We start from the raw sequence: 115,343 nt of genomic DNA on the forward strand, positions 1-115,343 counted from the left end.
TAACACCACAGTGTGGTGGCGATAGCGAGAAGGATACACCTGTAACCATGCCGAACACAGAAGTTAAGCTTCTTAGCGCCGATTGTAGTGAGGGGTTGCCCCTTGTGAGAGTAGGACGTCGCCACGCTTAAGTTATCCATGGAGGTTTAGCTCAGCTGGGAGAGCATCTGCCTTACAAGCAGAGGGTCAGCGGTTCGATCCCGTTAACCTCCATATGAGCCGTTAGCTCAGTTGGTAGAGCATCTGACTTTTAATCAGAGGGTCACAGGTTCGAGCCCTGTACGGCTCATATTTTTGCGGGTGTGGCGGAATTGGCAGACGCACTAGATTTAGGATCTAGCGCCTTACGGCGTGGGGGTTCAAGTCCCTTCACCCGCATAATTTAAGTTTTACATGCCGGCTTAGCTCAGTTGGTAGAGCATCTGATTTGTAATCAGAGGGTCGAGGGTTCAAGTCCTTTAGCCGGCATCTTTAAACACGCGGAAATAGCTCAGTGGTAGAGCACCACCTTGCCAAGGTGGGGGTCGCGGGTTCGAACCCCGTTTTCCGCTTTGCCAAAGCAATCGCGCCGGGGTGGCGGAACTGGCAGACGCACAGGACTTAAAATCCTGCGGTGAGTGATCACCGTACCGGTTCGATTCCGGTCCTCGGCATTTTAAATATGCGCCCATAGCTCAACTGGATAGAGTGTTTGACTACGGATCAAAAGGTTAGGGGTTCGACTCCTCTTGGGCGCGTAGTCTTTTTTATTTTTTAAACGGGAAGTAGCTCAGCTTGGTAGAGCACTTGGTTTGGGACCAAGGGGTCGCAGGTTCGAATCCTGTCTTCCCGATTTTTTTTATCTTGCTTTTTGTTTTCAAATGATTTATAATTTTTTTAAATTGAATATGCGCCCATAGCTCAACTGGATAGAGTGTTTGACTACGGATCAAAAGGTTAGGGGTTCGACTCCTCTTGGGCGCGTCGATACGGAATAGTATATTCCGTATTTTTTTTTGTTGATTCTAAAGGATTTATTTAACAAAAAGCGTTCTTCTTTCTTTCTATTACCAAATTCGTTATAATTAAGGTCAATATTAGTCAAAGGGAATGAATAAGATGGCACATCAGAATACCTCGGATTTAATTGAATCATATATAAAGAAAATTCTGGAAAATAGTGAAATGATCGAGATTCGAAGGATTGAAATGGCAGACCTCTTTAACTGTGTTCCTTCACAAATCAACTATGTGATTAATACCCGTTTTACCATCCAACGTGGTTATCTAGTAGAAAGCAAACGTGGTGGTGGTGGTTATATACGAATTGCAAAAGTAAGGATTTCAGATAAAAAACAATTACTTGAGCAGATAAATCAGTTATTTGATGATACAATCAGTGAGAAAAATGCTTTTGCTATTATTCAAAAACTTTATGAAGACCAAATAATTACAAAAAAAGAAGGAAACTTGATGTTGAGTGCAATTGCAAAAAACACATTGAATTTCAATGAATATGAAGATCATACACGTGCTCGGATTCTCCGAGCATTTCTGGAACGTTTAAGTTATGAAGATGGGAAGTGAGATTAGATGGAAGAACTTTTTACTGAAAGAGCCCAAGCAGTATTAGAAATTGCACAAGAAGAAGCAAAACGATTGAAACATCAATCAGTTAGTTCAGAACATGTTTTACTAGCCTTAGTGGTCGAGCAAAATGGAATTGCTGGAAAAGTATTACGTGAAATGGATTTGAATGAAACGGAAATTTATGAAGAAATTGAACATCTGATTGGTTATGGTGGTATCCGTTCTTACCCTAAAGGAGTCTTTCTTCCATATTCACCAAGAATGAAACAAGTTTTTGCTTTAGCTAGCAGCGAAGTGAAGAAAACTGGTTCTCAAAAAGTTGGAACAGAACATATTTTGATGAGCTTATTAAAAGATGAAAGTATCATGGCTACTCGAATCATGATCAACTTAGGTATCAGCCTTTCAAAAGCCCGTCAAGTTCTGAAACAAAAAATGGGGCTAGCTGGTGATTCTGCTGGAAAAGGAATGAATCGTCGTAGAAATGTAAATGTACAAGATAAACGGCAAACACCGCAAGGAACACCTACGCTAGATTCATTAGCACGTGATTTGACGAAATTAGCAAAAGAAAACAAGCTGGACCCAGTTGTTGGTCGTTCGAGAGAAGTGAAACGGCTTATCCAGATTCTTAGCCGACGGACAAAGAATAACCCTGTACTGGTGGGTGAACCTGGTGTAGGCAAAACAGCCATTGCTGAAGGGTTAGCTCAAAAAATCATTTTAGGTGAAGTGCCAGAAGACATGCAAGAAAAGCGCCTGATGATGCTTGATATGGGATCTTTGGTTGCTGGTACGAAATATCGCGGTGAATTTGAAGATCGAATGAAAAAGGTCATCGACGAAATCTATAATGATGGTCAAGTAATCTTATTCATTGATGAATTGCATACCTTAATTGGTGCAGGTGGAGCAGAAGGAGCAATTGATGCTTCGAATATCTTGAAACCGGCGTTAGCTCGAGGAGAATTACAAACGATCGGAGCAACGACCCTAGATGAATATCAAAAATATATCGAAAAAGATTCTGCATTAGAGCGACGTTTTGCTCGCATTCAAGTAGATGAGCCAACTCCTGAAGAAGCAGAAGTAATTCTTCAAGGATTACGTACAAGATATGAAGAGCACCATGGAGTGGAGATCACAGATGAAGCTGTACGAGCAGCAGTCAATCTTTCTGTTCGTTATATCACTTCTCGTCAACTACCCGATAAAGCAATTGATTTGATCGATGAATCAGCAGCGAAAGTCCGTTTGGATCAAACCGATCACTTAACAAAATCAACTGTGATCAAACTAGAAATCGATGAACTAGTACAAGAAAAGGAAGCAGCGATCCAAAAACAAGACTTTGAAAATGCTGCTCAATTACGCAGACAAGAAAAAGCACTACGTAAAAAGCTGCAAAAAGTTTCTGCAATTGAAGCAAAACAGGAGCAAGGTTATTCTGATCGTGTAACAGAAGAAGATGTTGCTACAGTTGTATCGGAGTGGACTGGTGTCCCTCTACAGCAGTTGGAGAAAAAAGAAAGCGAACGCTTGTTAGAACTGGAAGGACTTCTGCATGAACGTGTCGTTGGTCAAGATGAGGCTGTCAAAGCAGTTTCACGTGCGATCCGCCGTGCACGAAGCGGATTGAAAGATCCTGATCGTCCAATTGGTTCATTCATGTTCCTTGGACCAACTGGTGTCGGAAAAACAGAATTGGCCAAAGCACTTTCAGAAGTCATGTTTGGGAGCGAAGATGCCCTGATCCGTGTTGATATGTCAGAATTTATGGAAAAATACAGTACAAGCCGATTAATCGGGTCTCCTCCAGGATACGTAGGATATGATGAAGGTGGACAGTTGACAGAAAAAATTCGTCAAAAACCATATTCAGTGATTCTCTTAGATGAAGTGGAGAAAGCACATCCAGACGTTTTCAATTTACTTCTGCAAGTATTGGATGATGGTCATTTAACAGATTCTAAAGGTAGAAAAGTGGACTTTAGAAATACAATCATGATTATGACTTCAAATATCGGAGCGACACAAATTCGAGAAGAAAAAAATGTCGGATTCAATGTCCAAGATGTTACTAAAGATCACAAAGCCATGCAAAAACGTATCTTAGAAGAGTTAAAGAAAGCTTTCCGACCTGAATTCTTGAATCGAATTGATGAGACTGTCGTCTTCCATTCATTGAGTAAAGATGAAATCCATACAATCGTCCAAATCATGAGCAAAGCGATTATCAAACGATTGAAAGAACAAGATATTCAAGTGAAAATCACACCATCTGCAATCGATGTGATCGGCAAAGCCGGATTTGATCCTGAATATGGTGCACGTCCAATCCGTCGCGCACTTCAAAAAGAAATTGAAGATCGATTGAGCGAGGCTTTGCTTGGCGGAGAAATTCGTTTAGGTGACCACGTAACAGTAGGTGCTTCAAAAGGAAAAATCACATTGAATGTTCGCGGACCTAAAAAGGAAACAGTAGGTTCCCTATAGTTACTTGGTCTGTGTAGCTGAATTTTTATAATAGTAAGACTTGATTAAGAGGTTGTGACAAGATTTTTGTCACAATCTCTTTTTATATTTGGACAGAATATATCGAACTTTATTTTGATTTTTTGTGAAATAATTTTCAAAAATCCGACTTTAAATAGAAGAAGTATTGGAAAGTTTTTAGAGCTATGCTACTATTATGAAGTTGTAGGAGGAGAAAATTATGATCGAACTCATAACCACAGTAGAAACTATTGAACAAGCAGAACAGTTGCTTGCTGCAGGTGCAGATACACTATATTTCGGTGAAGAGCAATTTGGATTGCGTCTGCCTGCTTCATTTACACGAGAAGAACAGCGACAATTGGTAGAATTAGCACACAAGTATGGTAAAAAAGCGAATATTGCTGTAAATGGGATCATTCATCCTGAAAAAATGAAAAATGTACCTGAATATTTGGCTTTTTTAAAAGAAATAAACGTAGATGTGATCACAGTTGGTGATACAGGTATTATTTATACGATGAAAAAAAATCCTGAATTGCGTATACCGTATATTTATGATGCTGAAACATTAGTAACGAGTGCACGTCAAATCAATTTCTGGGCGAAAAAAGGCGCAGTTGGAGCAGTACTTGCTCGTGAAGTTCCTTTTGAAGAGATGAAGGCGATGGAAGAAAAACTCGATATTCCTGTAGAAACCCTTGTGTATGGTGCTACATGCATCCATCAATCCAAACGTCCACTGCTACAGAATTACTATAACTATACGAAACAAGACGAACAAAAAGATCGTGAAAGAGGTCTTTTTATCTCGGAACCTAAAAAAGAAGAGACACATTATTCTATTTATGAAGATAGTCATGGCACACATATTTTTGCCAGCAATGATCTGAATCTCTCGAATGAATTGAATGAACTTTATCAGCATCATTACTGTACATGGAAATTGGACGGATTATTTACTCCAGGCGAAAAATTCGTAAACATTACTCGACTATTCGCCGAAGCAAAAAAACAAATTTTAGAAGGTAGCTGGGATCAAGAAAAAGCGGAAAAAATGACTAGCGAAATCAGTAAATTGCATCCTGAAAACCGTGAATTAGATACAGGATTCTTTTATATTGATCCTTCTGCTATCAAATAAGGAGTATGATAAAAGAAATGACAGTAAAAAGAAAATTGAAACGACCAGAAATCCTAGCGCCAGCAGGAACACTGGAAAAGTTAAAAACCGCGATCCATTATGGTGCAGATGCAGTATATATTGGCGGGAATGCATATGGTTTAAGAAGCCGTGCAGGTAATTTTACTTATGAAGAAATGGCTGAAGGAGTTGCTTTTGCAAAAGAACATGATGCGAAGGTATACGTTGCTGCTAATATGGTCACCCATGAAGGAAATGAAGATGGAGCAGGGGAATTTTTCCGCAGTTTGCGTGATGTCGGTATTTCTGCAGTAATTGTTTCTGATCCAGCTTTGATCGAAATTTGTGCGACAGAAGCACCAGGTCTGCCGATCCATTTATCCACTCAAGCTTCAGCAACTAATTTTGAGACATTGGAATTCTGGAAAGAAGAAGGGTTGGAACGTGTCGTTTTAGCTCGTGAAGTTTCAATGGAGGAAGTGGCAGAGATTCGTAAAAATACGGATATCGAAATCGAAGCATTTATCCATGGTGCCATGTGTATCTCTTATTCTGGTCGATGCACATTGTCCAACCATATGTCGATGCGGGATGCAAACCGTGGCGGATGTTCTCAATCTTGTCGCTGGAAGTATGGATTGTTCGATATGCCTTTTGGTCAAGAACGAAACAGTTTAACTGATACAGGCGAAGTGGAAGAAGAATTCTCGATGAGTGCAGTGGATATGTCAATGATCGAACATATTCCAGAATTGATTGAAAACGGCGTAGACAGCTTCAAGATCGAAGGAAGAATGAAATCGATCCATTATGTATCTACGGTGTCAAATGTCTATAAAGCGGCTGTAGACAGTTATATGGAAGATCCTGAAAACTATGTCTGCAAGCAAGAATGGATCGACGAGTTATGGAAAGTAGCACAACGAGAATTAGCTACAGGTTTTTACTACAATACACCAACTGAAAACGAACAATTATTCGGTGAACGTCGTAAAATCCCAGTATATAAATTTGTCGGTGAAGTATTATCTTATGATGAGGCAACACAGATTGCTACGATACGTCAGAGAAACTTGTTTTCTGTAGGAGATGAAATCGAATTTTATGGTCCAGGATTCAGTCATTTCAGTCAAACCGTTGAAGTTATGCATAATGAAGAAGGCGAATCCATTGACCGAGCACCAAATCCAATGATGATTTTAACTATGCCAGTCGCACAGCCGGTGAAACCTGGAGATATGATCCGAAAACGTAAATAAGGAAAAAGCTGATATATCCCTGTTTTAAGCATCTTCGCATACAAAATTCAAGAAAAGTGTTACACTTGTTTTCTGTAGAAAAAGGATCGTTAAATAAAGGTTTTGATTGATCTCTTCAATAAGGAGGAACAAAATGCAAATATATGATTACATCGTAATTGGTGGCGGCTCTGGCGGTATTGCTTCAGCAAACAGAGCAGGGATGCATGGCGCAAAAGTTTTGCTGATTGAAGCGAATGAATTGGGCGGAACATGTGTCAACGTCGGTTGTGTACCTAAAAAAGTTATGTGGCAAGCAAGTACGATTTTGGAAACAATTGAACGAGATGCCTCAAGTTACGGTATCCAAGCAGATTTAAAAAATGTTGATTTCGCCGGTCTAGTAGAAAGACGAGAAAAATATATTGATTTTCTACACGGTGCTTATCAAAGAGGATTAGATAGCAATCATGTCGAGGCTATAAAAGGTTACGCTACTTTTATCGATAGTCAAACGATCGAAGTAAACGGTGAAACCTATCGTGCTCCTAAAATCTTGATCGCTACTGGAGGCCGTGCAAGTAAAATGACCATTCCTGGTGGAGAATACGCCATTGATTCAAATGGATTTTTTGAATTAACAGAGTTACCTAAGAGAGCAATCGTTTTAGGTGCTGGATACATTGCGGCTGAACTTTCAGGTGTATTTCGTGGTTTAGGTAGTGAAGTCATGTGGGCATATCGAAAAGAACGACCACTTAGAACGTTTGATAAAATGCTTTCGGACAATTTGATCCAAATGTACCAAGAAGCTGGAATCAAAACTTACGCGCATCATATTGCTAAAGAAATTACTAAAAACAATGACGAATATACGGTGCTATTTGAAAATGGTGAAACCTTAACTGGTGATTGTGTACTTTTTGCCGGTGGACGTGTACCGAATACCGAAAAATTAGGTCTGGAAAATACAAATGTGGAATTGGACAAAAAAGGGTTTATCAAAGTAGATAAATACCAAAATACAACGGATGAACATATTTTCGCTGTTGGTGATGTGATCGGTAAATTAGATCTGACTCCTGTTGCAATCGCAGCTGGTAGACGTTTATCAGAACGTTTATTTAATGGAAAGAAAGATTCTTATCTTGACTATAAACTTGTTCCGACAGTCGTCTTTACGCATCCACCAATTGCAACAATTGGTTTGACAGAAGAAGAAGCATTGGAAAAATATGGCGAAAATGAATTGAAAGTTTATCGTTCACGCTTTACCCCAATGTACTTTGCATTAAATGATTATCGCCAAAAATGCGAAATGAAATTGATCTGTGTCGGAAAAGAAGAAAAAATCGTCGGCTTACATGCTATTGGTGTTGGTGTCGATGAGATGCTGCAAGGTTTTGCCGTGGCTATCAAGATGGGTGCAACTAAAGAAGACTTTGACAATACAGTAGCCATCCATCCAACAGGAGCGGAAGAATTCGTAACGATGCGATAATTTAATATTAACAGTTCCAACAGCTTTTTATTGAACAAACCATGTAAAACCAGAAAATCAGTATACTGATTTTCTGGTTTTTTGTTTTTTAGTTATTTATGTAAGATTGCTTCGATAATTCTCAAAACGAAATAAGTAGGGAAGTTGGAGATTTTGATTATCTTCGTAACTGACGAAGAGTAAATGAATCCATTTGGTATGCACTCTTAAGTTCAAAATATTGGTATCGATGTTTAAAAGAAATAGAAATGTATCGAAGAACAGATGATTAAAAAAGTGTGACTTTGTATAAATAAATTAGAAGAAGCAAACGAGGATGTTAAAAGAATACCATATAGTTACCAAACCAAGAAAATTCTCGTCAAGTTCGCTGGTACGAATCAAATCAAGTGAAAAAAGGGACTGTGACAAAAGTTGTGTCATAGTTAGTCACTTTTTCCGAACAAATGGTGTTCTCCTGCCAACTCCCAATCACAAGACACAATATTCATCAAACATGAGAAACTGTTTTTTGAACTTGTTCCTTGCGACTCGGAGCTAAACGGCAGACTCACGACCTCTTTCTTAAATGGTGTTCAATCAGCTGTCCTTCGGTATTAGCTCAAAAAACGGCAAAATATGAGGGACTATTTTTCCGTTTGTTTCTCTAATACTCAGGACAAAACGCTGATTTTACAACCTCCTGATAAACGGTGTTCAAAAGCCAGTTTCTCGGTATTAAGCCAAATTTATGCAAAAATGTGGAAAGCCACTTTCACAAAATTTTTCTTAATACTCGAAACTAAGCGACTTTTTCACAACCTCTGATAAACGGTGTTCAAAAGCCAGTTTCTCGGTATTAAGCCAAATTTATGCAAAAATGTGGAAAGCTATTTTCACAAAATTTTTCTTAATACTCGAAACTAAGCGACTTTTTCACAACCTCTGATAAACGGTGTTCAAAAGCTTGCATCAAGTAATAAGCCCAACCAAACGAAAAATATAAGGAGCTATTTTTATTTGGCTGTTCTTATTACTTGATGCAGGGCAGCTTTTTCACAACCTCTTCATGCTGTTAAATGGCTTGCACAATGATCGTTAGTAATAAACCCAATACATAGCTAGCATTGAATAAGACCATATTTTTGATGGAATAGCTGAAACTGATAGGTTGGGGTAATGTTTGCTTGAATTGATTTAAATGCTTCTTCACAATTGGCAAAGTCAAGAAGGTGACTAAAATCGGCCATTCATAGATTCCACTCAACAACCCCATCAAAATCACAAAATAGCAAGCATACATCAATAGTTGGAATAAGACTGTTCCTGCTGGACGTCCGATATAAAAAACTAGTGTATAGCGATGATTTTCAATATCACGGTCAAGATCCCGCAAATTATTAGCCAACATGATATTGGCAATCGTAAACACCAAGGGTAAGGAAGCTAATACGATTGCTGCTATAGCCCAAAGATTTCCTACCAAAGCAAATTGTCCAGATGAAAAGTTGACTGTCAGATCATAGACATCTGAACCGAATGTATTGACATAAACGACCATGGCAAAAATTCCAAGGCCCATAGTCACCCCACTGAAAATTTCCCCTAAAGGCATTCGAGATAAAGGAATCGGTCCGAATGTATAGAATACTCCAATAAAACAACAGATAAATCCCATCAAAAGTAAAAGCCAACCCGTATTGATCGTTAAAATAACGCCGATAACAAAAACAAATGCAATCATAGCTAAAATCATGTTTCGAATCAATACAGGAGATAGATTTCTGCGGCCAATGACATTTTCTTCATACTTATATACTTCAGAATGAGCCTTTTCATAATCCATGTAATTATTGATAGCGGTAGTCGCTAAATCAAAAACTAGCATTCCAATAAAAAATAACAAAGTGTTTAGCCAATGTATCTCATGAAAAAAAGCGATAGAGAATAATACCCCTACCGCAAAAGGAAATACACTAGCCACCTTTGTTCGTATTTCAACTACTTCTAAAAAGATTTTTAGTGTCATGGTTCGTACTCCTTATTTTAGTTCAGAACGGTCACCCATCGTGTAATGGGAGTCCTCCGATAATTTGAAGGTGTCTTTGATTGGATCGGTCACATATACTTTATCGTCTTTTGTCACGAAGATCGCTTCCGTCCCGTTATTCAATTCGCTTTCGACGTATTCCAGTCCTTTTTTCACACCCATTGAAAAGACTGCTGTAGACAACCCGTCACCATCAATTGATTTATCTGTTATGATCGTGACACTTGCGATATCATTGTCGAACGGATAACCCGTTTTTGGATCAAACAAATGATGGTATTTTTTGCCATCTACTTCTAAATAGCGCTCGTAAATTCCAGAGGTAACTAATGTTTTGTTCCGTTCTTTAATAGAACCTAAAACAGATCCGCGAGCCATGTTCGGATCTTGGATGCCGACTGTCCAGTCTTGGTTTTCGCCTCTTGGGCTGTGGCCTAAGACATAGACATTACCGCCCAAGTCAACGATGGCAGTGGTCACTCCTTGTTTTTTCAAGACTTTCACTACTTCGTCCGTAATGTAACCTTTGGCGATTGCACCTAAATCGATGATCATTCCTTTTTCTTTTAGATAAACAGTTTTTTCTTTGTCATTTAGTTCGATCTTATGATAATCCACTAATTTCAATGCCTGATCGATTTCTTCTTGGGAAGGTTTTCTGGCGTCATCAAAACCGATTCGCCATAATTGTGTGATTGCACCAATCGCCATATCGAATCCGCCTTGAGAATCTTGGCTATATTCGTAGGCCCGCTTGACTAACGTGTAGACGTCATCAGAAACTTTTACTGGTTTGATCCCAGCTTGCTCATTCACTTCATCGATCTCAGAACCTTTTTGATTGATCGTGATTTTATCACCAAGTTCTTTTACTCGATCGAAGGCAGGTTTCAATGCTGATTCTTTGCCTTCATCATACACACGGATACGAACGTAAGTCCCTAACAAGAACTGTTCATCAGAATATGGATCTTTCAATATCTTGGTAGCTGCTGAACTTTCAGTGGTTGTTTTATTTGCTGAGTTGCTGCATCCAGTTAGCACCATAAAAGAGATGCCCAGTGTGATTAAGGAAAATAATAGTTTTTTCCGCATTTTTTTCCTCTCTTCATTTTGAAAGGTGAGACGACTGCCTAATTTGGCTATCGTCCCACCCTCCAACTTTTATTAGTAAAATTATATGATTATTTTTCTGTTACGATATTATCTACTTCGATTGTTTGAGTGTCGCCTTTTTCAGCTGCATTCACTAATTGTTGTGCGTACATGATGAATGAATGTGAGCTGTGTGTAGCACCTGTAACAACTTCTACATCAGCAGGTGAGCCATCTTCTTCGCCCATTGCTTTGACGAATTCGTCGTTCAGAGTAGGGATGTAAGTTTTTGGTTCTGTACCGCTTTTTGCTTTCATATTTTCATTATATTCTGTATCATCTTGTTTTGATTTACCGTCTTTGTCGATATAATCAAAGTTTGATTCAGTTACTTTGCCGCCAGCAACTGTCATTTCGAATTGCACACGGTAGCCGTTAGAGTAGTTCTTTTCTTCAAGTTTGTAAGTGCCGTCTTTCAAATCAGCACCATTGTCGATTTCGATTGTATCTGTGTTACCAGCTTGAGCAGCTTGGATCAATTGTTGTGCGTAGTTTTGGAAGCTTTCAGATGAGTGAGTAGCTCCAGTTACGACTTCCACACCGCTTGCGCTTTGTGCTTTTAAGAATTGGTCATTCAACTCAGGAATGTATTTTTCTGGGTTTGTGCCAGATTTTGCTTCCATGTTTTTGTTGTATTCTGCATCTTTTGTTTTTGATTCGCCGTTTTCATTAACGTTATCATATTTTGATTCAGTGATTTTGCCGTCTTTTACAACCATTTCAAAGACTGCACGGTAACCATTTGAATAATTTTTTTCTTCTAATTTATATGTGCCGTCTTGCAAATCTCCGCCAGCTACAACTTTTGCAGATGATTCTGTTGTGCTTTTTGCAGTCGAAGATTGTGCTGTAGATGATTCAGAAGAAGAGTTTGAGCTTCCGTTGTCATCTGCGCCGCAAGCGCCTAACACTAGAGCTGAAAATGCTAATACGGCAAATCCAGTTACAAAACGTTTTTTCTTCATTTTAATACCCCACCATTCCATTTTTAGTCCACAATTTTTCTTTGTGATTCATTATACATTCTAATCTTTTTAGCCTATAAGTCAACTATTTTTGATAAATAACCCATGTAATATTTCAAACGTTTTCTTTCAGCAAATTTCGTGAAAAAACGCTTTATTTTAAAATTTGAAAAAAATCCAAAAGGAGTTAGACAAAAGAACAGAACATCTATATAATATATGGAGATTGTGTAATAAGTATCAAACTAAAAGAATTATCATATATTCATTATATAGATAGTCTATAAGGAGCGGATGATCAATGGCAAAGCAAAATATTGTCGTTGTAGGAGCAGGATATGCCGGTGTTTCAGCTACAAAATACTTGGCAAAGAAACTGAAAAAAGAAGATGTAGCAATTACTCTGATCGATCGTCATTCGTACCATACTATGATGACCGAGTTGCATGAAGTAGCTGGCGGACGTGTAGAACCAGAAGCAATCCAATACGATCTGCAGCATTTGTTTGCTCGTCAAAAGAATGTACAACTTGTCACAGACACTGTAATCGGTATCGATAAAGAACAGAAAATCGTCAAGACCAAATTAGGTTCCTATCCTTTTGATCAGCTGATTCTTGGAATGGGCGGAGAGCCGAATGACTTTGGTACACCTGGTGTCAAAGCACACGGATTCACCCTTTGGTCATTTGAAGACTCTGTAAGGATTCGTGAACATATTGAGAAAACAGTAGCAAAAGCTGCATTGGAACCAGATGATGAACTGCGTAAAGCCATGCTGACTTTCGTTGTCTGTGGTTCTGGGTTTACCGGTATTGAAATGATTGGGGAACTGATCGACTGGAAAAATCGCTTAGCCAAAGATTATAAGTTGGATCCAAACGAGATCACACTGATGGTCGTAGAGGCAATGCCGACAATCTTGAATATGTTAGACCGAAATGATGCTGCAAAAGCTGAACGCTATTTGCGTAAGCACAATGTAGAATTATTATTGAACGCACCAATCGTAGAAGTGGCTGCGGATCATATCAAGCTGAAGGACGGACGCAACATTCCGACTCACACACTGATTTGGACAGCTGGTGTTAAAGGAACTTCTGACGCTGCTGACTTTGGATTAGAAGCAGCACGCGGACAGCGGTTGATCGCCAATGAATACATGCAGGCAAAAGGCTACGAAGATAAAAACATCTATATCATCGGTGATTTAGTCTTTTATGAAGAGTTCCCAGGAACACCGACACCGCAGATCGTCCAAGCTGCTGAACAAACAGGACACACAGCCGCAGCGAATATCGTGGCTTCGATCAAAGGCGGAGAAAAGCATAAATTTAAAGGAAACTATCAAGGATTTATGGTTTCTATTGGTGCCAAATGGGGGGTAGCTAACCTATTTGATAAGATCCATTTAAGCGGATTTTTAGCTATCGTAATGAAACATATCGTGAATTTGAAATACTTCTTTGATATTCGTTCTGGTTATTATATGTTCCAATATTTAATGCATGAGTTTTTCCATATCAAAGATGATCGCAACGTGACTCGAGGACATTCTTCTCGTTACGGCAACGTCTTATGGAGTGTGCCACTTCGTATTTTCTATGGTTTAGTTTGGTTCGTTGAAGCTTCCAAAAAAATCATTGGGAATGGTGAAGTGTTAAAACCAAGTACTTGGTTTGGTGAAGGATCATGGTTCACTGGAAACAGTGTGTTCCCTTGGACATGGGAATACAATGTAACAGATGTTGCCAGTGGTGCTTCTGCTGCTGGGGACGCAACGACAGCTGCCAGCGGAGCAGGGGCCAGTACTGGAGAAGCAGCGACTCAAGCTGCACATTTTGGTTTGAGTTATGCATACGGTGAAGAACCAATGGCTGTGATTGAGAAGTCACCAGACTGGTTCACAAAGATCATGCAAGTGATCATGCCAAACAATGATGTAGCAATGTTCTTCCAAAAATTCATGGTATTCTTTGAAATTGCCTTGGCATTAGCATTGATTGCTGGATTATTCACATGGTTATGCAGTGCGACAACGATTGTATTGGTGATCACGTTCTGCTTATCAGGCATGTTTTACTGGGTAAACATTTGGTTCATTTTTGTTGCTTTCGCATTGATGAACGGTTCCGGACGTGCGATTGGGTTGGATCGCTGGGTAATTCCATGGCTACAACGTACACTAGGTAATTGGTGGTACGGTAGACCAAGTTCCCAGTACGGCAAGAAATAAATAGACAAAAATAGATGAACAACTTTACTTGAATGCAAGATTTCAATAGAAAGGGGCTGAGACAAACCGTCACAGCCTCCTTTTTATGTAAAATTAAAGGAATAAGATGCCCGAGATAAGCCTCCATGAGCAAGACACAGGTGTCGCAACCTCTGTTACAACCTCTTGTTATAAACGGTGTTCCAGAAGTAGCTTCTTCGAAAAATAAGCCGAAATTTCACAAAAACTTGAAAAGTAATTTTCGTAAATTCCTTCTTATTTCTTGAAGTTGCCCACTTCTGTCACAACCTCTTGTTATAAACGGTGTTCCACCTGCTGCTTCTCGGTAATAATCCCAAAGAATTAGAAAACATGGAAAGCTGTTTTCTATTCTTCGTTCTTATTACTCAAAGCAAGACACAGGTGTCACAACCTCTTGTTTTTATGCTAAAATTGGGTGAGTTAATCTGGAAAAAGGAGAACAAAAATGAGCCTTAAAGAATTTGCTGAAAAAAGTCTGCTCAAACCTTGGGATGTTTTTATTATTTTGCTTTTGACTGTTCTTTCTTTTTTACCAGTCATGATTTTTGGTCTTCAGCAAAACACCGCAACAGCAGAAAAAGAAGCGGTACTGCGTGTGGATGGCACAGAAATCAAAACATTCCCTTTGATGGCTGGAGAAGAGAGCTACACATATACTTACAAAGATGAACACGGAGATTATAACTTGATCGAGATAGATGGTGATCGAGTACGGATAAAAGAAGCAGATTGCGATGACCAGATCTGCGTACGTCGAGGCTGGGCAACGAAAAATGGCGAAACCATTGTTTGTTTACCACATAAATTAGTGATCGAGGTCCGATCAACAGATGGGGGTGACGAAGACAGTCTGATTTATTAGACCTTCACACACCATGAGTAAATTACAAAAAATGATTTATATTTCGCTACTTGTTGCACAAGGAGTGATCATTGGTTTATTGGAAAATATGATCCCTTATCCTTTTTCTTTTGCGCCTGGTGCAAAACTAGGCTTAGCCAATCTGATCACGATCGTTGCCATTTTTACCATGAAAAAACGAGACAGCTTTTTACTACTTTGGCTACGACTATTCCTGACTACTTTGCTGGGCGGAACGATTTCCACATTCCTTTATAGTATGAGTGGTGCTTTGCTTAGTTATTTTGGAATGTTATTGGTCAAGCAATTAGGACCAAAACGTGTCAGTATCATCGGAATTAGTGCGGCCGGCGGTTTCATGCATAATGTCGGACAGCTTTTGATGGCTTCTTTCATTGCACAATCATGGACAGTCATGTTGTACTTGCCAGTCCTTTCAGTTTTAGGGATTTTATCAGGGATTGCAATCGGGATCGCAGCGAATTATCTTTTACGACATGTGCAGACACTTCAACGATTCCAAAAAGATTATGAGCAGGGAACCAAACAAAAATGGAGCCCAATGTTTACCAAAAAATAATCGTCACACAAGGAGTTTTTTTATGAAGCTACATCCAATGTGGGAAAACTATCCTGCTTTAAGTAAAGAATTGACAGAAACACTAAAACGGATGGAAGAAACTGTCCGCCTGAAAAACAAACCTGTCGAACAAGCAATCAAAGAAACGATCCATGCCGGCGGAAAGCTGTTGCGTCCTGCCTATCAGCTATTGTTCTCACAATTTGGACCAGAGCAAGATCGAGACAAAGCCATCGCTTTGGCAGCTTCTATCGAAATGCTCCATACGGCCACACTGATCCATGATGATATCGTTGATGAAGCGGATCTGCGACGTGGTCAGCCTAATATCCGTAGTCAGTTTGGTAATGTCGTTTCTGTCTATGCAGGAGACTATTTATTTGTCTGCTGTTTTAAACTATTGTCTGATTACTCCACTTCCTTGAAAAGTCTCCAATTGAATTCTCGCAGTATGGAAAAAGTATTGAATGGCGAATTAGGGCAGATGGATGATCGCTATAATTATGAACTTTCTGTAAAAGAATATTTGGAAAATATTTCAGGTAAGACAGCTGAACTGTTCCAATTAAGTTGTTCTGTTGGCGCTTTTGAAAGTGGAACAAGCGAGCGTTTCGCAAAAAAAGCAGGAGATATCGGACTTTCTATCGGGATGGCCTTTCAGATTATCGATGATATTTTAGATTATACAAAAGAGAGCCAGGAAATCGGCAAACCTGTACTAGAAGACATGCGTCAAGGGGTCTATTCTTTACCGTTGATCTACTCTTTGCAAAAAAACAAACCAAAGCTACTACCTTATTTAGAGAAGAAAGCGGCAATGACAGAAGAAGATGTCGACGCCGTACGCAAAATCGTTGAACATACAGGAGGCGTGGAAGAAGCTAGGAAGTTAGCGGCCTCTTACACAGAAAAGGCTTTGAAGGAAATAAAGAAATTACCTGCCACCTCTCTTCGAACAAAAGAGAATCTCTTTTCCCTTACCCAACTGATTTTGGATCGCAAAGACTGAATAGGGAAAGGTTCGATACGTAAATAAATTTCTCAGAAGGAAATCTACGTGTTTTTTGACAACTTGAATTGTAGTTCTTGTATTTATGATAAAAAGCAAAAATAAAGAGCAACGTCCGTTAGCGACGTTGCTCTTTTTTATCTTGAATATTTTTTTACCTTTTCGATTTCTTATAACTCATAAAAGTGATTCTTAAACCGATTACAAGTAATATAACGCCTGCGAGTGTTATCCAATTATTCGATTGACTTCCAGTTTTAGGAAGTGCTCTTTTTGATTTGTTTCCATTGTCATTGCTTGTTTTATTAGTTAAGTTAAAGTTCGTCCTGTTATCCGAACTTGTTTTTGAGAAGGAGACACTTGCATGACGTGTATCGCTTGTGGTAGACGACGTGTCTGTACTATCGCTTGAAGTTGATGAATCTGAGCTGTCGCTTGTGGTTTTAGTACCTGTACTGTCGCTTGAAGTTGATGAATCTGAGCTATCACTTGTGGTAGAGGTAGTATCTGTACTGTCACTTGAAGCTGATGTGTCCGTGCTATCACTTGTGGTAGAGGTAGTATCTGTACTGTCACTTGAAGCTGATGTATCCGTGCTATCACTTGTGGTAGAGGTAGTATCTGTACTGTCACTTGAAGCTGACGTGTCCGTGCTATCACTTGTAGTGGTAGTTGAATCTGAGCTGTCGCTTGAAGCTGACGTGTCCGTGCTATCACTTGTGATAGAGGTAGTATCTGTACTATCGCTTGAAGCTGATGTATCGGTACTATCACTTGTAGTGGTAGTTGAATCTGAGCTATCACTTGTGGTAGAGATTGTATCTGTACTGTCGCTTGAAGCTGACGTGTCCGTGCTATCACTTGTAGTGGTAGATGAATCTGAGCTGTCGCTTGTGTCTGTCGTATCTGTACCATTGTCGCTGATAAATATTTCGTTAGGATCCCAACGATTGGTAGCTGCATCTAAAATCACATTTGTCCCTATAATCGTTCCGTCTTGGTTTTGAGTAATGCGGATAGTAGCATTAGGCGCAAGGATTGTTCCTTGAAAAGGAGCACTGATTGTCAAATCAGTCATCTCATTTCCAAAATTCCAAGAGATATTCGCATCCGAAAAATCTTCTGTTTCATGATTTGAACGATCATTGTATTTGATTGGTGACTGTACGTTCAATGCAGAAGAACTGTTGATGACATTAAATACAACTACTTGATCATTTGGATTAATGATTTGAAGTGGCGTATTCATCGTTAACACTTCTGCATCGATATTTACCAATAAAAATCCGGTATCTGATAAACCAGTTAAATCGATTGTCCGATTGTTCATGTCTGGAAAATCTGCAGCAGTATATGTTTTAGCTGGAGTGACCGTTGCAAGATCATTTGCTGCTACATTCAATTTAGCAAATTCCTGCTCGAAATCAATATATTCATGCCCAGCACGATCTTTATAAAAATCATCTGGAGTTAAGTGATCAAGCTTGGATCCATTGACTGTAGGATGACCATCTTGAAGTGCTACATCCACGTTACTGCCAACGACAAATTTATTCATTCTTGTGCCACCTGTAGGTATGCCTGAAGAATTAGCGAAAGAATCAGTTTTTTGTATATAATTTATTTCTTGGTTCAATAAACCTTCATGAAGCTCTGTACCAAAATTATTTTTTGCATCAAGTTCATGTGTTGCTATATTTCCGTCTGTATGTGCATTCACAGTTGTCTTATTTTTAGCAAATACGTGGAATTGACTAGCAATTCCTAACAAGCCATAGTTACCAGTTAGATCATTATAAATATTCCCAGGGTCTTTAGGAATGTATGTTTCCGCTGAAATGGCCACACCATACGAAAAGATATTGAACAACAAAGCAACTAGGACTAGTAAACTTGCCCTTTTTTTCATTTTTCCCCTTCCTTTCCTTTCAAACATTTTTCTATTATACTCTTTTTCTCTTAGGCTTAAACTGTTCGTTTGAAAAATCATTGTTTATTTAAAGAATATTAATGAAACGTTCATGTTGTTGCTTCTTGTTCAATTGATAGATCGACACTATCTTTTTCTTTCAATCTCCAAACTATTGATGATGGTGACTGTTAAAGTGTAAAAAAATAAGGGTGTGTAGTAACATATAAGTAGGTATCCTAGAATTAGGAAAAAGTAAGTAGGATAAATAAAAAGGAGGAAAATAAATGGATTATTTAGATATGCTATGCGAGAGTGTGGATCGGGCATACGATCGGTTTGAACGTTTGTTTGAAGGCGTCTCTATTGAGGAGGCCAATCGTTTTCCAGTGGAAGATAGAGCACCGCAGATCAAATCAATGACTTGGCTGGCTTGGCATACCGCTCGAGAATTAGATTTCCAGATTGCTGATTTAGCAGGAACCTCTCCAATTTGGCATAGTCAAGACTGGGAAAGCCGGTTTCCGATGACGATAGCAGATAACGAACAAGATTGGAAGCACAGTCTGGAACAAGCAAAGCAGATCCAAGCTAATCAAATAGAAGATCTGCTAGGATACTTGCGAGGAGCTGCTGATTTTGCTATTTCTTACTTAAGAAGGCTGGAACCTTCCGAGCTAGATGAAGTAATTGACGAGAACTGGACACCACCAGTCACACGAGGAATGCGTCTCGTTTCTATTATTGATGATGCTGCTATGCACTCTGGTCAGGTGATCTATGCGAGACGTTTGTTGGGATTAAGAGATTAAGGCACTAGCTAAAAAAGAACTTACGGCAAAATAAGTCGCAAGTTCTTTTTTGTTTTTATCGTTACCCATGGTCTATCTATAAGATCGAAAAAGGAAGCGGCCTGCTATCTCTTTTGATCGTGTAAACTAATGACTCTCTTGTTTTTTGCATTGATTCATTTAAAGAAAGTGTACCATGCTTTATAGATATTTTTAGAACACCTTTTTCTAGAGGATAGAGAAACTGTCAGCTGATAGAATAAGGAGAGTCTTTTGAAGAGAATTCAGAAAAAAGGACACTGTATGAGATCAGGTGTCCTTTTGTGAAAACTGATATTATTGCGTACGGATAGATGTGAGACTGATTTCGCCAGAAGACAAACTCATCTCCTGTTCATTTGTTTGGACGATCAGTTCGCCATGATCACCGATTTCTTTTGCAAGACCGACATAAGTCGTTCCTTTTTGATTGAACGACACGGTTTTTCCCAATACGAATGATTTTTCTTTATAGAAGTCCAACGCTTTTTCTGGGTGAGAAAGATAAGTGAACAATTCTTGCCAGATTTTGCTGATTAGCTGATTCCTTGTGATACTAGCTTGTCCGTCGGGAAAGACAGAGATGGCTTTTTCTTGGAGATCAGTTGGAAAATGATTTTGAGGAACAGAAAAATTAAGCCCGATCCCAATGATGATATGACTGATCCTGCCGCTTTCCATATCACTGACTGCTTCAGATAAAATCCCACAGACTTTTTTTCCATCCATGTAGATATCATTGACCCATTTGATCGAAGCAGAACGACCGGTTACAGATTCAATGGCTTTCACACAGGCACTGGCTGCGATGATCGTATATTGAGGCAATTCATCAAACCGTTTGTCTGGATGGAGCAAGAGACTCATGTAGATTCCTCGTCCAGGTTCAGCGAAAAAAGGCCGTCCAAAACGTCCACGAGCTTGTTCTTGTGTATCAGCAACAAATAACTTCGAAACAGAATCTCCTTGAGCTGCTGCCAGTTTGGCATCTTTCATCGTAGATTCAGAAGTCAACATCGTTTGTACTTTCAAATCAGGAATAAACGACCGTAGCTCTTGCTGGATTTCTTTTGCATCTAGTACGTCAGAGGGCAGGTAACGATACCCTGTAGGCCCGTGCTCAAAACGATAGCCTGCCTTTTCCAATTCTTTGATGGCTTTCCAAATACTTGTCCGGGAAACTTCCAGTTGCTGTGCCAACTTTTCTCCGGAAAGAAAATCTGGTGTCTTTTTCAATAATTGAAGTACCTTGTCTTTCGTTGTCATGGCATCAAGCTCCTTTCCCATCCATTCTATCAGGAAGAAGGAGAGAACAAAATAGTTTTCGAAGAAACAACGGTTGATACATAAAGCAAAAACGAAAGAAGGAAAGAGAAAAAAGAAGAGGGTGGGCGTTCATTTTTTTGTCCCAGCCTCTTTCTGATTATGAAGATAAAAGTACTTGATCGTCTTTTAATGCCGTGCCGCTGTTTTGTTTGAACAACGCTAATAATTGGGGCACTGTGAGCTGCTGTTTTTCCTCTTGCTGGATATCTACGACGATCCTTCCTTGATGCAGCATGATCAGTCGATTCCCATAGCGGATCGCGTCTTCCATGTCATGAGTGACCATAAAAGCAGTGAGATTCTGCTCAGTGATCAGCTTTTCTGTCAATTCCATCACCGTTTTGGAAGTAGCAGGGTCAAGCGCTGCAGTGTGTTCATCTAATAAGATCAGTTCTGGACGCTGTAATGTGGCCATCAATAGCGTAATAGCTTGACGTTGTCCTCCAGACAGCAAACCGATTTCTGAGGATAAACGATTTTCCAACCCCAAATTTAGCCGAGCTAGCTGGTCTTTGAAAAATGTTCGGTCTTGTGGTTTGACACCACGGAAGAAGCCGCGTTTTTTTCCTCGTTTCATAGCAAGAGCAAGATTTTCTTCTACCGTTAAACGAACGGCTGTCCCTAGTTTAGGATCTTGGAATACGCGACTGATGGATTTCGAACGTTCGACAACAGATTTTTTCGTGATATTTTTTCCATTCAATAAAATTTGTCCCTGATCGACAGAAAATGTACCGGCGATGCTGTTCAGCAAAGTAGATTTACCAGCCCCATTTCCACCGATGATCGTCACGAAGTCGCCGGGATCTAAGGAAAGATTAATGCCTTTCAGGACATGATTTTCGTTGATCGTTCCTTTTTCAAAGGTATGATGGAGATTTTCCAATGTTAAGACGTCATTCATTTGACACTACCGCCTTTCTTTTTTTGAGGTAAATGGAATTTTTGCTGGATCTGCGGGAAAGAAAGACAGATCACTAGCACGAAAGCAGAAGCAAGTTTCGAATCACTTGGTTCAACATTCAGTTCGAAGACTAACGCTAAAATAAAACGATAAATGACCGCACCTAAAACGACAGTCAAGAGACGGAGAAATAGTGGCTGGTTACGTAACAAAACTTCTGCGATGATAATAGAAGCAAGTCCAATTACGATCGTTCCAATACCAGAATTCAAATCAGCAAAGCCGTTGTTTTGCGCAAGCAAGGAGCCAGAAAGAGCAATGCATCCATTAGAAATCATATAACCGATGATCTTCATATTATCTGTGTTGATCCCGTTTGCTTCGCTCATTGCCAGATTATCGCCAGTTGCACGAATAGCAAGTCCTGTTTCTGTACGTAAGAACAAAACAAGTAAACATACAACGATCAAAGCAAAAAGCAGACCGACGATCAGTACAGCGTTGTCTTTTGTTATGCCGAATGACTCGACCCAATGAAAGATCGTTGGCTGACCCAATAAAGAGATGTTCGGCGCCCCCATCACACGGGATGTGACAGAATATAAACCAGTCATGGTGATGATCCCTGCAAGAAGGGCGGGAATTTTCAATTTTGTGTGAAGCAGTCCGGAAACAAGCCCTGCTGCCGCACCCCCTAAAAAGCCTAGAAGACAAGCTGTCAATGGATGATAGCCATTTGTAATACTTACTGCCGCGATCCCTGCACCTAAAGGGAAGCTTCCTTCAGCAGTCAAGTCGGCAATGTCCAAGATACGGAAAGTGACGTATACACCAATCGCAAGTAGGGCCCATAAGACCCCTTGCGATGCAGATGATAAGAAAAGAGAGAGCAAATTTGTCATGAGAATCCTCCTGTGTTTTATTCAGCTTCTTTGATGCTGTCTGGATTGATGCCTAATGCTTTGGCCATGTCTTTATTGACATACAGTTCCAAATCATTCGCTGTTTCGACAGGAAGTTCACTTGGCTTCTTGCCGTCTAAGATTTTTGCTGCCATGATCCCTGTTTGTTTGCCCAAGCTTTCGTAGTCGATTCCTACTGTTGCTAGACCGCCGTCTTTGACTTGATCAACTGCGCCAGCAACGACAGGTGTTTTTGTTTCTTTTGCGACTTCACCGACAACAATTGCCGCACTTGCGAACGTGTTATCAGTAGGAATATAGATTCCATCTACATCTTTAGCTAGACTTTTCGTCACTTGTTGGACATCATTTGTGGAATTTGCTGTCAGTACTTTGACTTTGACGCCCGCTTTTTTCAATTCTTTTTCTGCCAAATCAGCTTGGATCTTAGAGTTTGCTTCACCGTTGTTATACATGATGCCGATTGTTTTGGCGTCTGGCACGATATTTAACAGTAAGCCGATTTGTTTTTCGATTGGCACCATATCTGTCGTGCCAGTCACATTGCCGCCAGGTTTTTCATTGGATGTGACTAAATGGGCTTGTTCCAAGTCTGTGACCGCTGTGACAGCCATCGGGATAGTGGTTGTTTCATTTAATAAAGATTGTGCTGCTGGAGTGGCGATCCCGAGTAGCAAATCAGGATCTTCTTTGACGAGTTTCTCACTCATACTTTTCAGGTTGTCTTGATTGTTTTGGGCATTTTGATAATCGATTGTTAGATTATCGCCTTCTTTATACCCTTCTTCTGCTAATCCTTCTTTGAATCCTTTATAGGCAGCGTCTAACGAGTTATGTTGTACAAGTTGCAATACGCCAATTGTTTTTTGTCCATCTGATGCCTCTGCGGAATTGTCTTTTTGTGCGCAACCTCCTAAAGCTAGTAGCAGGGCAGCGCCTAATCCGGTGATTATATTTTTTTTCATTTCTTTTTCCTCCTTAATTTTGGGAAACAAAAAATCCATTCAGACAAAATGTCCAAATGGATTGAAAAGTCGGAAAATAAATTGAAAAAGTAGAATGCTTGATACTTTTACTTTGTATTTTCACTGCTCAGCCACTTAGCATTTTGTCTACGTGGCTTTTTGCTGCAATACAAAGTTCTTTAGCCATCATAGATACAAACTGTCGTTTAACGTTTGTATCCATCATGATGAATACAAACCTATCTAAAGTAGCTAAAGTAAAAGTTATTCAGTTGTGTTGGTGCGATTTGGTTGATGTTGGTTCGCATAGAAGTTCCTCCACAAAATGAATTTTCTAAAGTATAACCGAGATAAAAAGGTCTGTCAATTAAGAATTGTCAGATAATTGAAAACATAAAATTGAAAACATTAAGAAAATATTGCGAAAAAGCAGAAGAAACGCCAGGAAGTGTTGACTTTTATAGAAAATAAGTGTAGTATATGAAGTTGCAAAAACTATCTGATGAAGAAAAGGCAGAAACGAAATATTGTCCGTTTCGGCTTTAATATAAGGAAACAAAAGTAGAAGCTCACGAAGTAAGGTTTCAAGAGAATGTTCTATTTTTGGTTTTTTTTTGCCTAAAAGCCGCAAAAAATGTCTGTTGTTACCTAAAAATAATATTTGAAATATTATTGTAACAATCGATCGGGTAGTCTTTTTGAATGACATTTTAGAGGGGTGAAGAGCTTGGCTGGACACGTAGTAAAATACGGAAAACATCGCGAACGTAGAAGTTTCGCAAGAATCAGTGAAGTGTTGGAATTACCAAATTTGATCGAAATTCAAACAGACTCTTACCAATGGTTCTTAGATGAGGGACTTAGAGAAATGTTTGAAGACATTTTGCCAATCGATGACTTCAATGGCAATCTATCTTTGGAATTTGTAGATTATGAATTGAAAGAACCAAAGTATACAGTAGCAGAAGCTCGTGCGCATGATGCAAACTACTCTGCACCATTACATGTAACATTGCGTTTGACAAACCGCGAGACTGGCGAAATCAAAGCACAAGAAGTATTCTTCGGTGATTTCCCATTAATGACAGAACAAGGAACATTCATCATCAACGGGGCAGAGCGAGTAATCGTTTCTCAGTTAGTCCGTTCACCAGGTGTCTATTTCCATGGAAAAGTCGACAAAAACGGAAAAGAAGGATTCGGTTCTACTGTTATCCCTAACCGTGGCGCTTGGCTAGAAATGGAAACTGATGCAAAAGACATCTCTTATGTACGTATCGACCGTACACGTAAGATTCCTTTAACCGTATTAGTTCGTGCGTTAGGATTTGGTTCCGATGATACGATCTTTGAAATCTTCGGCGACAGCGAAACATTACGCAACACAGTCGAAAAAGACTTGCATAAAAACGCAAGCGACTCAAGAACAGAAGAAGGTTTGAAAGACGTTTACGAACGTTTGCGTCCAGGCGAACCAAAAACAGCAGACAGCTCACGTAACTTGCTGAATGCTCGTTTCTTCGATCCAAAACGTTACGACTTAGCAAACGTTGGTCGTTACAAAGTAAACAAAAAATTAGATTTGAAAACACGTCTATTGAATCTGACATTAGCTGAAACATTAGTTGATCCAGAAACAGGCGAGATCATCGTTGAAAAAGGAACAGTTCTGACTCACCAAGTCATGGAAACACTAGCTCCTTTCATTGATAATGGCCTAAATTCAGTGACTTACTATCCATCAGAAGACGGTGTGGTCACAGATCCAATGACTGTCCAAGTCATCAAAGTATTTTCACCAAGAGATCCTGAACGTGAAGTAAACGTGATCGGAAACGGCTATCCAGAAGCAGCTGTAAAAACGGTTCGTCCAGCCGACATCATTGCTTCAATGAGCTATTTCTTGAACTTGATGGAAGGTATCGGCAATGTCGATGATATCGACCACTTAGGAAACCGTCGTATCCGTTCAGTCGGTGAACTTTTACAAAACCAATTCCGTATCGGGCTAGCACGTATGGAACGTGTGGTTCGTGAAAGAATGTCGATCCAAGATACTGAAACATTGACACCTCAACAATTGATCAATATCCGTCCAGTTGTGGCAAGTATCAAAGAATTCTTTGGTTCTTCTCAGTTGTCACAGTTCATGGATCAAACAAACCCTCTTGGCGAATTGACACACAAACGTCGTCTTTCAGCCTTAGGACCTGGCGGATTGACTCGTGACCGTGCCGGTTATGAAGTTCGTGACGTTCACTACTCCCACTATGGCCGTATGTGTCCGATCGAAACTCCTGAAGGCCCAAACATCGGGTTGATCAATAGTTTGTCCAGTTATGCGAAAGTAAATAAATTCGGATTTATCGAAACACCTTATCGTCGTGTAGACCGCGAAACAGGTCGGGTTACTGACCAAATCGACTACTTGACAGCAGATATCGAAGACCATTACATCGTAGCCCAAGCAAACAGCCCATTGAATGAAGATGGAACATTTGCTCAAGACGTTGTTATGGCTCGTGCTCAAAGTGAAAACTTAGAAGTATCTATTGATAAAGTAGACTACATGGACGTATCACCTAAACAAGTAGTTGCCGTTGCGACAGCATGTATTCCTTTCTTGGAAAACGATGACTCTAACCGTGCCTTGATGGGTGCCAACATGCAGCGTCAAGCAGTGCCGTTGATCAATCCTCAAGCACCATGGGTTGGTACTGGTATGGAATACAAATCAGCGCATGACTCAGGAGCTGCTTTGTTATGTAAACATGACGGTGTCGTTGAATACGTTGATGCTTCTGAAATCCGCGTACGCCGCGACAACGGTGCATTAGATAAATACGATGTAACAAAATTCCGTCGTTCAAACTCCGGAACAAGCTACAACCAACGTCCAATCGTTCATTTAGGTGAAAAAGTCGAAAAAGGGGATACTCTGGCAGACGGACCATCTATGGAACAAGGCGAAATGGCTCTAGGCCAAAACGTTTTAGTTGGTTTCATGACTTGGGAAGGGTACAACTATGAAGATGCGATCATCATGAGCCGTCGTTTGGTAAAAGATGACGTATACACTTCTATCCATATTGAAGAATATGAATCAGAAGCCCGCGATACAAAATTAGGACCTGAAGAAATCACACGCGAAATCCCTAATGTCGGGGAAGACGCATTGAAAGATTTAGACGAAATGGGTATCATCCGTATTGGTGCAGAAGTCCAAGATGGCGATTTGCTTGTAGGGAAAGTCACGCCAAAAGGGGTAACAGAATTATCTGCAGAAGAACGTCTATTGCATGCGATCTTTGGCGAAAAAGCTCGTGAAGTCCGCGATACATCATTACGTGTACCGCATGGCGGTGGCGGGATCGTTCACGATGTGAAAATCTTTACTCGTGAAGCTGGAGATGAATTGTCACCAGGCGTAAACATGTTAGTTCGTGTTTATATCGTTCAAAAACGTAAAATCCATGAAGGGGATAAAATGGCCGGTCGTCACGGAAATAAAGGGGTTGTATCCCGTATTATGCCGGAAGAAGATATGCCATTCCTACCTGATGGAACACCAATCGATATCATGCTGAATCCTTTAGGGGTGCCTTCACGTATGAACATCGGGCAAGTATTGGAATTACACTTGGGTATGGCTGCACGTCAGTTAGGTATCCACGTAGCAACGCCAGTATTTGATGGTGCAAGTGATGAAGACGTATGGGAAACAGTTCGTGAAGCCGGTATGGCCAGCGATGCGAAAACTGTTCTGTACGACGGACGTACAGGTGAACCATTTGATGGACGTGTGTCTGTCGGTGTGATGTACATGATCAAACTTGCTCACATGGTCGATGACAAATTGCATGCACGTTCAATCGGACCTTACTCATTGGTTACACAACAACCATTGGGAGGTAAAGCTCAATTTGGCGGACAACGTTTTGGTGAAATGGAAGTATGGGCACTGGAAGCTTACGGTGCGGCTTACACTTTACAAGAAATCTTGACATACAAATCAGATGACGTAGTCGGACGTGTGAAAACATACGAAGCAATCGTCAAGGGTGAACCAATTCCAAAACCAGGTGTACCGGAATCATTCCGCGTATTGGTGAAAGAATTGCAATCACTAGGTCTGGACATGCGTGTCTTGGATATCGAAGAAACAGAGATCGAACTTCGCGACATGGACGATGAAGACGACGATTTGATCACTGTTGATGCTTTGACAAAATTTGCCGAACAGCAAACTGCCAAAGAATTAGAAAAGAAAGCTGCTGAACAAGTGGAAGATGAAAAAGACGATGTCATCCAAAACTTTGAAACCGCAGAAGATAATTTAGACTAATCCGGTCTATGAGCTGCAAGGCGGTCGAAGATCAGCCGTCTTGCGGTTTGCCATTAAATGAAATGGAGGGAACCCCTTTTGATCGATGTAAATAAATTCGAAAGTATGCAAATAGGTTTGGCTTCTCCCGAAAAAATCAGAAGCTGGTCTTACGGTGAAGTAAAAAAACCTGAGACGATTAACTATCGTACCTTAAAACCTGAACGCGAAGGGTTGTTCTGTGAGCGGATTTTTGGTCCTACAAAAGACTGGGAATGTGCCTGCGGAAAATACAAACGTATCCGTTATAAAGGAATCGTTTGTGATCGATGCGGAGTGGAAGTTACTCGTTCGAAAGTTCGCCGTGAACGCATGGGACATATTGAATTAGCAGCTCCTGTTTCACATATCTGGTACTTTAAAGGGATTCCTTCACGTATGGGTCTTGTATTAGACATGAGCCCACGCGCTTTGGAAGAAATCATTTATTTTGCTTCATATGTAGTCATCGAACCAGGAAATACGAATTTAGAGAAAAAACAATTGTTGACAGAACGCGAATATCGCGAAAAACGTGAACAATATGGACAAGAATTCCAAGCTGCTATGGGTGCAGAAGCGATCAAACAATTACTTGATAATGTTGATCTAGATGCAGAAGCAGCCGAATTGAAAGAAGAATTGAAATCTGCACAAGGACAAAAACGTACACGTGCAATCCGCCGTTTGGATATTTTAGAAGCATTCCGCGCTTCAGGAAATCAACCAAGCTGGATGGTTATGGACGTTATCCCTGTTATTCCACCAGATTTACGCCCAATGGTTCAATTAGAAGGTGGACGTTTTGCAACAAGTGACTTGAATGATCTTTACCGTCGTGTAATCAACCGTAATAACCGTTTGAAACGTTTATTAGACTTGAACGCACCTGGAATCATCGTTCAAAATGAAAAACGTATGCTGCAAGAAGCAGTAGATGCATTGATCGATAACGGTCGTCGCGGACGTCCAGTTACTGGACCAGGTAACCGCCCATTGAAATCTCTTTCTCATATGTTGAAAGGGAAACAAGGTCGTTTCCGTCAAAACTTGCTAGGTAAACGTGTCGACTACTCCGGTCGTTCTGTTATCGTTGTTGGACCTTTCTTGAAGATGTACCAATGTGGACTTCCAAAAGAAATGGCTATCGAATTATTCAAACCATTCGTGATGCGTGAGCTTGTTCAACGCGAACTAGCTTCAAACATCAAAAATGCGAAACGTAAAATCGAACGTCAAGAAGACGAAGTATGGGATGTCTTAGAAGACGTAATCAAGGAACACCCAGTATTGCTGAACCGGGCACCTACGCTTCACCGACTTGGTATCCAAGCATTCGAACCAGTTTTAGTACAAGGACGCGCAATCCGTTTGCATCCACTTGTATGTGAAGCTTATAATGCCGATTTCGATGGAGACCAAATGGCTGTCCACGTTCCATTGAATGAAGAAGCACAAGCAGAAGCACGTATGTTGATGTTAGCTGCTCAAAACATCTTGAACCCTAAAGATGGTAAACCAGTTGTTACTCCTTCTCAAGATATGGTTCTAGGTAACTACTACTTGACAATGGAAGAAGAAGGACGCGAAGGCGAAGGAATGGTCTTCAGAGATCAAAACGAAGCCGTTATCGCATGGCGCAACGGATATGTTCATTTACATTCACGTATCGGTGTGAACCCTAACTCATTAGGTGAAAAACCATTTACTGAATGGCAAAAAGAACGTACGATGATCACAACAGTTGGTAAGATCATCTTCAACGAGATCATGCCTCCTGAATTCCCTTATCTGAATGAACCAACAGACTTCAACTTGACCGTCCAAACACCGGACAAATACTTTGTTGAAGCTGGTACTGATATTCCTGCACATATCAAAGAGCAAGAATTAGTATTACCGTTCAAGAAGAAAAACTTAGGAAACATCATCGCAGAAGTCTTCAAACGATTCAAAGTAACAGAAACTTCTAAGATGCTTGACCGTATGAAAGACTTAGGGTACAAACATTCGACACATGCCGGTATCACTGTAGGGATCGCTGACATCAGTGTACTGAATGAAAAACAAGAAATCATTGAAAATGCCCATAAACAAGTTGAAACTATTACAAAACAATTCCGTCGTGGTCTGATCACAGATGACGAACGTTATGAACGTGTCATTGCTGTTTGGAATGCTGCAAAAGACAGCATCCAACAAAAACTGATGGAAGGTTTGGAAGCGAAAAATCCAATCTTCATGATGTCTGATTCTGGAGCTCGTGGGAACATTTCCAACTTTACACAGCTTGCCGGAATGCGTGGTTTGATGGCCGCTCCTAATGGTCGAATCATGGAATTGCCAATCATTTCGAACTTCCGTGAAGGACTATCCGTCTTGGAAATGTTTATCTCAACTCACGGGGCTCGTAAAGGGATGACCGATACAGCCTTGAAGACTGCCGATTCAGGTTACTTGACTCGTCGTCTGGTTGATGTGGCCCAAGATGTAATCATCCGTGAAGAAGATTGCGGTACTGACCGAGGTCTTGAAATCCAAGCCATCCGCGAAGGAAATGAAATCATCGAATCATTAGAAGATCGTTTAGTGGGACGTTACACTCGTAAAGAAGTACGTCATCCTGAAACAAATGAATTGATTATCGCAGGAAACCAATTGATTTCCGAAGACATCGCAAAACAAATCGTTGATGCAGGTGTCGAAACAGTGACAATTCGTTCTGTCTTCACATGTAATACAAAACATGGTGTCTGCAAACATTGTTACGGACGTAACCTTGCAACTGGCTCTGACGTTGAAGTCGGAGAAGCAGTTGGTACGATCGCCGCTCAATCAATCGGTGAACCTGGTACTCAGTTGACGATGCGTACATTCCATACAGGTGGGGTTGCCGGAGACGATATCACTCAAGGTCTTCCTCGTGTCCAAGAAATCTTTGAAGCACGTAATCCGAAAGGGCAAGCAGTGATCACAGAAGTAACAGGGGATGTCATCGATATCTCAGAAGATCCTGCAACACGTACCAAAGAAGTAACAATCAAAGGAAAAACAGATACACGTACGTATACTGTTCCTTATACAGCACGTATGAAAGTAGCAGAAGGCGATATGATCCACCGTGGTGCACCATTGACAGAAGGATCAATCGATCCAAAACAATTGTTGCAAGTCCGCGATGTATTATCTGTTGAAAACTACTTGCTTCGTGAAGTACAACGTGTTTACCGTATGCAAGGGGTAGAAATCGGCGACAAGCATATTGAAGTAATGGTTCGTCAAATGCTGCGTAAAGTTCGTGTAATGGATCCAGGTGATACAGATATCTTACCAGGTACATTATTAGACATCGCAGACTTTAAAGATCAAAACTACAATACGCTAGTCTCAGGAGGCGTTCCTGCAACTTCTCGACCAGTCTTGCTAGGTATCACAAAAGCATCATTAGAAACAAATAGTTTCTTATCTGCTGCATCATTCCAAGAAACAACTCGTGTCTTGACGGATGCTGCGATCCGCGGTAAGAAAGATCCTCTTCTTGGTTTGAAAGAAAATGTTATTATCGGTAAGATCATCCCAGCTGGTACTGGTATGCAACGTTACCGTGACATGGAACCAAAAGAAGTCGGTGTAGCAAGCGAAAATGTCTACAGTATTTCAGATATTGAAGCACAAATGGCTGCAGAAGACGCAATGAACAATCAAACAAAATAGATATTTTACAAAAGAGGTTGTGACAAATTATTGTCACAACCTCTTTTTTGGTTTGTCTAAAATAATTTGTCTAACTAGAAGAAAAGTGGGAAAGGATCTTAACAACATCGGTTCGTATCCAATTAAGGTATCGGAACGATCAACTTCCCAGAGAAGTCAATCAATAAAAATAAAGATAGATCATTATTTGAAGGGAAAATAAATTCATGGGAAGATAGAGTGGTTATTTTTAATATTTTGCTAGCTATTAGTGAATAGTTCCTCGAATAAAACAAAACCAGTAGACATATCTGTTATTCTATTTATGTTTTAGAGATAAGTATCCCCAAATAACATGGATTGAAATAAGGGTAATGAGTTTGAAAAAATGAACTATAAAAACTTATACACAGCGTGGTTAAAAATAGTTTTTTCTTCCCTGTGGAAAAAATAGTTTAACACAAACATTATAGTTATCCACAGCTATCTAAAACAGATGGAAAATAAAGAAAAACCCGCTAAAATACCGGGAGGGGGTAATGGGGGATGAGTGATTGAAAAAAGAACAGAGTAACTGACTTATCCTCAGTGTTTCTGTTCTTTTATAAATCTGCCCTACATTTCTTGTTGTTGGATCGAATCTGTGAGAGTAATCTCGGTTGAAAGAATGATTCTTTTTTCTTCTGGGTATTGGTGATGGATCAATTGGAATAAAAGTTCTGTGGCTTTGATTCCTAACTGATTTGTTGGAATGTCTATCCGAGTCAGCTGTGGCGAAAATAGGGAGGACAATAAGGGATCACTGAATCCTGCGATCGAAAGATCATCAGGTATCTGCTTTCCAGTTTGTTCTGCCACTTTGTAAATACTCAATGATTTTAATGCATCGGTAGAAAAAATCGCAGTTGGTCTTTCTCGCAGCTTCATTAAATCATTCATTGCTGCCATGCTGTCTTCTAAGCGAAAGCCGCCGTCTATGATCCATTCATTACGGATATCTAGGTGATGATCAAATAAGCATTGACGGTAACCATTGAGACGATCATTGGATACATAAACTTCTGTCGGAGCATGGAGACAGCCGATATGACGGTGTCCATTCTTGATCAGTGTTTCCACCAAATCGTAACTATCCTGGAAATTATCCGTGTCCACTGAGTAGATGTTCGTGTAGTCGTTTCCGACTTTTCCGATTACCACAATAGGAATATTGTATTGATCCAATTCAAAAAGAAGTGTTTCATCCATCGTAGAGCTTAAAATAATAATTCCTCGAATCATTTTTTCTTGGATCTTTTTCGCGCATTTTTCTAGCTCTTCTTCTGGTGTTTTTGCCGTTTGTAGAATCAAGTCGAAGTTATTTTGTTCAGAAACGGCAGAAATGGATTGAATAACATCTGAAAAAAAAGGATTGCCATAGGTCGTATGAGAAGTACGATGAGATAATGCTAGGATCGCGTCAAAACCATTTCCTGACAGTCCTCTTGCAATTTTGCTCGGTTCATAATTCAATTCTTTGATTGCTTGAAGTACACTTGCTTTTGCTTTATCAGAGATATTTGGCTGGTTATTTAATACTCTGGAGACAGTTGATTTGGAGACATTGGCTTTGTTCGCAATGTCATAAATAGTAGGTTTCAATTTTATATGCACCTCCTTTTTGGGAGCGTTTTAGAATAATTCCATAGTACAATAGACATTCTTTTTTGTCTATGATTTTGAAAATTTAGGAATAGCTTGCATGATCATGAGAGACCATATTTTTTTAAGAAGCCATTAAATATTGATACATAAGCTTTCTTATTTGTATTTTTGCGTATATCAAAATTATTTAAAAAAATGCTATTGACAGTAAGCGTTTTCCATAATATGATCAAATCGTTGGGAACGCTACCAAAAAAGAAAGGGGAATCCGATGTCTACAAAACTTTTACAAGCGATTTATCGCGACTCAGATTTGGCTGAGAAAACCGCCTCTATGATTGAACAAAAAGTCAGTGATTATCAGCAGAAGAAAGGCCAGGCAGGCAAACTGCATTGGGACGAAGAAGATATTTTCTTGATTACTTATGGGGATCAATTTTTTGAAGAGCAGCAACCAACTTTGCGTACATTTAAGAAATTTTATCAAAAGTATTTGGCAGATACATTTAGTGTTGTACATTTCTTGCCATTTTTCCCATATACATCTGATGATGGTTTCTCCGTTGTAAATTATCAGGCAATCAACGACCGTTTGGGCACATGGGAAGATATAGAAGAAATGAGAAGCGAAACACGGTTAATGTTCGACTTTGTCTGCAATCATATGTCTGCCGAAAGTACTTGGTTTCAGGAATATTTAAACTTGAATGATACGTACAAAGAATTTTTTATTGATTTGCCACTGGATACAGATACAAGTAGCGTGACTAGACCAAGGACTAGTCCACTACTTACAACTTTCATCGACAAAAACGGGAAAGAAAAACATGTATGGACGACTTTTAGCGAAGATCAAGTAGACTTGAATTTTAAAAATCCAGAAGTTTTATTGAAAATGATCGATATTCTTTTGTTTTACTTAGAAAAAGGCGCTTCATTTATTCGCTTGGATGCTGTGGGATTTTTATGGAAAGAACTAGGAACTTCTTGTATACACCTGCCAGAAACGCATAAAATCATCCAATTATTCCGTGCAATCGTTGATGAAGCAGCTCCAGGAACGGTATTGATCACTGAGACAAATGTGCCACACAAAGATAATATCAGTTATTTTGGGAATGGCGAGAATGAAGCACAGATGGTCTATCAGTTTTCGCTACCACCTTTGACCCTTCAAGCGATTCGTTCGGGTAATACAAGTAAGTTGAAAGAATGGTTAAAAACCATCGATTTCGCATCGAAAAAAACAACTTTTTTCAATTTTTTAGCCTCCCATGACGGTATCGGATTGAATCCGGTACGAGGTATTTTGCCAGAAACAACAATCCTTGATTTAGTGGAACAGCTGAAGAAAGAGGGGGCCCGAGTAAACTACAAGAAAAATCCAGATGGAACGACTAGTCCATATGAGATAAACGCGACGTATCTAGATGCATTGAGCTCTCCAACAGAGACGTTGGAATGGAGAAGCAAACGCTTTTTAGCTGCTCATTCATTTTTGGTAACGCTACCAGGTGTACCGGCAATTTATATTCAAAGTGTCCTAGGAAGTCGAAATGATTACAAAGGCGTAGAAAAAACAGGAGAGAATCGAAAAATCAATCGGCAAAAATTTTCGTTAGCAGATATTGAGAAAGAGTTGCAGACAGACCCATTAAGAACAGCAGTGTATGAAGAGTTGACACAAATGCTAGCTATTCGAAAAAAAGAAAAAGCCTTCCATCCGAATAGTTTGATTCACTTGCTCGATTCAGCAGATTCTTTTATTAGTTTTATCCGCGAAGCGAAGGAAGAGAAAGTTTTAGTCATCCAACACTTTTCCGACCAATCAGCAGACTATCTTTTACCAAAAGGAGACTACCAAGATTTGTTTTCTGGTCAAATTATCCATTGCAGTCAAGAACAAAAGTTGAGATTCCAGCCTTATGAATACATGTGGCTGAAAATAATAAAATAAGAGGTGGAAAAAAATGAAAAAAATTATTGTTACTACCTGTCTGCTAGCTACTGGATTTCTTCTTACTGCTTGTGGTGAAAGTCAAAGCTCTAACGAATCACAACAGACAACGATTCAATTCATGCACTCTTCTGTCGAACAGGAACGATTAAGTGTGATCAATGAACTGGTTGCTGATTTTGAAAAAGAAAATCCAGACATCAAAATCAAGCAAGTGCCGGTAGAAGAATCAGCGTTCAATACGAAAATCGTTACGTTAGCTCGTTCCGGTAAATTACCAGAAGTAATGGAAGTCAGTCAGGATTTTGCTAAAGTGATGGATAAAGATGAACTGATTGATCAGACGGCAGTCCAAAACGTTATCGAGGAAGCTGGAGAAGATAATTATTATGACGGAGCCAAAAACCTTGTTCGTTCAGAAGATGGAAAAAGCTATATTGCTGCACCAATTAGCGGCTGGGTTCAAGGTATTTGGTATGACAAAGAAAAATTAGCAGAAGCTGGTTTTTCAGAACCAGAAAATTGGGATGATATTTTAAAAATTGCTCAACATTTCACAAATAAAGAGAATAAACAATATGGAATTGCTATGCCTACTGCTGAAGGAACAATGAGTGAGCAAGCGTTCTCTCAATTTGCTTTGTCAAATGGAGCAAATGTTTTGGATGATGAAGGCGAGGTAACGATCGATACGGAAAAGATGAGAGAAGCATTGTCGTTTTATCAAAACTTATCCCAATACATGATGCCAGGCTCTAATGATGTGACAGAAATCAAAGATGCTTTCATGAATGGAACAGCACCAATGGCAATCTATTCAACTTACATTTTGCCTTCTGTTTATGAAGCGGGGAACTCAGAAAATATCGGTTTTGCTATCCCAACACAAAAAGATCAAGCTGTCTATGGAACAGTATCTGGATTGACGATTTCTTCTGGTCTAGACGAGAAACAAAAAGAGGCTGCTGAAGCATTCACAGCTTTCTTATCTCAACCGAAAAACATGGAAAAGTGGGTCTTGATGTCTCCTGGTGGTGCTCAACCAGTGAATAAACAAGTAGTCGAACTGGATGGTTACAAAGAAAATGAAGTCATCAAGTCTTTTGGCGAGCTGCCATCTGAGATTGCTAGTGCTTTTGATGAAGTACAAGTCTTTGGACTAGTCGGGGAAAAGAATTTCACGAAAATGGGAGATATCACAAGCTCAGGTGTGATCGGAAAAGCGGTGAATCAAGTAACTGTTGGCAACGAAGATGTCGATCAAGCTTTAGCTGACGCACAAAAAAATACGAAATAACATGAAGTTCTGCCAATAGTGACCGAAAAAAGTAGATAGCTATTGGCAGATTATCAGGGGGAGATTTCAATGAATCGTCCAAGGAAACATTCTGACTTAAAATTAGCCATGGGACTTTTAGCACCAAGCATACTTTTATTAGCTGTTTTAGTGCTGATTCCAATGCTTTCCAATATTCAGATCAGTTTTTTCGATATGCCGCTGAATCCTAACTTAGACGCCGTTTTTATCGGATTAAGCAATTATCTTGAAATTTTAAGTGATAGTGAATTTTATCGTTCTTTAGGTTTAACAGTTGCTTACACATTCTTAGTTGTAGCAGGCAGTACAGCTTTAGGATTAGCCGTAGCTATTTTGCTTAACCGCAAGTTCAGATTTAGGAAAACGGTGCGTTCACTGATTTTATTAAGTTATGTTACGCCATCTATTTCTTTGATTTTTGCTTGGAAATATATGTTCAATAATAGTTATGGAATCGTCAATGATCTGTTAGTAGATAGGTTGCAGCTTTTCAACGAAGCACCGCTGTGGTTCGACCAGCCAGTTGCTAGCTTCTTTATGGTCGTTTTGTTTGCTATCTGGAGATACTATCCGTATGCGTTTATTTCATTTTTGGCTATTTTGCAAACAGTCGACAAAACGCTTTATGAAGCAGCTGAAATGGACGGTGCAAATGCTTGGCAGAAGTTCAAGATCGTGACACTGCCGGCAATCAAACCAGTACTAGCAACTGTGATTGTTTTACGATCTATCTGGATGTTCTATATGTTTACAGATGTCTATCTACTGACGAATAAAGTCAATATCTTAGGCGTTTATTTGTATCAGACAGCCTTTGCGTTCAATGATCTTGGAAAAGCAGCAGCTATATCTATCCTATTGTTCATCATTATTGCAGCGGTCGTCTTGCTCTCACGAAAGAAGGTGGACTTAAAATGAAAAATAAAAAGAGCAAGAAAATCTTATTTTATGCGGCGATTCTGTTGCTGTTAGCTGTCAATTTGTTTCCATTTTTGATCATGCTGATGACATCATTCAAGGATTCACAAGAAGCAATTGCAACGACACAAACTATTTTTCCGAAAGAATGGACTTTTGAACATTATCAGGATATTTTCAATGCTGAGATTTTTCCATTCATCATGTATTTCAAAAATAGTTTAGTGATCTCCTTGATAGCCTCCGTAACTGCAGTAGTGATTGGGATCAGCGGGGCATACGCTTTGTCAAAACTACGCTTCAAAGCTCGCTCGAAAATCAATGCTAGCTTTTATACCGTCTATATGTTTTCCGGTATTTTGATCGTTGTTCCATTATTTAAAATCATTTCCGGTCTAGGTTTGTATGATACCAATACAGCACTGATTATCACGATGGTCGTTCAAACACTTCCTACTGCGATATTCATGCTAAAAAGTTATTTTGACACGATTCCGACTGATATTGAAGAAGCAGCAATGATCGATGGTCTTAGCCGGATCCAGATCATTATTCGGATCATTATACCATTGGCTATTTCTGGAATCATTTCTGTCTTCGTTTATTGTTTTATGGTTTCGTGGAATGATTATTTATTTGCTTCGATTTTCCTGTCGACCTCCGAAAAATTTACTTTACCAATCGGTTTGAACACATTATTCAGTACACCAGACTACATTTGGGGACGAATGATGGCCGCTTCATTGGTGACCGCTTTACCAGTCATCATTATGTATGCGTTATCTGAACGATTCATTAAAGGTGATTTAGTCGAAGGCGGCGTAAAAGGATAAAAAGAAAAGAAAGAGGAAAGAAAAGATGAAAAAATTAGTTGCATTAGAACCAAGAATAGCCGGATTCAAAGATTACGAAGACCGTGAGATCGAAAAGAACGAAGTACGTATCCGAGTAATTTTCGCTACTCCAAAACCAGGAACAGAAATTGTCGACTTTAGAGGATTAAGTCCATTTATCGATGAAGAATTTTCAGAAGAATGGCGCCTATTCTTGCCAAGAGAAGAAGGAAGCCAACGTGGTGTGGTATTTGGCGAATTTCAATTAGGAAATATGATTGTCGGTACGATCGAAGAAACGGGCAGTTTGGTGACAGAGTATCAAAAAGGAGAGTTAGTCTGCACTTATGGACCCATTCGTGAAACACTAATTACAAACGGTGTTGATAATTATAAACTACGTAAACTTGATCGGTTGGATCAATGGAAAAATGCAGTATGTTACGATCCTGCTCAATTCGCTTTAGGTGGTATCCGGGAAGTACATGTTCGAGCAGGTGATGCTGTAGCAATTTTCGGTTTAGGCGCTATCGGGCAAATTGCGATTCAATTAGATAAAAAAGCAGGTGCTACTACCATCGTTGGGATCGATCCCATAGCGCAGCGTAGAGAATTAGCAGAAAAATACGGTGCCGATTACACGCTAGATCCTATGAAAGCAGATGTCGGTTTTCGTCTAAAGGAATTGACAGATAAACGTGGAGTAGATTCAGTTATTGAAACGAGTGGCAGTGCTGCCGCATTACAAGCTTCTTTAAGAGGGATCGGCTATGGCGGGATCATTTCTTATGTTGCCTTTGCTAAACCTTTTCCAGCTGGGTTTAATCTTGGTCGCGAAGCACATTTCAATAATGCAAAAATCGTCTTTGCTCGAGCATCTAGTGAACCAAACCCAGATTACCCAAGATGGAACCGTAAACGAATCGAGGACACATGTTGGGAATTATTGATGAACGGTTACTTGGATTGTGAAGAAATCATTGATCCAGTTGTGCCATTTGCAGAAAGCGCAGAAGCTTACATGCGTTATGTAGATCAGCACCCAGAAGAAAGTATCAAAATGGGTGTTCAAGTACAAGGAGGAGAACAATGAAATTCGGTACGCAAGATCAAGCATTTTTCCCAAGAGACATTTTAGAAAAATTTAGATTTATCAAAGACTGTGGATTTGAAGAATACGAAATCGATGGTAAGTTGTTAATAGAAAATATCGACACAGTCAAACAGGCAATCAAAGAAACAGGGATCCCAGTAGTGACAGCTTGTAACGGATACGATGGGTGGATCGGTGACTTCATCGAAGAACGGCGTCTTAATGGTGTACGTCAAATTGCTGAGATTTTGCGTGCACTAAGCGAGGTTGGCGGCAAAGGAATCGTTATCCCAGCAGCTTGGGGAATGTTCACTTATCGATTACCGCCGATGGTTTCACCCCGAAGCAAAGAAGGAGACTATAAAGCAGTCAGCGAATCACTTCGTTATTTAGATAAAGTAGCCGAAGAAACAGGTACGGTTATTTATTTGGAGCCTTTGAACCGATACCAAGACCATATGATCAATTTGTTAGCGGATGCGCGTCATTACATTGACTCTAATCAATTGAAACATGTGCAGATCATCGCTGATTTTTATCATATGAATATTGAAGAAGATGATATTTCAAAAGCACTGACTACGCAAAAAGAGTATGTGGGTCATATCCATTTAGCAGATAATCATCGCTACCAACCAGGATCTGGCGCAATTGATTTTACTCGCCATTTTCAAACGCTACTTCAAAATGAGTATGAAGGTTATATGGTATATGAATGTCGTTTGCGAGGAGAAAATGAAGTGAAAATTTATCAGGAATCATTGCAATACTTGAAAAACTGTCTGGAAACAGCGCGTCATTTAAATGATTTAGAGAAAGAATAGAGAAAGAAAAACAATAAGTAAATAAGCAAAGGAGGGAGAAATAAATGAAGAAAGTAGCAATCATAGGCGCTGGACAAGTAGCAGAAAAAGTACATGCTGCTTATTATCAAAAAAGATCAGATGTCTTAGAATTGGCCGCTGTGGTTGATCCAGTCAGCCAGCGAGCAGAAGACTTTTGCCGACGTACAGGATTTTCTCATGCGTATACATCAGTTACACAAATGCTGAATGAGATTTCTCCCGATATCGTGAGTGTCTGTACACCCAATCGCTTTCACTTCGAACATGTATTGGCTGCCCTCGAAGCTAATGCTTCAGTGATGTGCGAGAAACCACCAGCTATGACAGCTGATCAAGCAAGAAAGATGGCAGAGACAGCCGATAAAAACGGGCAGATTTTGGCTTATGGATTCCAGCATCGTTTTTCTGACGAAGCAACAATGATCAAGAATTATCTTGATGTTCTCGGGGATATTTATTACGTAGAAGCGAATGCGCTTCGTCGGTCTGGTGTTCCAGGCTGGGGAACGTTTATCGACAAAGAACTTCAAGGAGGCGGGCCTTTGATCGATTATGGCATTCACATGCTTGATACAGCGATGTATATTACTGGATTTCCTAAAGTAAAAAACGTTCGGGCGTACAGCTTCCAAAAAATTGGTACGAAAAAAAATTCAGGGAAATTCGGGAAATGGGATCCAAGCAAATTCACAGTAGAAGATGCAATTTTTGGCACACTGGAATTAGAAAACGGCAAGATCATCCAACTGAATACTTCGTTTGCTTTGAATATCAGAGAAGACAAACTGAATGTGGCTTTTTGTGGCGATCAGGCAGGTGCTAATCTGTATCCAGGCGAACTATTCGAAGATGTAGATGGAAAGCTGGTTTCCTTACAAAAGACTACGCCAGTTAATGACCCACATGAACTAAGTATGGCTCATTTTGTGAATCGGGCGCTCGGTGACCAGACTCAGATGATTGCAGATGGCTGGCAAGGATATGTCATCCAGAATCTGGTGGAAAATTTATATCGTTCGGCAGAAACAGGAGAAGTTATTACCTTATGAAAGTAGAAGAAAAACAGTTTGATTTAGAGTATATCAATAAGTATGCGAGTCAGATGACCATTGGGAATGGATTTTTTGGTATTAGAGGAAGGCAGGAGGAAGACTATCGGAATCAAGTAAGGGGAATGTTTGCAGCTGGTGTATATAACCGACCTTTAGGAGCAGAATCAGCCGAGTTAGTGAATCTCCCAGATGTCATCAGATGGGAAATAAAAATCGACGGTGAACATTTTTCTCTTGAGACGATGAAAGTTCTTGCATATGAGCGGGTACTAGATTTAGAAACGGGAGAGCTTAAACGCTATGCGCTCATTGAAACTGCTCAAGGAAAAAAAGTGGAAGTCATTACTTGTCGTGTTGCTGATCAAAACAATCTCCATCAGGCAGCCCTGAAAGTGGTCATCAAGCCGTTGACCGAAGACTGCCAAGTAGACGTGAAAACAGGTATCGATGGACAGCAAACCAATTTTGGTACACAGCAGTTGGTTGAAAAAGAACTGCGAGTATTTGGTGACGATTTGATCAGTGCATCCTACCAGACAACAGAAAGTAAAATTGATATTGGGATTGCAGCTAAATTCAATAAAGCAGGTGTATTCCAAGCAAAAAATCGCCGGATCACCGCTTCCTTTTCAGAAAAGATCAGAAAAAATACGTCCTTTACGCTGGAGAAGATCATCGTACTCTCTACCTCTCTTCAGCAAACAGACCCGTTTAAGAAAAGTATTGCCCAAGCCCAGAAAAGCGTTAGTTATACAGAAATTTTAGAGCAGTCGATGTCTTATTGGACAGATTTTTGGCATCAGCATCGGATAACGATCCAAGGTGATTCTTCTTTCGATCAGTTAGCGATGGACTTCGCTGCTTACCATTTACAGATTATGACTCCCCGCAATGATCCAAGTGTTAGTGTAGGGGCGAAGGGACTAACTGGCGAAGGTTATAAAGGGCATGTTTTCTGGGATACGGAAATTTTTATCCTGCCTTTCTTTTTATATCAGTTTCCTGAAGTAGCAAAGAATTTGCTGCTGTACCGTTATGATCGATTAGAAGGCGCACGGCAAAAAGCAAGAGATTATCACTATCAAGGTGCACTTTTCCCATGGGAGAGCGCACACACTGGTCAGGAAGAGACACCCAAATTTGCTGCATTGAATATCAAAACCGGAACAAGACAAGAAGTTGCTTCAGCTGCCGCAGAACATCATATCAGTGCAGACCTTGCTTATGCCGTTCAAGAGTATGTCCAAGCAACAGAGGATCAATCGTTTTTAGAAACAAAGGGAAAAACGCTCATTCATGAAACAGCAGCTTTTTGGCTGAGCAGAGCTGTAAAAGTCGATGATCATTTAGAGATACACAGAGTCATTGGTCCAGATGAATACACAGAATATATCGACAATAATGCATATACGAACTATCTGGCGCATTATAATGTGGCCTTAGCTGTTAAATATCAAGCTGGCGATCCGCTTTTTTTGAAAGAATGTCAAAATTTTTTAGATAAGTTATATTTGCCAGTGCCTAACAAAGAACAGCTGATTCCGCAAGATGACACGTATCTCAGTAAGCCAGTTATTGATTTGACCACTTACAAAGAACGTCCTGGCAGCCAGTCTATTTTACTTGATTATGCCCGTAGCGAAGTAAATGAACTCCAAGTCAGCAAGCAAGCAGATCTTGTCATGCTGTTATACTTATTACCTGAGTATTTTTCTCAACCAATCGTTTCTAAGAATTTGCATTACTATGAAAACAAAACGATCCACGACTCATCGTTGAGTAAAGCGATTCACGCCATAGAGGCTTGCCGTATCCAAGAAATGGAATGGGCGTATCATTTATTCCAAGAAGCGTGCCTGATTGATTTAGGACCAGATCCGCATTCATCAGATGACGGAATTCATGCTGCTTCATTAGGAGCACTATGGCTAGCAGTTATATTTGGTTTTTCAGGTATTACAGTAACGAATGGAACTCTTTCTATTTCTCCAAGACTTCCTTCAGCATGGGAAAAAATTTCTTTTCCTTTTATTTGGAAAAATCACAGGTTGCTATTTGTTTTGACAAAAAAACAAATAGTAATAAAAAAAGAGACAAAAGAAACATTACCTATTTTTGTCAATGAAGACCAATACCAGCTGGAAAAAGAACTGATCTTGGAACGGAGGGGAAAATAATGCGTATTCTGATTGCGCCAGATTCTTTCAAAGAAAGTCTGACAGCCTTAGAGGCAGCACAAGCCATTCAATCGGGTTTTCAAGAAGTTTTTGTTCAGGCTGAATATGATCTGCTACCTATAGGCGATGGAGGAGAAGGAACGGTTTCATCATTAGCAGACAGTTTAAGGTTGAAGCGGCAAACAGCAGTCGCTACTAATGCATTTGGCAAAAACAAAGAAATCCAGTACGCTTCAGACGGTCAAACTGCGATTTTTGAAATGGCAGAAATCGTCGGATTGAAAGATGTCCCATTAAACCAACGACAGCCACTTAGGTTATCCACGCGAGGAGTAGGAGAACTGATACGACAATTGTTGCAACAAGGTGTTCGACACATCATCATCGGCGTTGGCGGAAGTAGTACCAACGATGGCGGCATCGGCATGGCAGAAGGTCTAGGTTATGCTTTTTACGATCAAGATAATCAAAAAGTAGAAGCACTGGGAGAAAATCTAGGTAAAATTGCTACAGTTGATAAAACGAATGTGCCTATTGAGCTGATTAAAGCCAAAATCACTGTCATTACTGATGTTACTAATCTTTTATGCGGAAAAGAAGGCGCTTCTTTTGTTTTCGGACCACAAAAAGGCTTGAAAGAAAATGAATTAGCAGTGGCTGACCAAGCCATGCATGATTTTTATATGAGATTTGCCCCTCAAGTAATCGAGGCATCGGGCAGTGGTGCTGGTGGTGGAATGGGTGCAGGACTGTTAGCATTTGCTTCAGGGAAAATAGTCTCTGGCATCGACTACGTATTGGATTTACTGGAGTTCGACAAACGGGTACAGCAAGCAGACCTCGTAATCGTAGGCGAAGGACGTCTAGATGGACAAAGTCTAAAAGGAAAAGCGCCAGTTGGGATTGCTAGAAGAGTACCAGAGGGCGTTCCTGTGATAGCTATTTGCGGAAGTGTTGGTAAAGGAAGCGAAAAAGCAGCAGATGTTGGCATTTCGGCCGTTTTTCCGATCCTTCCTGCAGCTGTGCCTTTACAAGAAGCTTTACAGCAAGCCACTGATAATCTTCATCGCACAGCTAAAAACATCGCATCTTTACTTCAAGTCGTTCATTTTCAAGGAGGTAATCGATGAAAATCAAAGCAACACTATTCGATTTAGATGGCGTTCTTGTAGACACAGCTCGTTATCATTACGAAGCGTGGCTGGTTTTAGCTAACCAGCTGTCCATTCCATTCACTGAGAAAGAAAACGAGCAACTGAAAGGGATATCCAGAACCGAGTCACTAGAGCGATTGCTGTCATTTGGAAAAATAGAACAGAAATTCTCAGAAAAAGAGAAATCAGCCTTTGCTGAGCAAAAAAACAATCTATATCTTCAAGCGATTCAAAAAATGGATGAAACATCCGTTTTGCCTGGTGCAATAGCTGTTCTTGAGTACTTGAAAAAAACAAACATCAAGATCGGATTGGGATCAGCAAGCAAAAATGCATGCCTTATTTTAGAAAAAACGAATTTGACAAGTTATTTTGATGTCCTTATTGACGGCACGCAAGTATCAAAAGCAAAACCTGATCCAGAAGTTTTTCTCAAAGGAGCACAGCAATTGAATGTACCGCCAAATGCATGCTTGGTCATTGAAGATTCAGAAGCTGGTTGTCAAGCAGCTTTGGCTGGTAACATGCATGTATTGGGAATAGGTGAAAACATAAATCTTCCTTCTGCTGAATATGTGATTCCTGATTTAACCGTTTTTGATCAAGTACGTTCGTTTTGGCATTTATCAGAAGCCGTATCACGTGTATAATAGTTTCCGTTTTTTCTGTCACAAGCAAAACGTTATCCTCCTTTTGGAAATCAAGGTATGATGAGAAAAAAGGGGGATTTTATATGACAAAAAAAGCAGTTTTCGCAGGCGGATGCTTTTGGTGTATGGTCAAACCATTTGAAGAGCAGCCAGGGATCATTTCTGTGACATCCGGTTATACAGGCGGGCATGTACCAAATCCAACTTACGAACAAGTAACAACAGGCACAACAGGGCATACAGAAGCCGTAGAGATCGAATATGACCCAGAAGTTATTTCTTATGATCAGTTGGTGGAGATCTACTGGCAGCAGACCGATCCGACTGATGCTCTAGGGCAGTTTGCAGACCGCGGCGATTCTTATCGTCCTGTTATTTACTATGGTGATGAAGAAGAACGAAAAATCGCAGAACGATCGAAGCAGTCTTTACAAGAAAGCGGCAGGTTCGACAAACCGATCGTAACGAAAATCGAACCGCGCACCGAGTTTTATCCGGCAGAAGATTACCACCAAGACTATTACAAGAAGAACAAGCTCCATTACAATCTTTATCGAGAAGGTTCTGGACGTGCCGGTTTCATTCGTCGACATTGGGGCGGAAAGAAATAAGAAGCCGAAAAAGCTACTTTTGGAACACCGTATATTAGAGGTTGTGACAAGTCGTTTGTCACAACCTTTTTTCAATACCTAAAATGAAGGACGATCAGCAAGGCACTACTCAAAAAAGGAATGAAAGGCAGCTTTTCCAACTTTTTTTTATGACAGATAAAGTAAACAGAAAAAACGGATATTCCAAACAGACTAGCAAGAAACAAGATCTGAAGCAACTCTTCCAGAGACAAGCCACCACTCCAAGAAAGCATCAACAGAGTATCGCCAGCTCCGAGATAGGATTGACCATAGCGAAGGCACACACCGCCTACGATAAACGTTAACAGCACACTTTGCCATTGGAAGACGCCGGCCTGCAACCAAAAAATCCATAAAATTGCCCAAGAACAGAATAGCGTGTGAGAATGGACCATGAAGTAAAATAAATCCATCAACGAAAATAGCAAAGCCGAAAGCATCCATATGAACGTCGAATAATTTCTTGCAGAAGAAAAAGTAAAGAACCAGACAAAAAGACCACCACATAAGGCTTCTGCCAACAAATAGTAGAAGGGCAACCGACACCTGCAATAGCGGCAGCGAAATCGTTGGACGATGATCGAGAGAATCGGAATCAATTCATACCAAGAAAGCGAACGACAGCATTTGACACAATGAGATCTAGGATAAATAATAGAGTGACCTAACGGAATCCGCTGGGCGGTTAAACATAAAAATGATCCGATACAGCAACCAATGATAAAATAAAGTAACACGCCATCTCCCCCTTTTCAAAACCAAGATACGCAAGCTTAAACTAAATTTTTGTACATACATAAAATTTGAGGTGAAAAAATGAACGTTTCAATCGGATTAGATATCGGAACCACACAAACCAAAGCAGTTGCTTTCACAGATGAAGCCCAAGAAGCAGCATCCGCTTATTTTCGCTACCCTTTGATCCAAGAAACACAAGGGATGGCAGAACAAGATCAGGAATTGATCTTTCAAGGTGTCTGCACCGTTATAAAAGAAGTAATTAAACAGTTGCCTTCAGACACAATCATTCAATTTGTCTCCTTCTCCTCTGCGATGCATAGCCTGATATTGTTGGATGAAGAGAAAACACCGTTATCTCGAATGATCACTTGGGCAGATAACCGAGCAGCGGACGAAGCAGAAAAACTGAAATATACCGTGCTTGGCAAAGAATTTTATCGGCAGACTGGGACGCCGATTCATCCAATGACACCATTGAACAAAATCAAGTGGCTGCAAAACAGCCAACCTGAATTATTCAAAAAAACTGCTTATTTTGTCGGTATCAAAGACTATATCTTTTATAGATTGTTTGGCGAACTGATCAGCGACTACGGAACAGCTTCAGGAACTGGATATTTTGATATCCATGAATTCCAATGGGCAGAAGAAGTGCTTGACTACTTGGACATTCGGATAGAACAATTGCCGCAAGTGCTTCCTTCCACCTATCAAGTAACAGGTCTACCATCAAAAACAGCAACAGAACTAGGTTTACCAAATGATATATCATTTATTTTGGGAGGGGCAGACGGGCCGCTTTCTAATCTAGGGTTAGGTGCTTTTGGTGATACGATCGCCGCTTTGACCGTAGGAACGAGCGGAGCACTTCGTTTTATTACTACTCAGCCTCAGTTCCATCCAGAACTGGAGACATTTTGTTATGTTCTGGATCAGAAACATTGGGTAGTGGGAGGAGCGACTAGCAATGGTGCTGGCATCTTTGATTGGGCAGGGCATACATTTTTACAGGAAGTCGTTCAATCTGCTAAAGAAAAAGGAGAAAATCCATATGACGCACTGCTTTCGGCTATCGCTTTTGTGCCAGCGGGTGCCAATGGTCTGATTTTTCATCCCTATTTGCTTGGTGAGCGAGCACCGCTTTGGGACGCAGATGCGTTTGGCAGTTTTATCGGTTTACAGCGGCAACATACAGAAAAAGAAATGATGAAGGCGATTCTAGAAGGGATCTGTCTCAATCTTTATCGGATTTTAAAAGGAGTTTGCCAAGAAAATCAGCTCACAGAGATCCGTGCTACAGGCGGGTTTGCTCAATCTCCGATTTTTCGTCAGATGATGGCTGATGTACTGGGTTACCCGCTTGTTTTCCCTACTGTCACAGAAGCATCCGCATTAGGAGCTGTGATTTTAGGCTGGCGAAGCATCGGAAAGATTCAAAGTATCAGTGAAGCACAGGAATTGATAGAATTGAAAGAGCAAGTTGGAGTACAAGAAACTGATCATAAAAAATATCAGAAAATCTATCCATTATTTGTTTCGACACAAAAGCATTTAGCACAGACTTATCAGCAATTTGCTCAACTGCGAGAAGAATTAGCTGATTCTGAAAAATGATTGGCTTTACGGATAAAAAAGCGAACTGAAAATCGTTCTCAGGTAAATGATTTTGTTGTACTTTTCATTGAAAGTCTACTATTATTTTAAGTGTAAGAAAATGTTAGGAGGCAAGAAAGATGAAATTCCAACAAACCAAAGAAGTATTAAATCAATTAGTTGCAGATCTAAGCCAAATGTCTGTTGTTGTTCACCAAACACATTGGTACATGAGAGGACCAGGTTTCCTTACATTGCACCCAATGATGGATGAGTTCATGGATGATTTGAACGCTCAGTTAGATGAAGTATCCGAACGCTTGATCACATTAGACGGTTCACCTTATTCTACATTGCGTGAATTTGCAGACAACACGAAAATCCCTGATGAAGTAGGACGTTGGGACCGCACGATTCCTGAACGTTTGGAAACACTTGTTGCAGGCTACCGTTATCTAGCAGATCTTTACCAAAAAGGAATCGAAGTTTCTGGAGAAGAAGGCGACGATCCAACACAAGATATCTTTATCGAATTCAAAACAGCCACAGAAAAACGTATCTGGATGATCCAAGCTCATTTGGGCAAAGCGCCAGAGATCGACGCGTAAAAACTGTTGTTGAACTTGACCGAAAAAGAGGTTGTGAAATCAGCGTTTTGACCTGAGTATTAGAGAAACAAACGTCAAAATAGTTCCTCATATTTTGCCGTTTTTTGAGCTAATACCGAGGGTCAGCTGATTGAACACCGTTTACCAAGAGGTCGTAAGCCTGCCGTTCAGCTCCGAGTCACAAGAAACAATTTCAAAAAACAGCTTCTTATGTTTTATGGATATTGTGACTTGTGACCGAGGAGTTGGCAGGAGAACACCGTTTATTCAAAATAAGAGGTTGTGACAAGTCTTTTGTCACAGCCTCTTTTTGTTTTTCATTTTGGCAGGAAACGACCCTTTTATATAAAAGAAAGAAAAAGAAGTAAAGTTTCATATAAATTTTTCAATCAAGCAGAAAAACGTTGACATTGACTAGATTAGCGGGTAATATGTTAAATGGTATTGTTTGCCCCACAAAGAGCCCCGGAAACTCGAAGTGTATGTCAAACATCAGAACTTAAATTGGAGGAAAATAACGTGCGTACAACATATATGGCCAAACCAGGCGAAGTAGAACGTAAATGGTATGTAGTAGACGCAACTGATGTTCCATTGGGACGTCTTTCAACAGTTGTTGCATCTGTACTACGTGGTAAAAATAAACCAACTTTCACACCTCATTTGGATACTGGCGATTTCGTCATTGTCATCAATGCAGATAAAGTGAAATTAACAGGTAAAAAAGCGACTGACAAAATTTATTACCGTCACAGCAACTACCCAGGAGGATTGAAATCAATCACTGCTGGCGAATTGCGTGCTAAAAATTCTCGTCGTTTGATCGAAACTTCTGTAAAAGGTATGCTTCCTAAAAACACTTTAGGCCGCAAACAATTTACAAAATTGAACGTATACGGTGGAGCAGAACATCCACATGCAGCACAACAACCAGAAGTTTTAGACATCACAAACTTAATCTAATAGGAGGGAATTTCATTGGCACAAGTTCAATATATCGGCACAGGCCGTCGTAAAAACGCAGTTGCTCGCGTACGTCTAGTACCAGGAACTGGCAAAATTACTGTAAATAAAAAAGATGTTGAAGAATACATTCCACATGCTGACTTGCGTGAAGTAATCAATCAACCTTTCGCTGTTACTGAAACAAAAGGCGCATATGACGTATTTGTTAACGTAAACGGCGGAGGATACGCTGGACAATCAGGAGCTATCCGTCATGGTATCGCTCGTGCATTGCTAGAAGTTGATCCTGACTTCCGTTTAGCTCTTAAACGTGCTGGCTTACTTACTCGTGACGCACGTATGGTCGAACGTAAAAAACCAGGTCTTAAAAAAGCACGTAAAGCTTCACAGTTCTCAAAACGTTAATTGCGATTATCGTTCGAGTTCACGAGTTACGAGAATCGTACTGGGCGAAGCAATGCTGAGCGCAGTTACCTTAATCCTAACTTTTCTGGCACTTTCCACAATTTGGAAAGTGCCTTTTTTGTGCTTTTAGCTATGTTAATAGGTTGGATTCTTGGTCTATAATATCATTCGATCTATAAACAAACGGGAAAAAGATAAAGTATCATCAAACAATATTATTTATCCGCTTCTGAGGTTGTGACAGAAGTAGTCAGCTTCAAGAAATAAGAAGGAATTTACAAAAATCGCTTCTCATGTTTGATGAAGATTGTGACTTGTGACCGAGGAGTTGGCAGGAGAACACCGTTTATTCGGAAGAAGGGATTGTGAAAAGTCTTTTGTCATAACCTCTTATTTGGTAGCTAATTTTAAATCCCAAACGGCATGTATTATTTTTCATAAGTCCTTTTTTAAGGATTAATGTTTTCTTTTGCTTTTTATATGGTCTGGCTTCAGCGAGAAGTTCCATCGCATATACAAGGACGTCTGATGTCAACGATAACAACGATTACCATGGTTGCCAGTCCACTTGGATTAGCACTGTTTGGTGCGCTCTTTGATTGGCAGACAACGCAACCACGTCTGCGAGACAGTCTGATTTTTCTGGGAGGGAGTCTTGCTATAGTTATCCTTATAACCGGTCTGGTAAAATTACTCAAGCTTGATCTGAAAGAAGCAAAAATTTACAGCGAAGAGGAATACAGAGAAATGACTTTGGTCGAAAATAAAGAATCAGAAAACTGATACAAATGTATAACAAGCTGCCTGACGATAGTAAAGATACTTATTACTTATTGTCAGGTCGTTTTTCTTGGAATTCAATTGGAAAATTTACAATTTCTTTATACATTTCTGGCTGCTTTCTTTATACCCGTCAACTATACTTCACTTATCAATAAGAAAGAAGGATAAGTATGGATTTTGGAAATGAAACGGTCTTGAAAGCAACTGGTATAACCAAAAAATATGGTGCTGCCAAAGCATTAGATAAAGTATCGATCGAAATCAAACGTGGAATGATCTATGGATTGATTGGGGAAAATGGAGCGGGTAAGTCTACCTTTATGAGAACTATTATGGGTTTGATCTCGATTGATGAAGGTTCGATCGAATTATTTGGAACGACGGATTTACAGGCAGCAAGACGACGTATGGGTCAATCGATTGAAACCCCTGCTCTTTATCCAGAATTAACTGCAAGAGATAACCTACGTATCCAAGCAGCGAACGGTGGTGTATCGGATAGAGAAATCGAAGACCTGCTGAAAATGATGCGATTGGAAAATACAGGTAAAAAGAAAGCAAAGAATTTCTCTTTAGGTATGCGCCAGCGTTTAGCTATTGCAAATGCACTGATCACGAATCCAGAATTTTTGATTTTGGATGAACCGACGAATGGGATGGATCCAGCAGGGATGGCAGAAATGCGAGAAATCATCCAACGTTTGGTAAAAGAACGGGGCATCACCGTCTTGCTTTCTAGCCACTTGCTAGATGAATTGTCACAGATCGCCACCCACTATGGTATTTTGCATGAAGGACACTTGATCCAAGAATTATCGAAAGAAGAATTGGCACAAGAATCTCGTCAATTTATAAAAATTGACACTTCGGCGACGGAACAAGCAGTAACGGTTCTCGACTCTCTTGGTTATAGGGATTATTTTGTCCAATCTAGCCGTGTTATCCAGCTTTTTGAAGGAATTGACCAAGTAGCAGCCATCAATCAAGCATTGGTAGAGGCAAAAGTTCCTGTGGATGGTATCCACCTAGTTGGGCAAAAACTGGAAGATTATTTCTTACAATTAACTGGAGGCAATCCACATGTTTAATCTATTAACTGCTGAAAAAATAAAAGTATGGAAGAGCCGTAAAATGTGGGTCTCACTAGGACTGATGGTCGTACTTCCGCTTTTTTATTCTTGGAACGAATGGTATATGCATACAAAATACGGCAATGAATTAAACCAAGCAACGGATACAGTCATCAACGGTGCAACAGGGATTTTAATGGTGGAAAAAATGGCTGCATGGATTCTTCTGGCTTTCGCAGCATTTGCGTGCTTTTATATTGGGGAAGAATTTCAAAACGGTACGATTCGCAATACGTTATCTTTAGGACGGAATCGAATGACTTATTATGTGTCGAAACTTCTCGTTACGCTTTTGATCACAACACTTGGCGTGGTTTTGATTACGGGGCTAGCCATGATTGCTTACACACTTGCTTTCGGATTTGGTGAAGTTGAGGGAATCAAAAACTATGGAAATTATGTTCTAAAAGTATTTCCTGTATTGCTTCTGCTGACATTAGGGACATTATCTGTTCCAGTGGCTTTGACATTCATCACTAGAAGTACCAGTGTCAGTTTGCTTCTTTCTTTTCTTTATATCATGGGAACGGCCTTCGTTCCCGGTGTTTTCGCAAAAATCAAAGGCTTGGAATTTCTAACGGAGTGGTTTACGGAAACGTGGCTCATGTATACGGACTTTGCGCAACAAGCAACTTATTCGCAAGCACCGAAAATGATTCTGGTCAGTCTAGTAACAATCGTGGTATCATCAGCTCTAGGAATGTTTATTTTCCAAAAATCTGACATTAAGTAGGTGGTCCTGCTGGAAACTATTTTGATTATCGAAGACGATGAAGCTATTCATTCCTTACTGGAGGAGGTTCTTGAACAGAGATACAAACTTCTTGATGCTTATTCAGGTACGGAAGGAAAATTATTGTTAAGCACATATCCTGTCGATTTGATCCTTCTAGATCTCATGCTTCCAGGGCTTTCAGGTGAAGCATTGTTAGCAGAAATCCGACAGACATCGAATGTTCCGATCATCGTTCTTTCAGCAAAAAGCGATCAAAGAGATAAAGTTTCCTTGTTGGCAGCAGGAGCGGATGACTATGTGACGAAACCATTTGATATCGAAGAACTGTTGTTACGAATCGGCATCCAACTTCGTCATCAGATTTCTGTCCAAGTAAAAGATCTGTCGCAACGCATCTATTACAAGGAAATCTTACTGGACAAAGAGTCGAGGGATGTAAATGTGAATGGTGTGGCTGTCCATTTGACAGGAAGAGAATTCGATCTGCTGAAGCTTTTTTTAGAACATCCGAAAAAAGTATTTTCGCGAGCAAATCTTTATGAAACAGTTTGGCAAGAACCATATTTTGATAGTGAGAAAACAGTGAATATGCATATTTCCAATCTTCGAGGGAAACTAGCAAAGGCACATGCTGTGTATATTCATACGGTGTGGGGAGTGGGGTTTAGATTTGATTAAGTGGCTGTTGCTTCTCGTTGTTATCTTTATGGGAAGTTTTATTTTCTTCCTGCAAAGGGAAATCAAGAGATTAACTAAGAAAATCGCCACTCTTTCTGAACGACAAGAATATGGTGGTCGTCTTTCAGTCGAATTTCGAGAAAAGAATCTAATGGACCTAGTAGATGCACTGAATACATGGGTGGATGAAAATGAACAAAAAGGACAAGTATTTCAAGAAATGGAAGAAAACATCAGACTATCGATCGTCGGCCTTTCTCATGATCTCAGAACTCCTTTGACTGCTATTAACGGTTATGTACAATTACTGGAACAGGTAGAGGATACGGAGAAACGGGAAAAGTATTTAACGATCATCAAACAATCTGTTGCAAGATTACTCAGTATGACGGATCAGTTTTATGATCTTGCTCGAATAGAGACGAAGCAAAAAGAAATGGATCTCCATACGCTTTCTTTTTCTAAAGAGGTGGAAGAAGTATTTTTCTCTTTTTATGAACAATTTTCTGAGAAAAATATCCAGGTAGCGTTCGCTGAACACTCGATAAATACAACTGTATTAGCAGATCCGCTCATGTTGCTGCGAGTGCTGCAAAATATCATACAGAATTTATTGCGTTATGCAGATGGACAAGCAAAGGTGACATTTTCAAAAGAGGATCCATTCATTCGATTAACAGTGGCCAATCCTATCAAAGCAGGAGCGCAAACCTCTGTTGAAAAAGTCTTCCAGCGTTTTTATACAGAAAATACCAGCCGCACAAATACGGAATCTAGCGGAATCGGGCTTTACCTGTCAAAAAAATTGGTGGAAGGAATGGGAGGAGAGATGACCGCTAGATTAGACGGGGGCATCTTCTCCATCTCCGTCAAGTTGCGGAGGGTTTAATTGGCTCTAATTTACCTGAAGTGAATGACAAAAAATTGTATCTCGTTTTAAAGACATCTTCTTTTTTGGAAGGTGTTTTTATTTTGGTGTGATTGATACGAATTAGGTAACGAAGATAGTTATTTTTGTACCCCCTTTTCAAATAGCGCAACAGTGCTATACTAAAACTAACAAATCAAGGAACGGAGAGGGATATGGGCCAAAGAGAATTTATCGTTTTAATTATTATTGCAGTTGTTATTTTATTAGTTGTTTTAGACATTTTTTCACGTTTGAAAGTAAAGGAAACAGTTCGTAGTAATTGGGGAAAAATTCCTTATCAACCGAGATTTGATAAAGAAGAAAGTTTGAAGGATGCGTGGCTCACGGAGAAAAAATTCCGTTCATGGGATAGTGAAATCGACGATCTTACTTGGTATGACTTGGATATGTTCGAAGTATTTGAAGGGATCAACAGTACCTATTCTAGTGTAGGTTCAGAAGCGTTGTATCAGCGTTTACGTAGCTTTGATTTTGGAGAAGATTATCAGTTAGAAAAACTAATTGCTTTTTATCAGGAAAATCCTCAACTGAGAGAAAGAATCCAATATCAATTCGCTCGTTTAGGAAAAAAAGATCATAATTTTGCAAAACAATATCTAGCGGATGGAAAAAGTAAAAAGATTGGACGCGTAGGTTTATTTATTTTTCTTGGCTTGCTTCCGCTGGTGGGTGTAGGTTTGCTTCTTTTAGGGCAAGTACTAGGAATCTATCTAGCAATCGGTGGCTTAGTATTCAATACGGTCTATTATCTAGTGAAGAAACAAACACTAGAAACAGAGCTGAATAGCATGAGTTATTTGGTTTCAACGATTTCAGCCGCCAATCAGTTAGCAAAAATGACGACACCACTTCAAAAAGAGATGAAACAGCAAACTAAACCATTTAGAGACATCCCTAAATTAGGTTTTTCATTTCGAATGAAGAGCGGGAGTGAAGCAGAATTGATTTTTGAATATGTCAACATCATGTTCATGCTACCATTTATCTCCTATCATTTCGTTCTCACTAAATTAGAAAAGCATTCAACTGAAGCCATCAAGCTGTGGGAATTGCTGGGAGAATTGGAAGTTGCAGCAGCCGTTTTGAATTATCGCACCTATATGCCGATCACTTGCCGACCAGAGTTTACTGAGGGCGGTGTGACAGCGAAAGATATCTATCATCCATTGTTAAAAGAAGCGGTAGTGAATCCAGTCAACTGGCAGAAGAATACATTAGTCACGGGTTCCAATGCATCAGGAAAATCTACGTATGTCAAAAGTATAGCCATCAGCTGTATTCTAGCACAGACGATCCAAACAGCGATTGCAGAACAGTTTACCCTGCAACCTGGACATGTGTTGACTTCCATGGCAATCGAAGATGATTTATTTGAAGGCGACAGTTATTTTGTTTCAGAAATCAAATCGATCAAACGTTTGCTGGACCAAGTGGCTTCCAAAGAACGCTGCTACTGCTTCGTAGATGAGATTTTAAAAGGAACAAATACGATCGAACGGATTGCTTCTTCCGCTTCAGTCGTTCGGTGGCTTGCGGAGTATCCATCTTTAGCATTTGTCGCCACACATGATATCGAATTGACAGAGATTTTAAAGAATTATTGTGAGAATGTCCACTTTGAAGAACAAGTAACAGAAGGAAAAGGAATCAGTTTTGATTTCAAATTAAAAGAAGGACCTTCAAGGACCCGAAATGCGATTGCCTTGCTGAAAGTTTTGGATTACCCTAAATCCATAGTTGAACAGGCCCAAAAAGAAAGTTTGTTGTTCGATGAACAGCGGCAGTGGTATCCGTTTGATTAACTTTATCAAACGAAGCATGATGCGTGGGTCCAAAAAGACGATTATCAAAAGAAGTACATTGATGCCAAAAAAGTGGCAGAATTCAATGGGAACGAGTCTGCTGTCCAGATGATCTTGGAAGATTTAGCAAAAGACGATACAAAATAAACCACGCTGTCTTCCTTCTAGCAGCTTTTATCGAAAAAACTTAGCATCAGCGACGAGACGCACGTTCCATGGCAAAGTTCTCCGTAAAACAAACAGCGAAAACAGAAATTGAAAATAACTATTTCCATTTTATTTATTTCGGTTAAAATAAAAGAAAAAAGCTTTCGATAAAAGGACGGAGGAAAGCTTAACATGAATAAAAAAGACAAGAACCTCAGTTATAAGGATCTTCTATATGTCATCGTAGTAGTTGCTGTCGGTACTTTTATGATTTTAAAAGTGCCAGAGTTGTTTAGATAGTTATTCTATCGAAGATGATCATGAACTAAAAAACACATCTCCTCTTTGTGAGCAGGTGTGTTTTTGTGTGGAAGCCAAGTTGTTTTTTCATCTGCTGTATTCCATGATACAATTAAGAATCATGTCTATAAGGAGATAGGAAATAAATGGCAAATGCGCTTGAAATAAATAATTTGAAAAAGATCTATGGAAGTGGGGTCGAAGCATTGCGGGGAATCGATCTTTCGGTGAAAGAAGGAGATTTCTATGCGCTATTAGGGCCAAATGGAGCTGGAAAATCTACAACGATCGGGATCATTACTTCTTTAGTCAATAAAACATCTGGAAAAGTGAATGTCTTCGGTTATGATCTGGACAAGGATCTAGTTCGAGCAAAGCAACAGATTGGATTGGTTCCACAAGAGTTCAATTTTAACCCTTTTGAAACGGTCCAGCAAATCGTCGTGAATCAAGCCGGTTACTACGGTGTATCTCGCAAAGAAGCGATGAAACGCAGTGAAAAATATTTGAAGCAGTCCAATCTTTGGGAAAAGAGAAATGTCCGTGCACGTATGCTTTCCGGGGGAATGAAGCGAAGACTGATGATTGCTAGAGCACTGATGCATGAACCACGTTTGCTGATCTTAGATGAACCAACAGCAGGAGTTGACATCGAGTTGAGACGCGAGATGTGGGAGTTTCTACGAGAATTGAACGAAAATGGTACAACGATCATTTTGACGACGCATTATCTAGAAGAAGCTGAAATGCTTTGTCGCAACATCGGAATCATCCAATCGGGTGAACTGATCGAGAATACAAGTATGAAAGAGCTTCTGTCAAAACTGCAATTTGAAACATTTATCTTTGATTTAGCGCCATATGATGCCAAACCTGTGATTGAAGGATATGCTTGTACATTTGAAGATGAGCAGACAATCGCTGTCGAAGTTGAACGAAATCAAGGGGTGAACGGAATCTTCGATCAGCTTACAAGACAAGGAATCAAAGTTCTTTCTATGAGGAATAAGTCGAATCGTTTAGAAGAACTGTTCTTGAAAATCACAGAAGAAAATAATCATACGGAGGAGAAAAATGTTTAATCTTTATTTTACTGCATTAAAAAGTTTAGCTATCAAGGAAACGAACCGCTATTTGCGTATATGGGTCCAAACACTGGTTCCGCCAGTAATCACGACATCCTTGTATTTTGTTATTTTCGGAAAAATGATCGGTGGGCGGATCGGTGACATGGGTGGTTTTTCATATATGGAATTCATCGTTCCTGGTTTGATTATGATGTCTGCTATCACTAGTTCGTATGCCAATGTTTCTTCGTCCTTCTTCTCTCAAAAATTTCAGAAAAATATCGAAGAAATCTTGGTAGCACCTGTTCCTACGCATGTGATTATTTGGGGCTTTGTGATTGGTGGTGTGGGTCGCAGTATTCTCGTCGGCTCTCTCGTAACGATCATTTCCTTGTTCTTTGTACCACTTCATGTGTATTCATGGTTCATGGTCATCATTACATTATTGATGACGGCAATCTTGTTTTCGTTAGCAGGACTGCTCAACGGGATTTTTGCTCAGTCTTATGATGATGTATCGATCGTGCCTACATTTGTCTTGCAGCCGTTAACTTATCTAGGTGGCGTTTTCTATGCCATCTCTATGTTACCGCCCTTTTGGCAAGCTGTTTCGAAAGTCAATCCGATCGTTTATATGATCTCCGGTTTCCGTTACGGATTCCTTGGAACGATCGATGTGCCAGTAGCAACATCGATGATCGTTCTTGTGTTATTCATCGTTGTTTTGTACGCCGTTACTTGGTATTTGATTAATAAAGGAAGAGGATTGAGAAGTTAGAAAAGAGGTTGTGAAATCAGCGTTTTGACCTGAGTATTAGAGAAACAAACGGAAAAATAGTTCCTCATATTTTGTCGTTTTTTGAGCAAATACCGAGGGTCAGCTGATTGAACACCGTTTGGTTGGGCTTATTACCGCAGATGCAAGCTTTTGAACACCGTTTAAGAAAGAGGTCGTAAGCCTGCCATTCAGCTCCGAGTCATAAGGAGCAATTTCAAAAAACAGCTTATCATGTTTGATGAATATTTTGACTTGTGACCGAAGAGTTGGCAGGAGAACACCATTTATTCCGGAAAATGGATTGTGATAAGATTTTTGTCACAGTCTTTTTTTTGCTCAATCAGAAACATCTTTTAAGCTGTTCACTTTGCTTCTTTTTTTGTTTCCTAGTATAATGACAATGTTTTTGAGAAAGATTGCGACTTCACTGCTTGATAGAATGGAGAGTAACAAATAAATGACTACTAATTTTTGGAAAGAGCTGCCAAAGCCTTTTTTTGTTTTAGCACCAATGGAAGATGTAACAGATGTTGTATTTCGCCATGTCGTAAAGCATGCAGCAGCACCGGATGTCTTCTTTACTGAGTTTACAAACTCAGACAGTTTCTGTCATCCAGATGGAAAAGACAGTGTACGAGGAAGATTGACATTTACAGAAGATGAACAGCCGATGGTTGCCCATATTTGGGGAGACAAGCCAGAATTTTTTAGAGAAATGAGCATTGCTATGGCAGAAATGGGCTTCCAAGGAATCGATATCAACATGGGCTGCCCAGTTCCTAATGTAGCAGAACGTGGAAAAGGCAGTGGCTTGATCCTTCGCCCAGAAGTAGCGGCACAATTGATTGAAGCGGCTAAAGCTGGCGGTTTGCCTGTCAGCGTCAAGACGCGTATCGGCTATACGGAAATGTCTGAGATGGAAGAATGGATCAGTCACTTACTTCATCAAGATATAGCCAATCTTTCTGTCCATTTGCGTACGCGTAAAGAGATGAGTAAAGTAGATGCACATTGGGAAGTCATCCCTAAAATCATTGCTTTACGTGACCAAATCGCTCCACAAACACTAATCACGATCAATGGAGATATCCCCGATCGCCAGACAGGAGAAGAATTGGCCGAGAAATATGGCGTAGATGGCATCATGATTGGCCGAGGGATTTTCAAAAATCCTTATGCATTTGAAAAAGAACCGAGGGAACATACAGAAAAAGAACTGATCGGACTACTTCGTCTGCAACTAGATCTGCAAGATCATTATTCAGAAATCATCCCGCGTTCCATCACAGGACTACATCGTTTCTTTAAAATCTATATCAAAGGATTTCCAGGAGCAAATGACTTGCGAGTTCAGTTGATGAATACGAAATCTACTGATGAAGTACGAGAGATCTTAGAGACCTTTGAAAAAGAACATCCAACGCTTTTCAGTGAACAATGATTTCTTGCTTGAACACCGTGAATTAGAGGTCGTGAAAAAGCTGTCCTGCATCAAGTAATAAGAACAGCCAAACAAAAATAGCTCCTAATGTTTTTGAATTGATTGGACTTATTACCGCAGATGCAAGCTTTTGAACACCGTTTAAGGAAGAGGTTGTGAAATCAGCGTTTTGACCTGAGTATTAGAGAAACAAACGGGAAAATAGTTCCTCATATTTTATGAATATTGTAACGTGTGACCGAGGAGTTGGCAAGAGAACACCATTTACCAAGAGGTTGTGACAAAAGTCTTGTCGCAACCTCTTTTTTAACTAAAAAAGTGCAAATAGTTTACTTTAAGTAAGAGAATAATTATGATGAATAAAAAAGGTGGAACAAATAGCATACTATATATATTGAAATGAAAACTGTATGGATGCTCCAACTTGATGAAGCTAAGGAGGAATTCGTATGTCAGAAAAGGAATTAATGAAGGTAGTCGGTTTTTATGAAGGGCTGCCGATCGATGATCCAAAAAGCTTTATTGATGAAAAAGAACAGATACCTGTACCCAGTTCACGGGATCTTCTGGTAAAAGTCAACGCAGTATCTGTCAATCCTGTCGATACGAAACTTCGCCAAGATAACGGGATAAGAAATGCTTTACGTATCTTAGGGTTTGATGGAGTCGGGAAAGTTGTTGCTGTAGGTGATGAAGTGCAAAAATTTTCTGTCGGCGATCGCGTTTTTTACGCAGGTACAACGACAAGAGCAGGAAGCAATCAAGAATACCAACTGGTTGACGAACGTATTGTCGCTCTTGCACCAAAAAATCTTTCAGATGAAGAAGCCGCAGCCTTGCCGTTGACTTCATTGACCGCTTATGAATTGTTATTTGAAAAATTTGGTCTGACTCCAGAAGAAAATGCCAATCGCGGGAAAAAAATCTTAGTGATCAACGGAGCCGGGGGCGTCGGTTCGATTTTGAATCAACTAGCGCATTGGGCTGGCCTAGAAGTCTACGCGACTGCAAGTCCGAAGAATTTTGAATGGCTGAAAAAAACAGGTGTAGACTATCCAATCGATTATCATCACGACTTAAGTAAAAGTTTTCGTGAATTAGGAATCGATCAAGTAGAGTATGTCGCTGTATTATTCGATATTACCCGCTACTTTGATCAAATCAAGCACCTTGTCCGACCATTTGGACATGTGGGAACGATCGTAGGGATCAAAGAGCCGTTAGATATAGGTGTTTGGAAAAACCAATCTATCAGCTTCGACTGGGAGTATATGTTCGCTAAAACAGACTATAACTATGAAATCGAAACGCAAGGAGAAGCTTTAGCGCACATTGCTGCTTTAGCAAATGAAGGGATTATCCGCAGTACATTGAGCAAGGTCTATTCAGATGGGATGAATGCGAAGAACTTGAAACAAGCAACCAAAGACGTAGAAACAGGACATATGTTAGGAAAAGTCGTTGTTAGTGGTCCGTTCAACGGATAAGCAAGAATACGCCGATTTTTTTCTTATTTGACTTTGATAAAAACAAGAGCGCATGACAGTAATTTGCCATAAGCTCTTGTTTTTTTATTTATAATAAGCGAATCAACGAAAGGGAAAGAATTCCTACCAAGACGATCACCAATAAGCTTTTTGAAAGAATAGCAGCTAAAAGTGTAGGAACTGAAGCCAAAGCATTTTCGAGATTGATCTGCGGCAGATGTCCGATATTTTGGGTAAATAGACTGCTGAACCATAAAGCAGACATAATGACGATCGGGACAAAACTTAAATACTCAAGCAACGGTTGCGGTAAATCTAATTTTTTCAGTAAGACAAATGGTAGGATCCTAGAAAGCCAAGTTGCTAAAGTACAACCTAAAATAGTCAGCAATGTAAACTCAAAAGAAGGCATGTTTGATCCACACTCCCAATCCGCACCCAATCAGTGTTACAACTACAATCACTAAGTTGCTTGGGATAAAAATCAGTCCGACATATACCAGAATCAAAGTGAGTCCAATCAGGATCAACTGTAATCGTTTAGAGGTGTTTCTATCAGAAATGACTTGAAGATAAAGTAACCCGATAAACATAGCGACGATGGCGAAATCCAAACCAAACTTTTTCGGATCAGTAATAAAATTCCCTAAAAGTGCGCCAACAAGAGAAGAACCCACCCACGTCAAATAAGAAATCCAATTAGCTGTATTCATCCAACGAAAGTTTAACTTTTGTCCAGTATAGTTCAATTTATTCATTCCCAGTGCGAAACTTTCATCTGTCAGCAATGTGCCAATCAGCAGATTTTGAAGCAGCCGATTTTTCTTGAAATAAGGAGCAATCGTCATACTCATCAGAATCATTCGGGAATTGACTAGAAAGGTCGAGAAAACGATGGAAAGCAATGGGCTGTGACTAGCAAGCATGCTGACTGTGATAAATTGGGCGGAACCCGCATAGATCAGCAGGGACATCAACGTGACGACTAGTGGATGAAATCCGGCAGCTTTCCCAACGATACCAAATGCAAGTCCAATACCGATATAACCGAAAACGGTAGGTAACGTGTCTTTGATCGCAGTTTTTATATCTAACTTTTCATCCAATAACAAAACTCCTTTAGCACGACATAAATTTTCATAATTGTCGTCAAACTTGTGAATATTCTAAATTTTTAATGAGCATTTGTCAATGGTGGGATTGAAACGTAAAGAACTAGCGGGTCGCAGATTTACACGTATTGTTTCGGTGGGAGGAGGCGCGAAAAATCTTGCATGGCTACAAATCCAAGCAGATATTTTCGATGCAACGATCTATTGTTTAAGTGTGGAGGAAGGACCTGCATTAGGCGCAACAATGATTGCTGCACTAGGGTTAGAGTGGTTCGACACACCTGAAAGCTGTTGTCAGTTTTTTATCCAATATACAGATGCAGTGGAACCTCTCTTACAAAATGTAGAAAAGTATCGTAAAATCTATCAACAATACCGGAAAATCTATCCAGCAACGAAGGAAATTTGTCATGAATTATAAAACAAAACGCGTACCTAATAGTCAAATGACTAATATTGGGTACGCGTTAAGTCTTCTTTACTTCATCCTTAGTTTGATACTTGCATGATTCGTGTTTTTAAAGCAGGCTCTGCTGTATTTCTTGTGGATTTAGGATGGTTGTTATCGTTTACTTGCTATTTTTCATTGAAATCGTCTTTCTTTACCGTTTCTTTAGTTTTTTATCTATTTTTTTCTTTTGGTTAGAAAATTCTTTTTCCCGAAAGTCTTCTTTCAGGATTTTTATGGAGTAGCTTTTTGAATAAGAGGCGTCAGTATGATCGACTTGGCAGACGAACCAAGAGAACATTTGCCTTTTTTCTGCATGAGGTGCTTCTGCTAATAATTCTTTCCATAAATAATAACAGTCCTCTATCAGAAGAAGGGTTCGTTCATCCTCAGGCTCCCAATAGAATGTTTCGAGAGTAGCAATCACTTCATTGATCAATTCGAATGCGGGAAGATAGGCATTTTGCTGAATAAGCGATTCAACTGCTTCTTGGATGAACTTTCGCATCTCCATGATGAACTTCGCTGTTTTCCTGTTTTTGTTTTTCTTGATAATATGATCGTATTTATGGATGATCGTTGTTAATTTATCTGAATAATTTATTGCATGAAATGGCATCTTAACTTTGAAGCGTTCGATAAATTGCGGATGTTCTATAAGAATCTCTGTTAAAAGCTCCCGTACAAGAGAGGAACTAGCGGAGGAAACAAGGGACGAGAGTTCGGAAAGTGAGTAGTTGGATTTTTTTATTGGACGTTCTTCGTAAGCGAATAAGACAGCAGCCATGTGTTTGCATTTTTTTCCTTCTATGGCATATAGACAATCACAAGTCATGTTGGTCTTTTCATCCCAAGCGATCACTACCTTATAATCTTCCGTGCCAGAAACTGTTGCGGACAAGTATTTGCTTGTATAGTTCAAATGACGGACAAAACCGTGCAGATGATAGCTATAACCGCGTTCCAAAACGTTTTCAGGAAAATACTCAAGCCAATTATTTATCTAGTTCTCCTTTCATGAAACACTTATTTATATTTAGTATAAAGAAACGTTTAAGAAAAAAGTAGCTGATTTTACATATTTGATAATCATTTTTGCTCGAATTGTCAAAAATTCATTCTCCTTTTCTTAGAGAATGGGAGAAAAAGTAAAAGAATAGCGTGTTTTAAAAATGGAACTTTTTTTGTTTTTTATTTATTTGAGAAAAATGAAGTGATTTTGTTAGAAATAAATAATTGTTCCAATTGATAAAAGAGGTATGATGTATCGCAAAGAAAGATCCAAGCAGCGTTCTGATCAGCAGTTTGAACAACAATTTGCTTTGAACAGTAGGTAGTAAGCGGATTAACTAAGGGAATAAAAGATATTTTTGCCGCTTTGTTTACTTAGAATGTGTCTTCCCCAAAATTTATTTTTCTAAAGGTAAAACATAGATAGGCAAATAATACCAATTATCCGTTACGAAACGCTGCTTGAGAATTTTCTTTAGATCCATACAACATTTTCTACATCTGACTAAATTGGTTCCTGATTCATCAAGTAATTGACTTTCTTTGATAATATGATAAAAAGGCAAGCAAGGAGGAAGATAAATATGCTTAAAGATCTGAACCAATTGATCGATTACATCGAAGAACATTTGACAGAAGGACTTTCCTATAAAATAATAGCCGAAAATACAGGAATCTCTGAATATCAATTAAAACGCATCTTTACGTTTATTGCAGGGATGTCGCTAATGGACTATATCAAAAACCGTAGATTGGCTTTGGCTAATCGCGATCTCCTAGATGGATCAAGAGTGACAGAAACGGCGTTTAGATATGGATATGAAACAGTCGAAGGTTTTTCAAGAGCTTTTCGTGATTGGTCAGGATATCTGCCTTCAGAAATCAGCAGATACGGCATACAAAAATCTTTTCCACGCTTGACATTTTTTATTGATGTCAGAGGAGGAAAATCGATGGAATTTCGTATCGAAAAGAAAGAACAGTTTTATGTGGCAGGTGTGGCGAAAAAAGTTCCTGTCAAATTTGAAGGAGTCAATCAAGAAATACAAAAGTTAGCGCAGGCGATCACGGAGACTCAAAGGGAAGAGATGCATAAGTTAGGAGATTTATATCCAAATCAAGTAATCAACGTTTCTTATGGATTTGATGGAGACCGCTTGGAAGAAAAGGGCAGTTTGATGCACATGATTGGCTTTGCTACGACAAAAGAAAATCCGTACGCTGATTTAGAAATGCTTGCTATAGAAGAACACACTTGGGCCATTTTTCCTAATAAAGGGCCATTTCCCCAAACTTTACAAGATACTTGGGGGAAAATCTATGCAGAATGGCTTCCTTCTTCAGATTATGAGTTAGTCGAAGCTCCCGAGATCTCTTTTACAAAATGGGGAGAGGATTTCAGTAATGTTTACAGTGAGATTTGGATTGCAGTGAAAGCAAAAAAATAGTTAAAAAATAAAAATATCCCTAGAAAAAAGAGCGTAATCGTGTCATTTCCCTTTAATTTTATGTAAGATGAACTTAATATAATAGAAAGGGTGGGAGAAATGGCAAAGTATAGGATCGAAGAAAAACCAGATTTTACGGTGACGGGTATTGGTGTGGAATTGAAGAGCAGCAATACGGATTTTGTCGGTTTGGCTACAGAGAAACAAGCATTTGAGCAAAAAGTTATCGGTAATGGAACAATAGATGCATTGAAACAAGCTGCTGAAAATCATTATTTCTTTACAGTCAACGAACCCTATAACGGGAAAATGATGTACTATGTCGGTGTCCAAACGAGTCAGGATGTTCCAAACACTACGCGAATCATCCCATTCCCAAAAGGAACGTATCTTGTTGTAAGCGCTTTAGCAGAATCGCCTGAAGAATTAAGAAATGATTTGACGAATACGGCCTTTGGGCATGTTTTAAGAGAAGTAGAAGATTACGCCTATGTTGGGGGTCCAAATGCTGTAGTCGAAATGGGAGTTACCAACGGGAAATATATGGGAGAAATCTGGATACCGGTAGTCAATAAACCATGATAATATAGAGGTCGTGAAAGTAGCGCTTTGACCTGAGCATTAGAGAGGAAAAAGGGGAAATAGCTTTCCATATTTTGCATTTTTCAGAACTAATGCCGAGGGTCAGCTACTTGAACACCGTTTATCAAGACGTCATGACTTCAGCGCTTTGACCTGAGCATTAGAGAGGAAAAAGGGGCATGACAAGGCTTTTGTCCCCCGGAGAATAAAAGAATTTATGTAGACGATTCCGATCAAAAAAATGCAGGCACAGTAGAGAGAATTATAAAAATCTCTCTACGAGGCCTGTGTTTTCTGGTCTTTTTTCTTTTTCCAAAACGGCTATTTTATGTATCAGACTATCAAGTGTGATCTTAGCCATTTCTTCTTCTGCCTTTTTCTGCAGCCGAGCGTAGCTTTCTTCTAAAGCTTCTTGGATATTCGCACCAACGACGCAATTTGGATTTGTTTTTGGATCGACTTGGATAAGCTGTGTATTACCTTCGATGCTGCGATAGACATCTAGTAAAGAAATCTGATCTGGACTTTTGGCAAGGGAAGGCTGCGGTTTTCCGGTTTTTGTAAAGATCAAACCGGATTTTTTGAGCTGACTCATGATTTTACGTACATTTGCTGCATTTGTTTCGATACTACTGGCAATCATCTCACTAGAAAGTGATCGGGTATCTTGAAACATTTCAATATAGGCAAGTACATGGATTGCATCACTAAATTGCAGAGAATACTTCATCAGTTGTCATCCTTTCATTTTTTTTGCTTGACTTATCTTACCACACTCTTTATGATAAAGGTGTAATTTATAAATGTACAGCTGTAAATCTTAACAAATAAAAAGAATAGGGAGTGGCAAATATGCATTATTTAGTAACAGGAGCAACTGGAGGTTTTGGTGGTTATGCGCTGGAATTCTTAAAAAAGATGGTTCCACAAAATGAAATCTATGTACTAGTACGTAGTGAAGAAAAAGGAGAAGCGCTAAAAGAAGCTGGATTTAATATACGTATTGGTGATTATGATGATTTAGACTCAATGAAAGAAGCGTTGAAAGGAATAGATCGATTGCTTTTTGTCTCTGGCGTTCCAGGAAATCGCCAAGCCGAACATGAGAATGTAGTGAAGGCAGCACAAGCAGCTGGGGTATCTTATATCGCTTATACAAGTTTTGCAGATGCCGATCACTCGATCAGTGTATTAGCGCCAGATCACCAATTCACTGAAAAAATGATTAAGGATTCAGGTATTTCCCATACATTTTTACGGAATAATTGGTATGTAGAGAATGAATTACCTATCATTGGGCAGGCTTTAAAAACTGGTCAATTCGTTTATGCTGCAGGAAATGGAAAAACAGGTTGGGCATTGAAACGTGAATATGCAGAAGCTGCAGCAAAAGTACTAGTAGAAAGTGACTCTCCAGAAATCTTAGAATTATCCGGCAATCTAACTGACTATGAAGAATTAGCCAAGGCATTAGAGCGTGCGACAGGTAAAGAGTTAGAAATTATTGAAGCAAGTGATGCAGCGTTTGTCGAAAATCTAAAAGAAGCCGGATTCCCTCAAGAAGCAGCTGACATGTTTTTAGCGATCCAACATGATATTAAAAAGGATCAGTTAGCTATTTCCTCTGATGATTTAGAAAAAGTATTGGGAAAACCATTAACTTCTCTTGAAGCAGCATTAAAAGAAATATTGGATCAGGAATAATGTATAAAGAGGTTGTGAAAAAGCCGATTAGTTTTGAGTATGAAGAAAAATTTTGTGAAAATGGTTTTCCACATTTCCGCATAAATTTGACTTCATACCGATAAACTGGTTTTTGAACACCGTTTATCGAGAGGTTGTAAAAAAGCCGCTTAGTTTTGAGTATGAAGAAAAATTTTGTGAAACTGGTTTTCCACATTTTTGCATAAATTTGACTTCATACCGATAAACTGGTTTTTGAGCACCGTTTACCAGAGGTTGTAAAAAAGCTGTTCTGCATCAAGTAATAAGAAGAGTCAAATAAAAAATAGCTCTTCATATGTTACGTTTGGCTGGACTTATTACCGCGGAGTTGGCAGGAGAACGCCGTTTTTATTCGGAAAAAGGAGCTGAGACAAGATTTTTGTCTCAGCTCCTGTTTGTTTATCGATAAAAAAGTCTGGGGAAGACGATGGCTCAGGCTTTGTTGGAAACAGAGCCGATTTTATCATTTGCTTTTACATCACGTGCGGGTTCGATTTCTAAGCTTTGGACTTTGTCGCCATTTGTGAATACAACGACCATATCCGTGTTTTTGCCTGCAGATTGAATAGCGGCAAGATCAACTAAAGCAATCAATTGACCTCTTGCGACTTTTTGACCTTCTTCTACATATAAAGTGAATGGTTCGCCTTTTAAGTCAACAGTGTTGATGCCCATATGAAGCAAGACTTCAATACCAGCATCTGTTTGGATTCCGACAGCATGTTTCGTTGGGAAAATGTTTGTGATCGTACCAGCGATTGGAGAGAAGATTTCTCCATTTTCTGGTAATACAGCATAGCCGTCACCCATCATTTTTTCCGCGAATACATCATCTGAAACTTCAGTGATTGGAATCAGTTTCCCATTTGCGATAGCGTAAATATCTTGTTCGATCGTTCCACCGGCAAATGTTTCTGTTTTAACCACGGTGTTTGTTTGTGCAGGTCGTGCTGCACCACCACCATGTAGTTTTGCCATCTCATCTGCAACGAATTGTACTTCTGTACCTACGATGACTTGCGCATTTTTTTCGTCGATGATCTTCATACCAGGTACGCCAGTGGCTTTGATTTTATTTTGATCGATCAGGTCTGTATCTTTGACTTGCAAACGAAGGCGTGTAGTACAGTTATCGATCGAAGTTACATTGTCGGCTCCGCCTAATGCAGCGTAGATTTTGCTTGCTTGTGCCGCATATTTATTGTCTGAATTAGTCGTTGCAGTATCGTCATCTGAAAGATCTGCTTCCTCGCGGCCAGGAGTCATCAGATGGAATTTTTTGATAGCAAAGTTAAAGCCAAAGTAGTAAATCACTGCTGTTACTAATCCTTGAATGATCAACATCAAAGGCTGATTTGCAATTGGATTTTTCAAAGATAAGAAGTAATCGACAAATCCGGCACTAAAAGCAAATCCTGCTGTCCAATGGAAGAATGCACTCACTGCTAAAGAAATTCCAGTGAAAATAGCATGCAAGACATATAATGGCCAAGCAACGAACATAAATGAAAATTCAAGTGGCTCTGTTACACCAGTAAAGAATGAAGCAAAAGCTGCTGCTAACATCAAGGAAGCTGTTTTTGCTTTATTTTCTGGACGGGCATTTCTGTAAATAGCATATGCTCCTGCTGGAAGCCCGAACATCATGATTGGGAAAAATCCAGCTTGATACATTCCTGTTACGCCTTTTGTTCCTTCAGAAGCCAAGAATTTACCAATATCATTGATTCCTGCTACGTCAAACCAGAACACGGAGTTCATTGCTTGATGCAATCCTGTAGGGATCAGTAAACGGTTGAAGAAGCCATAAAGACCCGCACCAACCCAGCCTAAACTCAAAATGAATTTAGCAAAAGAAACTAAAGCAGAGTAAACCGGAGGCCATACGAGCAGTAGCACTGCACTGATCAGCAGCATGACAAAGGCAGCCAAGATTGGCACTAGACGCTTGCCGCTAAAGAAAGATAAAGCCATCGGTAATTTTGCTTCGTGGAAACGATTATAAAGAGCTGCCGCAATCAATCCGGCAATAATACCAATAAATACGTTACTGATCTGAGCAAAAGATAGATCAACTGATTCTGGTTTGATATTCAATAAAGTAGCTACTGAATCAGTTTTTAAAACATTTACTGGAACTTCAAATGCGACCAAACCTGCCAAGGCAGCAGCACCTGATTTGTCCACTGACATCCCTAGTGCTAACCCAACGGCAAACAGCAAAGGTAATTGACCTAAAACTGCGTTACCGCCAGCTTGTAAAAAATGAGCGACAATGTCGTTACTATAAGATGCCCACCAGTTTCCGATCCCTACTAGTAAAGCAGCAGCAGGTAAGACCGCAACTGGAAGTTGAAGGGAACGTCCCATTCGTTGTAGATATGCTTTCAATTTTTTTCCTCCTCATGATTGTTAACATTTGTTTGTACGATTGCGCTTCTTAAACGCTCGATATGGATGGCCAAGTAACCCAGTTCTTCTTTCGTGATCGCGAGCTGGTATTCTTTGGTCAGCAACACACGGATTTTTTTAGAAATCTTATAGCTTTCTGGGTATTTTCGTTTGACCATTTCTACGATTTCCGTGTCTAAAACAGCATATTGTTGCGCATGGGTTCGTTGTAGAAGCAGTCGTAAATGATTCACCAGTCTTGAATAATTCAGTGAAAATGGTTCTGAATGGATATCTGTTTCCAATTCTGATTCCACTAAATGGATGATGTCAGATACAATCGTCACTTCACGGATACTGCGATGGTTATTGTTCCGACCGCTTCGTCCGCTGTGAATATGGATTGCGATATATCCTGCTTCGTCATAAGTATATGGAATCCCAAGCTCTTTTGTCAGATACTCTACTGCCCATTGAGCAATACTGAATTCATCACTGTAAAGCACTTCGATTTCTCTTAAAAGTTTGTTGCGGATGACGATACCGTTATTGATGTTCTCCGCAGAAAAAGCAATGTGGTCGGTCAAAGCGATCAATACATGTTCATTCAACTTTTCCATCAAAACAGTTTCCGCATGATCAATGATCGTTTCTGCTGCAAATAAAAAGCGTTCATCGATCTGATTAAGTAAATTTTGCAACTTGATTTGACCTTCTGGTTCCATGACAAATATCCGTTCGACATCACGATCAAAAATCAAATCATTTCTTTTTCTGTCAAATCCAATCCCTTTTCCAATAGCTACTTTTTCCTGTCCACCGTCATCTACCAATACTGCATTTTGATTAAAGATCTTTTTGATTTTCATGCGCGCACCCTTTTTGAAGATTTGGTTTTCACGTTTGCTAGACCAGTTGATTGCGGCCAAACAAAAATAGACACGAAAAACCTCCTAGGGAAACCATGTTCCTCAGAGATTTTTCATGCCTAGTATGATCTAGTCACATGAAACGAATTATTGTTAACGTAATCAATTTTATATAGACAGTTATGTTTTGTCAATTCTTTTTTTATAATTATAGTAATTTACTGGAATTATCAGAAATAAAAGGAAGAAATAAATTAAGAAACTTATGTTATTTAATCATTGGATCTTTTGCTTATCTTATTCGTTGTTAAAAAGCTGAAAGCGAAGGAAAAAAACTCTACTTAACTGTATTTCTCCGTTAGGACATCTAAAAATTTACGAGCAGCAGGAGAAAGAGGCTGGTCTTTTTTCCAAATGAGATTCAGTGAAGCTTGTAATGGCGGATCGAGTGGGATGAATACTTTTTCCGTCCCATAAGTATTGATGATCCCATCTAGAGCTAATGCACCAAAAGTCCCGTTATCGACCATCAAAGAAGCATTGTACAATAAGTTATATGTTCCGACGATCGATAACTGATCTATGCTGAAACCTAGCCATTCAGCTAGTTGACTGTCCACTGACGTTTGCCGGGAAATGATCAAAGGAACAGTTTTCAGTTCCTGCGGATGGATGACTGTTTGCTTTGCTAAAGGATGATTCCGATGTATCAAAAGTCCCCAACGATCTTGGGCTGGCAGTCGAAATGACTGGTATTTTTGTTTGTTTGTCGGTTCGATTACGAGTCCAAAATCAAGTAATCCGCTATCCAGTTTGTCTATGATATCATCTGCATTCCCGCTATATAAATGAAACTGGATATCAGGATGCGCCTTGATCAACGAATGAAGGCTATCAGAAATGAAAGAGATTGCTTGAGTTTCGCCTCCGCCAATGTAGATTTCTCCAGAGATGATTGCGTCATTTGTTAAATTGTTCGCCGTTTTTTCTACCAACGACAAGATTTCTTTTCCTTTTGAATAAAGATATCGTCCAGAATCCGTCAACTGTATCTCTCGGGAGCCTCGAGTGAAAAGTGTCACACCAAGTTCTTCTTCTAAATCTTTCAGTTGTTTTGAGAGAGTAGGTTGCGTGATATGCAGAGATTTTGCTGCTCGGCTGATATTTTTTTCTCTAGCTACTGCTAAAAAATACGTCAGTATACGAATATCCATTTTTTCCCTCCTGTTTTTAAAAAAGCATACCACTAAGTATAGTTAAAAGGAATAGTTAAGTATATTTTATAAGTATTAGACATGATAAGCCGTCCGTTATAAAGTAAGGATAAAAGGAGGGAGCAAAATGACAAGTGCCATCGAAAAACAAATCGTTAATAAAGAGATTCGAGTGACGGATCCGCTCTTTGAAGTGATCCATCAGATCCAAGCGGAAAACGAAGAGCCTTTAGCAGCGCTGAATACTGGGTACCATGAACCAGCAGATATTCGCAAACGGCTAGAAAATATCATTAGTGACAAAGTAGATGATACGGTGACTGTTCTGCTGCCTTTTTATACAGATTTCGGCAAACATATTAGTATAGGGAAAAATGTCTTTATCAATCGTCAAGTGATGTTCGTTGACTTGGGTGGCATCTGTTTAGAAGATTCAGTATTGATTGGTCCTCGTGTCAACCTCATCACGGTGAACCATCTAACCGATCCAAAAGAACGAAGAGGCTTGTCAGTAAAGCCAATCCACATCAAGAAAAATGCTTGGATCGGAGCAGGAGCAACTATTCTGCCAGGCGTAACGATTGGCGAGAATGCCATTGTTGCAGCGAATGCAACTGTTACGAAAGATGTCCCAGACAATACCATCGTTGCAGGAATCCCTGCCAAAATCGTCAAACCTGTCGAACGGATTATTTGAAGAGTAAGATGAAATAAGAGATAGTAAGTACAAGCAAAAGATTTTTCAAAACAGGAGGAGAATAGAATGAATGATTTATCAGAAAAAGTGATTATTATCATGGGCGCTTCAAGCGGAATCGGTGAAGCAACAACGAAGCTGTTAGCAGAAAAAGGGGCTAAACTAGTCATTGCCGCACGCCGAGAAGATCGCCTAAAAGCAATAAAAGAATCTTTACCAGAAGCTGAGCTATATATTCAAACAGCAGATGTAAGAGATTTTGCACAAGTCCAAGCAGTTATCGATTTAGCGATGGAAAAATTCGGTCGAATCGATGTATTGTACAATAATGCAGGGATCATGCCGACCGCACCATTAGTTGAAGGACACCGAGATGAATGGCAAAATATGCTTGATATCAACATCATGGGTGTTTTAAACGGGATTTCCGCCGTACTTCCAATCATGGAAAAACAAAAATCGGGGCACATCATTTCAACTGATTCTGTAGCAGGTCATGTTGTTTATCCTGATTCCGCCGTTTATTGCGGAACAAAATTTGCTGTCCGTGCGATCATGGAAGGATTACGTCAAGAACAGCGACAAAATAACATCAAATCTACGATCATCTCTCCAGGAGCTGTTCAAACTGAATTATATCAAACGATCAGCGACAAAAAAGCCGCTCGTGAACTTCATGAAGCGCAAAAAGAATGGGGATTGACCTCCGAAGATATAGCTTCTGCTGTAGCATTTGCGATAGAAACGCCAGACCGGATGTCTGTCAGCAACATGATTATCCGTCCGACGACACAGGAAGTATAATCCATAACGGATAATATCTAGAGAGAATTACTTGTTAAATAGTTATTCAAACGACCATCAATTTAAGGCGTGAATGGAGAAGAATATTCTTCATTTACGTCTTTTTATGCAGAAAAAGCAAATTTACCAAAAAGAAACAAATGTTATTTAAATATGGACATTGACTTGCTTTTACTTTTTTAGTTACACTGTTATTTAGGAAAAGTTTCATAATTCAAAGGAGAAAAAAGATGAAAGCAAAGAATTTATTATTTAGCGTTATTCTTTTAGGAAATCTAGCAGTTGCCAACACAACAGTGCTAGCTGAAGAATCGACAGAAACTGTCGCAACTCAGACATCGAGTTCTTCAGAAACAGGAATTGAAAACGATACAGAAAGTACTTTGCAGTCAGCTACTGTCTCAGAAAATACAATTTCAACCGAAGAACCAACAACTGAGACAACAGAACAAACACAAACCGAAGACAGTACATCAGCAGAAGCTCAGAACAATCCAGAGAATGCAGAAGAAATCACGAACCAATTGACAGATGGGCAAACATTGACACATACCCATCAAGCAGATTTGTCTGAATTCGAAAACTATACTGGCTATGCTTTTTATGCTCGCTCATCTGCTAATTCTCAACAAGTGTTCATTGATAGTATTGCCTCAACTGCACAAAGTTTGGCAAATGCCAATGACTTATATGCATCAGTCATGATTGCTCAAGCCATCGTTGAAAGTGGCTGGGGGAACAGTACTTTGGCTTCTGCCCCTAATTACAATCTATTTGGGATTAAAGGAAGCTATAATGGCCAATCTGTTACGATGCCTACTTCGGAATATGTGAATGGGCAATGGATTACGGTGAATGCCGCTTTTAGAAAATATCCTTCGTACAAAGAATCATTGCAAGATAACGTAACGGTATTGAAGACGACTTCTTTTCAGCCAGGCGTTTACTACTATTCCGGTGCATGGAAAAGCAATACGAACTCTTACAAAGATGCTACGGCTTGGCTAACAGGTCGTTATGCCACTGCGCCTAATTATGGTTCTACATTGAACAATGTAATCGAAACCTATAATCTGACACAGTATGATACAGCACCAACTTCAACTTCTCCGATGTATCGTCTGTATAACCGTCATACAGGAGAACATTTATATACATTGAATGCCGGAGAAAAAAATTATCTGCCAACTGTAGGCTGGGAATATGAAGGGATTGCTTGGCAAGCACCAAACAGCGGACAACCTGTCTACCGTTTATACAATCCTTACAGTGGAGACCATCATTACACAATGGCACAATCTGAGATCAACTCTTTAACAAAAATCGGTTGGCGTTATGAAGGTCTAAGTTTTTATTCTGGTGGTTCCAAGCCAATTTATCGACTATTTAATCCAAATGAAAAAACTGGTACCCATCACTATACCTTGAGTGCTAAGGAAAGAGATTGGCTAACGCCGATGGGCTGGAGATATGAAGGAATAGGATTTTATGGTTATTAAAAAGAGGTTGTGACAGAAGTGGTCAGCTTCAAGAAGTAAGAAGGAATTTACGAAATTGCTTTTCAAATTTTTGTGAAATTTCGGCTTATTCTCGAAGAAGCTACTTCTGGAACACCGTGTATCAGAGGTTGTGAAAAAGCTGCCCTGCATCAAGTAGTAAGAACAGCCAAACAAAAACAGATTTTCATGTTTTTTGTTTGGTTGAACTTATTACCGCAGATGCAAGTTTTTGAACACCGTTTACTCAAAAAAGGTTGTGACAACATCTTGTCATAACTTTTTTATTACCGTTTAAGCATACTGATCCAATTTCTAATATTCGACGGGATTCTTGCAAAAGGCGATTTCGGAAATTTTTGGCGGTGTAAAATTTTCTACTGCAGAAGAGCTATCTTCTATAGTTTGATAGGAATCAATAATCTTGGTTTTAGCGTTGTGCTTTCTTTATCATTTTTTCCGTTCATTCTACAAAAAATTTCTTTTCTCTATACTTTTCTATTGAGAGCGTTTTTTTTTATTACACAGCTGATTCTTTGACTTTTTTCTTTTTTTATTCTATCATTGACAAGTCAATCGTTGACTAGTCAATTATCAGAGAGGAGGAAATTATGTCTTTAGAAGAGATTAGCCACCTTTTATATCAAATCAAATTAGCCGATCAAAAAATCGTCCAGATCTTTGAGGAAAATATCGGTATAAGTCTTACTAGATACGAGATCATGATGAGACTGAAAGAAGAAAATCCATTGCTGCAAAGCAGTTTGCAAGAAAAGTTGCAGATTGATCAAGGAGCAGTTACTCGTCATCTGAAGGTATTGGAAGCAAATGGCTATGTTTCGCGTCAGAGAAATCCTCAGAACAACCGGGAAGTGTATGTAGCGCTAACAGAAAAAGCTCAGCAGAAAATCGAGCATTGTGAAATGGACCATAAAGATACAGGTTCCGTGCTATCCCCGGCTTTCAGCGATGTAGAAATGAAACAATTTCTAACACTTTTAGATAAATTGAATACCCAACTTTGCAATATAACAACAGAAACGAAAGAGGTTAATAATAATGGAACAAAAAAATGATTTTTCAACAATTATGACTGGTAGAAGATCCGTTCGCGTATATGATGAAACATACAAAATCCCACACGAAGAAATGCTGGAAATGATCAAAGAAGCGACGACTGCTCCTTCTTCTGTCAATATGCAACCATGGCGCTTTGTGGTCGCTGAAAGCGAGGAAGCAAAAGAAATCTTGCGTCCTTTGATCCGTTTCAATACGAGACAAAATGATACTTCTTCTGCAATGGTCATGATTTTTGGCGATATGCAATGTTACGAATATGGCGAAGAAATCTATAACCAAGCTTACGAATCAGGGAAGATGCCAAAAGAAGTCAGAGATCAACAATTAGCTGCGATCATTCCTTATTACAAGAGTTTTTCAAGAGAAGAAATGAACGATGTAGTCAAAGTCGATTCTAGCTTAGCGGCTATGCAATTCATGTTAGTTGCGCGTGATCATGGCTATGAAACAAATCCAATTGGTGGATTCGAAGCAGATCAGTTGGCAGAGGCATTTGGTTTGGATAAAGACCGCTATGTTCCAGTTATTATTTTATCAATAGGAAAAGCGGTAGAAGAAGGTTACGAGTCTGTTCGTTTAGCACCAGAAAAGATCACTACGTTCAAATAAAATGTTTTCAGTTACTATTCAGTAGCTATTGCTTTTTTTGAATCGTGTGTGGTAACCTAATAAAAAAGGAGGTCGGAAAAATGACTGCATCGATGAAATTACGTTTTGAACTTTTGAATAACAACTAAATAAATTCAAAAGACATGTATAAACAACAATTTCATGGATGGAGTATGTCCATTTTTTCGAACGACAGTAGAATAGGTGAAAGCTATGACAGATTTGGTGATTTAGTCATAGTTATTTCGTTCAGAGTAGGAAAAGATGTGATGCAGTTTTTTTGCAAACAGATTTTTCTGCTCTTTTTTAGTATCGATAATTGTTGTTTTACATGAAATAGGAGTGTAAAACATATGGAAAATTTAGCAGTAAATATAACAAATCTACAAGTCAGCTTTGGCAACCAGCTAGAACTATCTATTGATTCTCTTCGTGTCTATCAGCAAGATCGTATAGGGATCATAGGAGAAAATGGTGTCGGTAAATCGACTTTGCTCAAACTAATAGCCGGTGAACTTTTTCCCGATCATGGGAAAATCCAAACAGAGATCACCTTCAACTACCTGCCTCAATTAACCTATCTCGCTGAAGCAAAGGACCTAAATTTGGAATTAGCCAGTCATTTCCAGTTAAGACTGGAAGAAACTTCAGAGCGGAAATGGAGCGGAGGGGAAGAACGAAAGATCGAGTTGATACGTCTTCTTTCTTCTTATGAACAAGGGATGCTTCTAGACGAGCCAACAACCCATCTAGATAGAAAAAGTATTGAACGACTGATTGAAGAGCTTCGTTATTATTATGGTACGCTGGTTTTTGTTAGTCATGATCGCTATTTTCTAGATGAGCTGGCAACGAAAATCTGGGAAGTAAAAGACGGAGAAATCCGAGAGTTTTCGGGGAATTATAGTGCCTATCTCACTCAAAAGGAATTGGAGAAAAAGACTCAGCTACGAGAAGCAGAGTCGATCATGAAAGAGAAAAAACGATTGGAAAAATCGATCCAAGAAAAGAAAAAACAAGCGGAAAAGTTGGAAAAAGTGTCCAGTAAAAAGAAAAAGCAACAAATCAGACCGGATCGGTAGTCTTCCTCTAAACAAAAAGACAGTGTACAAAAAGCCATCCAAAAGAATGCGAAAACATTAGAGAGAAAACTCCAAAAAATAGGAGAAACAACCAAGCCGCAGCAGATGAAACAAATCCGTTTTCCAGTACCAAAATCTCTTGAACTCCACAGCCGCTATCCCATCATGGGACAAAATGTCCAACTGGAAAGAAGTGGGAGAACATTACTGGTAAATGGTGATTTTCAGTTTTCTTTAGGTAAAAAAATCGCGATTGTCGGTGAAAATGGTTCAGGTAAGACAACCTTATTAGAACATATCCGCAAACAAGGAGAAGGAATCCTTCTCTCTCCGAAAGTAAGCTTTCAAGTATATCAGCAAAAGGGTTATCAAATGACATCTGAAGAATCCATCATTCGTTTTGTCATGAGACAAACAGAGTTTTCAGAATCGCTTGTCCGTAGTTTGCTGAATCACTTAGGGGTTGCTCAGGAAACTCTGACGAAACCGTTATGTACATTAAGTGGGGGAGAAGCGACCTGTCTAACGATTGCTTTGCTTTTTACTAAGCCAAGTAATGTGTTGCTGTTAGATGAACCGACTAATTTTATTGATATGGCAACGATCGAAGCTTTAGAGAAGCTAATGCAAATATATCCGGGAACGATTTTGTTTACTTCTCATGATTCTTACTTTGTCGAGCGTACGGCTGATGAAGTTTATGAAATAAAAGGGCAGAAAATAAAAAAAGTACTTACGAGAAATTTTTAAATGTGCTACGATGATTTTCGTGACAAATTTAAAGGAGTGGTACAGATTGCCTACAAATAAAAAAGAAGGAATAATTTTTACAACAATGATGTGTTTTTTGATGGTCTTGGGGATGAGCGCGTATAATTTATGGCTGCATCAAGATCTTCATTTATCAAGTTTGTTGATTGGTCTAGTGCCTGGATTCGTGGTGGCTTTCATTTTGGATGTCTTCATCATCGGTGTGCTGGCGAAAAAAATTGCCTTTAAACTACCAGTAAATCCAGAAAGCAAGGTCCAAATGATCTTAACTATTTCATGCTTGATGGTTTTAGGAATGGTGACATGTATGTCTTTATTCGGTGTGATCATGGAACAAGGAATACCTGATCAATTATTCTCTGCTTATATGAATGCTTGGAAAATGAATGTGATTGCCGCTTTACCGTTGCAGTTGATCATCGTTGGCCCGCTTTCAAGAAGTGTGCTAAAAGCAATTCAAAGTAATGAATGATGGAACACTGTTATTGAAAAAAGGCCTTGGCATGCTTTTTGTCATAGTCTCTTGAATGCAGTTCTAGAAAAATAGTGATCCGAACGATAGGTTTTGGCCTGTCGTTCGGATCGCTTTTTCTTTTCCAACTGTATTGCTCTTTTATTGAAGATAATTTGCTCTTCAATAGATATTTCTAGAAAGGTTCTGTTTATCCCTTACTCAAAAAACTGCTGCATTTGTTCTCTTACTTGCTGACACCATTGGAGTTCCTGCTGACAAAGCATGATTCGGCGCTGGATTACAACGTAACGTCCAAATTCTTGTTTCTTGTCTAGCGAGAGGTCATTCAATTTTTTTTGATTTTTTTGCATGATTTTGTTCAGCTGTTGTTCTCTAGTGAATAGCAGTCCAGTAGCTGTTGTTTTATCGAGCGTCGAAAAAGCATAGATTTTTGCTAGAAATTCATCTTTTTGCGTAGGAGCGGGAGTTTCCTCTTTGATCCATTCCTCTACAAGAGCACGTCCTTCATCAGTCAAGTGGTAGATCTTTTTTTGAGAGTGCTCGTCTTTGTCCAAAACGGTCACATAACCCTGCTGGTCTAACTTGGCAAGCGTTGTATAGATCTGACTGTGATGGGCTTCCCAAAAAATTGTGATCAGCTGCTTCAATTCATACCCAGAACGTGGTTTGGATAAAAGCACGCATAATAATATATAGGCTAAAGTATTCATAAAAATCCTACCTCTCGTCTTATTTTCTTTATTATATCACAGTAAAGTTTCCACGTTTTACATGTGCATATTGACATGTAAAATAAATCATGTATGATGCTAATAGAGAGAAAGGGATGGAAATATTGGAGAATCAAATAGATATACAAGAACAAACAAATGAAGAAACAAAGGGGAAAAGTTCAGCGCTAGTTGTAGCAGCTACCTGTATGATCGCTTTTATGGGATTGGGTCTAGTAGACCCAATCTTAAAAACGATTGCTGCACAGTTAAACGCTACGCCAGCTGAAACGACCCTGTTATTTACTAGTTATATGTTAGTCACTGGTGTGGTGATGCTATTTACAGGTTTCTTATCTAGTCGGATCGGTTTGAAAAAAACATTGATGACAGGATTGTTTATCATCGTTGTATTCGCTGGTCTTGGCGGATTATCTGGGAATATCGGAATGCTGATTGGGTTACGTGCCGGCTGGGGTGTCGGGAATGCTTTATTTGTCTCTACTGCTTTAGCAACGATCGTCAGTATTTTAGTTGGTAACACAGAAAAAGCAATCATGATGTATGAAGCAGCACTTGGCTGCGGAATGGCTGTTGGTCCTCTAGTCGGTGGGGTCTTGGGCAGTGGTTCATGGCGTTATCCATTTTTTGGGGTAGCATTTTTGATGTTTTGCGGTTTTATAGCCCTAGCGGTACTTTTACCTGAAACTGAGAAACCAAAGAGAAAAGTAGGCCTTTGGGAAGGTGTCAAAGCGTTAAGCAATCATAAACTTCGTTCAGTTGGACTAATCGCATTGTTATATAATTTCGGATTCTTTACTTTACTTGCGTATGCGCCATTTTTATTGATTGGCTATTCTGAATTAGAAGTCGGTTTTGTATTTTTTGGCTGGGGTGTGCTTCTGGCTATTGCTTCGATTTTCGTTGCACCGGCTCTTGAGCGGAAGTTTACGACTTATCGGACGATTTTAGCTGCATTTGTCTTATTCATTATTTGTTTGCTGTTATTAGGAGCTGGAACTTCTATGCCAGTCCTTGTACCGATCAGCATTGTGTTAGCAGGATTTTTCCAAGGAATTATCAATACACTGTTGACGACGATTGCTATGGAAATACCAGGTCTGCAACGAAATGTTGCTTCTTCCAGCTATAGTTTTGTCCGCTTTTTCGGTGGAGCTTTAGCACCATTTATTGCAGGTGTGATTGGTGAACATATTGGTGAAAGCTATGCGTTTTATTTTGCAGGTGCCATTGTTCTTATCAGTGTATGTTGTATCATTTATCACCGTAATTATTTTGCTACAAATGAAGAAGAATAAGAAATCAGAGGTTGTGAAAAAGCTGTCCTGCATCAAGTCATAAGAACAGCCAAACAAAAATAGCTTCTCATATTTTACCGTTTTTTGAGCTAATACCGAGGGTCAGCTGATTGAACGCCGTTTACCAAGAGGTTGTGAGACTGTCGTTTAACTCTGAATCACAAGGAACAATTTCAAAAAACAGTTTCTCATGTTTGTTGAATATTGTGACTTATGATTGAGGAGTTGGCAGAAGAACACCATTTATTCGGAAAAAGGGGATGTGACACGATTTTTGTCACATTCCCTTTTTTTCTCAAAATAATGAAACTGGAAAATTTTCAGTAGGTAAGCTAAAATTCATTTAAGAAAAAGAATGGGGGGATAATAGATGCTGGAAGAATATTTTCAGGAAGTCGGGTTGACACTCGTTGAATTACCCATTGAATTTTCAGATGATCGGTTGATTTATCGTGGCTATATCAAAGAATTGCCAATAATCAATGCGGAAGGTGAAACTAGAAAAGCGATGCAGCAAAAAATAGCTGGTATGTATCAGGTGTATCGGGAACAGCTACTGGCTGAATCAGCGGAAGAAGAAAAAGAAAAAACGATGAACTTGTCCATGGATGAGCTGCTTCGTTATTATGATGGCGAAACATTTGACGGATTTTCGCTTCTTAACGAAGAGGAAACAGATTTACCAGGCAGCTGGTAGGCGAACACCGTTTATATGGGAAGAGGCTGGGACAGAAGCGTTTAACTCCAAGAAATAAGAAGAAATTCACGAAAATTGCTTTTCAAATTTTTGTGAATTTCAGCTTATTTCCGAAGGAGTTGCTTCTGCTCCCGCCGTTTATACATGTTTAGAGCGTGGGACAAAAGTTTTTCTTTACTTTTGTCCCACGCTCTAAAAAGTTCGGCAGTTTTTGTCGATTTTCAAGGCACTCTACTTATCGTACGGATATTTTTTAGCGGAAAGTCCGATTCAAGTGGTTTTTATTCAGCTGATATTTATAAGATAAGTGAAAAATCCCAGCAATCAGTAGCGTAATCGTATAAGCGATTGAATGATCGAAAAAAGAATAGTAATTGATTGTCGCTAATAAGCATAATGCAACCATGTAACTAATGTGCAAGCGTGTAACCAGCCCTTTTGGCCCGATTTTGTCAAAATACTGCGACCATTTTTCCCGTTGACTCCCTATGCTTCGTTTTTTGAATTGAAAGAAAAGGGATAAAATACCGACTCCCAGAAAAGCAGCGATATTCAGAGAAATAAGGTAAATAAAAAAAATCATTAAAATTTCAAACATATTGACACCTTTCTAGTTGGATAGAACCTTTACAGAAAAAAGGCAAAAGGCGGGAATAATGTTTCACACGAAACATTATTCGCGGATTTGTCCATCGCCATAAATGATATATTTTGTGGAAGTTAATTCATTTAACCCCATTGGACCACGGGCATGCAATTTTTGAGTAGAGATACCGATCTCTGCACCAAAACCAAATACCGATCCGTCTGTAAAACGAGTGGAGGCATTGACATAGACAGCCGCCGCGTCCACTTCATTTAAGAAACGTTGACTAGCCGCATAACTATCTGTCACGATCGTTTCTGAATGTTTAGTATTATGCTGATTGATATGTGCAATTGCTTCATCCAAAGAATCGACCACTTTGACAGCAAGGATATAATCTAGATATTCAGTATCCCAATCTGTGTCTTCTGCTAAAGCAGCCGTCTCTAGATATTCTAACGCACGAGCATCCGCACGTAAAGAGACCCCGTGTTCTACCAGTTCTTTTTCAATAGCTGGCAAGAAAAAAGGTGCGATCTCAGAATGGATCAGCAATGTTTCTGCCGCGTTACAGACAGATGGACGGGAAGCTTTTGCATTGACGATGATGTTCACTGCCATAGATAACTGTGCTTCTTTATCGATATATACGTGATTATTTCCTGTACCTGTTTCAATGATAGGTACCGTTGCCTGTTCTTTGACTCGTTGGATTAATTTTGCTCCGCCTCGAGGAATCAGCACATCTAAGTATTCTGTCAATCGCATCAACTGTCCTGCAGTTTCATGAGAAGTATCATCGACAAACTGGATAGCATAAGGAGATTCGCCAGCACTGACCAGTACTTGCTGCAATAATTGGACTAATAATTGATTCGAGAAGAATGCTTCTTTGCCACCGCGAAGGATAACGGCATTCCCTGATTTGAATGCTAGACTAGCTGCATCTGTCGTGACATTTGGACGAGATTCGTAAATGATGCCGATCACGCCTAGTGGCACGCGCTTTTTGCCGATTCTTAATCCGTCGGTGTTCGTCCACATCTCATCTACTTTTCCAATAGGATCGTCTAACGAAGCAATTTTTTCGATCTCTGTAGCCATGGCATTGATTCGCTCAGGTGTCAGCTGCAAGCGGTCTTGCATCGTTTCACTGATATTGTTTTCGACTGCTTTTTCTAAGTCTTTATGATTTGCTTCAATGATCGCTTGTTGATTCTTTTTGATGGTTTGTGCCATTTGAACAAGTAGCTCATTTTTGCGGTTTGTAGGCATAAGTGCTAGTTGTTGCGCGCTATTTTTTGCCTGTTGTCCTAATTGCATCAAGTCAGTCATTTCAAGTCCTCCTTAAATAAAGTACCTATTTCTTTTCCTGCAAGAATATCAAAAATAATTGCCGGATTTTTTCCATTTGCTAAAATCATTGCGCTGTTTGCTTCAAATATCCTAGAAGCGGCTTTTAATTTACTCTGCATACCGCCTGTTCCAAATGTGCTACCAGCACCACCTGCTTGTGCCAGAATCTTTTCATCGATTTTATCGATATAGCGATACATCTGAGCCTCGGGATTTGTAGTCGGATTATCTGAATAAAAACCGTCGATATCAGAAAGGACGATCAAAAGGTCTGCCGCGACAAGTTTTGCCATGATGGCTGACAGCTGATCATTATCGCCAAATTTTGTCAGATGATCTAATTCATCCACTGCTACAGTATCGTTTTCGTTCACGATAGGGATCGTGTCCATAATCAAAAGCTGTTCCAACGTATTCCTCACATTTTTACGACTTTCAGGATAATCTACCACGTCTCTTGTCACGAGGATTTGTGCCGTCTGTTGATTATATACACTGAATCTTTGATTATAGATATTCATCAGTTCGGCTTGACCAACAGCCGCCGCAGCTTGCTGTTCAGGGATCAAAGTCGGACGTTCTGACAAATGTAATTTATGCATACCAACGCCTACAGCTCCTGATGAGACTAAGATCACTTCCTTTCCCCGATTTCTAAGATCAGAAAGGACAAAAGCTAACTGATCGATTGCTGCAAGATTGATATTTCCATTGGGATAAATCAATGTACTTGTTCCTACTTTGACAATAATTCGTTTTGCATTTTTAATTTCTTTACGCATGTGACACCTCAATCAAATATCCACTCATTAATTTCGTTCTATTCTACTTGTTTTGACGAGTAAAGTCATGTAAAAAATAGTTTTTTTGTACAACTTGCAGTCGTTTGGAAAAAGAACGAATTAATGGTTTACTTTAAGATAGCAGAATTTCTTGAAGAATTTGTAAAGAAAGTCTTTTACAGCCTCGGATATGTTAGAATAGGAGTAGTTTATTTAGGGAGGAAAACCGGTGAGAAAAAGAGGATTTGAAGTTATTTCTAAATATAAAGATCAAAATATCAATCTACCGCAGCGCGCTACACATCATGCTGCTGGCTATGATTTTGAAGCAGCAGAAGAGGTCGTGATTCCAAGTATCTGGAAAGCAGGCTGGAAAAAGGGGTTGGAAACAGTCGCAGATGGATTGAAAAAAGATGTATCAGAAAATGAAAAACAATTGAAACCAACCCTCGTGCCTACTGGAATCAAAGCTTACATGGGAGAAGATGAATTTTTGCAGCTTGCTAACCGTTCAAGCAATCCGTTGAAGCGGTTTTTAGTGTTGACAAACGGAGTAGGTGTGATTGACAGTGATTATTACAATAATGAGGCAAATGAAGGCCATATTATGTTCCAATTCACCAACTTTGGTTTCAAGGATGTAGTGATCAAAAAAGGCGAGCGTATCGGCCAAGGGATCTTTTTGCCGTTTTTAAAAGCAGATCAAGATCAAACGACTGCTCAACGTCAAGGCGGATTTGGTTCTTCCAGTAAATAAAACGTTAAAGATACTTAAGCTTGATTTAATGTCTCATGATTAGGATAAAAGGAGGCGGTACAATGGCAAAAAAATCAAAAGTACAATTTGTTTGCCAAAATTGCGGGTATGTGTCGCCTAAGTTCTTGGGACGCTGCCCAAATTGCGGAAAATGGAATACGATGGTCGAAGAAATCGAACAAGATACAACGGACCGCAGAACTCGGACAAGTTTGACAGGAGAAAAAGCAAAACCAACAAAAATCGCAGACGTCGTCCCTAAAAAAGAACCTCGAATCAAAACAAAATTAGAAGAACTGAACCGTGTGTTAGGCGGAGGTGTGGTGCCAGGGTCTATGGTCTTGATTGGTGGCGATCCAGGTATCGGGAAATCCACTTTGCTGTTACAAGTTTCTCAGCAATTAGCAGCCATAGGCGGAAAAGTCTTATATGTATCCGGCGAAGAAAGCGCAGAGCAGATAAAATTACGCGCGGAACGCCTCGGAAGTATCAACACAGAATTTTATCTATACGCTGAAACAGATATGAACGAAATCAGTCGTGCCATCGAACATATCTCCCCTGATTATGTTATCATTGATTCCATCCAAACGATGACGCAGCCAGACATCACAAGTGTGGCAGGAAGTGTCAGCCAAGTAAGAGAAACCACTGCAGAACTACTCAAAATCGCTAAAACAAATGGGATAGCCATTTTTATCGTCGGTCATGTTACCAAAGAAGGCTCGATCGCCGGCCCAAGAATGTTAGAACATATGGTGGATACGGTGTTATATTTTGAAGGTGAACAACATCATAGTTTTCGGATTTTGCGAGCAGTAAAAAACCGATTTGGCTCAACGAATGAGATTGGGATTTTTGAAATGCATGAGCATGGATTGGAAGAAGTCGCTAATCCTTCACAGATTTTCTTAGAAGAACGCCTAGACGGTGCAACTGGCTCTGCTATCGTTGTGGCAATGGAAGGGACACGTCCAATTTTGGTAGAGATCCAAGCATTAGTCACACCTACTATGTTCGGAAATGCCAAACGAACAACAACAGGTCTTGATTTCAATCGGGTATCTCTGATCATGGCAGTGCTGGAAAAAAGAGCTGGGTTGCTTCTTCAGAATCAAGATGCTTACTTAAAAGCTGCAGGTGGGGTAAAATTAAATGAACCAGCGATTGATTTAGCTATCGCTGTCAGTATTGCTTCAAGCTATAAAGAAAAAGGAACACAGCCAACGGAATGTTTCATCGGTGAAATTGGACTGACTGGAGAAATCAGACGTGTCAGTCATATTGAACAACGAGTCAAAGAAGTCCAAAAACTCGGCTTCACAAAAGTATACCTACCTAAAAACAACTTAGGTAACTGGGAAGCGCCAAAAGGAATCGAGATAGTTGGAGTAGCAACTTTGGCTGAAACGTTGAAGCGTGTGTTCCGCTAACTAATAAATGATTGTCGAAACGGAGGAAAAACGATGCAAAAACGTGTCATTACTTTGCTGATGATCATTGTCGGCGCAAGCTTGGGTATTTCATTTTTACCCTCAGCTTGGCAGGCAATCGGTCAACAGTCAAACGGATGGCTGAATAATACATTTACCAACAGCCTGTTAGGCGCACTTATTTTCTTTTTATTATCTTTGCTGTTGGCCAAACATATCTCAGCTATTATCAAACAAGTAGAACAAAAACTAAGTGAGGTCAGCTTGACTTATCTTCTCTTCGGTGCGATCGGTGCGATCATCGGATTGACTTTAGGTGTTGTGATCTCGACCCCTCTTTACAATATGGAAATTCCATTCGTCAATAGTGTATTGCCGATTTTACTGATGATCATCTTAGGTTATCTGGGGTTGAGAATGGGAACGACACGAATCGAAGAATGGAAGAAAGTTTTTGGTTCACGAAGCAAAAAAATCGAGCAAGAAACAGCTAGTCAAGTTGAGAGTCAACTGTTAGAACGAAAATCAGGAGAAAATTTCCATAAATATAAAATCTTGGATACAAGCGTGATCATTGACGGTCGGATTTATGATATTACAAAGACTGGATTCTTAGAAGGAACCTTGATGATCCCTAATTTTGTTCTTTACGAACTACAATACATCGCGGACTCAGGGGATAGTTTGAAACGTGTGCGTGGTCGTCGCGGATTAGATATCCTAAATGCCTTGCAAAAAGAAGAGGGTATATCTGTCGAAATGTACGATGGAGACTTTGAAGATATCAGTGAAGTAGACAGCAAATTGATCAAATTGGCTAAGCTTTTAGACGGTGTCATTGTAACCAATGACTATAACTTGAATAAAGTCTCTGAATTCCAAAATGTACCTGTTCTTAATATCAATGCGTTGGCAAATGCCGTAAAACCAGTCGTCATCCCTGGTGAAACAATGAATGTTCTAGTAGTAAAAGCCGGGACAGAACGCCAACAAGGAGTAGCCTACCTTGATGACGGCACGATGGTTGTCGTAGAAGATGGACAGCATTACATGAATGAACGTATCGAAGTCGTTGTAACAAGTGCCCTCCAAACAGCTGCTGGACGCATGATCTTTGCTAAACCTGCACATGCAGGACGAGGAATCGACAATAAAAAAGAGACAGAGAAAAAGACTAAACAATCAAAATAAAAAAGAAATTCAGCCAACTGGTAAGGAAATTCAACCAGTTGGCTTTACTATTTACCTTAGAAAAGGTAAAATTTGTGCTGAGTGGCTTTAAATAAATAATATTTGAGAAGCCGTAACTGACGGAATTTTTGCTGTTAGTCAAAGTCTAGTTTGAAAGAAGAGGAAGAAAATGACGAAAGTACGCGTACGCTATGCACCAAGTCCAACTGGGCACCTGCATATTGGAAATGCAAGAACTGCATTATTCAATTATTTGTTTGCCCGCCACAATGATGGAGACTTTATTATTCGTATTGAGGATACTGACCAAAAACGTAATATCGAAGATGGCGAAAAAAGCCAGTTGGAAAACCTTGCTTGGTTGGGAATGGATTGGGATGAATCTCCTGAAAATCCTGGAGAATACGGCCCTTACCGTCAATCTGAACGTAAAGAAATCTATCAACCGCTGATTGATCAGCTGCTTGCTAGCAATCGAGCATACAAATGCTATTGCACAGAAGAAGAATTAGAAGCAGAACGGGAAGCACAACGCGCAAGAGGAGAAATGCCTCATTACGCAGGAACATGTGCGAACTTGACACCTGAAGAACAAGCAGAAAAAGAAGCACAAGGTCTAGAATCTGTTGTACGTTTCCGTGTGCCTCGCAATACAGAATACGCATTTACAGATATGGTGAAAGGCGCTATTTCGTTCGAATCCGATAATATCGGTGGCGACTTTGTCATCCAAAAACGCGATGGTATGCCAACTTATAATTTTGCTGTTGCGGTCGATGATCATTTGATGAAAATCACTCACGTTTTACGTGGAGATGACCATATTGCCAATACACCAAAACAACTGATGATCTATGAAGCATTTGGCTGGACACCACCAACCTTCGGACATATGACATTGATCATCAACAGTGAAACAGGTAAAAAACTAAGCAAACGTGACGAATCAATCTTGCAATTTATCGAACAATATCGCGAATTAGGCTATCTACCAGATGCAATGTTCAACTTTATTGCATTATTGGGCTGGTCACCTGTGGGCGAAGACGAAATCTTCGAACACCAAGAATTGATCAAAATGTTCGATCCAAAACGCCTAAGTAAATCACCCGCAGCTTTCGATGCGAAAAAACTGCAATGGGTAAACAACCATTACATCAAAGCAATGGATCTAGATGCATTTACTGACATGTGTCTGCCTTATCTAATCGCTGATGGACGTGTAGCAGAAAACCCAGATGAAAAGACAATCGAATGGGTGAAGAAGATCGTTAGCCTGTATCAACCTCAAATGAGCTATGCTGCAGAAATCGTTGATCTGTCTACGCTATTTTTCAATGAACATCCTGTATTGAATGAAGCAGCAAAAGAAGTACTTGCTGGTGAAACAGTTCCTACTGTTCTCCACGCATTCAAAGCACAGCTAGAACAAATGGAAGTAGTAGATGCTCCAACTGTCAAAGCTGCCATCAAAGCTGTTCAAAAAGAAACTGGCGTAAAAGGAAAAAATCTTTTCATGCCAATCCGTGTAGCTGTATCAGGACAAATGCATGGTCCAGAATTGCCTGAAACGATCGAATTGCTTGGTCGTGAAAAATCATTAGCACATTTAAATCAAGTACTGAACTAAACACGATGAACAGAAAAAAGTAAGCAGCTGATCATTACAAGAGAGATACCGGGTGGTGCAAGGTATCAATGAATGGTTGCCGAAATGCCTCTGGGAGTGGTCTTGGCGAAACACAGAAAACAGGAAAAACTGTTTTACAGGAAACGAAGTAGCCAAGAACGTATAACAGGCGTTAGCTGTCAGAGATAATCATTGATTATGAAGAAAAGTGGAACCACGCGGAAAGCGTCTTTTGATAAGGAAACTTATTTAAAAGGCGCTTCTTTTCTTTATAAGAAGATGATTTCCTACATAAAATTCTTACGAAAGGAGTGGAAAGTCATGAGTTGGTTTACCCGAGCGATTGATGCAGCAAAGAGAAACGATCCGGCTGCACGTTCGACAGCTGAGATCGTTTTGACATACCCTGGTTTTCATGCCTTGTTTTGGCATCGTTTCTCTCATTTTTTATATCAGCACCGGCTCTTTTTGTTGGCGAAGATCAATGCTCAATTCTGGCGTTTCCTAACTGGTGTTGAGATCCATCCAGGAGCAACGATTGGAACTGGCGTGTTCATCGACCATGGAATGGGAATCGTCATTGGCGAAACCGCAGAAATCGAGGACGATGTGATTTTATTCCATGGCGTAACATTAGGCGGCACAGGAAAAGAAACGGGTAAAAGACACCCAACTGTTAAACAAGGAGCCATGCTCTCTGCGAATGCGCAGATATTAGGACCGGTAACGATCGGAAAAAACGCAAAAATCGGTGCAGGTGCCGTTGTGTTAAAAGACATTCCAGACGACGCTACAGCTGTGGGAGTACCAGCAAAAGTCGTTCGAATCAAAGGAGAAAAAGTGAGGAGATCAGAATGATAAAAATCTACAATACATTGACCAGAAAAAAAGAAGAATTCATCCCTATACAAAAGGGACATGTCGGTATGTATGTCTGCGGACCGACTGTGTATAATTATATCCATATCGGAAATGCTCGTAGCACCATTGCTTTCGATACAATTCGACGCTATTTTGAATATCGAGGCTATAAAGTCGATTTCGTATCGAATTTCACGGATGTAGACGATAAAATCATCCGTACAGCAAACGAATTAGGTATTACAGCACCAGAAGTTGCCGATCGTTTCATCCGAGCATTTGAAGAAGATACGAAAGCGTTGAATGTCGAGCCTGCTACACTGCATCCAAGAGTCATGGACCATATGCCAGATATTTTAGCATTTATTCAAGTGTTGGTTGAAAAAGGCTATGCTTATGAATCTTCAGGTGATGTGTATTACCGTACCCGTAAATTTGAAAATTATGGTAAATTAAGTGACCAATCCATCGATGAACTGGAAGTCGGAGCAAGTCAGCGTACAGGGGAAGAACAGCAGCAAAAAGAAGATCCATTAGATTTCGCTTTATGGAAACAAGCAAAACCTGGCGAGATTTCTTGGGATTCACCATGGGGCAAAGGACGTCCCGGTTGGCACATCGAATGTTCCGTCATGGCAACAAAACATTTAGGAGAAACGATCGATATCCATGGTGGCGGGCAAGATTTAGAATTTCCTCATCATGAAAATGAAATCGCACAAAGTGAAGCGAAAACAGGGAAAAAATTCGCTAATTACTGGATGCACAATGGCTATGTAACGATTGGCGAAGACGATGAAAAAATGAGTAAATCTCTAGGGAATTTCATCACTGTACATGAAATGATCAAAAACGTTGATCCACAAGTCTTGCGTTTCTTCATGGCGACCACACAATACCGTCGTCCGATCCGCTACAGTGAAACGACGATGAAAGAAGCAGCCACCAATTTACAACGACTGAAGAATACGTTTGACAATTTGAAATTCCGCCAAGAAACTGCCTCAGAGAATTTGGCAGATGATGCGGATAAAATCGCTTTGTTAGAAAATTTAGAACAGCGATTCATCGAAGAAATGGACGATGATTTTAATGCAGCAAATGGGATCACAGTGGTCTATGAGCTTGCTAAGTGGCTGAACACTTATCTAGACCAGCCGAAAGTTTCTGCCGCTGTCTTGGCACAAGGAGAAGCTTTATTCTCGCAATGGCTTTCGATCTTCGGTATTTTATTTACAGCAGAAGAGTTATTAGATGAAGAGATTGAACAATTGATCGAAGAACGAAATCAAGCAAGAAGCAATCGTGATTTTGCCCGAAGCGACGAAATTCGTGATTTGTTGAAAGAAAAAGGGATCTTATTAGAAGATACACCGCAAGGAACCCGATGGAGAAGAGAAGCATGAGAGATTACACACAATTGAACGGTTTAGCCTTGGCTTATGTTGGAGATGCGATTTACGAAATCTATGTTCGTGACCACCTGATTGATCAAGGAGAAACAAAACCCAATAAGCTGCATCGTGCGGCAACGAATTATGTTTCTGCGAATGCACAAGCCTTTTTGATTCAGCAAATGCTGGAAGAACATCTTTTGACAGAAGAAGAAGAACTTTATTATCGCAGAGGAAGAAATGCTAAAAGCCATACGAGCGCAAAAAATGCTGACGTTACGACGTATCGGGTCGCAACAGGGTTCGAAGCGCTCATGGGCTATCTGCATTTGACAAAACAAACCGAGCGGATGGAAGAATTGATCCGCTGGTGTATTCAGAAAGTTGGTGAAAAAAATGGGTAAAGAAAGAACAAACAAACATCAATCGAAACGTGGATTTGAAGACAAAAAACAAAATAGATATTCAAATAAAAAGCAAACTGGACGAAATCAGTCAGTTTCTGATCAAAATGAAGAAGCATTAGAAGATAATTTCGTCTTTGGGCACCATGCCGCAGTAGAAGCGCTACAACAAGGGCGAGGGAATAAACTCTTTCTTCAAGAAGATTCACGAGGAGAAAAAGTAGAAGAACTGAAAGAAATCGCACGTGAACAAGCTGTGCCAGTCAAATGGGTTCCTAAACAAAAATTAGAAACTTTGAGCGATCACGGCGTGCATCAAGGAGTCGTTCTTGCGATTACACCTTATGAATATTTATCCCTTGACCAACTGATTGAACGAACAAAAGAGAAAAAAGAAGACCCCTTCTTTTTGATTTTGGATAGCATCGAAGATCCACACAATTTTGGGTCGATTTTACGGACAGCAGACGCAAGTGGCGTCGATGGTGTGATCATACCAAAACACCGAGCAGTTGGAATCACACCTATCGTAACAAAGACTTCCACTGGGGCAGTCGAACATGTCCCTGTTGCACGCGTGACGAATTTGGTACAAGCTGTGCAACAGCTCAAAGAAACAGGATTTTGGGTATTTGGCACAGATATGACTGGCACAAACTTCCAAAAATGGAATGCCAAAGGATCAATTGCTTTAGTCATTGGTAATGAAGGCAAAGGAATGAGTCCAGGATTGAAAAAAGAAATGGATGAATTGCTGACGATCCCGATGACCGGGCACGTCCAGAGCTTAAATGCCAGTGTTGCTGCTGGTTTGCTTATGTATCAGGCTTTTTCCCAACGTCAGGGGGAGTAAGACCATGAAAAAACAGCTGTTGATTGTAGACGGCTACAACATGATTGGTTCGTGGCCGGAACTTGTCCAGCTTAAAAAGCAGGACAAAATGGCGGATGCAAGAGAAGCTCTTTTACATCGTTTATCAAATTATGCGAAATATGAAGGACTGGAAGTCATCGTTGTCTTCGATGCTCAATTAGTTCCGGGTATCCAACAAAATTATAAGAAATACCAGTTGGATGTTGTTTTTACGAAAGAAGACGAAACGGCTGACAGTTATATCGAGAGAATCGCTGGGCAGCTGAATGACCGTTTGACACAAGTGACAGTGGCGACAAGCGATTTAGCAGAACAGTGGATGATCTTTTCCCAAGGAGCATTACGAACTTCTGCTTATGAATTATATAAGACGATAAAAAAAACGGAAAAAACAATAGCCCAAGAAAATAAAGATATGCATTTTATTGATTTCCGACGTAATTCTCCATGGAATGAAGAGCAGTTAAAAAAATTGTCCCAAAAATTGGACGATTTAATGAGAAAAAATAAATAACATATCGTTCTAATCAGTTCGATGAATCATTGATGATAAGATTCCTCCATAAACGAATTTATGGAGGAATTATTTTATGTCTGAGGAGTTATTGCGCGCTGCACGTAATGGTGACGAAGAAGCATTTGCTGCCCTGTATCAAAAATATTTTCCACTTTTACTACGTTTGAAAAACACCTATTATTTAAGAAATTATGTTTCTGAGGATTGGGAACAAGAAGCAAGGATCGCTTTATATCAGGCATTGAGAACTTACGAAAAAAGCAAAGGTGTTAGCTTTGGAAGTTATTATAAAAGCATTATAAGCAATCAAATCTATTCTCTATTGAGGAAGCAGAACGCGCTGAAGCGTCGTGATCAAAAAGATGAAGTCTCAATCGACCAAAAAATAGAGACAGAAGGACCAGACTTTTTAGCAGAGATCACATTGCAAGAACCTTTAGCGATTCAGCATCTTTTATTAAAAGAAGCAATCGAAAATTGCGAAATCCAGTTTTCAAAAATAGAAGCTAAAATTTTTCATTATTATATGCAAGGCGTTGATTTTGTAGACATGGCTGAATGTTTAGCAATGGATCACAAGCAAGTAATGAGCGCTTACGGGAGAGTAAAACTCAAAATAAAAAAACACTTGAAATTTTATAATGAGGAATAATTTAGAAAAATCTTAATGAGCTTCTTATTTATTTTTATTGCATTTCTTTTTTTTTTATGGTAAACTTGAAAATTTTAAAAATATGTGGTATAGTTGATAGTAGAGGTGAACTGTATGCCAACAACTTTAGCTTCAATCAAGAAAGATTTAGAAGGTCGTATCGGCAGCCCAATCATGTTGGTTGCTCAGACAGGAAGAAAGCGTCAAACAGAACGCCGCGGCGTTTTAACAGAAACCTATCCTTCAGTATTCGTTGTTGATTTGGATCCTGAAGAAAATTCTTTTGAACGAGTATCTTACAGCTATTCAGATGTACTTACTCGGACAGTTGAGATCGAATTTTTAACTGAAGCAGTTTAAAAAGCAAACGAGCCTGAGATTCGTAAGGTTCGTTTGCTTTTTTGTGTGCGAATCGGTATGCTAAGAATAAAAAAGCAGGGGGCGTTTGCTTAGTGGAATATCAGGTAAAGAAATTTGAAGAATTGTCAACAGCAGAGTTTTACGCGATCGTCAAAGAACGAATCGCAGTTTTTGTTGTGGAACAACAGTGTCCTTATCAAGAAGTTGATGACATTGATGGACAAGCTTGGCATACGTTTTTTCAAGATACTGATGGGAAGATCCTTGCCTACACGCGAGTATATGAAGAAGCGGAGAGTATCCATTTTGGACGTGTCCTTGTTCATCAGGACAACCGTAAAGATGGTTTAGGAAGAAAGATTGTTCAAGAAACGATTAACATGATCCAGAAAAATTTTCCAGAAAAACCAATCGTGATCGGCGCACAAGAATACCTACAAGCTTTTTATGAGTCGTTTGGATTCAAGGCAATCTCAGATGTGTATTTGGAAGATGATATTCCACATATCGACATGAAAAAGGAACAAGTAGCAAGTTAAGAATCTAAAAAAAGAAAGCCGACACTGAAAATCGGCTTTCTTTTTTTTTAGATTCTTTATTATTTAGAAGTATCGGAAAGATTTGTTTGCTCTACTGGATGTGTATTGTCTTCTGCCACTTGTTTGGCAAGAAGATCGCGTATGTCACTAAGATAATCTTCTGCAGTAGGAGTTTCTTCCACTTCCACTTGCTCTTCTTTGGAGCGTAAATTCTTCGCACGGTTTGCCGCTTTGACAACTAAGAATAAGACAAAACCAGTGATCAGAAATGTAATGATAGCACTAATAACGTTACCAAACGCAAATGTGACGCCTTTTGTCGGCGACCAGTCAAGAATTGAAAGTGCTCCTTCTAAATCAGAAGTACCTGTGATCATTGCGACAAACCAACCTATTAGTGGTGTGATCAAGCCTTGCACCACTTGGTTTACGATGCTTGTAAACGCACTACCAATAACAACGCCGACAGCAAGATCCAAGACATCTCCACGCATGATGAACTCTTTGAATTCTTTGATCATGAATGACCCTCCCTTCTTTTATTTGTCTTTAGTATATCGAAAAATAAAAAATAAAAAAACAATATACGCTTTTAGCCGTCTGTTTCTTTTGATAAAAAACATCTATGCTATACTATAAAGTGTAACATCATTTAGAAAAAACGGCGAATTGCCTGAACTTATAAATTTCAAGCAGAGGAATAAGTAAAAAAGGCAGGTTGACCCATTAAAAGAGTAAGCGGGCAATCATCTGTGAAAAGGAGCATATAAATATGGTGTATCAATTGGCAGAAGGCGTGAATCTTCATGTCTTACCAACAAAACAATACAAAACGATCCGGATTTTTATCCGTTTTACTGCGCGTCTGCAACAAGAAGTCATCACGAAACGTTCACTTCTCAGCAGCATGTTGGAAACAAATAGTTTGAATTATCCGGATCAGACAAAGTTAAGTGCGCAACTTGCAGAGCTTTATGGCGCAAGCTTTGGATTATCAGTTAGAAAAAAAGGAAATTTACATTGGCTAAACGCAGGGATCAGTTTTGTGAATGGTGAATATGTCAATGATGCAAACCTTTTTTCTCAAGCGGTAGATTTTTTAAAAGAGGTTTTATTTTATCCAAATATTAAAAATCATCAGTTTGATCAGTTGACGTTTGACTTGGAAAAGAACAATCTGCGTCTATATTTGGAAAGTTTGAAGGAAGATAAACAAACTTTTGCTTCCTATGCCTTGCAAGAACTTTATTTTGAAAACAGCCCGGAACAAAAGATCCCAGGGTTGGGCGTAGTCGAAGATCTGGACAAGATCACTGCTAGTTCGCTAGCGTCCTACTATCAAGAAATGATGGCAAATGATCAAATCGACATTTTTGTTGTCGGCGATGTTGATCCGGACAAAGCAGCTGAAGCAGTTGGGCAATTACCATTTGAGTCGCGGGAAACAGTTTATCCAGATCTGTTTTATACCCAGCCTCAAGTGAATATCGTGAAGGAACGACAAGTACGTGAGCCAATCGTTCAAGCAAAGCTGAACCTAGCTTATCAGACAAATGTGTATTACGATGAACCAGAACGTTTTGCGCTAATGGTCTTTAACGGTTTATTTGGCGGTTTTCCTCACTCTAAACTTTTCATGAATGTCAGAGAGAAAGAAAGTCTAGCTTATTATGCCTCTAGTAGCGTGGATACGTTCCGAGGATTCATGAGTGTCCAAACCGGTATCGATGAAAAGAACCGAAATCAAGTACTTCATCTGATTCACGAGCAATTAGAAAGTTTGCGAAATGGTGAAATAACAGAGTTGGAACTGTCTCAGACAAAAGCAATGCTGAGAAACCAATATCTGCTTTCTCTAGACTCTCCTCAAGCAGCAATCGAAGCTTCTTTTTTGGACAGCTGGCTGCCAGAAACAAAATTATCTGATGAAGAATGGTTGAAACGCATGGAAAGCGTGACAATCAAAGATATACAACAAGTGGCTGAGCAAATCGAATTGCAGGCAATCTTCTTTTTAGCAGGAGGAAATGCAAATGAATAAAACAGAATATGAGCAAATCAATGAAACACTTTATCATGAAGTACTGCCAAACGGTTTGACCGTGTATTTGTTGCCTAAAAATGACTATCACAAGACATATGGTTTGTTCAGTACGAATTATGGTTCGATCGATAACGAATTTATTCCCTATGGTGAAAAAGAAAAGGTGAAAGTTCCAGATGGAATTGCCCATTTTTTAGAACATAAGTTGTTTGAAAAAGAAGATGGCGATGTCTTTCAATTATTTGGGAAACAAGGAGCTTCCGCCAATGCTTTCACAAGTTTTACGAAAACCAGCTATCTGTTTTCTACGACGGATCAGGTAGAAAAGAATCTGACGACCCTGATCGATTTTGTACAAGCACCTTACTTCACAGAAGAAACTGTAAACAAGGAAAAAGGAATCATCGGTCAGGAAATCCAAATGTATGAAGACGACCCTAACTGGCGGATGTTTTTTGGCATACTAAATAACTTGTATCCTACACACCCATTGCATATCGATATTGCGGGCACGGTTGAAAGTATCGACAAAATCACAGCTCAAGACTTGTATACGTGCTATCGGACGTTTTATCAGCCAAGCAATATGGTTTTATTTGTAGTTGGTAAGATGGAGCCTGAGAAATTGATGAAACTTATTCGGGAAAACCAAGAAGCAAAAAATTTCCCTCCAAAACAAGAAATTGTACGTTATTTCCCTGAAAACACAAAAGAAATCATCAAACAAAGTGCATTGGAAGCAGCCATTACACGAGATAAATTTGTACTTGGTATTAAAGGATTAGACACATTGTCGCAAGAAGGAACAGAACTGTTACGCTATAAAACAGCAATCAATCTGTTGTTCCAAATGATTTTAGGCAATACTTCTCGAAACTATCTAGCGATGTACAATCAAGGAATTATCGATGACAGCTTTGGTTTTGAATTCAGCTTGGATCGTGAATTTCACTTTGCGGACTTCAGCGGAGATACGGACGAACCAGAGAAAGCAGCAGAAAAAGTCAAAGAAATCATTCTTGGATTCGCTGATGATCCGGAAGTGTCAGAAACAAATCTCGATTTGCTGAAGAAGAAAATGCTTGGACAATATTTTCAATCATTAAATTCGATCGAATATATTGCCAATCAATTTACGCAAAGTTTATTTGGCGATCGAACTTTATTTGATCTTCCTGAAATCATCGATTCGATCCAAATGAAAGACGTACTGGCAGCTGGGGAAGCATTTATAAGTGAAGAGGCCTTCAGCGAGTTTTACATGAGACCAAAATAAACCAGTATTTTATGAGGAAAAGTCTTAAATTTCGTTTTAGACTTGTAGTAGGAACCTCCTCCAAAATCAGCTTTTATGGTATTCTTAAATGTGTTGGAAAAATTAGTGAGAAAATAAAACAAATCATGCTCTCTTTTAATCAACTTATATTAAAATAAAAACAAACGAAGTAATCAAAGAGGTTGTGAAATCAGCGTTTTGTCCTGAGTATTAGAGAAACAAATGGAAAAATAGTTCCTCATATTTTGCCGATTTTTGAGCTAATACCGAGGGGCAGCTGATAGAACACCGTTTAAGAAAGAGGTCGTGAGCCTGCCGTTTAACTCCGAGTCACAAGGAACAAGTTCAAAAAACAGCTTCTTATATTTATTGGATATTGTGACTTGTGACCGAGGAGTTGGCAGGAGAACAATGTTTATTCGGAAAAAAGGAGCTGTGACATGACTTTTGTCACAGCACCCAAACATAACGTCTTTCGTTGCAACAGCAGATGCTTCGGAGAATCAAACAGACTGGAGAAGATGAACGAGTGGCTTTTGAAACCATCGGAGAAAAATTACGGCAAGCACGCCTGAATAAAAAAATATCTTTAGATGAATTACAGCAGATTACAAAAATTCAAAAACGTTATTTGGAAGCAATCGACAATGATGATTTTGACCAATTGCCTGGTAAATTTTACGTGCGGGCATTTATTCGGCAATACGCTGAAGCTGTAGGAGAAGATGGAGACCATTTAGTCGATGTTTTTGATGGGAAAAGCAAATTGACAGGATCGGTCCCTGAACGTCCGCAGCCTGAAACAGTAAGTACTTCTAGAAAAGCAATGCATCAGGAAGAATCGCATCCAAGTCGCTTTTGGACAAGTCTTCCTGTCATTTTATTAGGATTGGTTGCTTTGGCGATTGTCGTTGTCGTGGGCTATATGACTTGGCAAGATCGTCAAGCTGATCCAATAATCGGAGACACAGCTTCTTCGCTTAAAGTAGAAGGATCAGTCGAGGAGTCCTCTTCCTCAGAGCAAAGCACGCAGACCAAAGAGTCTTCTACAGTAGAATCAACAACAAAATCAAGTGAAGAAAAGAAAATGGCAATAGCTACAGGAGAAGATTCTGGCAGTGCCATCGCAGTAAATATCACAGACGCTACCAAGCCTGTAACCCTTGAATTTACTGCTGTCAATCGTGTATGGTTAGGTGTGCTAGTAGACAATGCCTATGTTTATCAAGGGACACTGGCAGCAAATGAAACACAGAGTACCGTGTTACCGGAAACAGCAACAAATGCGACCATCACGATTGGTGCAGCAAGCAATGCAACGATCAAAGCGAATGGAGAATCCGTACCAGTTAATCCAGGGGAAAACAATCAGAGTCCAAAAAATGTGAACCTTACTCTTCAATACGCAGAATGATCGTATAAATTAGTTTACTCATCTGTTTACTTGTAGGTATAAAAAAGAAGGATCGTGACAAATCTGTGTCGCGATCCTTCTTCGTTAATTCAAAAAGATCAATTTCAATAAAAATACTCCTTTGAATAAATTCATTTGGAAAAGTAAATAATATCGGTGGAAACTTCGCTGATAGTCACGTAGAATAGGGAAGAAAGGAGTCGATAGTGTGAATTTACCAAATAAATTAACTGTACTTAGAATTTGTATGATCCCGATTTTCATTTTGGTTGTAGGTTTACCTTTAGATTGGGGACAACTTAACGTAGGAGATAGCACACTGGCTGTCACACAGCTAGTAGGTGCAGTTATTTTTGCTTTAGCTAGTATCACAGACTGGTTAGATGGAAAAATTGCCCGTGCGCGAGGCCTTGTCACTAATTTTGGCAAGTTTGCGGACCCGTTGGCAGATAAAATGCTAGTTATGACTGCTTTTATCATGTTGGTTGACCAAGGAAAGGCCCCTGGTTGGGTAGTAGCGATCATTGTTTGTCGTGAATTAGCCGTCACAGGCTTGCGTTTACTACTTGTCGAACATGGAGAAGTCATGGCTGCAGCTTGGCCGGGAAAAGTCAAGACGGCTACACAAATGGTTGCTATTATCTTGCTGTTTATCAATAATATCCCATTCAGCCTGATCGGTATTCCAGTAGATCAAATCATGCTTTATGCTTGTCTGATCTTTACTATCTATTCAGGTGTGGATTACTTCATCAAAAACAGCGGTGTGTTCAAAGGATCAATGTAAGTATCGTTTAGTGGAGAGGTTGTGAGCCTGCCGTCTAACTCTGAGTCACAAGGGATAATTTCAAAAAACAGCTTTTCATGTTTTATGTATATTGTGACTTATGACCGAGGTTTTGGCAGGAGAACACTGTTTATTTGGAACAAGGAGCTGTGACAAGATTTTTGTCACAGCTCCTTGCCCTCTTTTTAAATAAAAAAATATAAAAATACAGCGTATACTATATAAGGGAGCGGGAAGTAATGAAAGCAGAAATAATAGCTGTCGGAACAGAACTTTTACTAGGACAAGTCGTGAATACGAATGCCACTTTCTTGTCAGAACAGCTAGCTGATCTAGGTATCGAAGTTTATTATCAAACAGTTGTAGGAGATAATCAGCAGCGTTTAGAAGAGTTGATTGCTCTAGCTGAAACAAGAAGTGAACTCATACTCTTATGTGGCGGATTAGGACCGACAGAAGATGACCTGACAAAAGAAGCAACTGCGGCTCACCTCGGTAAGTCTCTCATACAAAATACGGAAGGATACAAAAAATTATTGGCATATTTTGAAACAACCCATCGAAAAATGACCAAAAACAATCTGCAACAGTCCCAGATCATCGAAGGCGGGATTCCTCTACCAAATCGTACAGGGCTTGCTTTAGGAACTTTTTATCAAACAGATACACATGCGTATATCCTTCTTCCCGGTCCTCCTAGTGAGTTGAAACCAATGTTTGTGGAACAAGTACGTCCTTTACTAGAGGAGCGTTTTCCTTCTGAAGAAAAACTAATTTCTAAAGTTTTGCGCTTTTATGGGATTGGTGAATCGCGACTGGTCACTGAGCTAAAAGATCTGATTGAGACACAGATCAATCCAACGATCGCACCATATGCCAAACCAAATGAAGTGACATTACGACTGACAGTGAAAACAAATGATGTTCAGGCAGGGAATCAAGCTCTTTTAGCATTAGAAGAAAAAATCCAAGAACGAGTAGGGGAATATTTTTATGGATACGGCGATGATAATTCGCTAGCAAAAGTCGTAGTGGAACTACTGAAAGAAAACAAGCAGACTGTAACAGCAGCGGAAAGTTTGACAGCCGGCGCCTTCCAAGCCGCATTGGGCGATATTGCTGGTGTATCTGAAGTATTTCCAGGCGGATTCGTTACCTACTCGCTCCAAACAAAAGCTGGTTTTCTGGAGATTGATCCGGAGCTATTAGCAGAATATGGAACAGTCAGCAAAGAATGTGTGGAGCAGATGGCCATTCAAGCACGTGAGATAGCAAGAACAGATTATAGTGTAGCTTTCACCGGAGTGGCTGGACCGGACACGTTAGAAGGTCAATCTGCAGGAACAGTATGGATCGCTATTTCATCTAAAGACGGCGTGGTTTCGGAAAAATATCACTTTGCCAGAGATCGTGCTGCTATCAGATATAATGCGGTTATGCAAGGATTTGATCTTTTGAGAAAACAGCTTTTAAGAAAATGATAAATGCGAATATTTGTTCGGTTTTTTCTTGCTTTTTTTCACTAAAAAAGATATGATAAGGATAATGAAATGTTGCTCTGATTTGTAAATATAAGGAGGATTATCGTATTGGCAGATGATCGTAAAGCAGCCTTAGATGCTGCACTGAAAAAAATTGAAAAGAGCTATGGTAAAGGCTCTATTATGAAATTGGGCGAAAAAATCGACCAGCAAATCTCTACAATTCCAAGTGGCTCTCTTGCGTTAGATGTCGCTTTAGGTGTCGGCGGTTATCCCCGTGGACGTATTATCGAAGTATACGGACCTGAAAGTTCAGGTAAAACAACAGTGGCGCTACATGCTATTGCAGAAGTACAAAAAAATGGCGGAACTGCCGCTTTCATCGATGCTGAGCATGCGTTAGATCCGCAATATGCACAAAAATTAGGTGTGAATATCGATGAACTACTTCTTTCACAGCCTGATACAGGAGAACAAGGTCTGGAGATCGCTGATGCTTTAGTATCAAGTGGAGCTGTAGACATCGTAGTAGTCGATTCAGTTGCCGCTTTAGTTCCACGAGCAGAAATCGACGGCGAAATGGGTGACTCACATGTCGGGTTACAAGCACGTTTGATGTCTCAAGCATTGCGTAAACTCTCTGGTTCGATTAACAAAACAAAAACAATCGCTATTTTCATCAACCAAATCCGTGAAAAAGTAGGCGTGATGTTTGGGAATCCAGAAATCACGCCTGGAGGACGCGCATTGAAATTTTACGCAACGATCCGTTTAGAAGTACGCCGTGCAGAACAATTGAAACAAGGAACAGATATTGTTGGTAACCGTACAAAGATCAAAGTCGTGAAAAACAAAGTAGCTCCTCCTTTCAAAATCGCTGAAGTAGATGTCATGTATGGCTTAGGTATCTCACAAGAAGGAGAACTTCTAGACATGGCAGTAGAAAAAGACATCGTTGATAAAAGTGGTGCTTGGTATTCTTATAAAGAAGATCGGATTGGCCAAGGACGGGAAAACGCTAAAATCTATATGGCTAATCATCCTGAAATGATGGCAGAAGTTTCTGCTCTAGTTAGAGCAGCTTATGGTATTGGCGAAGAAGTCGCTGTCCCAGAAGATGAAAAAGGACAAGAAGAATTGCCTTTAGTAGAAGAATAAAAATCATGATAAACAAAAACGGCTGGTCTGAAGAGTAGGTACTCTCCTTGACCTGCCGTTTTTTTATTGAATAAAGAAATCGTGAGTTATTTAATTATACGAGTGGGTACATAAAATAAAAATATCTGTTCATCTACAAAGAATAATTTAATAGAAAAGTTTCTCAATTTAAAGGTTTACCTATATGAAACTAGTGCCATTTATTTTAAAAACCATCGTTTAATGAATAAGTAGAAAGCCGTTTCTTTGTTTATTTAAAGTTGACACTACGGGGTACAAACATTAGAATAAAGTTGTGCATGTTTTTTGTACACATATATGCGAAGATGCATATTGACAAGTTTAGAATAATTTATCATAGAAGCTGTATAGATGATAAAAATGAAAAAGATAGTATGGAGGTGGATTTTATGGTATTCAACATTCTCCTCGCTATCATCGGTTTAATTGTCGGTCTTGGTTTAGGGTTTATGGTCGCAAAGTCACGTCACGAGAAAGAAATAGCTGGTGCACAATCATCAGCTGCTGGAATCATCGATAGTGCAAAAAAAGAAGCAGAAACTCTAAAAAAAGAAGCATTGTTAGAAGCTAAGGAAGAAAATCAGAAATACCGTTCTGAAGTTGAAAGTGAGCTGAGAGAAAGTAAGTTAGAATTAAAATCTCAAGAGAATCGTTTGATTCAACGCGAACAAACGCTGAATCGTAAAGATGACTCGTTAGAAAAACGCGAGAACTCACTTGAAAGTAAAGAAGAAGCACTTAGTTCAAAACAGCAATTAATTGAAGAGCGAGAAAAAGACGTTGAAAAAATGATTGAAGATCAACAAAAAGAACTAGAAAAAATTGCTGGTTTATCAAAAGAGGACGCACGAGATGTCATCATGAAATCGACTGAAGAAGAGCTGAATCATGAGTTAACTCTAATGGTAAAAGAATCTGAACAGCGTGCCAAAGAAGAAGCAGATCGCAAAGCGAAAAACTTATTATCATTAGCGATTCAACGCTGCGCAGCAGATCAAGTTTCAGAAACGACTGTTTCAGTCGTTACCCTTCCGAATGATGAAATGAAAGGTCGTATCATTGGACGAGAAGGTCGTAATATTCGAACGCTTGAGACGCTGACTGGTATCGATTTAATCATTGATGATACACCGGAAGCAGTTGTTCTTTCCGGATTCGATCCAATCCGAAGAGAAATCGCACGGATGACCTTGGAAAAACTGATACAAGATGGACGCATCCATCCAGCACGTATCGAAGAAATGGTCGAGAAATCTCGTAAAGAAATGGATGAACGTATTCGCGAATACGGGGAAGAGGCAGCGTTTGAAGTCGGTGCTCATACACTTCATCCAGATCTAATCAAGATCATCGGACGTCTGCGATTCAGAACTAGTTATGGACAAAACGTCTTGAAGCATTCAGTCGAGGTTGCAAAATTAGCTGGTATCTTAGCAGCAGAGCTTGGCGAAGATATCCAATTAGCAAAACGTGCCGGGTTGCTCCATGATATTGGGAAAGCACTTGACCATGAGATTGAAGGATCTCACGTTGAGATCGGTGCGGAATTAGCTGCCAAGTACAAAGAAAACCCAGTAGTAATCAACGCGATCGCTTCTCACCATGGAGATGTGGAAGCTACTTCTGTTATCTCTGTCCTTGTAGCTGCAGCAGATGCGCTCTCAGCAGCAAGACCTGGTGCGCGAAGTGAATCATTAGAAAACTACATCCGTCGTTTAAGAAGTCTGGAAAATATTTCGAACAGCTTCGCCGGTGTAGAATCAAGTTACGCAGTTCAAGCTGGACGTGAAGTTCGGGTAATGGTCAAGCCAGAAGAAATCTCGGATTTAGACGCTGTTCGTTTAGTACGTGATATTCGTAAACGAATCGAAGAAGAACTGGATTATCCTGGACACATCAAAGTAATCGTTATTCGGGAAACTCGTGCAACTGATTATGCTAAATAATAAAAAATACAAAAGAAGAGCCGCGGCAAAAGCCACAGCTCTTCTTTTTTTGTAAGACACGAAAAAACATTGCTATCATTATTTTTTATTCAACATCTCAAGATCTTTCTCGATCGTCGTATTGATTCCTTTGATGACGGCTGGGATGAATCCTGCTTCTTCTAAGGCAACTACACCTGCAACAGTTGTACCGCCAGGAGAAGAAACTTGGTCTACAAGTTCCCATGGATTTTTATCACTTGAAAGGAATTTTTGACAAGAACCCATAATTGCTTTTGCAGCAATCTCAGTTGCTGTCTGTTTGGACAAACCATTCAGTACACCAGTCCGTCCCATCGCATCGATCAGCATGTAAACGAATGCGGGTGAGCTGCCAGCAAGGCCAATGAATGTACTGAAATCTGATTCTGCTAAAGGATAGACGCTGCCGATTGCTTCAAAAATCATCGTAGCTTGCTGAAGCTGTTCCTCCGTGGCAGCTTCATTTTTGCAAATCGCAGAAACGCCTGCTCCTACGCTGACATTGACATTCGGCATCACACGTACGATGGAGGCCTGAGGATCTTCAAGCGCTGTTTCTAAATCTGTTAATGATTTTCCTGAAGCAATAGAAATGAATAAGACTTTCTGGCTATATTCTCTTAGTTCTTCCAATACTTTTTCAATGATTTTTGGTTTCACGGCTAAAAGAACGATATCTGATTGTGATGCAACTTCCTGATTACTTTTGCATGCATGGACGCCAGTTTCAGCAGCAAATTTTTGTGCATTTTCAAAATGGCCACTGGAAACGAACACCTCTTCTTTCAAGACTGTTCCTTTTTTTAATAAACCATCAATAATAGCTTGTGCCATATTCCCTGTGCCGATAAATCCTACTTTCATGTTATCCTCTCCTTTAGCATTAGGATATCTTTCTTTTTCTATCATCGCAAGCAAAGAACAGGTCTAAAGTGGAAAAATTAAAATAAATAAGATAACATTGGGGTATGACACAAAAGTATACAAGTTAGGAATGGGAAAATGTGAAAAATAAACGATACTTGATGCTGCAATGGATAAAGGAACATAGTCTGATTTTAAAACTGATTTTTTTCGGCTCTGTGTTAGTCTTTGTGGCAAATCAAGTCGCAAATATTGCTAATGGCATGAGTTGGCAAGATATTTGGCAAAGGATGGGACAACAAAGCCACATGACGATCCTGCTCATGATTCTGGCTGGACTGCTGGGTGTCACTCCGATGTTGTTGTATGATTGGGTGACGATCAGAGTCTTAGAAAAACAAGGAAAACCAAAAATGGAAAGAAAAGAGTTTCTTCTTGCTGCGTGGGTAACAAACACGATCAACAATCTCGCCGGTTTTGGTGGTGTGGTAGGAGCAAGTCTGCGGGCTAGTTTTTATGGAAAGCAGACAAATAGAAAAATGGTTTTAGCCACTGTATCAAAAGTCGCACTATTTATGCTGACTGGTTTGTCTGTATGGTCGTTTCTTACATTTATTGATGTCTTTTTTATTCAGTCAGAAAGTATTTTTCGAAGCTATTGGATCTGGCTTTTCGGCGGTAGTTTTTTAGCACCAGTCATTTTCTTTTTTGCTTATCTAAAGAGAAAGACATTGTTCTTCGAGTTTTATCCAAAAGGCTTGCTTGGTCTGCTACTGGCATCCTTTGGACAATGGACGGGAGCCCTTGCGGTATTTTTGATCATCGGCAAGTTGATGAGAATAGATATTTCGATGCTTTCGATCTATCCTATGTTCATGATTGCTACATTGATAGGAATGCTGACGATGGTCCCAGGTGGAATGGGGACTTTTGACGTTTTGATGATCTTAGGAATGAGTCAATTGTCTGTTCGGCAAGATGTAGCAGTAGTTTGGCTATTATATTATCGGTTGTTTTATTATGTTCTACCTTTTATGACGGGACTTCTATTGTTCATCACACATACAGGAGTCAAAATCAATCGATTTTTAGATAACATTCCGCGACTGTTTTTCCAAAAGGTTGCGCATATCGTGCTCGTAAGTGCTGTCTATTTTGCGGGAATCATGATGGTACTTCTATCAACAATCACTAATCTGTCTGCAATCAGTCGGCTATTTCAAGTATTATTGCCGTTCTCTTTCAATTTTTTAGATCAGACAGTGAATCTATTGGTTGGCTTTTTATTACTCGGCCTTGCTCGAGCACTTTCAGTAAAAGTCAAAAAGGCATTTCTGCCTACGATTGCTTTACTATCTTTTGGTATTTTAAATACAATCACACGTACGTTATCTTGGCAGTTGATATTGGTATATGTCTTGATTCTGTTAGCTGTGTGGTTATCCAGAAAAGAATTTTATCGAACAAAATTCGTTTATTCTTGGGGAGCTATAATCTTTGATGCTAGCTTGTTCGGCTTTTTGTTTATCGTTTACGCAATCGCAGGCTATCACAGCGGACGCTTTTTAGTCGGTCGAATAACAGGAAACCATTTTATTTTGTTTCCTTCAGATGATGTGTGGTTCTCAGGGCTTATTGGTTTGGGCATCTCATTGCTAGCTTTAGTGGCGCTTTATCAATATTTAGCTGAAGATACTACGAAGCTTGGCAGTGAGTACGAAAAAGACCGTTTTGACCTTTTATTGGAAACATACGGAGGCACAGCTACAAGCCATCAGCTTCGCTTGTCAGGTTACAGTTATTTTTATTACCAAGAAGACGACCAAGATCAAGTCGTTTTTGGTTATCAGATCAAAGGAAACAAATGCTTTGTTTTAGGAGATCCAGTTGGCAATCCTAAAAAGATGCGGGCAGCAACGAATCAGTTTATGAAACAAGCAGATTGTTTAGGCTATCAGCTTGCGTTTTATAAGATATCAGAAAGCTACGTAGTGATGCTTCATGAATTGGGTTTTCACTTCACGAAAGTAGGTGAAGCAGGGATTGTTGATCTAGCAACAGAAGACTTGTCTCGGCTGAGTCAGCAACTTGAATATCAACGTTTGATGAAAGAAGGATACTATTTTACTTGGTACGATCAACTGCCAGAAGAATTACATCAAGCTGTAAATGAAGTTTCACAAAAATGGCTTCAAGGTGCACGAGAAAAATACTTCTCTGTGGGACGATTTGATAAATCATATGTATTATCTAGCGGTGTCGGTATTGTCCGTAAAGATCAAAAAGTCGTTGGATTCATCACCGCTCAACCGATGACGAAGAAGCAGGCGGGATATGATTTGTTGCGGATCTTACCTAAAGAACCTGAGGAATTAGCTGACTATCTGTTAGCCAATCTGTTTATTGTATACGAGAAAATGGGCTACTCGGAAGCCAATCTAGGCTTAGCTCCATTAGCTAATGTTGGGGAAACAGATTTTTCTTTCTTTCAAGAAAAAGTCATGCATATCGTATATAATTATGGTAATTTTTTCTATTCCTTCCAGTCTGCTTATGAAAAGAAATTAAAATATGTCGATCATTGGGAAGGACGTTACTTTGCTTATAGGAAAGGAAGTAATTTCGGATTTGCTACCATGCAGCTACTCAGTCTGATAGGAAAAGAAAAAGGAAATGTTCCGAGTTTGGCAGAAGAAGTGCTCACAGAATTATAAGAGTCACTAGAGCTTGTTTGGATTATGAAGAGAAAATTCTGTGAAAGCTGTTGAAACGATGACAAAATCAACCACTAGGCAGACATAAGCTATACTTTTATTTTTCCCTATGATAGAATACTTGCGACTTAGACTTTTCGAATGGGTGAGAGGATGGAATTGATTGAAAAAGCGCCAGCCAAGATAAATTTAGGACTGGATGTATTATATAGACGGCAAGATGGGTATCATGAGTTGGAAATGGTGATGTCGAGCGTAGACTTGGCAGATCATCTATTTTTTGAAGAAATAACAGAAGACAAAATCATTGTAGAAACAAATAAAGCATTTTTACCAGTAGATGAACGGAACAATGTTTATCAAGCTGCTTTATTGTTAAAAAATAAATACAATATCAAAACCGGTGTCAAGATTTTTGTTAAGAAGAATATTCCAGTAGCAGCTGGATTAGGCGGAGGAAGTACAGACTGTGCAGCTGCTCTAAGAGGGATCAACCAATTATGGAATCTGGGCTGTTCGTTAGAAGAACTGGCAGAAATCGGTTTGGAAGTCGGTACAGATGTTCCTTACTGTGTCTACGGAAGTACGGCATTTGTCGGTGGCAAAGGGGAAGAAATCCAAGTATTACCTTCTATGCCACAGTGCTGGGTTGTGTTGGTCAAACCAAGAATGAGTGTCTCTACACGTACAGTGTTTAGAGAAGTAGATACGCAAGCCATCCAACATCAAGACATCCACGGACTTGTTGAAGCCATTCGAGAGCAAGATTATCAGCAGATGATCAAAAAAATGGGAAACAGTTTAGAAGATATAACGGGAAAGCGGCATCCAGTCATCCATCAAATCAAAGAGCGTATGATCAAGTACGGAGCAGATGCTGCATTGATGAGTGGAAGCGGACCAACCGTTTTTGCCTTGTGTCAACATTATTCAAGAGCGCAGAGAGTATATAATGGGTTAAAAGGTTTTTGTGAGGAAGTTTATTTAGTACGAACCCTGCAATAAAATATAAGAAGTAAAATAGGTGATGAAAAACTGAGGAATCCTAAAATGGTATTCTTCAGTTTTTTATTGTAGTGAAATGGCTAGATATGAGCAGCAACTCATCCATTTTACGATTTAATCAAGAATATACATGCTTAAATCAGAAATTGATGGATTTCTATTGACTGTGTTTTTTTATTTTGATACATTAGTTCACGTTAATAAATCGTAAAATTCCGATTTGTTCATTGAAAGGAGCATATAAATGAAAAAATATCTTTTGACAGCTACGGTAATGATAGGTGCTTTACTGTTTGCAGCATGTGGAAATACGAACAAGGAAGCAGACAAAAAAGAGGATTTGACGATCGTTACGACTTTTTATCCGATGTATGATTTTACAAAAGAGATCGTAGGGGATGAAGGAAACGTGAAACTTTTGATCCCTGCTGGAACGGAGCCGCATGATTTCGAACCAAGTGCAAAAGAAAGAGCAGAAATTTCCGATGCAGATGTTTTCGTGTATAATAGTTCAGACATGGAATTTTTTGTGGATTCGTTAAAGGATTCAGTGGATAGCAAACAGACCTTGATGATCGAAGCAGCTAAAGGAATCGACCGTTTAGAATCGCAAGAAGCAGACGAACATGAAGAATCAGAAGAAGGGCATGATCATTCACATGAATACGATCCACATGTTTGGCTCGATCCGGTATTAGCTATAAAAGAAGTCAGAACGATTGCTGAAGAATTAGGCGAAAAATATCCAGATAAAAAGGAAACTTTTACGAAGAATGCCGATGCTTATATCAAAAAGCTTGAAGCACTGGATCAAAAATACTCCGATGAGCTAAAAGATGCAACAAACCGCACATTTGTCACTCAGCATGCTGCTTTTGCTTATTTAGCGAATCAATACGACTTAAAACAAGTAGCGATTTCGGGCGTTTCACCAGATCAGGAACCCACACCAAGTCGCTTAGCTGAGCTAAAGGAATTTGTGAAGAAAAACAACATCAAAGTGATTTATTTTGAAGAAAATGCCTCTTCGAAGGTAGCTGAGACATTGTCGAATGAAACAGGAGTGAAGCTAGAAGTGTTGAATCCTTTAGAAAGCTTGACTAATGAACAAATCAAAGCAGGCGAAAATTATATTTCTGTCATGGAAAAAAATCTGGAAGCTTTAAAAGAAAGTATCAATTAAGTTTTAGAATGGAGGTTGTAAGGTGCGTTATATCGAAATATCTGATTTGACCTTTTACTATGATGATGAACCTGTACTAGAAGATGTCTCTTATCATGTAGATGCGGGTGAATTTGTCATTTTAACTGGAGAAAATGGAGCAGCCAAGTCAACCTTGGTGAAAGCATCGTTAGGATTACTGAAACCTTCAAAAGGAATGATAAAGATTGCTGAGAAAAATCAAGAAGGAAAAAAATTAAGTATCGGTTATATTCCTCAACAAGTTGCATCTTTCAATGCAGGTTTTCCTAGTACGGTGATCGAATTAGTCCGTTCAGGAAGATATCCAAGAGGCCGCTGGTTCAAGCGTCTCTCTGAAAAAGATCATCAACATGTACAGCGTGCTTTAGAAGCTGTAGGGATGTGGGATATGCGAAATCGGCGAATAGGTGAATTGTCTGGCGGACAAAAGCAGCGAATCAGTTTAGCGCGTATTTTTGCTACTGACCCTGACTTATTTGTTCTTGATGAACCAACAACAGGTATGGATGAAGAATCCAGAAATGAATTTTATCGTCTTCTCCGACATAGTGCGCATGTCCATGGGAAATCAGTTCTAATGATCACCCATGATCATGAAGATATCAAACAGTATGCGGACAGACAGATCCGACTGGTGAGAAAGGAGGATTCTCAATGGCGTTGCTTTCATATGAATTCATGAGAAGAGCGTTTCTTGCCGCTATCTTCATTGCCGGAATCGCCCCGATGCTAGGTGTGTTTTTAGTGATCAGAAGACAATCGCTGATGGCTGATACGCTTTCTCATGTCTCTTTAGCAGGGGTAGCGTTAGGATTCTTTTTGAACCTTAATCCTACACTTACGACCATGCTAGTCGTTGTATTAGCAGCTGTGATATTGGAGTATCTGCGAACGATCTACCGAACCTATTCAGAAATCTCCATTGCCATTTTAATGGCTGGTGGTTTGGCGCTAGCGTTAGTATTGATGAATTTGAGCGGAGGGAATTCAGCAACAAGTATCCAATCCTATCTGTTTGGTTCGATCGTGACCATTACATGGGAGCAAGTCATCTTTTTAGGAATCTTATTCGTTGCCATCGGTATATTGTTCTTTTTATTCAAACGGCCGATGTATGTTCTGACTTTTGATGAAGATACCGCCCACGTGGATGGGCTACCCGTTCATTTGATGTCGATGATGTTCAATGTGATTACTGGTGTGGCTATTGCTGTGATGATCCCGATTGCCGGTGCACTTTTGATATCCGCAATCATGGTTCTTCCCGCAGCAATCGGTATGCGATTAGGCAAAAGCTTCAATGTCGTGATTGCTATCAGTGTTTGTGTAGGATTTCTAGGGATGCTGTCAGGACTAACTAGCTCGTTTTATCTAGATACACCTCCAGGAGCAACAATCACATTAGTCTTTATTGCTTTGTTCCTGATTGTAAATATCATCAAACGAATATTGGTTGCCTTCAGAAGAAAAAATAACTAAATTATAAAGAAAAGAAGCCTTATAAAAACGAAAAATTTTTTATAGGCTTCTTTTTATTTTAATAAATACCGAACTATTTTCTTATTTTTTCATAAAATGCTCGAATTTTTGAAGAAAAACTTATATAATGTAAAACGATAAAATTTCTTAAAAGGAGTTGGAATAGGTGAAAGTACGTCGCAGTGAACGTCTAGTTGACATGACACAGTATTTATTGAATCACCCGCATGAATTGATTTCCTTAACAAGCTTTGCCGAACGTTACGAATCTGCTAAATCTTCCATCAGTGAAGATTTGGGAATCATCAAGAAAACATTTAAAGAACGAGGGTATGGAACCTTGGAAACAATCCCAGGTGCTGCAGGTGGTGTATTGTTCATCCCTGAAATTTCATATGAAGAGGCGAAAAAATATATTGAATCTCTAGCAGAACGTCTATCAGAACAAGACCGTCTGCTTCCAGGAGGATATGTTTATCTCTCTGATTTGTTAGGAGAACCTGAACTGCTGCGTCAAGTTGGAAGAATCATTGCTTCTAAATACCTTGGTGAAAAAATCGATGCTGTAATGACTGTAGCCACAAAAGGCGTACCTATTGCCCAAGCTGTGTCCTATTATCTGAATGCGCCATTCGTTATTGTACGCCGGGACTCAAAAATAACAGAAGGATCAACAGTAAGTGTCAACTATGTGTCTGGATCTTCTGAAAGAATTGAAAAGATGGAACTGTCTAAGAGAAGTTTGAAACGTGGTTCACGTGTCCTTGTAGTGGATGATTTCATGAAAGGTGGCGGAACAGTCAACGGAATGAAGAGCTTGATTGAAGAATTCGAATCAGAACTTGTTGGCATCACTGTATTTGCCGAATCAAAATTCAACGGTCATCGCGCCATCGATGATTATACATCACTGCTTTATGTCAAAGATGTAGATACTCAAACGAAAAATATTACGGTTGTGCCGGGAAATTATTTTTCAGAATAAGAGGTTGTGAAAAAGCCGCTTAGTTTCGAGTAGTAAGAAAAATTTTGTGAAAATGGCTTTCCACATTTTTTCATAAATTTGGCTTAATACCGAGAAACTGGCTTTTGAACACCGTTTATCTAGAGGTTGTGAAATCAGCGTCCTGTCCTGAGCTAATACCGAAGGTCAGCTGATTGAACACCGTTTAATGAAGAGGTTGTAAGCCTACCGTTTAACTCTAAGTCACAAGAAACGATTTCAAAAAACAGCTTTTCATGTTTTATGAGTAGTGTGACTTGTGACCGAGGAGTTGGCAGGAGAGCACCGGTTACCAAATAGATAGGCCCTTTACGGTCTATCTATTTTTTTATCCAGAAAACGCTGGGATAAAAGAAAATCACTTGTTTTGTTGAAAAAATGGGTATACTGGGATAAACTGAAATCAGCAAACTATATTTAGGAGTGACGCAGTTGGACGCACGTTATGCAATTATTTTGGCGGCAGGGAAAGGTACCCGCATGAAGTCAAAATTATATAAAGTTTTACATCCCGTCTCTGGTAAACCTATGGTAGAACATATCATTAACCGGGTCAGTGAAACGAAACCAGATGAAGTGATTACGATCGTTGGACACGGAGCAGAACAAGTTAAAGCACAACTAGGAGAACGCAGTAAATATGCGTTACAATCAGAACAGTTGGGAACAGGACATGCTGTTTTGCAAGCTGCTTCTTTCTTGGAAGGAAAAAAAGGAACAACGTTAGTTATCAGTGGCGATACACCATTATTGACTACTGAAACGCTGAACAATCTTTTTGAATATCACCAAGGAAAAAATGCAAGTGCAACGATCTTGACGGCACAAGCAGAAAACCCAACAGGATATGGACGAATCATCCGTGACCATATTGGGATCGTAGAAAAAATCGTGGAACAAAAAGATGCAACACCAGAAGAAGCTCTTGTACAAGAAATCAATACAGGAACTTACTGTTTTGACAACGAAGCTTTGTTCGATGCGTTAAGCAAAGTTGGAACAAACAATGCTCAAGGTGAATACTATCTAACAGATATCATCGAAATCTTAAAAGAAGAAGGCAATACAGTTGCTGCTTATCAAACGGATGATTTTGAAGAATCAATGGGAGTCAATGATCGGATCGCGTTAGCTAAAGCAAATGAGATCATGAGAAAGCGAATTAACCAGATGCATATGGTCAATGGCGTAAGCTTTGTCGATTCAGCAACGACATACATCGATGCAGGCGTAGAAATCGGTCCAGACACATTAATCGAAGCAGGTGTACAAATCCAAGGAAATACAGTCATCGGTTCTGATTGTGTCATCGGGGCACATTCAAAAATCGTAGACAGTAGGATTGAGGATCGCGTCGTCATTGAAAACTCAGTCATTGAAAGCAGCCATGTCAAGAAACATGCAGATGTGGGACCTTATGCACATTTACGACCAAAAGCTGAAATTGGCGAAAATGTCCATATCGG

The 115,343-nt window shown here is 39.6% G+C and carries 98 protein-coding genes, 9 tRNA genes, 1 rRNA gene, 1 pseudogene and 1 other annotated feature (1 of these 110 running past the window's edge); of the genes and pseudogenes, 86 read left to right on the forward strand and 23 right to left on the reverse strand.

Features of this window, described 5'->3' with window-relative positions:
- Nucleotides 1–11: 11 nt before the first annotated feature.
- The 15 genes from rrf to gor all read left to right on the forward strand — a co-directional run bounded on the left by rrf (nucleotide 12) and on the right by gor (nucleotide 7,948).
- Nucleotides 12–127 (forward strand): 5S ribosomal RNA (gene rrf, locus OS138_RS07255).
- 13 nt (nucleotides 128–140) lie between these two features.
- A tRNA-Val gene (locus OS138_RS07260) sits at nucleotides 141–213 on the forward strand.
- Between the two features lie 3 nt (nucleotides 214–216).
- Nucleotides 217–289: transfer RNA gene (locus OS138_RS07265), tRNA-Lys, on the forward strand.
- Between the two features lie 7 nt (nucleotides 290–296).
- Nucleotides 297–378, forward strand: a tRNA-Leu gene (locus OS138_RS07270).
- A 17-nt stretch (nucleotides 379–395) separates the two neighbouring features.
- Nucleotides 396–468: transfer RNA gene (locus OS138_RS07275), tRNA-Thr, on the forward strand.
- 11 nt (nucleotides 469–479) lie between these two features.
- Nucleotides 480–551 (forward strand) — tRNA-Gly (locus OS138_RS07280).
- A 16-nt stretch (nucleotides 552–567) separates the two neighbouring features.
- Nucleotides 568–653 (forward strand) — tRNA-Leu (locus tag OS138_RS07285).
- Between the two features lie 10 nt (nucleotides 654–663).
- Nucleotides 664–737: transfer RNA gene (locus OS138_RS07290), tRNA-Arg, on the forward strand.
- Nucleotides 738–758: 21 nt separating this feature from the next.
- A tRNA-Pro gene (locus tag OS138_RS07295) sits at nucleotides 759–832 on the forward strand.
- 57 nt (nucleotides 833–889) lie between these two features.
- Nucleotides 890–963, forward strand: a tRNA-Arg gene (locus OS138_RS07300).
- Between the two features lie 135 nt (nucleotides 964–1,098).
- Nucleotides 1,099–1,566 (forward strand): CtsR family transcriptional regulator, encoded by a 468-nt coding sequence (locus tag OS138_RS07305; protein ID WP_002289036.1) that lies wholly within the window; start codon nucleotides 1,099–1,101, stop codon nucleotides 1,564–1,566.
- Nucleotides 1,567–1,572: 6 nt separating this feature from the next.
- Nucleotides 1,573–4,065: an ATP-dependent Clp protease ATP-binding subunit gene (locus OS138_RS07310; protein ID WP_002289035.1), complete on the forward strand. Its 2,493-nt coding sequence runs from the start codon at nucleotides 1,573–1,575 to the stop codon at nucleotides 4,063–4,065.
- Between the two features lie 220 nt (nucleotides 4,066–4,285).
- A complete protein-coding gene (locus OS138_RS07315; protein ID WP_002289033.1) occupies nucleotides 4,286–5,209 on the forward strand; it encodes a peptidase U32 family protein in 924 nt (307 codons plus the stop codon).
- A gap of 5 nt (nucleotides 5,210–5,214) precedes the next feature.
- A complete protein-coding gene (locus tag OS138_RS07320) occupies nucleotides 5,215–6,468 on the forward strand; it encodes a peptidase U32 family protein (RefSeq protein ID WP_325069900.1) in 1,254 nt (417 codons plus the stop codon).
- A 133-nt stretch (nucleotides 6,469–6,601) separates the two neighbouring features.
- A complete protein-coding gene (gene gor, locus OS138_RS07325; protein ID WP_002307823.1) occupies nucleotides 6,602–7,948 on the forward strand; it encodes a glutathione-disulfide reductase in 1,347 nt (448 codons plus the stop codon).
- 1,054 nt (nucleotides 7,949–9,002) lie between these two features.
- On the opposite strand, the gene menA is transcribed toward gor, so the two are convergent.
- From menA to pplA, 3 genes are all read right to left on the reverse strand, one after another.
- A complete protein-coding gene (gene menA / locus OS138_RS07330; RefSeq protein WP_325069901.1) occupies nucleotides 9,003–9,956 on the reverse strand; it encodes a 1,4-dihydroxy-2-naphthoate polyprenyltransferase in 954 nt (317 codons plus the stop codon).
- A gap of 12 nt (nucleotides 9,957–9,968) precedes the next feature.
- Complete coding sequence (locus OS138_RS07335) at nucleotides 9,969–11,072, reverse strand: FAD:protein FMN transferase (RefSeq protein ID WP_002294811.1); 1,104 nt, start codon at nucleotides 11,070–11,072, stop codon at nucleotides 9,969–9,971.
- An 89-nt stretch (nucleotides 11,073–11,161) separates the two neighbouring features.
- Nucleotides 11,162–12,097, reverse strand: a complete 936-nt coding sequence (gene pplA / locus OS138_RS07340; RefSeq protein ID WP_002307821.1) for an extracellular electron transfer flavoprotein PplA — start codon at nucleotides 12,095–12,097, stop codon at nucleotides 11,162–11,164.
- Nucleotides 12,098–12,398: 301 nt separating this feature from the next.
- Here pplA and OS138_RS07345 point away from each other — a divergent pair, with 301 nt between their 5' ends.
- The 4 genes from OS138_RS07345 (at nucleotide 12,399) to OS138_RS07360 (ending at nucleotide 16,805) form a co-directional block, all read left to right on the forward strand.
- Nucleotides 12,399–14,333, forward strand: coding sequence for an NAD(P)/FAD-dependent oxidoreductase (locus OS138_RS07345; RefSeq protein WP_325069902.1), 1,935 nt, complete (start codon nucleotides 12,399–12,401; stop codon nucleotides 14,331–14,333).
- A 466-nt stretch (nucleotides 14,334–14,799) separates the two neighbouring features.
- A complete protein-coding gene (locus OS138_RS07350; protein WP_002298268.1) occupies nucleotides 14,800–15,216 on the forward strand; it encodes a NusG domain II-containing protein in 417 nt (138 codons plus the stop codon).
- A gap of 13 nt (nucleotides 15,217–15,229) precedes the next feature.
- A complete protein-coding gene (locus tag OS138_RS07355; protein WP_002289378.1) occupies nucleotides 15,230–15,796 on the forward strand; it encodes a Gx transporter family protein in 567 nt (188 codons plus the stop codon).
- A gap of 22 nt (nucleotides 15,797–15,818) precedes the next feature.
- Nucleotides 15,819–16,805: a polyprenyl synthetase family protein gene (locus OS138_RS07360; RefSeq protein ID WP_002289380.1), complete on the forward strand. Its 987-nt coding sequence runs from the start codon at nucleotides 15,819–15,821 to the stop codon at nucleotides 16,803–16,805.
- A gap of 154 nt (nucleotides 16,806–16,959) precedes the next feature.
- Here the strand turns inward: OS138_RS07360 and scm are convergent, their stop codons facing one another.
- Entirely contained in the window at nucleotides 16,960–18,714 is a 1,755-nt protein-coding gene (gene scm / locus OS138_RS07365; protein ID WP_325069903.1) for a collagen-binding MSCRAMM adhesin Scm, read from the reverse strand.
- 287 nt (nucleotides 18,715–19,001) lie between these two features.
- Here scm and OS138_RS07370 point away from each other — a divergent pair, with 287 nt between their 5' ends.
- Nucleotides 19,002–19,526, forward strand: a complete 525-nt coding sequence (locus tag OS138_RS07370; RefSeq protein ID WP_002289384.1) for a DinB family protein — start codon at nucleotides 19,002–19,004, stop codon at nucleotides 19,524–19,526.
- 315 nt (nucleotides 19,527–19,841) lie between these two features.
- Here OS138_RS07370 and OS138_RS07375 read toward each other — a convergent pair whose 3' ends face one another.
- The 4 genes from OS138_RS07375 to OS138_RS07390 all read right to left on the reverse strand — a co-directional run bounded on the left by OS138_RS07375 (nucleotide 19,842) and on the right by OS138_RS07390 (nucleotide 23,662).
- Nucleotides 19,842–20,810, reverse strand: a complete 969-nt coding sequence (locus tag OS138_RS07375; protein ID WP_325069904.1) for a biotin--[acetyl-CoA-carboxylase] ligase — start codon at nucleotides 20,808–20,810, stop codon at nucleotides 19,842–19,844.
- A 157-nt stretch (nucleotides 20,811–20,967) separates the two neighbouring features.
- Entirely contained in the window at nucleotides 20,968–21,774 is an 807-nt protein-coding gene (locus OS138_RS07380; protein ID WP_002328805.1) for an ABC transporter ATP-binding protein, read from the reverse strand.
- Nucleotides 21,771–22,676, reverse strand: a complete 906-nt coding sequence (locus OS138_RS07385; RefSeq protein WP_002289390.1) for an ABC transporter permease — start codon at nucleotides 22,674–22,676, stop codon at nucleotides 21,771–21,773. The genes OS138_RS07380 and OS138_RS07385 overlap by 4 nt, the downstream gene beginning before the upstream one ends.
- A gap of 17 nt (nucleotides 22,677–22,693) precedes the next feature.
- Entirely contained in the window at nucleotides 22,694–23,662 is a 969-nt protein-coding gene (locus OS138_RS07390) for an ABC transporter substrate-binding protein (RefSeq protein WP_325069905.1), read from the reverse strand.
- Nucleotides 23,663–24,389: 727 nt separating this feature from the next.
- On the opposite strand from OS138_RS07390, the gene rpoB reads away from it, so the two are divergent.
- Together rpoB and rpoC are read left to right on the forward strand one after the other, a co-directional pair.
- Nucleotides 24,390–28,007, forward strand: coding sequence for a DNA-directed RNA polymerase subunit beta (rpoB, locus tag OS138_RS07395; protein ID WP_002295964.1), 3,618 nt, complete (start codon nucleotides 24,390–24,392; stop codon nucleotides 28,005–28,007).
- A gap of 78 nt (nucleotides 28,008–28,085) precedes the next feature.
- Nucleotides 28,086–31,739, forward strand: a complete 3,654-nt coding sequence (gene rpoC / locus OS138_RS07400) for a DNA-directed RNA polymerase subunit beta' (RefSeq protein ID WP_002295965.1) — start codon at nucleotides 28,086–28,088, stop codon at nucleotides 31,737–31,739.
- 594 nt (nucleotides 31,740–32,333) lie between these two features.
- Here rpoC and OS138_RS07405 read toward each other — a convergent pair.
- Nucleotides 32,334–33,359 (reverse strand): LacI family DNA-binding transcriptional regulator, encoded by a 1,026-nt coding sequence (locus OS138_RS07405; protein ID WP_002300082.1) that lies wholly within the window; start codon nucleotides 33,357–33,359, stop codon nucleotides 32,334–32,336.
- A gap of 274 nt (nucleotides 33,360–33,633) precedes the next feature.
- Between OS138_RS07405 and OS138_RS07410 the strand changes: the two genes are divergently transcribed.
- From OS138_RS07410 to msrA, 11 genes are all read left to right on the forward strand, one after another.
- On the forward strand, nucleotides 33,634–35,319 hold the full coding sequence (locus OS138_RS07410; protein ID WP_325069906.1) for an alpha-amylase family glycosyl hydrolase: 1,686 nt from the start codon (nucleotides 33,634–33,636) through the stop codon (nucleotides 35,317–35,319).
- Between the two features lie 13 nt (nucleotides 35,320–35,332).
- Entirely contained in the window at nucleotides 35,333–36,616 is a 1,284-nt protein-coding gene (locus OS138_RS07415; RefSeq protein ID WP_325069907.1) for an ABC transporter substrate-binding protein, read from the forward strand.
- Nucleotides 36,617–36,685: 69 nt separating this feature from the next.
- Nucleotides 36,686–37,555, forward strand: coding sequence for a carbohydrate ABC transporter permease (locus tag OS138_RS07420; RefSeq protein WP_325069908.1), 870 nt, complete (start codon nucleotides 36,686–36,688; stop codon nucleotides 37,553–37,555).
- The gene (locus OS138_RS07425) at nucleotides 37,552–38,388 is read left to right on the forward strand and encodes a carbohydrate ABC transporter permease (protein WP_325069910.1); all 837 of its coding nucleotides are present in this window, start codon (nucleotides 37,552–37,554) and stop codon (nucleotides 38,386–38,388) included. The genes OS138_RS07420 and OS138_RS07425 overlap by 4 nt, the downstream gene beginning before the upstream one ends.
- A 25-nt stretch (nucleotides 38,389–38,413) precedes the next feature.
- Nucleotides 38,414–39,481 (forward strand): zinc-dependent alcohol dehydrogenase, encoded by a 1,068-nt coding sequence (locus OS138_RS07430; RefSeq protein WP_325069911.1) that lies wholly within the window; start codon nucleotides 38,414–38,416, stop codon nucleotides 39,479–39,481.
- Entirely contained in the window at nucleotides 39,478–40,305 is an 828-nt protein-coding gene (locus OS138_RS07435) for a sugar phosphate isomerase/epimerase family protein (protein ID WP_002288129.1), read from the forward strand. Before OS138_RS07430 ends, OS138_RS07435 begins: the two co-directional genes overlap by 4 nt.
- Nucleotides 40,306–40,349: 44 nt before the next feature.
- On the forward strand, nucleotides 40,350–41,375 hold the full coding sequence (locus OS138_RS07440; RefSeq protein WP_002337421.1) for a Gfo/Idh/MocA family protein: 1,026 nt from the start codon (nucleotides 40,350–40,352) through the stop codon (nucleotides 41,373–41,375).
- A complete protein-coding gene (locus OS138_RS07445; protein ID WP_325069912.1) occupies nucleotides 41,372–43,555 on the forward strand; it encodes a glycoside hydrolase family 65 protein in 2,184 nt (727 codons plus the stop codon). The genes OS138_RS07440 and OS138_RS07445 overlap by 4 nt, the downstream gene beginning before the upstream one ends.
- Nucleotides 43,555–44,685, forward strand: a complete 1,131-nt coding sequence (locus OS138_RS07450; protein WP_325069913.1) for a glycerate kinase — start codon at nucleotides 43,555–43,557, stop codon at nucleotides 44,683–44,685. Before OS138_RS07445 ends, OS138_RS07450 begins: the two co-directional genes overlap by 1 nt.
- Complete coding sequence (pgmB, locus tag OS138_RS07455; protein ID WP_325069914.1) at nucleotides 44,682–45,359, forward strand: beta-phosphoglucomutase; 678 nt, start codon at nucleotides 44,682–44,684, stop codon at nucleotides 45,357–45,359. Before OS138_RS07450 ends, pgmB begins: the two co-directional genes overlap by 4 nt.
- Nucleotides 45,360–45,442: 83 nt before the next feature.
- Nucleotides 45,443–45,970: a peptide-methionine (S)-S-oxide reductase MsrA gene (gene msrA, locus OS138_RS07460; RefSeq protein ID WP_325069915.1), complete on the forward strand. Its 528-nt coding sequence runs from the start codon at nucleotides 45,443–45,445 to the stop codon at nucleotides 45,968–45,970.
- Between the two features lie 71 nt (nucleotides 45,971–46,041).
- On the opposite strand, the gene OS138_RS07465 is transcribed toward msrA, so the two are convergent.
- Entirely contained in the window at nucleotides 46,042–46,728 is a 687-nt protein-coding gene (locus OS138_RS07465; RefSeq protein ID WP_325069916.1) for a prepilin peptidase, read from the reverse strand.
- A gap of 79 nt (nucleotides 46,729–46,807) precedes the next feature.
- Here OS138_RS07465 and OS138_RS07470 point away from each other — a divergent pair, with 79 nt between their 5' ends.
- From OS138_RS07470 to OS138_RS07535, 14 genes are all read left to right on the forward strand, one after another.
- A complete protein-coding gene (locus OS138_RS07470; RefSeq protein WP_325069918.1) occupies nucleotides 46,808–48,346 on the forward strand; it encodes a gluconokinase in 1,539 nt (512 codons plus the stop codon).
- A 119-nt stretch (nucleotides 48,347–48,465) separates the two neighbouring features.
- Nucleotides 48,466–48,933, forward strand: a complete 468-nt coding sequence (locus OS138_RS07475) for a Dps family protein (RefSeq protein WP_002310545.1) — start codon at nucleotides 48,466–48,468, stop codon at nucleotides 48,931–48,933.
- A gap of 534 nt (nucleotides 48,934–49,467) precedes the next feature.
- The gene (gene rplM, locus OS138_RS07480) at nucleotides 49,468–49,896 is read left to right on the forward strand and encodes a 50S ribosomal protein L13 (RefSeq protein WP_002323724.1); all 429 of its coding nucleotides are present in this window, start codon (nucleotides 49,468–49,470) and stop codon (nucleotides 49,894–49,896) included.
- A gap of 15 nt (nucleotides 49,897–49,911) precedes the next feature.
- The gene (gene rpsI, locus OS138_RS07485; RefSeq protein ID WP_002287505.1) at nucleotides 49,912–50,304 is read left to right on the forward strand and encodes a 30S ribosomal protein S9; all 393 of its coding nucleotides are present in this window, start codon (nucleotides 49,912–49,914) and stop codon (nucleotides 50,302–50,304) included.
- Between the two features lie 528 nt (nucleotides 50,305–50,832).
- Nucleotides 50,833–51,087 (forward strand): hypothetical protein, encoded by a 255-nt coding sequence (locus OS138_RS07490; protein ID WP_325069920.1) that lies wholly within the window; start codon nucleotides 50,833–50,835, stop codon nucleotides 51,085–51,087.
- Between the two features lie 170 nt (nucleotides 51,088–51,257).
- On the forward strand, nucleotides 51,258–52,175 hold the full coding sequence (locus tag OS138_RS07495; RefSeq protein WP_325069921.1) for an ATP-binding cassette domain-containing protein: 918 nt from the start codon (nucleotides 51,258–51,260) through the stop codon (nucleotides 52,173–52,175).
- Nucleotides 52,168–52,950 carry an ABC transporter permease subunit gene (locus OS138_RS07500; RefSeq protein WP_002307763.1) on the forward strand — a complete coding sequence of 261 codons (783 nt, stop codon included), beginning with the start codon at nucleotides 52,168–52,170 and terminating at the stop codon, nucleotides 52,948–52,950. The genes OS138_RS07495 and OS138_RS07500 overlap by 8 nt, the downstream gene beginning before the upstream one ends.
- On the forward strand, nucleotides 52,951–53,631 hold the full coding sequence (locus OS138_RS07505) for a response regulator transcription factor (protein ID WP_325069923.1): 681 nt from the start codon (nucleotides 52,951–52,953) through the stop codon (nucleotides 53,629–53,631).
- Nucleotides 53,624–54,520, forward strand: coding sequence for a sensor histidine kinase (locus tag OS138_RS07510; protein WP_325069924.1), 897 nt, complete (start codon nucleotides 53,624–53,626; stop codon nucleotides 54,518–54,520). The genes OS138_RS07505 and OS138_RS07510 overlap by 8 nt, the downstream gene beginning before the upstream one ends.
- Before the next feature lie 194 nt (nucleotides 54,521–54,714).
- Nucleotides 54,715–56,364: a MutS-related protein gene (locus OS138_RS07515; RefSeq protein ID WP_325069925.1), complete on the forward strand. Its 1,650-nt coding sequence runs from the start codon at nucleotides 54,715–54,717 to the stop codon at nucleotides 56,362–56,364.
- 593 nt (nucleotides 56,365–56,957) lie between these two features.
- Nucleotides 56,958–57,893, forward strand: a complete 936-nt coding sequence (locus OS138_RS07520) for an ABC transporter ATP-binding protein (RefSeq protein WP_002376359.1) — start codon at nucleotides 56,958–56,960, stop codon at nucleotides 57,891–57,893.
- On the forward strand, nucleotides 57,886–58,656 hold the full coding sequence (locus OS138_RS07525) for an ABC transporter permease (RefSeq protein ID WP_002287492.1): 771 nt from the start codon (nucleotides 57,886–57,888) through the stop codon (nucleotides 58,654–58,656). Before OS138_RS07520 ends, OS138_RS07525 begins: the two co-directional genes overlap by 8 nt.
- A 457-nt stretch (nucleotides 58,657–59,113) precedes the next feature.
- Nucleotides 59,114–60,097, forward strand: a complete 984-nt coding sequence (locus OS138_RS07530; protein ID WP_325069926.1) for a tRNA dihydrouridine synthase — start codon at nucleotides 59,114–59,116, stop codon at nucleotides 60,095–60,097.
- A gap of 449 nt (nucleotides 60,098–60,546) precedes the next feature.
- The gene (locus OS138_RS07535) at nucleotides 60,547–61,584 is read left to right on the forward strand and encodes a zinc-binding alcohol dehydrogenase family protein (protein ID WP_002318818.1); all 1,038 of its coding nucleotides are present in this window, start codon (nucleotides 60,547–60,549) and stop codon (nucleotides 61,582–61,584) included.
- A gap of 88 nt (nucleotides 61,585–61,672) precedes the next feature.
- Here the strand turns inward: OS138_RS07535 and OS138_RS07540 are convergent, their stop codons facing one another.
- Together OS138_RS07540 and OS138_RS07545 are read right to left on the reverse strand one after the other, a co-directional pair.
- Complete coding sequence (locus OS138_RS07540; protein WP_325069928.1) at nucleotides 61,673–61,996, reverse strand: AzlD domain-containing protein; 324 nt, start codon at nucleotides 61,994–61,996, stop codon at nucleotides 61,673–61,675.
- Nucleotides 61,983–62,690 (reverse strand): AzlC family ABC transporter permease, encoded by a 708-nt coding sequence (locus tag OS138_RS07545; RefSeq protein WP_104765223.1) that lies wholly within the window; start codon nucleotides 62,688–62,690, stop codon nucleotides 61,983–61,985. The genes OS138_RS07540 and OS138_RS07545 overlap by 14 nt, the downstream gene beginning before the upstream one ends.
- 85 nt (nucleotides 62,691–62,775) lie before the next feature.
- On the opposite strand from OS138_RS07545, the gene OS138_RS07550 reads away from it, so the two are divergent.
- Nucleotides 62,776–63,117: an FGGY-family carbohydrate kinase gene (locus tag OS138_RS07550; protein WP_325069929.1), complete on the forward strand. Its 342-nt coding sequence runs from the start codon at nucleotides 62,776–62,778 to the stop codon at nucleotides 63,115–63,117.
- Between the two features lie 181 nt (nucleotides 63,118–63,298).
- Here the strand turns inward: OS138_RS07550 and OS138_RS07555 are convergent, their stop codons facing one another.
- A complete protein-coding gene (locus OS138_RS07555; protein WP_325069962.1) occupies nucleotides 63,299–64,147 on the reverse strand; it encodes an SWIM zinc finger family protein in 849 nt (282 codons plus the stop codon).
- A gap of 592 nt (nucleotides 64,148–64,739) precedes the next feature.
- Between OS138_RS07555 and OS138_RS07560 the strand changes: the two genes are divergently transcribed.
- Nucleotides 64,740–65,603 (forward strand): AraC family transcriptional regulator, encoded by an 864-nt coding sequence (locus tag OS138_RS07560; protein WP_325069931.1) that lies wholly within the window; start codon nucleotides 64,740–64,742, stop codon nucleotides 65,601–65,603.
- Between the two features lie 99 nt (nucleotides 65,604–65,702).
- Nucleotides 65,703–66,185 carry a GyrI-like domain-containing protein gene (locus OS138_RS07565; protein ID WP_325069932.1) on the forward strand — a complete coding sequence of 161 codons (483 nt, stop codon included), beginning with the start codon at nucleotides 65,703–65,705 and terminating at the stop codon, nucleotides 66,183–66,185.
- A gap of 262 nt (nucleotides 66,186–66,447) precedes the next feature.
- On the opposite strand, the gene OS138_RS07570 is transcribed toward OS138_RS07565, so the two are convergent.
- The gene (locus OS138_RS07570; protein ID WP_002287477.1) at nucleotides 66,448–66,915 is read right to left on the reverse strand and encodes an Rrf2 family transcriptional regulator; all 468 of its coding nucleotides are present in this window, start codon (nucleotides 66,913–66,915) and stop codon (nucleotides 66,448–66,450) included.
- A gap of 122 nt (nucleotides 66,916–67,037) precedes the next feature.
- Here OS138_RS07570 and OS138_RS07575 point away from each other — a divergent pair, with 122 nt between their 5' ends.
- A complete protein-coding gene (locus OS138_RS07575) occupies nucleotides 67,038–67,889 on the forward strand; it encodes an SDR family oxidoreductase (RefSeq protein WP_002325509.1) in 852 nt (283 codons plus the stop codon).
- A gap of 453 nt (nucleotides 67,890–68,342) precedes the next feature.
- Here OS138_RS07575 and nagE read toward each other — a convergent pair whose 3' ends face one another.
- The 3 genes from nagE to OS138_RS07590 all read right to left on the reverse strand — a co-directional run bounded on the left by nagE (nucleotide 68,343) and on the right by OS138_RS07590 (nucleotide 72,384).
- Nucleotides 68,343–70,301 carry an N-acetylglucosamine-specific PTS transporter subunit IIBC gene (nagE, locus tag OS138_RS07580; protein WP_325069933.1) on the reverse strand — a complete coding sequence of 653 codons (1,959 nt, stop codon included), beginning with the start codon at nucleotides 70,299–70,301 and terminating at the stop codon, nucleotides 68,343–68,345.
- On the reverse strand, nucleotides 70,298–71,170 hold the full coding sequence (locus OS138_RS07585) for a PRD domain-containing protein (protein ID WP_002287471.1): 873 nt from the start codon (nucleotides 71,168–71,170) through the stop codon (nucleotides 70,298–70,300). The genes nagE and OS138_RS07585 overlap by 4 nt, the downstream gene beginning before the upstream one ends.
- A gap of 341 nt (nucleotides 71,171–71,511) precedes the next feature.
- On the reverse strand, nucleotides 71,512–72,384 hold the full coding sequence (locus OS138_RS07590) for a LysR family transcriptional regulator (RefSeq protein WP_275038852.1): 873 nt from the start codon (nucleotides 72,382–72,384) through the stop codon (nucleotides 71,512–71,514).
- A gap of 127 nt (nucleotides 72,385–72,511) precedes the next feature.
- Between OS138_RS07590 and OS138_RS07595 the strand changes: the two genes are divergently transcribed.
- The 7 genes and pseudogenes from OS138_RS07595 to OS138_RS07625 all read left to right on the forward strand — a co-directional run bounded on the left by OS138_RS07595 (nucleotide 72,512) and on the right by OS138_RS07625 (nucleotide 79,395).
- Nucleotides 72,512–73,081 (forward strand): DapH/DapD/GlmU-related protein, encoded by a 570-nt coding sequence (locus OS138_RS07595; protein WP_325069934.1) that lies wholly within the window; start codon nucleotides 72,512–72,514, stop codon nucleotides 73,079–73,081.
- 66 nt (nucleotides 73,082–73,147) lie between these two features.
- Nucleotides 73,148–73,885 (forward strand): SDR family oxidoreductase, encoded by a 738-nt coding sequence (locus OS138_RS07600; RefSeq protein ID WP_325069935.1) that lies wholly within the window; start codon nucleotides 73,148–73,150, stop codon nucleotides 73,883–73,885.
- A 230-nt stretch (nucleotides 73,886–74,115) separates the two neighbouring features.
- On the forward strand, nucleotides 74,116–75,384 hold the full coding sequence (locus OS138_RS07605; RefSeq protein WP_325069937.1) for a glycoside hydrolase family 73 protein: 1,269 nt from the start codon (nucleotides 74,116–74,118) through the stop codon (nucleotides 75,382–75,384).
- Nucleotides 75,385–75,992: 608 nt separating this feature from the next.
- Nucleotides 75,993–76,457, forward strand: a complete 465-nt coding sequence (locus tag OS138_RS07610; protein WP_002310476.1) for a MarR family winged helix-turn-helix transcriptional regulator — start codon at nucleotides 75,993–75,995, stop codon at nucleotides 76,455–76,457.
- Nucleotides 76,441–77,070, forward strand: a complete 630-nt coding sequence (locus tag OS138_RS07615; RefSeq protein WP_002310475.1) for a nitroreductase family protein — start codon at nucleotides 76,441–76,443, stop codon at nucleotides 77,068–77,070. The genes OS138_RS07610 and OS138_RS07615 overlap by 17 nt, the downstream gene beginning before the upstream one ends.
- 353 nt (nucleotides 77,071–77,423) lie before the next feature.
- Nucleotides 77,424–78,902 (forward strand): annotated as a pseudogene (msr(C), locus tag OS138_RS07620) (ABC-F type ribosomal protection protein Msr(C)).
- Nucleotides 78,903–78,948: 46 nt separating this feature from the next.
- Nucleotides 78,949–79,395 carry a DUF2798 domain-containing protein gene (locus OS138_RS07625; protein WP_002287457.1) on the forward strand — a complete coding sequence of 149 codons (447 nt, stop codon included), beginning with the start codon at nucleotides 78,949–78,951 and terminating at the stop codon, nucleotides 79,393–79,395.
- Between the two features lie 197 nt (nucleotides 79,396–79,592).
- Here OS138_RS07625 and OS138_RS07630 read toward each other — a convergent pair whose 3' ends face one another.
- Nucleotides 79,593–80,108: a PadR family transcriptional regulator gene (locus tag OS138_RS07630; RefSeq protein ID WP_002287456.1), complete on the reverse strand. Its 516-nt coding sequence runs from the start codon at nucleotides 80,106–80,108 to the stop codon at nucleotides 79,593–79,595.
- Between the two features lie 116 nt (nucleotides 80,109–80,224).
- Between OS138_RS07630 and OS138_RS07635 the strand changes: the two genes are divergently transcribed.
- Together OS138_RS07635 and OS138_RS07640 are read left to right on the forward strand one after the other, a co-directional pair.
- Nucleotides 80,225–81,427, forward strand: coding sequence for an MFS transporter (locus OS138_RS07635; protein ID WP_200774375.1), 1,203 nt, complete (start codon nucleotides 80,225–80,227; stop codon nucleotides 81,425–81,427).
- Between the two features lie 370 nt (nucleotides 81,428–81,797).
- Nucleotides 81,798–82,124 (forward strand): hypothetical protein, encoded by a 327-nt coding sequence (locus OS138_RS07640; RefSeq protein ID WP_002287453.1) that lies wholly within the window; start codon nucleotides 81,798–81,800, stop codon nucleotides 82,122–82,124.
- Between the two features lie 253 nt (nucleotides 82,125–82,377).
- On the opposite strand, the gene OS138_RS07645 is transcribed toward OS138_RS07640, so the two are convergent.
- From OS138_RS07645 to proB, 3 genes are all read right to left on the reverse strand, one after another.
- Nucleotides 82,378–82,722, reverse strand: a complete 345-nt coding sequence (locus OS138_RS07645; protein ID WP_002307733.1) for a hypothetical protein — start codon at nucleotides 82,720–82,722, stop codon at nucleotides 82,378–82,380.
- Between the two features lie 75 nt (nucleotides 82,723–82,797).
- The gene (locus OS138_RS07650; protein ID WP_325069940.1) at nucleotides 82,798–84,045 is read right to left on the reverse strand and encodes a glutamate-5-semialdehyde dehydrogenase; all 1,248 of its coding nucleotides are present in this window, start codon (nucleotides 84,043–84,045) and stop codon (nucleotides 82,798–82,800) included.
- A complete protein-coding gene (gene proB / locus OS138_RS07655; protein WP_325069941.1) occupies nucleotides 84,042–84,848 on the reverse strand; it encodes a glutamate 5-kinase in 807 nt (268 codons plus the stop codon). The genes OS138_RS07650 and proB overlap by 4 nt, the downstream gene beginning before the upstream one ends.
- A 229-nt stretch (nucleotides 84,849–85,077) precedes the next feature.
- Between proB and OS138_RS07660 the strand changes: the two genes are divergently transcribed.
- The 12 genes from OS138_RS07660 (at nucleotide 85,078) to OS138_RS07715 (ending at nucleotide 95,460) form a co-directional block, all read left to right on the forward strand.
- Nucleotides 85,078–85,605 carry a dUTP diphosphatase gene (locus OS138_RS07660; protein WP_002287450.1) on the forward strand — a complete coding sequence of 176 codons (528 nt, stop codon included), beginning with the start codon at nucleotides 85,078–85,080 and terminating at the stop codon, nucleotides 85,603–85,605.
- Between the two features lie 62 nt (nucleotides 85,606–85,667).
- Nucleotides 85,668–87,038 carry a DNA repair protein RadA gene (gene radA, locus OS138_RS07665; protein WP_002287449.1) on the forward strand — a complete coding sequence of 457 codons (1,371 nt, stop codon included), beginning with the start codon at nucleotides 85,668–85,670 and terminating at the stop codon, nucleotides 87,036–87,038.
- Between the two features lie 33 nt (nucleotides 87,039–87,071).
- Nucleotides 87,072–88,229 (forward strand): PIN/TRAM domain-containing protein, encoded by a 1,158-nt coding sequence (locus OS138_RS07670; RefSeq protein WP_002287448.1) that lies wholly within the window; start codon nucleotides 87,072–87,074, stop codon nucleotides 88,227–88,229.
- Between the two features lie 169 nt (nucleotides 88,230–88,398).
- Entirely contained in the window at nucleotides 88,399–89,859 is a 1,461-nt protein-coding gene (gene gltX / locus OS138_RS07675; protein WP_002293095.1) for a glutamate--tRNA ligase, read from the forward strand.
- Nucleotides 89,856–90,095 (forward strand) — a binding site (T-box leader). Its footprint overlaps the gene before it by 4 nt.
- Nucleotides 90,096–90,180: 85 nt before the next feature.
- Nucleotides 90,181–90,717, forward strand: coding sequence for a serine O-acetyltransferase EpsC (epsC, locus tag OS138_RS07680; protein WP_325069942.1), 537 nt, complete (start codon nucleotides 90,181–90,183; stop codon nucleotides 90,715–90,717).
- Nucleotides 90,714–92,126, forward strand: a complete 1,413-nt coding sequence (cysS, locus tag OS138_RS07685; protein WP_002322772.1) for a cysteine--tRNA ligase — start codon at nucleotides 90,714–90,716, stop codon at nucleotides 92,124–92,126. The genes epsC and cysS overlap by 4 nt, the downstream gene beginning before the upstream one ends.
- Nucleotides 92,123–92,518: a Mini-ribonuclease 3 gene (locus tag OS138_RS07690; protein WP_002293091.1), complete on the forward strand. Its 396-nt coding sequence runs from the start codon at nucleotides 92,123–92,125 to the stop codon at nucleotides 92,516–92,518. Before cysS ends, OS138_RS07690 begins: the two co-directional genes overlap by 4 nt.
- Entirely contained in the window at nucleotides 92,511–93,371 is an 861-nt protein-coding gene (gene rlmB, locus OS138_RS07695) for a 23S rRNA (guanosine(2251)-2'-O)-methyltransferase RlmB (protein ID WP_002287441.1), read from the forward strand. The genes OS138_RS07690 and rlmB overlap by 8 nt, the downstream gene beginning before the upstream one ends.
- Nucleotides 93,372–93,375: 4 nt before the next feature.
- On the forward strand, nucleotides 93,376–93,906 hold the full coding sequence (locus tag OS138_RS07700; protein ID WP_002318843.1) for an NYN domain-containing protein: 531 nt from the start codon (nucleotides 93,376–93,378) through the stop codon (nucleotides 93,904–93,906).
- Between the two features lie 76 nt (nucleotides 93,907–93,982).
- A complete protein-coding gene (locus tag OS138_RS07705; RefSeq protein WP_002287436.1) occupies nucleotides 93,983–94,561 on the forward strand; it encodes a sigma-70 family RNA polymerase sigma factor in 579 nt (192 codons plus the stop codon).
- 114 nt (nucleotides 94,562–94,675) lie between these two features.
- Complete coding sequence (locus tag OS138_RS07710; protein WP_002287434.1) at nucleotides 94,676–94,921, forward strand: Veg family protein; 246 nt, start codon at nucleotides 94,676–94,678, stop codon at nucleotides 94,919–94,921.
- 92 nt (nucleotides 94,922–95,013) lie between these two features.
- Nucleotides 95,014–95,460, forward strand: a complete 447-nt coding sequence (locus OS138_RS07715) for a GNAT family N-acetyltransferase (RefSeq protein WP_002297374.1) — start codon at nucleotides 95,014–95,016, stop codon at nucleotides 95,458–95,460.
- 59 nt (nucleotides 95,461–95,519) lie between these two features.
- On the opposite strand, the gene mscL is transcribed toward OS138_RS07715, so the two are convergent.
- Nucleotides 95,520–95,981: a large conductance mechanosensitive channel protein MscL gene (gene mscL, locus OS138_RS07720; protein ID WP_002287431.1), complete on the reverse strand. Its 462-nt coding sequence runs from the start codon at nucleotides 95,979–95,981 to the stop codon at nucleotides 95,520–95,522.
- A gap of 251 nt (nucleotides 95,982–96,232) precedes the next feature.
- Here mscL and yfmF point away from each other — a divergent pair, with 251 nt between their 5' ends.
- The 7 genes from yfmF (at nucleotide 96,233) to rny (ending at nucleotide 105,587) form a co-directional block, all read left to right on the forward strand.
- Nucleotides 96,233–97,501 carry an EF-P 5-aminopentanol modification-associated protein YfmF gene (gene yfmF / locus OS138_RS07725; protein ID WP_325069943.1) on the forward strand — a complete coding sequence of 423 codons (1,269 nt, stop codon included), beginning with the start codon at nucleotides 96,233–96,235 and terminating at the stop codon, nucleotides 97,499–97,501.
- Nucleotides 97,494–98,780, forward strand: a complete 1,287-nt coding sequence (gene yfmH / locus OS138_RS07730; protein ID WP_325069944.1) for an EF-P 5-aminopentanol modification-associated protein YfmH — start codon at nucleotides 97,494–97,496, stop codon at nucleotides 98,778–98,780. Before yfmF ends, yfmH begins: the two co-directional genes overlap by 8 nt.
- 490 nt (nucleotides 98,781–99,270) lie before the next feature.
- A complete protein-coding gene (locus OS138_RS07735; RefSeq protein ID WP_002287423.1) occupies nucleotides 99,271–100,194 on the forward strand; it encodes a RodZ domain-containing protein in 924 nt (307 codons plus the stop codon).
- Between the two features lie 208 nt (nucleotides 100,195–100,402).
- Complete coding sequence (gene pgsA, locus OS138_RS07740; protein ID WP_325069945.1) at nucleotides 100,403–100,981, forward strand: CDP-diacylglycerol--glycerol-3-phosphate 3-phosphatidyltransferase; 579 nt, start codon at nucleotides 100,403–100,405, stop codon at nucleotides 100,979–100,981.
- A 239-nt stretch (nucleotides 100,982–101,220) separates the two neighbouring features.
- Nucleotides 101,221–102,462, forward strand: coding sequence for a competence/damage-inducible protein A (locus OS138_RS07745; RefSeq protein ID WP_325069946.1), 1,242 nt, complete (start codon nucleotides 101,221–101,223; stop codon nucleotides 102,460–102,462).
- 108 nt (nucleotides 102,463–102,570) lie between these two features.
- Nucleotides 102,571–103,620 carry a recombinase RecA gene (gene recA / locus OS138_RS07750; RefSeq protein ID WP_002287328.1) on the forward strand — a complete coding sequence of 350 codons (1,050 nt, stop codon included), beginning with the start codon at nucleotides 102,571–102,573 and terminating at the stop codon, nucleotides 103,618–103,620.
- Between the two features lie 410 nt (nucleotides 103,621–104,030).
- Nucleotides 104,031–105,587 (forward strand): ribonuclease Y, encoded by a 1,557-nt coding sequence (gene rny, locus OS138_RS07755; protein ID WP_002287336.1) that lies wholly within the window; start codon nucleotides 104,031–104,033, stop codon nucleotides 105,585–105,587.
- A 78-nt stretch (nucleotides 105,588–105,665) separates the two neighbouring features.
- On the opposite strand, the gene proC is transcribed toward rny, so the two are convergent.
- On the reverse strand, nucleotides 105,666–106,472 hold the full coding sequence (gene proC, locus OS138_RS07760) for a pyrroline-5-carboxylate reductase (RefSeq protein ID WP_325069947.1): 807 nt from the start codon (nucleotides 106,470–106,472) through the stop codon (nucleotides 105,666–105,668).
- A 140-nt stretch (nucleotides 106,473–106,612) separates the two neighbouring features.
- On the opposite strand from proC, the gene mprF reads away from it, so the two are divergent.
- The 7 genes from mprF to glmU all read left to right on the forward strand — a co-directional run.
- Nucleotides 106,613–109,186, forward strand: a complete 2,574-nt coding sequence (gene mprF / locus OS138_RS07765; protein ID WP_325069948.1) for a bifunctional lysylphosphatidylglycerol flippase/synthetase MprF — start codon at nucleotides 106,613–106,615, stop codon at nucleotides 109,184–109,186.
- A gap of 153 nt (nucleotides 109,187–109,339) precedes the next feature.
- Entirely contained in the window at nucleotides 109,340–110,191 is an 852-nt protein-coding gene (gene ispE, locus OS138_RS07770; RefSeq protein WP_002307715.1) for a 4-(cytidine 5'-diphospho)-2-C-methyl-D-erythritol kinase, read from the forward strand.
- Between the two features lie 244 nt (nucleotides 110,192–110,435).
- Nucleotides 110,436–111,374, forward strand: a complete 939-nt coding sequence (locus OS138_RS07775) for a metal ABC transporter substrate-binding protein (protein WP_010727405.1) — start codon at nucleotides 110,436–110,438, stop codon at nucleotides 111,372–111,374.
- 22 nt (nucleotides 111,375–111,396) lie between these two features.
- Nucleotides 111,397–112,077 (forward strand): metal ABC transporter ATP-binding protein, encoded by a 681-nt coding sequence (locus tag OS138_RS07780; RefSeq protein ID WP_002287343.1) that lies wholly within the window; start codon nucleotides 111,397–111,399, stop codon nucleotides 112,075–112,077.
- A complete protein-coding gene (locus OS138_RS07785; protein WP_002287344.1) occupies nucleotides 112,050–112,874 on the forward strand; it encodes a metal ABC transporter permease in 825 nt (274 codons plus the stop codon). The genes OS138_RS07780 and OS138_RS07785 overlap by 28 nt, the downstream gene beginning before the upstream one ends.
- Nucleotides 112,875–113,040: 166 nt before the next feature.
- Nucleotides 113,041–113,859, forward strand: a complete 819-nt coding sequence (gene purR / locus OS138_RS07790) for a pur operon repressor (protein WP_002287345.1) — start codon at nucleotides 113,041–113,043, stop codon at nucleotides 113,857–113,859.
- A gap of 450 nt (nucleotides 113,860–114,309) precedes the next feature.
- Nucleotides 114,310–115,343, forward strand: the 5' portion of a protein-coding gene (glmU, locus tag OS138_RS07795; protein WP_325069949.1) for a bifunctional UDP-N-acetylglucosamine diphosphorylase/glucosamine-1-phosphate N-acetyltransferase GlmU. 340 nt of this gene lie beyond the right edge of the window; only the first 1,034 of its 1,374 coding nucleotides appear in the window; it begins with the start codon at nucleotides 114,310–114,312; its stop codon lies off the right edge, out of view.

The organism is Enterococcus sp. E5-37, from assembly GCF_035726925.1.
In the GTDB taxonomy this organism is placed as follows: Bacteria; Bacillota; Bacilli; order Lactobacillales; family Enterococcaceae; genus Enterococcus_B; species Enterococcus_B faecium.

What these genes read in the sequence shown, in the direction of transcription:
- OS138_RS07305 (WP_002289036.1), top strand. Translation starts at nt 1,099, where the DNA reads ATGGCACATCAGAATACCTCGGATTTAATTGAATCATATATAAAGAAA.
- OS138_RS07310 (WP_002289035.1), top strand. Translation starts at nt 1,573, where the DNA reads ATGGAAGAACTTTTTACTGAAAGAGCCCAAGCAGTATTAGAAATTGCA.
- OS138_RS07315 (WP_002289033.1), top strand. Translation starts at nt 4,286, where the DNA reads ATGATCGAACTCATAACCACAGTAGAAACTATTGAACAAGCAGAACAG.
- OS138_RS07320 (WP_325069900.1), top strand. Translation starts at nt 5,215, where the DNA reads ATGATAAAAGAAATGACAGTAAAAAGAAAATTGAAACGACCAGAAATC.
- gor (WP_002307823.1), top strand. Translation starts at nt 6,602, where the DNA reads ATGCAAATATATGATTACATCGTAATTGGTGGCGGCTCTGGCGGTATT.
- menA (WP_325069901.1), bottom strand. Translation starts at nt 9,956, where the DNA reads ATGACACTAAAAATCTTTTTAGAAGTAGTTGAAATACGAACAAAGGTG.
- OS138_RS07335 (WP_002294811.1), bottom strand. Translation starts at nt 11,072, where the DNA reads ATGCGGAAAAAACTATTATTTTCCTTAATCACACTGGGCATCTCTTTT.
- pplA (WP_002307821.1), bottom strand. Translation starts at nt 12,097, where the DNA reads ATGAAGAAAAAACGTTTTGTAACTGGATTTGCCGTATTAGCATTTTCA.
- OS138_RS07345 (WP_325069902.1), top strand. Translation starts at nt 12,399, where the DNA reads ATGGCAAAGCAAAATATTGTCGTTGTAGGAGCAGGATATGCCGGTGTT.
- OS138_RS07350 (WP_002298268.1), top strand. Translation starts at nt 14,800, where the DNA reads ATGAGCCTTAAAGAATTTGCTGAAAAAAGTCTGCTCAAACCTTGGGAT.
- OS138_RS07355 (WP_002289378.1), top strand. Translation starts at nt 15,230, where the DNA reads ATGAGTAAATTACAAAAAATGATTTATATTTCGCTACTTGTTGCACAA.
- OS138_RS07360 (WP_002289380.1), top strand. Translation starts at nt 15,819, where the DNA reads ATGAAGCTACATCCAATGTGGGAAAACTATCCTGCTTTAAGTAAAGAA.
- scm (WP_325069903.1), bottom strand. Translation starts at nt 18,714, where the DNA reads ATGAAAAAAAGGGCAAGTTTACTAGTCCTAGTTGCTTTGTTGTTCAAT.
- OS138_RS07370 (WP_002289384.1), top strand. Translation starts at nt 19,002, where the DNA reads ATGGATTATTTAGATATGCTATGCGAGAGTGTGGATCGGGCATACGAT.
- OS138_RS07375 (WP_325069904.1), bottom strand. Translation starts at nt 20,810, where the DNA reads ATGACAACGAAAGACAAGGTACTTCAATTATTGAAAAAGACACCAGAT.
- OS138_RS07380 (WP_002328805.1), bottom strand. Translation starts at nt 21,774, where the DNA reads ATGAATGACGTCTTAACATTGGAAAATCTCCATCATACCTTTGAAAAA.
- OS138_RS07385 (WP_002289390.1), bottom strand. Translation starts at nt 22,676, where the DNA reads ATGACAAATTTGCTCTCTCTTTTCTTATCATCTGCATCGCAAGGGGTC.
- OS138_RS07390 (WP_325069905.1), bottom strand. Translation starts at nt 23,662, where the DNA reads ATGAAAAAAAATATAATCACCGGATTAGGCGCTGCCCTGCTACTAGCT.
- OS138_RS07410 (WP_325069906.1), top strand. Translation starts at nt 33,634, where the DNA reads ATGTCTACAAAACTTTTACAAGCGATTTATCGCGACTCAGATTTGGCT.
- OS138_RS07415 (WP_325069907.1), top strand. Translation starts at nt 35,333, where the DNA reads ATGAAAAAAATTATTGTTACTACCTGTCTGCTAGCTACTGGATTTCTT.
- OS138_RS07420 (WP_325069908.1), top strand. Translation starts at nt 36,686, where the DNA reads ATGAATCGTCCAAGGAAACATTCTGACTTAAAATTAGCCATGGGACTT.
- OS138_RS07425 (WP_325069910.1), top strand. Translation starts at nt 37,552, where the DNA reads ATGAAAAATAAAAAGAGCAAGAAAATCTTATTTTATGCGGCGATTCTG.
- OS138_RS07430 (WP_325069911.1), top strand. Translation starts at nt 38,414, where the DNA reads ATGAAAAAATTAGTTGCATTAGAACCAAGAATAGCCGGATTCAAAGAT.
- OS138_RS07435 (WP_002288129.1), top strand. Translation starts at nt 39,478, where the DNA reads ATGAAATTCGGTACGCAAGATCAAGCATTTTTCCCAAGAGACATTTTA.
- OS138_RS07440 (WP_002337421.1), top strand. Translation starts at nt 40,350, where the DNA reads ATGAAGAAAGTAGCAATCATAGGCGCTGGACAAGTAGCAGAAAAAGTA.
- OS138_RS07445 (WP_325069912.1), top strand. Translation starts at nt 41,372, where the DNA reads ATGAAAGTAGAAGAAAAACAGTTTGATTTAGAGTATATCAATAAGTAT.
- OS138_RS07450 (WP_325069913.1), top strand. Translation starts at nt 43,555, where the DNA reads ATGCGTATTCTGATTGCGCCAGATTCTTTCAAAGAAAGTCTGACAGCC.
- pgmB (WP_325069914.1), top strand. Translation starts at nt 44,682, where the DNA reads ATGAAAATCAAAGCAACACTATTCGATTTAGATGGCGTTCTTGTAGAC.
- msrA (WP_325069915.1), top strand. Translation starts at nt 45,443, where the DNA reads ATGACAAAAAAAGCAGTTTTCGCAGGCGGATGCTTTTGGTGTATGGTC.
- OS138_RS07470 (WP_325069918.1), top strand. Translation starts at nt 46,808, where the DNA reads ATGAACGTTTCAATCGGATTAGATATCGGAACCACACAAACCAAAGCA.
- OS138_RS07475 (WP_002310545.1), top strand. Translation starts at nt 48,466, where the DNA reads ATGAAATTCCAACAAACCAAAGAAGTATTAAATCAATTAGTTGCAGAT.
- rplM (WP_002323724.1), top strand. Translation starts at nt 49,468, where the DNA reads ATGGCCAAACCAGGCGAAGTAGAACGTAAATGGTATGTAGTAGACGCA.
- OS138_RS07490 (WP_325069920.1), top strand. Translation starts at nt 50,833, where the DNA reads ATGTCAACGATAACAACGATTACCATGGTTGCCAGTCCACTTGGATTA.
- OS138_RS07495 (WP_325069921.1), top strand. Translation starts at nt 51,258, where the DNA reads ATGGATTTTGGAAATGAAACGGTCTTGAAAGCAACTGGTATAACCAAA.
- OS138_RS07500 (WP_002307763.1), top strand. Translation starts at nt 52,168, where the DNA reads ATGTTTAATCTATTAACTGCTGAAAAAATAAAAGTATGGAAGAGCCGT.
- OS138_RS07515 (WP_325069925.1), top strand. Translation starts at nt 54,715, where the DNA reads ATGGGCCAAAGAGAATTTATCGTTTTAATTATTATTGCAGTTGTTATT.
- OS138_RS07520 (WP_002376359.1), top strand. Translation starts at nt 56,958, where the DNA reads ATGGCAAATGCGCTTGAAATAAATAATTTGAAAAAGATCTATGGAAGT.
- OS138_RS07525 (WP_002287492.1), top strand. Translation starts at nt 57,886, where the DNA reads ATGTTTAATCTTTATTTTACTGCATTAAAAAGTTTAGCTATCAAGGAA.
- OS138_RS07530 (WP_325069926.1), top strand. Translation starts at nt 59,114, where the DNA reads ATGACTACTAATTTTTGGAAAGAGCTGCCAAAGCCTTTTTTTGTTTTA.
- OS138_RS07535 (WP_002318818.1), top strand. Translation starts at nt 60,547, where the DNA reads ATGTCAGAAAAGGAATTAATGAAGGTAGTCGGTTTTTATGAAGGGCTG.
- OS138_RS07540 (WP_325069928.1), bottom strand. Translation starts at nt 61,996, where the DNA reads ATGCCTTCTTTTGAGTTTACATTGCTGACTATTTTAGGTTGTACTTTA.
- OS138_RS07550 (WP_325069929.1), top strand. Translation starts at nt 62,776, where the DNA reads ATGGTGGGATTGAAACGTAAAGAACTAGCGGGTCGCAGATTTACACGT.
- OS138_RS07560 (WP_325069931.1), top strand. Translation starts at nt 64,740, where the DNA reads ATGCTTAAAGATCTGAACCAATTGATCGATTACATCGAAGAACATTTG.
- OS138_RS07565 (WP_325069932.1), top strand. Translation starts at nt 65,703, where the DNA reads ATGGCAAAGTATAGGATCGAAGAAAAACCAGATTTTACGGTGACGGGT.
- OS138_RS07570 (WP_002287477.1), bottom strand. Translation starts at nt 66,915, where the DNA reads ATGAAGTATTCTCTGCAATTTAGTGATGCAATCCATGTACTTGCCTAT.
- OS138_RS07575 (WP_002325509.1), top strand. Translation starts at nt 67,038, where the DNA reads ATGCATTATTTAGTAACAGGAGCAACTGGAGGTTTTGGTGGTTATGCG.
- OS138_RS07585 (WP_002287471.1), bottom strand. Translation starts at nt 71,170, where the DNA reads ATGAAAATCAAAAAGATCTTTAATCAAAATGCAGTATTGGTAGATGAC.
- OS138_RS07590 (WP_275038852.1), bottom strand. Translation starts at nt 72,384, where the DNA reads ATGGATATTCGTATACTGACGTATTTTTTAGCAGTAGCTAGAGAAAAA.
- OS138_RS07595 (WP_325069934.1), top strand. Translation starts at nt 72,512, where the DNA reads ATGACAAGTGCCATCGAAAAACAAATCGTTAATAAAGAGATTCGAGTG.
- OS138_RS07600 (WP_325069935.1), top strand. Translation starts at nt 73,148, where the DNA reads ATGAATGATTTATCAGAAAAAGTGATTATTATCATGGGCGCTTCAAGC.
- OS138_RS07605 (WP_325069937.1), top strand. Translation starts at nt 74,116, where the DNA reads ATGAAAGCAAAGAATTTATTATTTAGCGTTATTCTTTTAGGAAATCTA.
- OS138_RS07610 (WP_002310476.1), top strand. Translation starts at nt 75,993, where the DNA reads ATGTCTTTAGAAGAGATTAGCCACCTTTTATATCAAATCAAATTAGCC.
- OS138_RS07615 (WP_002310475.1), top strand. Translation starts at nt 76,441, where the DNA reads ATGGAACAAAAAAATGATTTTTCAACAATTATGACTGGTAGAAGATCC.
- OS138_RS07630 (WP_002287456.1), bottom strand. Translation starts at nt 80,108, where the DNA reads ATGAATACTTTAGCCTATATATTATTATGCGTGCTTTTATCCAAACCA.
- OS138_RS07635 (WP_200774375.1), top strand. Translation starts at nt 80,225, where the DNA reads ATGGAAATATTGGAGAATCAAATAGATATACAAGAACAAACAAATGAA.
- OS138_RS07640 (WP_002287453.1), top strand. Translation starts at nt 81,798, where the DNA reads ATGCTGGAAGAATATTTTCAGGAAGTCGGGTTGACACTCGTTGAATTA.
- OS138_RS07645 (WP_002307733.1), bottom strand. Translation starts at nt 82,722, where the DNA reads ATGTTTGAAATTTTAATGATTTTTTTTATTTACCTTATTTCTCTGAAT.
- OS138_RS07650 (WP_325069940.1), bottom strand. Translation starts at nt 84,045, where the DNA reads ATGACTGACTTGATGCAATTAGGACAACAGGCAAAAAATAGCGCGCAA.
- proB (WP_325069941.1), bottom strand. Translation starts at nt 84,848, where the DNA reads ATGCGTAAAGAAATTAAAAATGCAAAACGAATTATTGTCAAAGTAGGA.
- radA (WP_002287449.1), top strand. Translation starts at nt 85,668, where the DNA reads ATGGCAAAAAAATCAAAAGTACAATTTGTTTGCCAAAATTGCGGGTAT.
- OS138_RS07670 (WP_002287448.1), top strand. Translation starts at nt 87,072, where the DNA reads ATGCAAAAACGTGTCATTACTTTGCTGATGATCATTGTCGGCGCAAGC.
- gltX (WP_002293095.1), top strand. Translation starts at nt 88,399, where the DNA reads ATGACGAAAGTACGCGTACGCTATGCACCAAGTCCAACTGGGCACCTG.
- epsC (WP_325069942.1), top strand. Translation starts at nt 90,181, where the DNA reads ATGAGTTGGTTTACCCGAGCGATTGATGCAGCAAAGAGAAACGATCCG.
- cysS (WP_002322772.1), top strand. Translation starts at nt 90,714, where the DNA reads ATGATAAAAATCTACAATACATTGACCAGAAAAAAAGAAGAATTCATC.
- OS138_RS07690 (WP_002293091.1), top strand. Translation starts at nt 92,123, where the DNA reads ATGAGAGATTACACACAATTGAACGGTTTAGCCTTGGCTTATGTTGGA.
- rlmB (WP_002287441.1), top strand. Translation starts at nt 92,511, where the DNA reads ATGGGTAAAGAAAGAACAAACAAACATCAATCGAAACGTGGATTTGAA.
- OS138_RS07700 (WP_002318843.1), top strand. Translation starts at nt 93,376, where the DNA reads ATGAAAAAACAGCTGTTGATTGTAGACGGCTACAACATGATTGGTTCG.
- OS138_RS07705 (WP_002287436.1), top strand. Translation starts at nt 93,983, where the DNA reads ATGTCTGAGGAGTTATTGCGCGCTGCACGTAATGGTGACGAAGAAGCA.
- OS138_RS07710 (WP_002287434.1), top strand. Translation starts at nt 94,676, where the DNA reads ATGCCAACAACTTTAGCTTCAATCAAGAAAGATTTAGAAGGTCGTATC.
- mscL (WP_002287431.1), bottom strand. Translation starts at nt 95,981, where the DNA reads ATGATCAAAGAATTCAAAGAGTTCATCATGCGTGGAGATGTCTTGGAT.
- yfmF (WP_325069943.1), top strand. Translation starts at nt 96,233, where the DNA reads ATGGTGTATCAATTGGCAGAAGGCGTGAATCTTCATGTCTTACCAACA.
- yfmH (WP_325069944.1), top strand. Translation starts at nt 97,494, where the DNA reads ATGAATAAAACAGAATATGAGCAAATCAATGAAACACTTTATCATGAA.
- OS138_RS07735 (WP_002287423.1), top strand. Translation starts at nt 99,271, where the DNA reads ATGCTTCGGAGAATCAAACAGACTGGAGAAGATGAACGAGTGGCTTTT.
- OS138_RS07745 (WP_325069946.1), top strand. Translation starts at nt 101,221, where the DNA reads ATGAAAGCAGAAATAATAGCTGTCGGAACAGAACTTTTACTAGGACAA.
- rny (WP_002287336.1), top strand. Translation starts at nt 104,031, where the DNA reads ATGGTATTCAACATTCTCCTCGCTATCATCGGTTTAATTGTCGGTCTT.
- proC (WP_325069947.1), bottom strand. Translation starts at nt 106,472, where the DNA reads ATGAAAGTAGGATTTATCGGCACAGGGAATATGGCACAAGCTATTATT.
- ispE (WP_002307715.1), top strand. Translation starts at nt 109,340, where the DNA reads ATGGAATTGATTGAAAAAGCGCCAGCCAAGATAAATTTAGGACTGGAT.
- OS138_RS07775 (WP_010727405.1), top strand. Translation starts at nt 110,436, where the DNA reads ATGAAAAAATATCTTTTGACAGCTACGGTAATGATAGGTGCTTTACTG.
- OS138_RS07785 (WP_002287344.1), top strand. Translation starts at nt 112,050, where the DNA reads ATGGCGTTGCTTTCATATGAATTCATGAGAAGAGCGTTTCTTGCCGCT.